The following is a 112,834-nucleotide window of genomic DNA, read 5'->3' on the forward strand; positions in this document are numbered from 1 at the left end:
GCGATGACGGTCTTGGCGGCAGGTGCTCTCAGCGGAGCGGGGGTCGCGCTGGCGCAACCGGCGGTACCCGGCGCCGGGGAGTTGACCTCCGACCTGCAGCAGGTGCTGAACACCGGCGCGCCGGCATCCGAGCGGGCCGCGCTGCTGGCGGGCGGCGAGGCGGCGGTACCCACCGCCGACAACATCGCCAACCGGTTGAACACCTACGGCGGCATGGTCAACTGGCAGGTGCAGAACCCGGTGCTCAACGGCGACCGACTGGACGCGCAGATTGCGGTCACGATCCCGATCTTCGGCACCAAGACCCACAACATCTACTGGGTGAACCAGGATGGTGACTGGAAGCTGTCGAACCCGTCGGCCTGCGTGATCGCCACCGACGTCGCGGGCGTCGACTGCACCGTCTAGTTCCCGCCGGAACGGTATTCCAGCAGGCGGCTACTCGAACTCCGGCTCCGCAGAAGCAATCTGGGCGCGCCAACGGCTGTAGGCGTACGACGGGATCTCGATGCGGCCACGCCACCCGCGCGCGGTCATCGCGTCGTGCAACCTGTGGATGACGTCGACGGGATCGTCCTCTTTGACGATGCCGACAACGTTCCAGCCGAGACGCGCGAGCACGGGCAGGACACGTCGGTCTTTCAGGTACTCCGCGCGGTTTGTCTGGTGCTGCTCGCCGTCGTACTCGATCGCGACCTTGAAGTCCTCCCAGCCGAAGTCGAGGACGCGAACGGGCCGGCCGTCCTCGTCGACGACAGGAATCTGGGTGGCGGGTGCCGGGAACCCGCAGTCGATGACCAGCAACCGCCAGAACGTCTCCATCGGGGACATGGCGCCGCCGTCGACGAGCGGCAGGGCCGCCTTCAGCCGCGCGACTCCGTGGTGACCGCGGTAGCGCTTCGCCAGCATGATCGGGTCCTCCATCGAGTACGGACGCACCCGCATCAGGGCGTCGAGCTGGGCGATGGCGTGGTCGCGGCGTTGGAACCTGCCGAGGTCGAACGCGGTCCGCGCCGGAGTGGCGACCGGCAGTCCGTCGAGCGTCTCCCATTCGTCTGACCCGATGTGCTCGTTGCGGGTGATGATGCCCCGGGGTGGCCGAGTGCAGTTGTGGATCAGCTCGATGTCGACGGTGTCGTCGATCCAGCGTGACCCGTGCAACGCCGCGGCAGCCAGGCCGGTGATGATGCCGGTGCGCTTGGACCACAGCCAGGCGCCCACAATCCGGTCGTGCAGGGTGAGCTCGTGGTTGCGCGGTGCGTGGACGTTCGGATAGATGCGCCGGTACCAGCGTCGCAGTTGATGCCGGGTGACGACGCCGTTGGTGACGGCTTCCGTGCCGATGATGATGTTTCCCATGACCGAAGACTGGTCACCCCGTCTGACAGATCACGGCGCTGCTCGCCGAGATTGCATTCAGGCTGGGGATAACTCGCGATTGCCCTGCTGGAATACCGTTCCGGCGGGGGTCAGCGCTGGCAGGTGGGGCACCAGTAGGTGACCCGCTCACCGCCGCGGTCGGTCTCGATCGGCGTGCCGCACCGCCGGCAGGGTAGTCCCGCCCGGCCGTACACCCACACGTCCTGGCCGGGACGGGTGTTGCCGGTGGTCGTGCGGTTCACCCGCATCCGGTTGGCCCACAACATCTGTTGCGCCCGGTTGGCGAGCCGCAGCGGGTCGGAGACCTGCGCGACCGCCGTGCCGGGCAGCAGCCCGAAGACGAAACACAATTCGTTGGCGAAAACGTTGCCCACCCCCGCCATCACCCGCTGGTCCAGCAGCGTCTCGGCCAGCGGACGCGACGGGGCGGCCATCAGGTTCGCGGCCGCCACCGAGGCCGACCAGTCCTCCCCGAGCAGATCCGGGCCCAGGTGCGCGACGACGTCCATGTCGGTGGCGCGGTCCAGGACCTCCAGTACGCCGAGGTCGACGCCGGATGCGCGGGAGTCGGCTGTCTGCAACACGATCCGGATCTTGTACGCCGGAGCCCGGACTCGACCGATGATCCACGCGCCGTCCATCTTCAGGTGTGAGTGGATGCTCGCCGACCCCACGCGGATGAACAGATGCTTGCCCCGGCTGATCACTTCGTCGACGACCTGCCCGGACAGGTCCACCGCGGCGTAGCGGGGGACGCGGACGTCGCAGCCGGTCAACTCCTTGCCCGCCAATGCCTCCCGCAACTTCGCGGCCGCGCGGAAGACGGTGTCGCCTTCAGGCATCAGCGCAGCCGCAGCCCGCGTGGTGTCCGGGCGAACCCGGCCTCGGTCAGGGCCACCGCCACCGCCGAGTCGCGGTCCTCCAGGACCGCAACGCCGTCCACCCGCTCGACCAGCAATGCCGGAACCCGTTGCCGGGTGACCAGTTCGGCCAGCGCGACCGCGGCGACATGGTGAGTGTCGGGGTCGGTGGTGAAACTCAGCAGCGACCGGCCGCCGCGCTCGATGAACCAGGCAAGCTCACCGTCGACGAGCACCACCAACGCGCCGGCCTTGCGGCCGGGCCGGTGGGCTGTGTCGGTGTCGCCGCGCGCCGGCCACGACAGGGCGGCGCCGAACGGGTTGGCCGGGTCGGTCGCGGCCAGTGCGACGGCGCGCAGGGCGCCTTGGCGGTCGTCGATGCTGTCGGCATGGGTGCGCAGACGGTCGACGGTGCTGGCCGTGGCGAACTGGGCGCCGCCGAGGGATTCGACGAAATAACCTCGCTGACACCGCCCGGTTTCTTCCAGTGCAGTGAGCACCTTGTACAGCGAGGCGAAGCCACCCGGGATGTTCTCGGTCGCCACTGCCCCTTTGGTGAGCACGCCGTGGCGGGCCAGCAGTTGGTCGGCCTGGAAATGCGCACGCACGGTGGTGTCCGTTTCGGCGGCCGGCAACACCGACCACCGACCGGCGACCGTCGGGTCGGAGTCGCGGTGTGCGCCCGAGCTGATGCTGTAGCGGCTCAGCCGCGGCGCCCGGCGATGACGGTGTGACGGTGCAGCGGCCCGCCGTGCGCCCCGGGCGCCGGCCAGCAGCGCCCGCACCGGCGCGAACGTGTCACCCCCGACATGGCCAGACCAGATCAATTGCCACAGCGCTTCTTTGAGTGCTGTAGCGCTGACACCGTCGACGGTGATCTGCCGGAAGAAGTAGGCGCCGCCGCCACTCAACGCGTCCAGCACCGCTCTGTGTACATCGGTGAGGTCGGTGTCCGACGGCGGGGCCAGGGACAACGGGGCAGTGTCGGCGGAGTGGAACGCCACCCACCCGTCGGCCGACGACAGCGCACCGACACCGGACCACAACACCTCACCGGAGGCCAGCAACTCGTCGAGCATGCCGGGCTGGTAGTCGCGCACCCGCTGACCGAAGATCAACGGCTCCACCGCTGAAGCGGGCACCGGCACCCCGGCGAGCTGATCGATCACCGCGGCCAGTCCGTCGACCCCCGACACCGCTTCGCTTCCCATCAGCTGCCATGCCGGCAGGAAGCGGCCCAACGCGGCGGTGCTCACCGGTTCGATCTGGGCGCGCAACGCGGCCAGCGAGCGCCGGCGCAGGATCCGCAACACCTCGGCGTCGCACCATTGCTCACCGGAATCGGCTGGTGCATCGATGAACTCGCCGCGCATCAGCTTGCCGTCGGCAGCGAGGCGGCCCAGCACGTCGCCGGCCACCCGCAGCCCGAGGCCGAACCGGGTGGCCGCCTCGACGGTCGTGAACGGTCCCCGGGTGCGCGCAAACCGTGACATCAGCTCCCCGAGCGGGTCGACGACGGGTTCGAGGAACGCCATCGGCACCCCCACAGGCACCGCGACCCCGACGCCGTCACGCAGCCGGCCGATGTCCTCCACCGCCGCCCACCAGCTCTGCCCGGCGAACGACACGGTCACCACGCGCTTGGCCGTCAGCAGCCCCTCCAGCCAGCCGCCGACGTCATCCTGGGTGCACCGCAGGGCGATCTCGTCGGCCGTCAGCGGCCCCAGCAACCGCAACAGGTCCGCCACGCCCTCGGCATCGCGGACAGCGCGCTCGTCGGTCAGGTGTTGCAGCTGCCGGTTGGTGTTGGTGACGACGTCGGCGTCGAGCAGCTCCCGCAGTTCGACGCGGCCCAGCAGCTCGGCGAGCAGCTTGGGGTCCAGCGCCAGGGCGGCGGCGCGACGTTCGGCCAGCGGACTGTCGCCCTCGTACATGAACGCCCCGACGTAGCCGAACAGCAGCGACGCGGCGAACGGCGACGGTGTCTGCGTCTCGACCTCGAGGATCCGCACCCGCCGCTGGGCCACCCGCGCCATCAGTGAGACCAGGGTGGGCACGTCGTAGACGTCCTGCAGGCATTCGCGCACGGCTTCGAGCACGATCGGGAAGTCGGGGTAGCCGCGGGCCACGTCCAGCAGTTGTGCGGCCCGTTGCCGCTGATGCCACAGCGGGGAGCGCTTGCCGGGGTTGCGGCGCGGCAACAGCAGCGCCCGGGCGGCACACTCGCGAAACCGCGAGGCGAACAGCGCCGAACCGCTGACCTCGGTGGTGACCAGCGGCTCGATCTCGTCGGGGTCGAAGACGAAGATGTCGGCGCCGGGGGCGGTATCGTCGGTGTCGGGCAACCGGACGATGATGCCGTCGTCGGAGGCTGTGGGTTTCTCGTCGATGCCGTAGCGCTCGTAGAGCCGTTTGCCGACCGCCAGCGCCAGCGGTCCGTGCACCCGTAGACCGTAGGGGGAGTGCAGGATCACCCGCCAGTCGCCCAGTTCGTCGCGGAAGCGTTCCACGATCAGCGTGGTGTCCGAGGGGACGGCGGAGGTGGCACTGCGCTGCTCGTCGATCAGCTGCCACAGGTTGTCGGTCGCGAACCCGTCGAAGCCGACTGTGTGGCAGCGCTGTTCGAATGCGTCGCGATCCAGCCGCGCCAGCTCGCCGGTGAACTCGCCGATCGCCGCACCCAACTCCGCCGGCCGGCCCACGCCGTCGCCGCGCCAGAACGGAAGCCGGGCCGGCTCGCCAGGGGCGGGGATCACGAGCACCCGGTCATGGGTGATCTCGGTGATCCGCCAGCTCGTCGCACCCAGCGATATGACGTCGCCGGGACGCGACTCGTAGACCATCTCCTCGTCGAGTTCACCGACCCGCGATGGCTTTTCGGAATCCGCGCTCGAGGCGAGGTACACGGTGAACAGGCCGCGGTCGGGAATCGCGCCGCCCGAGGTGACGGCCAGCCGTTGCGCCCCGGGACGGGAGGTGAGGCTGCCCGAGTCGCGGTCGTAGACGATCCGGGGCCGCAGCTCGGCGAACGCGGTGGACGGGTATTTGCCGGACAGCAGATCCAGCGTCGCCTCGAACGCGCTGCGCGGCAGCGTCGCGAACGGCGCACTGCGGCGCACGGTGTCGAACCATCGGTCGGCGCTGATGGGTTCGAGCGCACACGCCGCGACAGTGTGCTGAGCCAGCACGTCGAGCGGGTTGGCGGGCACCCGCATGGTCTCGATCTGGCCGGCCAGCATCCGCTGCACGCTCACCGCGCACCCGATCAGATCGGTGCGGTGCTTCGGGAACAACACGCCCTGGCTGATCTCACCGACCTGGTGACCGGCCCGGCCGACGCGTTGCAACCCACTGGCCACCGACGGCGGCGTCTCCACCTGGATCACCAGATCCACTGAACCCATGTCGATTCCGAGTTCCAGGCTGGAGGTCGCGACGACGGCCTTGAGACGTCCGGTCTTCAGCGCCTCCTCGACCTCGGCGCGAGCTTCCTTGCTGACCGATCCGTGGTGCGCCCGGGCCAGTACCGGCTCGGCGCCGTAGGTCTGCCCGCTGCCCATCAGGTGGGCGGGTGCGCCGCCGGCGACGCCCGGGTTGGGCCCGCCGAGCTCGGTGCCGGTGCGTTCGGCGTGAATCTCGTTGAGGCGTGCGGTCAGCCGCTCGGCGAGCCGGCGGGAGTTGGTGAACACGATCGAGCTGTTGTGCGCCTCGACCAGGTCGACGATGCGTTCCTCGACGTCGGGCCAGATGGAGTTGTTCTCCAGATTGGCCATGTCGGGGACGGGGACCTGCACGGTGAGGTCGAACGTCTTGGCGGCCGGTGGGGCGACGACGGTGGTGGGTGCGGTTCCGGACAGGAAGCGCGCCACCTCCTCGGGCGGGCGCACGGTCGCCGACAGGCCGATACGTTGGGCGGGCTTCTCCAGCAGCTCGTCGAGACGTTCCAGCGACAGCGCCAGGTGCGCGCCGCGCTTGGTGGCCGCGACGGCGTGCACCTCGTCGACGATCACCGTCTGCACACCCGCCAGCGTTTCGCGGGCAGCCGAGGTCAGCATCAGGAACAGCGACTCAGGGGTGGTGATCAGGATGTCGGGCGGCTTGGTGATCAGTTCCCGGCGCCGGCTGGGGGTGGTGTCGCCGGAACGCACGCCGACGCTGATGGCCGGGGGTGGTTGCCCGGTGCGCTCGGCGATGCGCGAGATCCCGGTCAACGGGGTGCGCAGGTTGCGTTCCACGTCCACGGCCAGCGCCTTGAGCGGGGACACGTAGAGCACCGTGGTGCCCTTGCCGGCCTGCGGGCTCCTGGCCAGGCCGTCGATCGCCCACAGGAACGCCGCGAGCGTCTTGCCCGACCCCGTGGGCGCGATGACCAGCGTGTTCTCCCCGTCGGCGATGGCTTTCCAGGCCTGCGCCTGCGCGGGGGTGGGCTCGACGAACGTGCCCGTGAACCACTCCCGCGTCAGCGGACTGAAGCGGGACAGCGGATCGGCCTTCGTGGGCATCCCTCCATGGTGCCCGTAAGCACCGACACCTTGTCCCGCGAGCTCGCGTGTTTGCATGCCCGTGCGCGGCGCGTCGCGTGCAACAGCGCACCCTCGCGGCCCGCCAGACCGCTAGTTTGCTCAGCCAAACGGGGAGTGCTCAACCGGCCTTGACAGCAACGAAAGGTCAGGATCCTGCAGCCTGACGATGCGATAAACGTCGGACATCCATGAAATTGATCACTCGGAGGCGGCCAGCCACATCGGAGATGTTGTGTGGCAACAAAATAAGGGCTGAAAATCCGCGGCTGTCGGGTGACGGTTCGACGACCCTTCTCTAGCCTGGAATGAGGGCCTCTACGAACCGACGGGCCCGCACCCCGGTTCTGAGCAAAGAGGCCCGAGAGGAGTGAACATGCGTTTGAAGTACCTGATTGCAGCACCGATTGCAGCAGCTGCCGGCCTCTTCGTCGCGCCGACAGCCGCCGCCGACTGCACCACCTTCGGGAACGAGTCGTACTGCTCGTTCGGAGGGCCCGGCGGTACCAGCCCTGTGCTGCCGTATGACTGTGGCGACTACGACTACTACTGCAATGACGGGTACCAGGCTTGGGAGCTCTTCTGAGTTGGACCGGGCGCGGGGCGCAGTCGAATCCCCGTGCCGAACGCCTGACGGCAAAGCGTCGCACCCAAACCTGATGACGCTCATCGGTGGCCGATCGCGCGGGCACTGACCCGCGCGATCGGTTCATTCCTGGCGCCAGAAGGTAGCAACGAGGGTGCTCACTGCGCGGCCTGGAGACTCATTGAGATTTCGTGAAAGGAGCTGTCGTGCAGGCGCTAACGCGTTGGCTGTGGTGAAGCCGATGAACTTCCGCACCGAGCCTGCACGCCGTCCCGGAGATGGGAGCGACTGCGGCCCTTGAGAGTCGGCCATCTGGTGGTCGGCATTGGTGACTCTGGTCCCACCCTCAGTAACCGGATGCTTCGGCAAATCATCAGGACGTCTTGGCGCACTGCGGACCTCGTTGGCATAGCGCTACGTGGCCGGACGTCCGTGGGGCAAGCCTGCACCCAGTTCTTCGTAACCGATCCCATTTTGATATCAGATTGCTAGCATCCTCACAGTGAGGCCGCGCTCACCTGCGGGTTGGTATGGCCGCGTTCGTGATCAAACTCAGTAGGGAGTGCAGTGATGCGGTTACGGTACTTGATCGTCGCCCCCTTCCTGGTCGTCGCCGGCCTCGCCGCCGCGCCGACTGCAGCAGCAGACTGCACCACGACCGGGAACCAGACGTTCTGTTCGTTCGGGGAGCCGGGTAACACCGGCCCCGTTCTGCCTTACGAATGCGTCGACGCCTACGACTACTACTGCAATGACAGCTACGGCAGCTGGGACCTATTCTGAGCTCCATCCGAGACCGTGGTGGTAGCGCCAACGTTGATTCGACCAAGCAGACAAAGGAGTAAGTAATGGTGTCTCACAGGACTTTTGCGGGGCGGATGTTGCTGGCGGCCGTCGGTTCCGGTGCTGTGCTGTTCGGGACCGCGGTGTCCGCGAGCGCGCAGCCGGCACCGCCGAACTGCACTGCGGCTGATCTGGCGGGCATCATGTCCGGCGTCACCGCATCCACGTCGGCCTACCTATTCACCCACCCGCCGGTGAACGACTTCTTCACCAATCTCGGCAAGGTGCCCAACGACCAGAAGCGCGAAGCGCTGGCCAGTTACCTGGACGCCAACCCGCAGGTGAAGGCCGACCTCAGCGGCATCCGTCAGCCGGCGAAGGACTTCCGTGCCCGTTGTGGCGGCGGCCCCGGTCCGCTGGCTGAGGTCGAGGGCGAGGGCTGAGCCCCGCCCTGGTTTCGCCGAACGGCTGAGCGGGAGATCTGCGATGCGAGTTCATTTCCTACTCGTCGCACCGATCATCGCGGTCGCCGGCCTGACCGTCGCACCGACCGCAGCGGCCGATTGCACCAGCGCCGGCGGAACGACGATCTGCGCGCAGGGGGAGTCCCGCGGTGCGGACACCGGTGATGGTCCCAGCGGTTCCGGTCCTTACGTGCCCTATCCGTGCGAATATGACTGGAACTGCAACGACTACTACGGGTGGGAATGGGATCTGGACCTCGATCCCGGTCCGGGTATCGGTTTGCCGGGCAGGCCCGGCAATCGACCAGGGGGCGGAATCGACGGCGGATGACGCCTCCACCTGGATCGAGGAGCGACCCATGACGTCCCACAGAGCTTTCGCGCGACGCATGCTGCTGGCTGCGGTCGGTTCCGGGGCGGTGCTGCTGGGCACCAGCGCACCCGTGATCGCTCAGCCGCCGCCGCCCAACTGCACCGCGGCAGACCTGGCGGGCATCATGTCGGGAATCACCGCCGCGACGTCGGCGTATCTCTTCACCCACCCGCCCGTCAACGACTTCTTCACCACGCTCAAGGATGTTCCTGCAGAAGAGAAGCGGGCGGCGCTGCAGACCTACATGGACGCCAACCCGCAGGTGAAGGCCGACCTGACAGGTATCCGTCAGCCTGCCGTCGACTTCCGGAACCGCTGCGGCTGATCAGCGCCGGCTGACGGCGTCCGCGAGCGCTGGCGGTAGACCCGGCACGCGTCCGACCGCGTCGAGAAGCCCGTGTGCGCAGAGGTCGGCGATGAAGTCCGCGTCCAGCGACGCGTCGATCAGCCGTTGCCTGCACAGTTCGAACGTGAACGCCAGCCAGCCATAGACGGTGGCCCGCAGGTCCCGCTCCACCTTCGAATCCAAGGCGCCACCGGTGGTCTCGGTGATGCGATCGATGATGCGGTTGGCCTGCCTGTCGTTGTCGATGTCCTCGATGCCGCGCAGCACCGGGTCCGACCGGCCCATCCCCATGTACGCGGCCCAGGCACCGTGTGGGTGCTGTTCGTCGTACTGCAGATAGGCCAGCACGCCCGCTCGGACCTGCCCGAAAAGCGTCAGACCGGGCTCGGGCGGGGTGTTGGTGGCCTGGAACAGTCGCTCGCCCTCGGCCCGCACGACCGCGGCGAAGAAGGCCCGTTTGTCGGGGAAGTAGTGGTACATCAACGCGCGGGAGACGCCGGCGCGCTCGGCGATCTCGTCGATGCGTACCTCGTCGTAGGGGCGTTGGCCGAACACCTCGGCGCCGAGTGCCAGCAGTTCGTTGCGCCGATCCTCCGGTGAGAGACGGCGCCGGGATTCAGGCATGGGTCCATCCTACTTGACACATGTAGAACAGCCGCGGAGGCTGGGGAGATGACCGCTGTAGACCACCGGGGGTCCTATCCCGCGTTGCCGCACCCTCGCCGTCGGGTGCCGTTGCTCGGTGACGTGCTGGCGTTCGACGCGGACAGCCCGTCGCAGTCGACGATGGCGCTCGCCGCGCTCGGTCCCGTCTTCGAGTTCCGTTTTCTGGGAGCGCGCTACGTCGTGGCCGCGGGTCCGGATGCCGTTCTCGAGGTCAACGACGAGAGCCGGTTCTGCAAACATGTCGGCCCCGACATCGACGCGTTGCGCATTCTCGGCGGCGACGGTCTGTTCACGGCCTACAACGACGAACCGAACTGGCAGAAAGCCCACGATGTGCTGATGCCGGCGTTCAGTCAGCAGGCGATGCGGCGCTACCACTCCATCATGTTCGACGTCGCCGACGAGCTCACTGCCCGCTGGGACCACAAGGCCACCCGCGGTGCGACGGTCGACGTGTCCGTCGACGCCACCCGGGTGACGCTGGAGACGATCGGACGCTGCGCGGCCGGGCATCCGTTCGGGTGCTTCGAGTCCGAGGCGGTGCACCCGTTCGTCGAGCACATGGTGGCGGGCCTGAAGGGCTCCGACCGCGTGGGTGTGCTGCGGGAGACGTTCCTGCCCGGTTTCGTCGCGCAGCGGGCCGAGCGGCCGGTGCGTGATCACGCCGCGAAGTTGCACGCGATCGCCGACGAGATCATCGCCGACCGGGTGCGCGACGGCCTCGGGCACCACGACGATCTTCTCGAGCTGATGCTGGCTTCCGATCTGCAGCTCGCCAACATCCGCTACCAGCTGATCAATTTCTTGGTTGCGGGGCACGAAACCACCTCGGGGGCACTGTCTTTTGCGCTGTACTACCTGTCTCAGCATCCGGAAGCGGTACAGAAGGCGCGTGCGGAGATCGCCGAGGTGTGGGGTGACGACGATCGGCCGGACTTCGAGCAGATCGCCAAGCTCCGTTACGTGCGAAGAATTTTCGACGAGGCATTGCGGCTGCAACCCACGGTCCCCGGGTATTACCGGGCAGCGCGCGAGGACACCGTGCTCGCCGGGGTGCACCCGATGCGCAAGGGCGACTGGGTGCTCGCTCTCGTCGGGACCCTGCATCGCGATCCGCGCTGGGGACCCGACCCCGACGCGTTCGACCCGGACCGGTTCGCGCCCGAGAAGGTCAGGGCCCGTCCGGCAGGCTTGTACAAACCGTTCGGGACCGGCCCGCGTTCGTGCATCGGGCGCCAGTTCGCGTTGCACGAAGCCGTGCTGCTGCTGGCGGTGCTGCTGCGCCGCTACGAGCTCATCGCAGACCCGGAGTATCAGCTGCAGATCACCGAACGGTTGACGGTGATGCCCAAGGACTTCCACCTGTCCCTGCGCCGCCGCTAGCCCCTCTCTGTTGTGGCGAGCGCGCGGGTCTGCACGCCGACACGCCGCACCGGGCGTACAACGGCGCGCGCTCGTCGACGTCCACGGCGCGCGCAGTGTCCCAGTGATGGTTACTTTCGACTCTTTCACCACCCAAGACGCAGGGTCAGACTCACAGGATGAGCGGCGACCAGCACTATCACGACGTCCTGTCCGAACTGCGCCCGGAGCATCGAGCGTTGCGTCAGAAAATCCCTGAGGTCTACAGCGCGTTCAACGCCATCAGCGCGGCCGCGTTGGCCGACGGGGCGCTCAGCGCGCACGTCAAGGAGCTGATGGCGATGATGATCGGGATCGTGCAGGGCTGTGACGGCTGCATCGCCTCACACGCTCGGGGTGCGGCCCGGGCCGGCGCGACCGAGGACGAAGCCGCCGAGGCGATCGCGGTGAGCATCATGATGCACGGCGGCCCGGCCACCGTATACGGCGCGCGGGCGTTCTCGGCGTTCCGCGAGTTCAATCCCGCAGATCAGCAGTAGCCCCGCTCGTCGCCGCTCAGGTCGCGCGTAACGCACGCTGGTACCGGCGCATTCCGGCGATCCAGCGGTCGTAGTCGGAGCCCTTGTGCCGGTACATCTCCAGGACCTGGGGATGGGGCAGCACCAGGAACTTGTTGTCTTTGACCGCGTCGACGGTCAGCGACGCGACATCCGACGGCGCGAGCACGTCACCGGACTGCAGGATGGATTGCGCTCCGGCGCGGGCACCGGGATCGGTCTCCGCTCGGATTCCGTCGAGCAGCGGGGTGTCCACGCCCAGCGGGCACACGCAGCTGACGCCGATGCCGTCGTCGCCGTAGGTGATCGCCAGCCACTCGGCGAAGCCCACGGCAGCGTGTTTGGTGACGGCATAACCGGCGGCGCCGATCTGGGACAACAGCCCGGCCGCTGACGCAATCGATACGAAGTACCCGGAGCCGCGTGACTTCCACTGAGGCACCAGAAGTTCCGCTGCCCGCACGTGGGCGCGGAGATTGACAGCGAGGATGCGGTCCCAGTCGGAGTCGGTGCCGATGCCCCCGGCGCCGGTGATGCCCGCGTTGGCGACGTAGATGTCGACGGGCCCGAACTCGCGCACAGCCAGGGTCGCCAACGCGTCGATGCCTTCGGTCGTCGCGGCGTCGGCCTGCAGGGCCACCGTGGTGCCGCCGGCGGAGCCGATAGCTGCGGCGGCTGCTCGGGCGCCGGCGTCGTCGACGTCGCCGATGACGACGCGAACGCCGTGTCCCGCGAGCGCCGACGCCAGCGCCTGCCCGATACCGGAGCCGCCTCCGGTGACGACCGCGACTTTGCTGTCCAGTTCCATGCCCCGAGTGTGCCCTCGTCGCCCGCGAGCACGCGGAAAATGTACGCATGAGACGGCGTGTCGGCGTGCAGACCCGCGCGCTCGCGGAACAAGCGCAACGGCTTCTCAGCCGAACGTGACGCCCTGGGCCAGCGGGAGCTCGGAGGAGTAGTTCACGGTGTTCGTCGCCCGCCGCATGTAGGCCTTCCACGAGTCCGAACCGGACTCGCGCCCACCGCCGGTCTCCTTCTCGCCGCCGAACGCGCCGCCGATCTCCGCGCCCGAGGTGCCGATGTTGACGTTGGCGATCCCGCAGTCCGATCCGTCGGCGCCCAGGAAGCGTTCCGCCTCGCGAATGTCCAGCGTGAAGATCGACGACGAAAGCCCCTGCGGTACCGCATTGTTCATCTCAACAGCTTCGTCAAGTGTCTCGTAGGTCAGCACGTAGAGGATCGGCGCGAACGTCTCGGTGTGCACGACCGAAGACTGCATGGGCATCCGGACCACCGCCGGGGTGACGTAGAACGCGCCCTCGTCCCCGACGTCGACACGCTCACCGCCGATCACCTCACCGCCTTCGGCCTCGGCCTGCTGCAGCGCGCCGACCATGTCCCGGTAGGACCTCTCGTGGATCAGCGGCCCGACCAGCGTGCCTTCGGTGAACGGGTCGCCGACCGGCAGCTGCCGGTAGGCCGCGACGATCCTCGACACCAGTTCGTCGGCCACCGACGAATGCACGATCAACCGGCGCAGCGTCGTGCATCGCTGCCCGGCAGTGCCGGCCGCCGAGAACACGATGCCCCGCACTGCCAAATCGAGGTCTGCCGCCGGGGTCACGATCGCCGCGTTGTTGCCGCCGAGCTCGAGCAGCGCCCGGCCGAACCGCGCCGCCACCCGCGGCCCGACCTGACGACCCATCCGCACCGACCCGGTCGCCGACACCAGCGCCACCCGCGGGTCGTCGACGAGCTGTTCGCCGATCTCCCGCTCACCCAACACCAGCCGGCTCACCTCAGGCGGCGCACCGACATCGGCACACGCGCGCTGCAGCAGCGCCTGGCACGCCGACGCGGTCAGCGGCGTCAGCTCGGAAGGCTTCCACACCACGGTGTCACCGCACACCAGCGCGATCGCGGTGTTCCACGCCCACACCGCGACCGGGAAGTTGAACGCGGTGATGACGCCGACGACGCCGAGGGGGTGCCAGGTCTCCATCAGCCGGTGCCCGGGCCGCTCGGAGGCGATGGTCTTGCCGTACAGCTGCCGCGACAGGCCCACCGCGAACTCGCAGACGTCGATCATCTCCTGCACTTCGCCGAGGGCCTCGGAGGTGATCTTGCCGGCCTCGATCGTGACCAGCGAGGCCAGCGCCGCCTTGTGCTCGACCAGCAGTTCGCCGAGCCGGGCCACCAGCGCGCCACGCACCGGCGCCGGCGTCAGCCGCCACGTCGTGAACGCCTGCGCGGCTTCGGCGATCGCGGCGTCGGTCTCCTCGAGAGACGACGCGCGCAGCGTGAACAGCACGTCGCCGTTGATCGGCGAGCTGGCGTTCAGCCCGCCGGCGCCGGGGTCGCCGAGCGTGACCGACGAGCCGACGGCAGCCAGCGCGTCGCGGACCCGGGATCGCAACGCGTCGGAGGTGGGTAGCGGGGACTTCACAGTGGTGGTCATCAACAGGCCTCATCGAGCTTGTAGGGGTGGAGGTTCCGATACAGTGCGGCCATGAGCGGTCTCGACGAACCTGCGCCACTCGACGAGATCGATCGGGTGCTGGCCCGTGAGCTGGTGGCCGACGGCCGTGCGACGCTGGCCCATCTGGCTGCCGCGGCAGGTCTTTCGGTGTCGGCGGTGCAGTCGAGGGTGCGCCGGCTGGAGTCCCGCGGCGTCGTCGCCGGGTACACGGCCCGGATCAACCCGGAGGCCGTCGGCAGCATGCTGTCCGCGTTCGTCGCCATCACCCCTCTTGATCCTTCACAACCCGATGATGCACCCGCCCGGCTGGAACACATCCCCGAAATCGAGGCGTGTTACTCGGTGGCCGGGGAGGAAAGTTATGTCCTGCTGGTCCACGTCGAGTCTGCGCGGGCGCTGGAAGGTCTGCTCCAGCGGATCCGTACCGCAGCCGACGTGAAGACGCGCACGACGGTCATCTTACAGAAATTTTATGGCGAGAGACGTCACATACCGGACACAACCTCCGTCCCAGGGCTGTGACACCGCAAAATATCCTCTAGCATGACGGTATGACTGATCTTCTGCCGGTCGCCAGCCATGCCCGAATCGCCCCGGCCGACGTGCGCGAGGTGCTGTCGCGCAGCATCCTCGCCGACGGCCTCGACCTGGTGCTCGACCTCGAGCGCTCCCAGGGCTCGTATTTGGTCGATGCCCGCACCGGGCGGGGCTACCTCGACATGTTCACCTTCTTCGCATCGTCGGCGCTGGGGATGAACCACCCCGGACTGGCCGACGACGACGACTTCCGCGCCGAACTCACCGCGGCCGCGCTGAACAAACCGAGCAACTCCGACGTCTACAGCGTCCCGATGGCGCGGTTCGTCGACACCTTCGCCCGGGTGCTCGGCGACCCGGCCCTGCCGCACCTGTTCTTCGTCGACGGCGGGGCGCTGGCGGTGGAGAATGCGCTGAAGGTCGCGTTCGACTGGAAGAGCCGATTCAACGAGGCCCGCGGACTGGATCCGGCCCTGGGAACCAAGGTGTTGCACCTGCGCGGCGCCTTCCACGGCCGCAGCGGCTACACCATGTCGCTCACCAACACCGATCCGAACAAGGTGGCCCGCTTCCCGAAGTTCGACTGGCCCCGCATCGACGCGCCGTATCAGCGGCCGGGCGCGAACATGGATGCGCTGGAAGCAGAATCGATCCGCCAGGCGCGCGCGGCGTTCGAAGCCGCACCCCACGACATCGCGTGCTTCATCGCCGAACCGATCCAGGGGGAGGGAGGCGACCGGCACATCCGGGGTGAGTTCTTCGCGGCGATGCGCGAACTGTGCGACGAGTTCGACGCGCTGCTGATCTTCGACGAGGTCCAGACCGGCTGCGGTATCACCGGAACCGCTTGGGCCTATCAGCAGTTGGGGGTACTGCCCGACGTGCTGGCCTTCGGCAAGAAGACCCAGGTGTGCGGCGTCATGGCTGGTGGTCGGGTCGAGGAGGTCCCCGACAACGTGTTCGCCGTCGGCTCACGGATCAACTCGACGTGGGGCGGCAACCTCGTCGACATGGTCCGGTCGCGCCGGATCCTGGAGGTCATCGAGTACGACGGGTTGTTCGAGCGGGCCGCCGAGAACGGGCGCTATCTGCGAGAGCGACTGCAGGAGTTGGCCGTCGAGTTCCCCGCGCTGGTGCGCGACTCCCGCGGCCGCGGCCTGATGTGTGCGTTCAGCATGCCGACTGCGGCGCAGCGCGACACCCTGATCGCGCAGCTGTGGGACAGCGGGGTCGTGATGCTGGGGTCCGGTGCCGACAGCGTGCGTTTCCGGCCCGCGCTGACGGTCTCGCAGGACGAACTCGACGCCGCGGTCGACGCGGTCCGCGACGTGCTCACGAGGATGTCGGTTCGGCAGGCAGGGTGAGCCGGCGGATCGTCGAGCGCAACCTCGGCAGATCCGCACCCCCGACGAGTTCACAGCCGTGCAGCTCGGCGAGTTTGCGTGCGGCGGGCGTGAACTCGTTGTTGGTGACGACCATCGTCCTGGTGCAGTCCTGCATCGGCGCCCCGGCGACCACCTCCTGGACCGCGCTGGCTCCGACCGGCCGGGCGCGGCGCTTGCATTGGACCGCGAGCCGGTTGGGCCGGTGGCCGATGATCAGGTCGACGCCCCAATCGCCGGTCAGTGAGGTCATGATCACCGGGACGCCGCAGGACCGCGCGATCCGGGCGACGTAGTCCTCGAAGTCGGTGCCCGACATGTCTTCCCCGACGGCCCGCTCCTCCGCACCCGGGGTGGCGGCGCCGACGAGCGTGGCGAGGAAGAAGCGCGGAGCGGTGGTGACAACGAGCGGGGCCAGCACCCCGAGCGCCACGCTGATGGGCAGGCCGGCGCCGATCAGATAGGCGGTCAGGCCGACGGCCACGCTCAGCACGGCGTACAGCTTCCACCGCAGCCTGGTCACGGACGAATGGTAAGCACCCGCAGTGACATGCCAGGCGACAAACCCTGGTAAGCACGTCTGATGATGCTCATCACCGGCCCGTCCGGCAACGTCGGTCATGAGCTGGTCGAGCTGTTACGCGCGAAGACCGATCCGGACGCCTGGCGGGTGGCCGGCCGCCATCCCGAGGGGCTGCGGGATCGTCTGGGCGACGACGCGCAGATCAGCGCGTTCGACTTCTTCGACCGCTCGACGTGGCCGTCGGCGCTTGCCGGCGTGCAGTCGCTGTTTCTGCTGTTCCCGTTGCCGGGCAACCAGGCAGCTCGCCAGGCGGTGATCCCTTTTGTGAAGGCCGCCGAAGACGCCGGGTGCAGGCACGTCGTGTACGTCTCGGTGTTCGGCGCCGACCGGGCCCGGTTCATTCCGCACCACAAGGTCGAGGCGGCCCTGCGCGCCGGCACGATGAGCACCACGATCCTGCGGTGCAGCTTCTTCATGCAGAACCTGCACCGGGCGATCTCTACCCACGGCATCGACATCGCCGAGCGCGGCGAGCTGTTCATCCCGGCCGGGGCCGGCCGGACCACGTTCATCGACGCCCGCGACGCCGCCGAGGTCGCCGCGCTGGCGCTGACCGACGTGGCGTCGCACCGCGACCGCGTCCACCACTTGACCGGGGCCGCTGCGCTGAGCATGGACGAGGTCGCCGACGCGCTGAGCGACGAACTCGGCCACCCGATCCGCTACACCCGTCCTGGACTGGTGCGGTTCGCCGCTCGGCTGCGCCGGCGCGGGGTGGGTTGGGACACGATCGGGTTCATGTCCGCGGTGTACACCCTGACCCGGCTGGGGCAGAACCAACCGATCACCGACGACGTCGCACATCTGCTGGGCCGCCCGCCGCGCACGATGCCAGAGTTCCTGCGCGACAGCGCGTGGCGGTGGCGCGAGCACGCCTGGACCTGACGACGGCGTCAGTCGGTACGGAGGTGTCGCGCCGTGGCGCGGCACCATCTGTCGAACACCTTCACCGCTGCCGGCGCCCACCGCTGCCCCAACCGGTCGACGACGGCGACAGTGACGAGCAGGGCGACCAGCAGCGTCATCAGCCCGAGCAGAGGGTGCAGTGCCGCTGAGACGGCGGTCAGGTTGAAGGCGGCGACGAGAGCGACCACGGTGACGGCAATGAGTTTGGCGCTACCGAAGTGCGGATCGACGTCGGGATGTGGGCTGGTCATCGGCAACTCCTCGGGACCCGAGATTAACGAAGTGCGTTTCAGGTGTCAACGGTGCAGCAGTTCACAAAGAACGAAGCAGTTTTCGCGTGTTACTGTTCGTATGAACTGGTCCGAGTGAGAGCGCGCACCAACCGACTTCGTTGCGACAGTTCACGAGACCCGAGGAGAAGTGGTGGCCGCCGACGCGATAGTCGTTCCGCTGTGGGGTTGGGTCGCGCTGACCGCGGCCATCGCGGTCATGCTGGCGATCGACCTGTTCATGCACCGCGACAACCATGTCATCGGCTTCCGCGAAGCCGCGGTGTGGTCGTCGATCTGGATCGCCGCGGGACTGGGCTTCGGCGGGATCGTCTGGTGGGCCTACGGCGCCGAGGTCGCCGGCACCTACTATGCCGGGTACCTCATCGAGAAGGCGCTGTCGGTCGACAACGTCTTCGTCTTCGCGCTGATCTTCACCTACTTCGCGGTTCCGGATCGCTACCAGCACAAGGTGTTGTTCTGGGGCGTCGTCGGGGCGCTGTTGTTCCGGCTGGTGTTCATCTTCGTCGGCGCCGAAATGCTGGAGACGTTCTTCTGGACGGCCTACATCTTCGGGGCGTTCTTGATCTACACCGCCTACAAGATGGCCTTCCAGCACGACAAGGAACTCGAACCGGACAAGAACCCGGTGGTGCGACTGGTGCAGCGGGTGATCCCGACCGATCCGCGCTACCACGGAGATCGGCTGTTCACCCGAATCGACGGCAAGCGGGTGGCCACGCTGCTGTTCGTCGTGCTGGTCGCCATCGAGGCGACCGACCTGATCTTCGCGATCGACTCGGTGGCCGCGGTGCTGGCGATCACCACCAGCACGTTCATCGTCTGGACGGCCAATGCCTTCGCGGTGCTCGGGCTGCGGAGCCTGTACTTCTGTCTGGCCGGACTGTTGCGCAGGTTCACCCATCTGCACTACGGGCTGGCGGTGCTGTTGGCGTTCGCGGGCGTCAAGCTGGTGCTCTCGGAGACCCCGGTCGGCAAACTGCCGATCCCGCTGACCCTGGGCGTCATCGTCGTCACGCTGACCGTCTCGATCGTGTGGAGTCTGCTTGCCACCCGCACCGGCAAACCGTCACGCGACCCGCTGGATTACTGAAACCGGTCACGCGAATCGGGCAGTACCATATCGGCGATGGTCGCCTCGAAACGAACGCCGAAGACGCCCCCGTCCAAGCCGGCGCGCACCGCCAAACCGGCGAGCCGCGCGCGACCGAAGAAGGCGCCCGAAGCCGTCGTCAAGGCTGCCGCCGAGCCCAGCCAGCCGCGCGGGTGGACGTTTCTGACCAACCACGCCCATGTGCTGTTGTGTCTGGCGCGGGGCTCGCTGACCGCCCGTGAACTGAGCCTGCTCATCGGGATCACCGAGCGCTCGGTGCAGGCCATCCTGGCTGATCTGATCGCCGACGGTTACCTGGAGAAGACCAAGGTCGGCCGGCGCAACAGCTACGCGGTGAATCCGTCGGGACGCCTGCGCCACCCGTTGGAGTCCGCTCACACCGTCGGCGAACTGATCACCGCGCTGACGTAGCCACAAACCAAAGTAGCCACTAACCAAAGCAGTGGGCCCAGCCGGAGAACCGGCTGGGCCCACTGTGGTGAAGCTGTTACTGATTGGACTCCTGGCGCTGCTCGGCGGCCTTGGCGCCTGCACGAGCCGATTCGGCCTCGGCTTCCTTCTCGGCCACGTCGCGCTGCGCGTCGGCCTTGTCCTGCTGGGCCTTGCCCTCGCGGACCACGTCGTCGCGCCCGGTGACGGTGCCGACCGCTTCCTTGGTCTTGCCCTTCACGTCCTCGACGACGCCCTTGATGCCTTCTTCGGGTCCACTGTTGTTCTTGTCGCTGTCGCTCATGTTCTACCTTTCGCTCGTCGGATCAGGTCTCATACGCCCAACTTCTCGAGCTGACGTACCCGCGATTTCGTCATCGCCGGACAGCTTCAGGCTTCCCGGAACGTCGGGCCGCTAAACGGGTGACGTGGGTCTCAGCGAACACCCTTCTGCCGCATCACAATTGCCGCGAGTCCGCATGTTGGTTTGGTATGTACCAAGGATGGGGTACTGCACCCACACCATGACGACTTTCGGATCGAGATGCAGTCCTTCGAGATCACTGCATCATCGGCGCGAGAATCAGAAACGCGCCGGCATAAATCGCCACCGCGACGAGGACGAGCATCGCCAGTATCACTCCAGCAGTGACCAAAGTGCCGCGCAGTGGCTTGCGCTTGGGTTTGGCGCTGGGGGGCGGGATGTTTTGTTCCATGACGGTTGGTTACCCGACCGGGGTCTCGGCTTAACGTTGTCCACGACTGCCTTCCGCGCCCATGAATAGCCAGGGCAACGGCTGGGGTAGTCTCGCTTGCAAGTTTCCGGGAGGTCAGATGGCCGATGTCGCGAGCCACAGCAATGGGCAGAGTCAGGGCGCCCAGTCGGTGGAGCTTCGGGTTGCCGCCACGCTGGAGAATCTCGCGGTGCTGCGCACCCTGGTCGCCGCCATCGGCACCTTCGAGGACCTCGACTTCGACGCGGTCGCTGACCTGCGGTTGGCCGTCGACGAGGCATGTACCCGGCTGATCAGGTCCGCCGTGCCCGACGCCACGCTGCTGGTGGTGGTCGAGCCGCAGCCCGAGGCTCTCGTCGTGCATGCCTCGACCACGTGTGACAGCACCGACATTCTCGCCCCGGGCAGCTTCAGCTGGCATGTGCTCAGCTCGCTGACCGACGAGGTGTCCACCTTCTCCAACGGCCAGTCGGCAGACCAGGGCCAGCAGTTCGGCATCTCGATGACAACGAGGCGAGCGAGTTCGCTGCGGTGACACGACCGTCGTCACAGGGTTCGTCGAAACGGTCGAACTCTGAATATGCGGACGTGGCCGACATGTTCCGCGAGCTCGCGGGGCTCGAAGAGGGGTCGGCCAAGTTCCAGCGCCAACGTGACCGCATCGTCGAGCGGTGCCTGCCGCTGGCCGACCACATCGCGCGCCGGTTCGACGGTCGTGGCGAGCCGCGCGACGACCTGGTGCAGGTCGCCCGGGTGGGCCTGGTGAACGCGGTCATCCGATTCGACGTCACCGCCGGGTCGGACTTCGTGTCGTTTGCGGTGCCCACCATCATGGGCGAGGTTCGCAGGCACTTTCGCGACAACAGTTGGTCGGTCAAGGTGCCTCGGCGGCTCAAGGAGCTGCATCTCCGGTTGGGCGGGGCCACCGCCGACCTGTCACAGCGGCTCGGCCGCGCCCCGACGGCCAGCGAGCTGGCCGCCGAGCTGGAGATGGACCGCGACGAGGTGATCGAGGGCCTGGTCGCCGGCAGCTCGTACAACACGCTGTCGATCGACAGCGGAGGTAGCGGCAGCGAAGAAGCGCCGGCGATTGCCGACACGCTCGGCGACGTCGACACCACTCTCGATCAGATCGAGAACCGGGAGGCGTTGCGGCCTCTGCTGGCGGCGTTGCCGGAGCGTGAGCGGACAGTCCTGGTGCTGCGCTTCTTCGAGTCCATGACGCAGACTCAGATCGCCGAGCGGGTCGGCATCTCGCAGATGCACGTTTCCCGCCTGCTGGCGAAGTCGCTAACTCGTCTCCGGGACCAGCTGGAGTAGCCGGGGCGGGTCGTTGTGCACCGCGGTCAGCGCTGCAGCGACGTCGGTGCAGATCGGCAGAACCGAGTCCGGATCGCAGATCCGGAGCAGCCGGTCGACCGCGGGGCTGGGCACGAGCACCCAGTGGATGTCCTCGGCGACACACTGAACGTTCAGCGCGTGCAGGGCGGTGAAGCCCGCGGTGGCGAAGAAGGTGAGCCCGGACAGGTCGATGACCATACGGTCGGTGTCCGCGGCGTGGAGCATGGCGTACTCGACAAAACCGGCACAGTTGGCCGCGTCCAGTTCGCCGTGGGCGGCGACAACAGCCGTCCGGGGCTGTGGCCGGGAGATCTCAAACTGCGCGGTATGGCAGTCGAGGCGCTCAGCCGGGGTGGGATGGGTATCGGTGATTTGGGACATTTGTGTGACTCCATCAGTCGGAATGCGTGGTGATTCGACTACGGTTCACGTCAAGGTGGGCCCTTGGTCTCAAAGCCTGCGCGAACGATGTCCGCGTTGACGTTGACGCTTCCAGAAAGGCTGTTTCAATCAACCCGTGCTTGAACCCTACGCCCTTGCGGTGATCTTGGACAATGGGATCGGCAGCTATTAACCGAACCTTCATAGTCTCGGATTGACGGCCGTGTCATTTCAGCCAACTGCAAGACGAAAGTAGCTGTGTCACAGGAGATGTCGGTTTCAGGTGTGCTGCTGGCCGCGGGTGCGGGCGTGCGGTACGGGCAGCCGAAGGTGCGTGCCGAGGGCGGGCGGTGGCTGCGGCTGGCGGTGTCTGCGCTGCACGACGGCGGCTGCGGGGACGTGGTGGTGGTGCTGGGCGCCGCGCTGGTCGACGTACCCGCGCCGGCGCGCGGCGTCGTCGCCGAACGATGGGCCGACGGGGTCAGCGCGTCCGTGCGCGCCGGTTTGCTCGCGCTGTCCGAGACCACCGAATATGCGGTGCTGACCACCGTCGATACCCCCGACATCGGGGCGGCGGCGGTACGCCGGGTGGTGGCCGCGGCGCGTTCGTCGGACTCGGGGCTGGCCCGGGCGCGCTACGGCGATCGCCCCGGTCACCCGGTGGTGATCGCGCGCCGGCACTGGCCGCAGCTCCTCGACGGGCTGAGCGGCGACGAGGGCGCCGGGCCGTTCCTGCGGGCCCGTGACGATGTGGTGACGGTGGACTGCGCGGATCTGGGCTCGGGAGTCGACGTCGACGAGCGCTGAACCGCTATTGGCCGAAGACGGCCTGTGCGAACCGCCGCACCGCGTCCGCCCCGGTCTGCGCGGCGGTGTCGTGGCCCGGGCGGGCCCTGGTGTCGATCGCTCCAGTCGCCGGGTCCAGCGTCACCTCGGCGAGCAGCTCGCCGGTCGTCGGCTCACACACCGCCCATGAGCACAGTGTCTCCGAATCCCACTGTGCCGCTAGTATTTCCACGTAGTTGGGGGTGTGCTCGCCGAGGTCGGCGAGTGCGGGCCGGTCGTCGACGCGGTCGTCGGCACGCAGCGCACGCAGGTACCAGTTGCCGGCATTGATTTCGACGGGCTCCACTCGTTCAGCTTGCCACGACAAGGGACAGGCCCCGTTCCCGCCACCTTCGCGACGAAAACGGGGCCGCTCCACCCCCTCAGCAAACCGGACTACTGCCGTGGGCAAACCTTATAGGAAGACGGCAGTCCCCGAAAGAGCTAATCACGCCAGAGTTCAATGGCAACAACACGAGTGTTGGCAAGCTTCAGTATCTAGCCAAGCGAACATTCGATGAGTTTGCGGGTCGTCGCTGGTCATAACCGCGAGCGACGGAAAGGAACACGATGGCGATCGACCATCTGCTGGCTGTGGTGGCCGTGTCGGACCTGCACGTCAGCCGGCAGTGGTACACCGCGCTGTTCGGCAGGCAACCCGACAACAACCCCATGGCGACGCTGGCCGAATGGCAGGTGACGCCCCAGGGCTGGCTGCAGGTCTTCGTCGACCCGGACCGCGCCGGGTCGAGTCTGTTCAATCTGGCGGTCGACGACCTCGATGCGCACCTCGCCGCGGTGGCCGGCCGCGGGCTGGAGCCGGAGCCTGTCGTCGAGGCCGACAAGGGCGTGCGGTTGTCGACGTTGACCGATCCCGACGGCAACCTGATCCGGTTGATCGGCGGCTTCCGGGTGCGCTACTGAGCCTCGGTACGGTAGCGGGCGACAGCGACCGCACCGGAGGGGCAGATGAAGGTACTTATCACCGGCGGCACCGGCTTCGTCGGCGCCTGGACCGCCAAGGCGGTCCAGGACAGCGGTCACGACGTGCGGTTCCTGGTGCGCAGCGTCGAACGGCTGGCCGCCAGCGCGGGCAGCATCGGCGTCGACGTCGCCGACTCCGTCCTGGGTGACATCTCCGACGCCGAATCGGTCAACGCCGCGCTGGACGGCTGCGATGCGGTGATCCACTGTGCAGCAATGGTTTCCACCGATCCCAGCCGGGCCGAGGAGATGCTGCACACCAACCTCGAGGGCGCACGTTACGTGCTCGGGGGAGCGGCCGCCAAGGGCCTGGACCCGATCATCCACGTCTCCAGCTTCACCGCGCTGTTCCGCCCGGACCTCGAGGTGCTGCATGCCGACCTGCCGGTGGTCGGCGGTAGCGACGGCTACGGCAAGTCCAAGGCCGTCGTCGAGGCCTACGCCCGCGGCCTGCAGGACGGCGGAGCGCCGGTCGACATCACCTATCCCGGCATGGTGCTGGGGCCGCCGGCCGGTGAGCAGTTCGGCGAGGCGGCCGAAGGCGTCGAGGCGGCGATCAAGATGCGTGGGGTTCCCGGCCGCAGCGCGGCCTGGATCGTCGTCGACGTCCGTGACCTCGCGGCGCTGCACGTCGCGCTGCTGGAGCCGGGGAAGGGCCCGCGCCGCTACATGGCCGGCGGCCGGCGGATCCCGGTCGACGAGCTGGCGTCGCTGATCGGCGCGGCCGCCGACCGCTCGCTGGCGGTGTTCCCGGTGCCCGACACCGCGTTGCGCGGCGTCGGCGCGCTGTTCGACACGATCGGGTCCTACCTGCCGTTCGAGACGCCGATCAATTCCGCGGCGATGCAGTACTACACCCAGATGCCGCCGTCAGACGACGGGCCCAGCGAGCGTGAACTCGGCGTCTCGCAGCGCGACCCGGCCGAGACGCTGGCCGACACCGTGGCCGGGCTGCGGCGCGTCGGCCGGATCTGACACCGTCGCGACCGGCGAGCGCGACGTTTTGTACGCAACACGCCGCGCGAGGGCGTGCAAACACGCGCGCTCGCGGGGCGAAGTTACTCGCTGCTCTTGATCTCGCAGAGCACGGTGCCCTGGGTGGTCGCCGCGCCGGGCTCGACGGCCAGGCCGGTGATGACGCCGTCCTTGTGGGCGGTGACGGGGTTCTCCATCTTCATCGCCTCCAGCACCACCACCAGATCGCCTGCCGCGACGGTCTGGCCCTCCTCGACGGCCACCTTGACGACGGTGCCCTGCATGGGGGCCGTCACCGAGTCGCCGGACGCAGCCGCACCGCCGGCGCCGCCACGCTTGCGTGGCTTGGGCTTCTTGCGGATCGCACCGTGGGCGGGCGCGCCGCCACCGTTGCCGAGCGCGAGGTCGCCGGGCAGCGACACCTCGAGGCGACGGCCACCGACCTCGACCACGACGGTCTGGCGCGGGATGGTGTCTTCCTCGTCGATCGGGTCACCGCCGGTGAACGGCTCGACGGTGTTGTTCCACTCGGTCTCGATCCAGCGGGTGTGCACGTCGAACTTGGTGCCGTCGCCGATGAAGGCGGGGTCGGCGGTCACGGCGCGGTGGAACGGGATGACGGTGGCCAGGCCTTCGACGGTGAATTCGTCGAGGGCGCGGCGGGAGCGGGCCAGCGCCTCCTCGCGGGTGGCGCCGGTGACGATCAGCTTGGCCAGCATCGAGTCGAACTGGCCGCCGATGACCGAGCCGGTCTCCACGCCGGAGTCCATCCGCACGCCGGGGCCGGTGGGCGGCTCGAACTTGCTGACCGGGCCGGGGGCGGGCAGGAAGCCGCGGCCGGCGTCCTCACCGTTGATGCGGAACTCGAAGGCGTGCCCGCGCGGTGTCGGGTCCTCGGTGATGTCGAGGGCCTCGCCGTTGGCGATCTTGAACTGCTGCAGCACCAGGTCGATGCCGGAGGTTTCTTCGGTGACCGGGTGCTCGACCTGCAGGCGGGTGTTGACCTCGAGGAAGCTGATCAGCCCGTCCTGGCCGACCAGGTATTCCACGGTGCCGGCGCCGTAGTAGCCGGCTTCCTTGCAGATCCGCTTGGCGGACTCGTGGATCTCCTTGCGCTGCGCGTCGGTGAGAAAAGGAGCAGGCGCTTCCTCCACCAGCTTCTGGAAGCGGCGCTGCAGCGAGCAGTCCCGGGTGCCTGCGACGACGACGTTGCCGTGGGTGTCGGCGATGACCTGGGCCTCGACGTGGCGCGGCTTGTCCAGGTAGCGCTCGACGAAGCACTCACCGCGGCCGAAGGCGGCGACGGCCTCGCGGGTGGCCGAGTCGAACAGCTCGGGGATTTCTTCGATGGTGCGGGCCACCTTCATGCCGCGGCCACCGCCGCCGAACGCGGCCTTGATCGCGATCGGGACGCCGAACTCCTTGGCGAACTCGACGACCTCGTTGGCGTCCTTGGCGGGCTCGGCGGTTCCGGGCACCAGCGGGGCCTCGGCACGGGCGGCGATGTGGCGGGCGGTGACCTTGTCACCGAGGTCGCGGATGGACTGCGGGCTGGGCCCGATCCAGATCAGGCCGGCGTCGAGGACGGCCTGGGCGAAGTCGGCGTTCTCGCTCAGGAATCCGTAGCCGGGGTGGATCGCGTTGGCGCCGGACTTCGCGGCGGCGTCGAGCAGCTTCTCGAACACCAGATAGGACTCCGCCGAGGTCTGACCGCCCAGGGCGAACGCCTCGTCGGCGAGGCGGACGTGGGGTGCGTCGGCATCCGGTTCGGCATACACCGCCACGCTCGCCAGTCCGGCGTCCCTGGCTGCTCGGATCACCCGGACCGCGATCTCACCGCGGTTGGCGACGAGCACCTTGGAGATCTTTGAGCTGGCGTGAGTGGCCACTGCGCCTCCTGATGGCATCGTTTTCTAAGAGCGTCTTTAAGAATGTATCTCGGGAAGTTTAAGGGGCCTAGCTGAGGCGTCGGCGAGCCGGTCCCTTACCCGCGAGTAACTCTGTGCGCAGGGCCCGCAGAGCACCGAAGTCGTCAACAACAGTTGACGACTTCGGTGTGACAGACGGGAAGTGCTAGCGCAGACCGCCGCGGATGCCGTTGTACCAACCGCCGCGGAAGCCGTCGGCACGACTACTGCCTCGCGGTCCGACCGGCACGGCCTTCATCGATTCCTTGACCTCGCCGTGGGCGTGCACGTCGCCGATCTGGGTGCCGCGCACCTCGCCCCACGTCGCGTCGTTCCGCACCCCGTTGCGGGACGTGGAATCGGCCTGGCGGCTGCTCACCCCGGGGTTCGGTCCGATCTCGGTGACATCGGCGTTGGCGGTCGCGCTGCCCACGCCGATGAAGACGGCCGAGGCCGCCGTGGCAATCGCGCCGACCCCACCCAACTTCTTCAGCATGCGATTGCGGTCCGCGGTGGTCTTGGCCATTTCTGGGAGTCTCCTGAATAGTCGCTGGCAGAATGCTGTCGATCACCTGGTTGCCAAGCACCGTAACAGCTCACCCGCGCAGCTGTCCGCGTTCCCATCGAAAACCCTTGTCAGGACGGGTTTTTGAAAAGCTAATGCAGGCGGCAGCCACTATTGAGGCGTTTCGCCGTGCATGCGCTCGACGTCGGGGGCTCGGCGCGGCGCCTCCAGCGGCCCGTGGTGGTGCACCTGGTTGCCGCCGGCGCGTTTGGCGGTGTACATCGCGACGTCGGCCTCGACGGTGAGCCAGTGCAGTGAGTCGACGATGGTGCCACTGTTCAGGGAGGCGGCTTCGACGGCGGCGGTGCCGACGCTTCCGGTCAGGCCGTAGCCCGTCGTGGTGACGGCCGCGCGGGCCTGCTCGCCGAGACTCTCCGCGACCGGGGTGGCGATGATGTCGGCGGCCAGGAACTCTTCGCCGCCGACCCGGCCCACGATCGCCGATTCCGGCAGCGTCGTGCACAGCGCGCGGCCGACGGCGACCAGGGCGTCGTCACCGGTGCTGTGGCCGTAGGTGTCGTTGAGCGCTTTGAACCGGTCGAGGTCGATCATGGCGAAGGCCAGGTAGCTGCCAACGGGTTGGCCGTCGAGCACCCTCGCGACGACGGCGCGCTGGAACGAGCGCCGGTTGAACAGCCCGGTGAGCGGGTCGCGATCTGACTTGATCAAATCGATCCCGAGCGCGTGCACCATGACCTGGATGGCCAGCGGGACACCGGCATTGAGTTCGATGACGAGGAAGAACATCGTCAGCGCCAACACCAGCTCGCCCTGGGCGGCCAGCGCCGCCACATGCACCGCGGCGACGACGAGCGCGACCGCGAGGTTGGCGGCGACCAGCGGCGCCGAGTGGAAGAACGCGAAGTATCCGCCCGAGACCGCGAGCGCGGCGCAGGCCATCAGACCGATTCGCGGGTCGGCGGCGGCCCAGCTCCCGAGTCCGATGCTCAGGCAGATGAACGACGCGAAACCGATGGACTGGATGCGGGTGGGCCACCGGGTGAGCCAGAGCACGCAGTAGCCGAGCCCGGCCACTCCCGCGATCACCGCCACGGGAATCAGTACCGCGAGATTCGCCGGGACCGGACTCCAGAACGCGTTGGCGGGGACGAGCGCTCCGGAGGCGGCGACCACCGCCATCAGGATCTGGGCCGACCGGCTGAAGCCACGGGCGTGCATGTAGCTCGACAGCCAGTCGTACTGGTCCGGGTGCCCCCACCAGCGCCGAATCGCCCCCATCAAGCCCCCGCTTCGTCCCCTCGGCCGCGCTGCCGAGTGTGGCAGAGCCTACCCGCAGGGGGTTGGCTGGCGGGATACGGTGATGCACCGAGCGGTGCTGGCTTCTGCCCGCTGACGGCCTGGAAATAGGGGGATGGTGACCGTTGACGCGTGGGTGACGCTGGCCGTGGTCATAGTCACCGTCGTTGTGCTGATTCTGGACCGATTCAATCCGTCATTGGTGATGGGCGGTGCGGTCCTGGCGTTGTACGTCTCGGGCGTCATCGATTCCGGGCAGCTGTTGGCGGGCGTGGCGAACGAGTCCCTGGCCATCGTCGCCGCCCTGTACGTGCTGGCCGGGGCGGCCGATATCACCGGCGCGTTCGACGGGGTGACGTCGAAACTCCTCGGTGGCGCCGACCGCGCCAAACCGCGGGCCGAGTTGCTGCGTGTGTGCGGCCCGTCGGCGGGGGTGTCGGCGTTCATCGCGAACACCCCGCTGGTGGCGATGCTGGCTCCGCGGGTGGTGCGTTGGTGTCGCCGCACGGGGCGGTCTCCGTCGCTCTACCTGATGCCGTTGAGTTACGCGGTCATCCTCGGTGGGTCGATCACCATGGTCGGCACGTCGGTCAACCTGTTCGTCAACGATCTCATCGACTCGGCCGGTCTGGGTCGACTCGGGGTTTTCTCGATCGTCGGGATCGGACTTCCGTTGACCATCGGCGGCGTTCTGCTCATGGTGTTGTTGGGGCCGCGCCTACTCAAGGACCGCACCACGCCGGGCGAAAACCTGGCCGGGAACGAGCGGGAATTCACCGTCGAGATGACCATCGCCGCCGACAGTGCGCTGGCCGGTGCGACGGTCGCCGAGGCCGGGCTGCGCAACCTCGAAGGAGTGTTCCTCGTCGAGGTGGAACGTGCCGAGCGGGTCATCGCGGCGGTCGGCCCCGACGAACCCCTCGCGGTGGGCGACCGGTTGGTGTTCGTCGGGAACATCGCCCGCGTGCTGGATCTGCAGAACATGACCGGCCTGACCTCGGCCGAGGCCCGCCACTTCGACGACCTGGCCCGCAATCCGCAGCGCCAGTTCGTCGAAGCTGTCATCGGTGTCAATTCACCGCTGGTCGGCTCGAGCTTGAAGGCCGCGGGGTTCCGCAGCCGGTACGGCTCGGCGGTGGTCGCGATTCATCGCGCCAGCCAACAGCTGTCCGGCAAGCTCGGTGACGTCCGGTTGCGGGCCGGTGACGTCCTGCTGGTGTTGGCCGGGCCCGATTTCGCCCAGCAGTATCGCGAGCACCGCGACTTCGCGGTGGTCGCGCCGCTCAACCAGGACAGGCCGATCCGGCGCGAACGCACCAGGGTGGTCGAGGTGAGTGTTGCTGCGCTGATCGTGCTGGCGGGGACCGGGTTGTTGGACCTGCTGAAAGCGTCGCTGCTCATCGCCTTCGCGCTGATCGTCACGCGAGTCGTGACCCTCGACGACGCGCGCCGCTTCATCAACACCAACGTCTTGCTGTTGATGGCGACCAGCTTCGCGCTGGGGCTGGCCGTGGACGACAGCGGCCTGGCCGCCACGCTGGCCAACCTGGTGGTGAGTGCGGCGGCGCCGCTGGGCAGTTTCGGATTGTTGGCAGCGGTGCTCGCGGCCACCATGGTGGTGACCGAGGTGATCTCCAACCTGGCCGCGGCAGCGCTGATGTTCCCGATCGCGATCGCCGTCGCCGAGCAGGCCGACGTGAGCGCCATGCCGTTCGCGGTGGTGGTGATCTTCGGTGCGAGTCTGTCGTTCCTCACCCCGATCGGCTACCAGACCAACACGATGGTGTGGGCGATGGGCGGCTACCGGTACACGGACTTCGCCCGCCTGGGCGTGCCGCTGACGCTGCTGGTTCTCGTGGCAACTCCGGCGTTGGTGCCGATCTTCTTCCCGTTCCAGTGAGCTGGGTTTTGGCGCCGCTAGCGCAGGCGGCGCTTGATCCGCGACAGCATCGCTGACATGCCGCGCAGCCGCAGCGGGCTGATCAGCGCCGCCAGCCCGAGGTCGGTGTAGAAGTCGTCCGGTACGGCGAGGATGTCGTCGGCAGCCTGACCGTCCAGGCCCGCGGCCAGGATCGAGGCGAACCCGCGGGTGGTCGGCGCTTCGGCGGGCGCGCTGAAGAACAGCCGCACCCGGTCACGGTCCCCGGAGTCGACGTGCAGGAACAGCGGTGACTGGCATTCGGGCACCGGCTCCATCGCCGCCTCTTCGAGGTCGGCGGGCAGGTCGGGCAGTTCGTTGGCGAACTCCAGCAGCATGGCCAGCTTGTCCTGGCCTTCGACCTCCTGGAAGTCGGAGACCACCTCGGCCAACGGCGCCGGCAGGCTCATGGCGCCGAACCAGGCTCTTCCCCGACGGCTACGGGCACCCGCACGGCGTTGCCCCATTCGGTCCACGAACCGTCGTAGTTGCGCACGTTGGGCAGCCCGAGCAGGTGGGTCAATACGAACCAGGTGTGGCTGGAACGCTCACCGATGCGGCAGTAGACGACCGTCTTATTCTCGGGAGACAGGAAGCCGTACAGCTCGTCGAGTTCGGCGCGGCTGCGGAACTTGCCGTTGTCCAGCGCGGCCTTGGCCCACGGGATCGACACCGCGGTCGGGATGTGACCGCCGCGCAGCGCCCCCTCTTCGGGGTAGTCGGGCATGTGGGTGCGTTCGCCGGTGAACTCCTGCGGGGAGCGCACGTCGATCAGCGGCTGCTCACCCAGAACGCCGAGGACGTCCTCCTTGAAGGCGCGGATCGGGGCGTCGTTGCGTTCGACGACGGGGTAGCCGGTGCTCTGCTTGCTCGGCACATCCAGCGTGGTGTCGCGGCCGTCGGAGATCCACAGGTTGCGCCCGCCGTCGAGCAGCCGCACGTCGGGGTGGCCGAACAGCGTGAACACCCACAGCGCGTAGGCGGCCCACCAGTTGCTCTTATCGCCGTAGATGACGACGGTGTCGTCGCGGGAGATGCCCTTGCGGTCCATCAGCGCGGCGAACTGCTCGCCGGTGATGTAGTCGCGCACCTGGGCGTCGTTGAGGTCGGTATGCCAATCGATCTTCACCGCGCCGGGGATGTGGCCGGTGTCGTAGAGCAGCACGTCCTCATCGGATTCGACGATCGCCAGGCCTGGCCGGCCCAGGTTTCCGGACAACCAGTCGGCGGTGACCAGCCGTTCCGGGTGGGCGTAGGACTGCAGGGCGGGGCTGGGATCTGGGGGTAGTGGCACGGATTCCAGCCTACCGTCGGCCCCGGTTGGCACGGACAGGTCATCCAGACCGTTTCAAATTTGATCTTGTGGGTAAGCGTCCGAAATCCCGGTGGTTGAGGGACCGGGGCGAGTTAACAACCAAATAACAGGATTGCCTTGCTGTCACTCGTGAACCGTGATTAACGTCTGATTGTCAACAAAGCTACAAGTTTGCGAGTGTGCCCGAGAAGTTCGGTGGTACTGCTGCGTCGGTGCAGCCGTGCGACATCGTCCCTGACTTGAGGAGCCCCGATGAGCAGCCCCGACCAGCCCGCCGCCGCCGCTGAGCCCGCTGATCAACCGCCCGAAGTTCTGAAGAAGGCGATCGCCGCATCGGCCATCGGCAACGCCACCGAATGGTTCGACTACGGCCTCTACGCCTACGGCGTCAGCTACATTGCCGCGGCCATCTTCCCCGGAGACACCACAGAAGCCACGCTCTTCGCGCTGATGACGTTCGCGGTGTCGTTCCTGGTGCGTCCGCTGGGCGGGTTCGTGTGGGGTCCGCTCGGTGACCGTCTCGGACGCAGGCAGATCCTGGCGATCACGATCGTGCTGATGGCCAGCGCCACCTTCTGCGTCGGCCTGGTGCCCACCTTCGACATGATCGGGTTCTGGGCCCCGGTGCTGATGATCATGTTGCGGATGATCCAGGGGTTCTCCACCGGAGGTGAGTACGGCGGCGCCGCCACGTTCATGGCCGAGTACGCGCCGGCGCGCCGCCGCGGCTTCCTCGGCAGCTTCCTGGAATTCGGCACCCTGGCCGGCTTCTCTGCCGGTGCGCTGATGATGCTGGGCTTCTCCGCGGTGCTGTCCGACGACCAGATGAGCAGCTGGGGCTGGCGGCTGCCGTTCCTGATCGCCGCCCCGCTCGGCTTGATCGGCATCTACCTGAGGATGAAGCTCGAGGACACCCCGGTGTTCAGGGAGCTGGAAGACCAGGGCAAGGAGGAAGAATCGGTCGGTGCGGAGTTCAAGGACCTCATCACCCGCTACTGGTCGCCGATCCTGAAGCTGGGCGGCCTGGTCGTCGCGCTCAACGTCGTCAACTACACGCTGCTGAGCTACATGCCGACCTACCTGGAGCTGTCCATCGGGCTGTCCACCAACTTCTCCTTGGTGGTGCCGATCATCGGCATGCTGGCGATGATGGTGTTCGTGCCGTTCGCCGGTCATCTGTCCGACAGGGTCGGCAGGAAACCGCTGTGGTGGGTGTCGCTGATCGGGTTGTTCATCGCCGTGGTGCCGATGTTCATGCTGATGTCCACCGGGGTGGTGGGCGCGATCATCGGCTTCGCGGTGTTGGGCCTGCTGTATGTGCCTCAGCTGGCGACGATTTCGGCGATGTTCCCGGCGATGTTCCCGACGCAGGTGCGGTTCGCGGGGTTCGCGATCGCCTACAACGTGTCGACGTCGATCTTCGGCGGTACCGCGCCGGCGGTGAACGAGTGGCTGGTCGGCGAGACCGGCAACAACCTGTGGCCGGCGTTCTATATGATGGGCGCGGTGGTCGTCGGTGCGATCGCGCTGTCGCGGGTGCCCGAGACCACCCGCTGTCCGATCAACGGCACCGAGATCCCCGGAACCCCGGGCGCGCCACCGCAACTCGAGCTCGCCGGGGCGGGTAGCCGGTGACACACCGCGACGAGGGCCGGGTCGTCGACGCCGTCGACAAGCAACTGTTCATCGACGGCAAGTGGGTCGACGCCACCGACGGACGCACGTCCGACGTCGTCGACCCGGCGACGGGGGCGACGCTGTGCGCGGTCGCCGACGCCGCGCCGCAGGACGGTCGGGCGGCGCTGGACGCCGCGGTGGCCGCCCAGCCGGCGTTCGCCGCGATGGCGCCGCGGGAGCGCGCCGACATCCTGACCCGGGCGTTCACGCTGCTGCACGAGCGTGTCGACGACCTGGCGTTGTTGATGACGCTGGAGATGGGCAAGCCGCTCACTGAGTCTCGCGGCGAGATCGCCTATGCCGCAGAGTTCTTCCGGCACTTCGCGGAAGAAGCGGTGCGGATCGACGGTGGCTATCAGACCGCGCCAGCCGGTGGGGCACGGTTCCTGGTGGCGCGTCAGCCCGTCGGGCCGTGCCTGCTGATCACCCCGTGGAACTTCCCGATGGCGATGGGCACCCGCAAGCTGGGCCCGGCGATCGCCGCGGGGTGCACCAGCGTCATCAAGCCGGCGCCGCAGACGCCGTTGTCGATGCTGGCCTTGATGGACATCCTGGCCGAGGCCGGGGTGCCCGCCGGGGCCGTCAACTGCATCAGCACCACCGAGGCGGGCGCGGTGCTGGAGCCGATGATCCGGTCGGGGTTGGCCCGCAAGCTGTCGTTCACCGGTTCGACGCAGGTGGGCCGGATCCTGTTGGAGCAGTGCGCGGAGAAGGTGCTGCGGACCTCGATGGAACTCGGTGGCAACGCGCCGTTCCTGGTTTTCGAGGACGCCGATCTCGACGAGGCCGTCGAGGGCGCGATGGCCGCCAAGATGCGCAACATGGGGGAGGCGTGCACGGCGGCCAACCGGATCTACGTGCACTCCTCGGTCATCGACGAGTTCGGCCGTCGATTGGCTGCCCGGATGGCGGAGTTGCCGGTCGGCCGGGGCACCGAGGACGGGGTGCGGGTCGGACCGCTGATCGACGACGCCGCACTGCGCAAGGTGCAGACGCTGGTCGCCGACGCCGTGGAGCGGGGCGCTTCTGTGCTGACCGGCGGCACCGCGCCCGGGGGCGCGGGGTTCTTCTATCCGCCGACGGTGCTGACGGGCGTGGCCCGCGACGCGCAGATGAGCGAGCAGGAGATCTTCGGCCCGGTCGCGCCGCTGTCGGCGTTCGACACCGAGGAGGAGGCGGTGGCAGCAGCCAACGACACCGAATTCGGTTTGGTGTCTTACGTTTTCACCAACGACCTGCGCCGGGCGCTGCGGGTCGCCGAGGCGTTGGAGACCGGCATGGTGGGGCTGAACCAGGGCGTGGTGTCCAACCCGGCGGCGCCGTTCGGCGGGATGAAATCGTCGGGGCTGGGCCGCGAGGGCGGTGCGGTGGGCATCGACGAGTTCCTGGAGACGAAGTACATCGGCATCAAGATGAGCTGAGCGGGCCGGGCGGGAGGTTCGCACCGCTGCGTTTCGAGTGCTATACGCCAGATCGACGTCACGGCTGCGTCTTCCCCAATCGGACGTCGATTCACAACCATGGTGTCGATGTCGGCCACAGCGCCGCAAGGGTGTCTGTGGGTCCGAACACCATGGCGCACATGCACGAACCGATCATCGGCAGTGAAGCACTCGCATCCGGCGCGCTGACTCGCGGTGCGCTGCGCTGGAACTACACCGCGATACTGCCTGATGTCTACATTCATCGGGACGCGCAGATCGGCTGGTATATAAGGGCGATGGCAGCCTGGCTGTGGACCGGCCGGCGAGGAGTTCTGGCCGGCAGAACCGCCGCCGCGCTGTACGGGGTGCGGCCGGTGGACGGAACCGCGCCGATCGAGATCATCGCCCCGCCGCGACGGGCCAGGCCCGGTTTCGTGGTGCGGAATGATCGCATCGAGACTGACGAGGTGGACCCGGGCCGGCTACCCACCACGACGCCGGCGCGGACGGCGCTCGACCTCGCCCGGCACCTGCCGCGCGACGCGGCCGTCGTCCTCCTCGACAAACTCAGCGCGCAAACCGACGTCACGGCTGCCGACGTCGCCCCGCTCGAAGCCCGCTACCGGAGCACCCGCGGCATGGGTTCGGCATGGGAAGCGATCAGGCTGATGGACGGCGGCTCCCGCTCGAAGGAGGAGACCCTGCTGCGGTTGATGCTGATCGACAGCTACCTGCCGCCTCCGAGCACCAGCATCTTCGTCGAGGACGACTTCTGGAACACGATCACTGGCGAGGAGACATGGGGTTTCGCCGTCGGCATCGGCTGGCCCTACGCCAAGGTCGGGGTGGAGTGGGCCCCGCACCGTCGTGGCCTCGTGCAAGACGTCCAGTTCCGAGAACTGCTCCGCGAGAAGGGCTGGGTGCTGATCGAGGTGCTGCCGCAAGACACCCGGAAGTACACCATCAACCGGTGCGAAGAGGCACTGCGGCGACGCCGGGGCCTGGTCTGACCTATCCGGCGAGCCCGAGGAACACCAGTAGCGCGCGGTCGAGCGCGAAGAGGTCTTGATCGGTCAGCCGCCCGATCTGCTGAGTGAGGTTGGCGCGGGGCACTGTCGTCACCTTGTCGACCATGAGTCTGCTGTTCTCGGCCAGGCCGTTGACATCAGATGCGTGCACCTCGATTCGCAAAAGTGGGGCGTCGACGTCGCTGGTTGTGAATGGCACGACGGTGATCGATGCGGTGGCATCAAAGCGGTCGTCTTGAATGAGCGCTACCGGCCGGGGCTTTCCTGAGTAGGCGCCGCGGGCCGCGGCGATGAATATGTCGCCTCGTCGCACGGCTACCGGGAGTCGTCCCAGTCGTCGGAGATCGCGTCGACGAACGCCTGGTCCTCGCGCTCTTGCTGATCGGCGGCGAGAAGCGCTGATTGGCGATGAGCTTCGCGGACGAATTCCGGAGCAGTCACGTCGGGCACCCAGACCTGAATCGGGCGCAGGCCCTGCTGGCGCAGCCGCTCGCGATGGCGGCGAACACGTTCCCGGGATGGCGGCACACCTCGATGTTACATGTAACGGGCCGTCGGCCTCGGCAAAAGTTCTAAGCCCCGACGGCCTCGTCCTGGTCGATGAGGCGGGCCAGCGCGTCGTCCATGTGGCCCACCAGCAGCTCGTCGGTGCGGTCGCGGTCCCCGGACCGGATCGCCGACGCGAGAATGCGGTGTTCCTCCTCGCGGTAGTCGGACTTGGCGTAGCTCTCGGCCAGTGCGTGGATGCACATCCGCGTCTCGGTGATGAACGTCAGATGCATCCGTCCCAGCCGCGGGCTTCCGGACAGCTCCACCAGCCGCTCGTGGAACGCGATGTCGAGCTCGCTGGCCTCGGCCGAGGTGATGGCGCGTCCCATCTGGTCGACGATCGCCAGCAGCGCGTCACCCGCCCGGGCGTAGTCACCGTCGTCGAGGATCTTGCGGGCCGCGGCGCGTTCGACGGCCCCGCGGGCCAGGTACATGTCGCTGACCTCCTCGGGCGTCATGTCGCTGACGAAGATGCCGCGGTTGCGGATCGCCACCAGCAGCCCCTCCTGGGTCAGGCGCTGCATGCCCTCGCGCAGCGGGCCGCGGCTGACCCCGAGCTGGCGGGCCAGTTCCGCCTCACCCAGCTGGGCGCCCGGCTCGAGCTCGCCGTGGCCGATCGCCGCGCGCAGCTTGTCGGCGATGATGCTCGGCGTCGTCTCCTGCACCAGCGGGCCGATGTAGCTCGTCATGGCGCACCCCCGAACAGGGCGCCTAGCCCGGGTAAGGCGGGCACCGGCCCCAGCAGCTCCAGTCCCTTCCACACCGTCACCTGGTTGGCGGTCAGCACCGGCTTGCCGACGGCGGCTTCCAGCTCCTCGATGATCGCCAGCGTGTGCATCGCGGTGTCGGGCACCAGCACCGCCTCGGCGTCGGGGTGATCGGCGGCAGTGACCATCGCGACCACCTGGGACGGTTCCAGCGTGCCGACCTCGGCCGCGGTCACGATGCCGTGGCTGCCCATCGACACCACGTGCACCCCGCCGTCGGACAGGAAGCCGACGAAGTGCTGGGCGACGTCGTCGGGGTAGGACGCCGCGATCGCCACCTTGCCGATGCCGAGGTGACGCAGCGCGTCGACGAACGCGAACGACGTCGACGACGCCGGCACCCCGGCTGCGGCGGAGACCGCCGAGACCTGTTCGGCGGCGCCTTCCATGCCGAACACGAAGCTGCCCGAGGTGCAGGCCCACATCACCGCGTCCGGTTTCTGCGGCGCCAGTTGCGCGGCGCCGTCGGCGAGGCGGGTGTTGCTGCCGAGGTCGAGCAGTGCGTCGACGCGGTGGGCGTCCTCGCCGACGGAGGTGATCACGACGGGCAGGCGCACCGCTCCGGCGATCCGGTTTTCGAGTGCGGGGAAGTCGTCCTCGGCGCTGTGACCGGGGTAGAGCAGACCGACTGTCGGCATGCGGCCTCCTTTGGCTGATACCGAAATGAGTGGATTGTCAACAATGTTAACGTCCGCGACATCGCCAGGGAACGCGACCCCGTTCAGCGCTCCATCAACTGCTGGCCGGGGCCGACGGCCTTGCGGCCGATCAGGCCCAGTGCCATCCACATCGTCACCTGGTTGGCGGTCAGCACGGGCTTGCGTAGTTCGCCCTCCAGGCGGGCGATCACGTCGTAGGTCGGCATGTTCGTGCAGCTGATGAAAATCGCCTCAGCCTGGTCGTTGTCGGTGTCGCGGACCAGTTGGGCGGTGACGTCGTGGGGCACCGTCCAGATGTCGGAGATCAGCCCCAGTCCGGTCGCGGCGGTGACCTCGATGCCGGCCTCGCCGAGGAACGTCGTGAGGCCCACGGTCAGGTCCGCGGTGTACGGGGTGGCGGTCGCGATCCGGGTGATGCCCATGTAGCGCAGCGCCTCGAGCAGGGCGCCGCTGGTGGTCAGTGCCGCCGGCGACCCGGCGGCCACCATGGACGCCACCAGCGCCTGCTCGGCCATCGTGCCGCCGACGAAGCTGCCCGACGTACACGCATAGGCGGTGACCAGCGGCGATACTGCCGAAATGTCGATGACGCCCTGCGCCGCGGTGTCCGGATCGGAGATGTGCATCGCCATCTCCATCGTCGCCGCCATCGGCGCGAAGGGCATCCGCGTGATGTGCAGGCTGACGTCGTCCGGCAACCATCGCCAAAGCTCCCGGTCAAGAGCGAAATCGTAGGGAACAACGACTCCGATCCCGGCCTGCTGCAGAGGTGGCGAGGGGTTCATTTGCACAGTGTGAGGCCGACATGACCTCTCCGCAAGTCTGATTGTTGACAATCCGACGGTCGGGTTCCTAGCCTCGTCCCCGTGCCTGGAACTCGACCGGTGGTGGCAGTGCTGTGCGCACACGCGGATGACCGACCCCCCGGGATCGAGGATCTGGATCTTGAGCTGCGCTTTTGTGCCGCTGACGGGCTCGCGGAGGCGGTCTGCGGAGCCCACGGACTGCTGCTGTGGGACTTCTTCTCCACCGCGGTGCGTGACGTGTGGGCCGAGGCGACGAATTTACAGTGGATTCACATCACCGCCGCGGGTGTGGACACGCTGCTGTTCGACGAGCTGCGGGCCTCTGACGTGGTGGTGACCAACGCGCGCGGGGTGTTCGACCGGCCGCTGGCCGAGTACGTGCTCGGCGCGGTGATCGCGCACGCCAAGGACAGCCGCACCAGCTTCGACTTGCAGCGCCGCCACGAGTGGCGTCACCGCGAGACGCGCAGCATCACCGGCGCCACCGCGCTGGTCGTCGGCACCGGCGGTATCGGCCGCGAGATCGCCAAGCTTCTGCGCGCGGCGGGGCTGACGGTGCGCGGCGCCGGACGTCGACCCGTCGCCGACGATCCGGACTTCGGTGAGGTCGTCGACAGCGCCGACCTCGCCAGCCACGCCGGGTGGTGTGATCACCTGATCCTGGCCGCCCCGCTGACCGCGGCGACCCACGGTCTTGTGGACGCCACCGTGCTGGCCGCGATGAAGCCCGACGCGCATCTGGTGAACATCGCCCGCGGCCCGATGGTCGACGAGGCCGCGTTGCTGGACGCGCTGACCCAACAGAGGGTCGGGGGAGCGACGCTCGACGTGTTCGACACCGAGCCGCTGCCGGCCGATCACCCGCTGTGGGACGCTCCGAACGTGACGATCACCGCGCACATGTCCGCCGACGTCGTGGGCTGGCGGGATGCGCTGGCCGCGCAGTTCGCCGCCAACGCCCGCCGCTGGCTGGCCGGGGAGCCCCTGCACAATGTCGTGGACAAGCAACTGGGCTACATCCCCGGCGGGACGAGGTGATGATGTTCGAGGCCACCGAGCTCGTTGCGGGTTATCGCGACAAGACGATCTCGCCGGTGGAGGCGACGCTCGCCGCGTTCGACGCCGTCGAGTCCTACAACGAGGACGTCAACGCGTTCGTGATGATCGACGTCGAGGGGGCGCTGGCCGCGGCCGAGGCGTCGGCGGCTCGCTGGTACGCCGGGGAACCGCTGGGCCCGGGTGACGGGGTGCCCACGTCGATCAAGGACGTGTTCCTGACGCGGGGCTGGCCGACGCTGCGGGGCAGCGCCCTGATCGACGCGGCCGGTCCGTGGGACGAGGACTCCCCGTGTGTGGCGCGGCTGCGGGACACCGGCGCGGTGCTGCTCGGCAAGACGACGTCGCCGGAATACGCCTGGAAGGGTGTCACCGACTCGCTGACCTTCGGCCCCACCGGCAACCCGTGGGACCCGGCTGTGACGGCGGGCGGCTCCAGCGGCGGCAGCGCGGCGGCGGTGGGGCTGGGCATGGGGCCGTGGTCGGTGGGCACCGACGGCGGCGGCTCGGTGCGGATCCCGGCGGCGTTCACCGGGACGGTCGCGCTGAAGCCGACCTTCGGCTTGATCCCGCACTACCCGGCCAGCCCGTTCGGGACGCTGGCGCACTCGGGTCCGATGACCCGCACGGTGCGCGACACCGCGGCGCTGCTCGACGTGATCACCGGGTTCGACGCCCGGGACTGGGCCGCGATGCCGACGCCGACGGCCTCGTTCCTGGACGGGCTCGACGGCGGGGTGGCGGGCCTGCGGGTCGGGTTCTCCCCGAACCTGGGCTTTGTGCGCAACGATCCGGAGGTCGACGCCGCGGTGCGCGCCGCGGTGGCGGTGCTGGCCGACGCCGGCGCGGTGGTCGAGGAGGTCGACCCGGGGTTCACCGACCCGGTGGAGGCGTTCCATGTGCTGTGGTTCTCGGGGGAGGCCAAAGTGCTGGAAGCGTACGGGGAGCTGGCGGCGTTGGCGGGCCGGGCCGATCCCGGCCTGCTGCGCACCGCGCAGATCGGGGCAAGCTTCTCGGCGTCGGACTACCTGGACGCGACGGCGGTGCGAATGCAGTTGGGGCAGTTGATGGGTCGATTCCATCAGAGCTACGACGTGCTGGTGACGCCGACGCTGCCGCTGCCGGCGTTCCCGGTGGGCAGCGATGTGCCGGACGGCTCGCCGTCACCGGACTGGACGAGCTGGACGCCCTACACCTATCCGTTCAACATGACCCAGCAGCCCGCGCTGAGCGTGCCGTGCGGGTTCACCACCGCGGGCCTGCCGGTCGGCTTGCAGATCGTCGGCCCGCGGCACGCGGATGCGCTGGTGCTGCGGGTGGGGCAGGCTTACCAATCGGCCACCGACTGGCACCGGCGCACGCCGACACTGATGACGCAGAAGGAGCACCGTTGAGCAGGTTCATCACCGTCTCGTTGGACAAGCGCGGCGTGACGTGCACGGCCCGGATGCTCGACGAGGCGGCGCCGCGCACCTGCGCGGCGGTGTGGGATGCGCTACCGCTCTCGGCACCGGTCTTCCACGGCAAGTACGCCCGCAACGAGATCTACACGCTGTTGCCCGAATTCGCCGCGGCCGATCCGGGCAAGGAGAACACCACGGTGACGCCGATCCCCGGGGACCTGTGCTGGTTCTCGTTCGACTCCGACACCCTGGGCAACCCGGCGTACGGGTACGAGAACACCACCGGCACCGGCACCACCGGCGCGATCGTCGACCTCGCGCTGTTCTACGGCCGCAACAACCTGCTGATCAACGGGGACCAGGGCTGGGTGCCCGGCAACGTGTTCGGCGAGGTGATCGACGGCCTCGAGGAGATCGCCGCGGCGTGCCAGGATTTGTGGCTGGGCGGGGTGCGCGGGGAGACGCTGAGCTTTCAGCGCGCCTGAACTACCGCCGCCGGCAGATGGTGGACGGCGACTTCATACCGGTCGGGACGCATCGCGTAGGTGATCAGCGCGACCGCCACCAGGCCCAGCGCTGCGACGGCGGCGACCTTGGTGGACAACTCGGGCTTGAACAGGCCGTGTCTCATGGCATCTCGAGCGTCGCGGATGGCTTCGCGGCCGGCGTAGCGCATCGGGATCTCGATGAAGTGGTAGCACGCGATCGCCAACCCGAAGCTCAGCGCCAGCACACAGACGTAGAAGTAGACGCTGGTTGCCATCATCGTCGCCAGGAAGATGATCACCGGCCAGTGCACCAGGTACAGCGCAAACGAGATGTCGCCGAGGTAGGTGCTGGCGCGGTTGCGCAGCAGTGGCTGGAATCTCGGTTCGGTGCCGACGCCGGCCGCGATCACCATGGCGGCTCCGGTCACCGGCAGCAGCGCCCACGGGGCCGGGAACCCGACGGCGTTGTCGCCGATGAGGAACAGGCTCGCGGCGACGACCGCCAGCCCCGCCCAGGACAGCAGCGGCCGCAGTAGGTCCGGCATCTTGGCGAACACCCCGACGGCGGTGGCCAGCATCGCGCCGATGCCCAACTCCCACACCCGGGCGAAAGTCCCGTAGAACGCCCAGGACGGGGACGTCGCGGCGAGGTAGAGCGCCCACGCCAGGGACGCGGCGGCGACGAGGCCGATGATTGCGCCGGCGAGCATCATCCACCGGGTGCGTGACCAGGCTTTGCGGATGACGATCAGGGTGGCGAGGAAGATCAGGACCGGCCAGATCAGGTAGAACTGCTCCTCGATCGACAGCACCCAATAGTGCTGCACCGGCGAAACCGATTGGGCCGCAGCGAGATAACCCGCGCCGTCGGCAGCGAAGTGCCAGTTGGCCACGAAGAAGAACGCGAACAGCGCGTCGATGCCGGTTTCCCGCGCGCCTGGCGGCGGCAGGACGTACACCGACGCGACCCAGGTAGCGATCAGGACTACGGTGGCGACCGGGACGATGCGGCGGACTCGGTTCCAGTAGAAGTCCCGGAAGGCCACCGCTCCGTTTTGCTCGGTGTGGCGCAGCAGGCTGTCGGTGACCAGGAAGCCGGAGATGACAAAGAAGACGTCGATGCCGACGAATCCGCCCTGCGGCCAGCCCCACAGGTGGTAGGCCACCACCGCCAGGACCGCGACCATCCGCAAACCCTGGATGTCGAGGCGAATATTTGCTCGTTCTGCACGCCTGCGTCGGCGCAGCGACGATTCTCGATAACGTTCAATGACAGTAGTCATTTTTGAGCCCCCCGGCAGAAATAGTCTATTGCGTCAGATCTTCGCTCAATCTTGACGGCGATGCACGTTGGCTACAGTTCTGTGACCCGCGTCACGTCAGCGAGACGATGATTTCGGCGCGGCCCGTTCTTGCTGCGTGGTTCCTGGGTCGTTTCTGTTGATGTGCTGGGGACCCCAGCGAGAGCGGACCCCGGGCCATATCGTTACTGGCAATCCGCTGATTGCTGAGTCACCGCCGACTTGGCCGACTGCTGCAGTCTCCAGTGTGGGAATCAGGTACTGCGGCAAGGATTTTGGAACTCACATGAAGGAATGGTCGATGAACAAGAGAATCATTGCGACCGTAGCGACAACCTGTGCGGTGGCCGCGGGTGTGATCGGGACCGCCGGGCCCGCGGCGGCGGCCAGGGACGGCATGATCTACACGCCGGGATCCAACGACATGTCGTGGGTGATGCCCGACGTCGACGGAATGGTGCTCAAGCACGCGATGATCACGGTGCAGCACGTGACCGAACCGGTCGTTCTGGACATCAGGACCGTCGCTAGGGGGTCCCAGCCGGTGATCAATCAGGAGGATTGGGTGGTGTGCGGGCAGTCCCCGAAGGAGGGCGCCAAGATCTCACACGAGACGCTGAAGGTCACTCTCGCCGTGCAGCGCCCCCACGATGAAAGCTGCGCGTAGGGCGATAGTTCCCGCTTCAGCATCGCCCTGCCCCGGTGTCGGCGGTTTGCAGAGGCTGACCTAAAGTCGGGGTCGAGCAAACCCAACGAGACCGTTTTGTTACCGAAAACGGCGGTGTACTCGACTACTGTTCATCAGGGGTTGGGACAGACGTAAGGGGGCAGTTTATGCGAATGAAGTCCTTCGGCGCGTTGGCGGTAACATGTGCAATGATCGCGCCGGCCGTCGGCTTCGCGGCACCGGCGATCGCGGCCCGGCAGGCGCCGTTACCTCAGGCTCCCAGCGAGGTGTGGGTGATGCCGAATGTGCGAAATATGGTGCTGAGCCAGGCAGTCAAGGCAATTCGCGAGGTTACCGACCCGGCGGACATCGATCTCAGGGTGTTCGATATGAAGAACGGTCAAGAGGTGATCAATCAGACGAACTGGTCGGTGTGCGCACAGGGGCCGTCCGCCGGTCGTCAGATATCGCAGAAGACGATGCGGGTAATCCTCTACGTTAAGCGATTCAACCAGCGGGCTTGCTCGTAGGAACGCCCCGGCGACAATCCCTGATTCGCCGATTCCTCAGCTACTGGTCTGCCAGAGTTCTGAAATGGACAACCCGGCGCCGCGCAACATGCGCTGCACGAGGGGCAGGCTCAGTCCGACGACGTTTGACGGGTCTCCCTCGATTCGCTCAATGAACCAACCGCCGAGGCCGTCCAGCGTGAAAGCGCCTGCGACATTGACAGGCTCGCCGCTCTCGACGTAGGCATTCAACTCGTCCTCGGAAGGTTGACCGAAATGCACCGTCGTGGTGCCGGTGTCGCTCGCGGTATGGGTGATGACACCTGCCGAGATGCGGAGCAGTGCGTGCCCAGTGAGCAGGTGGCCTACAGAGCCCGCCATCGACTGCCACTGCAGGCGCGCGGCGACGGCGGAGCCGGGCTTGCCGTACAACTCGCCGTCCCGATAGAGCATCGAATCGCAGCCGAGCACGACACAATCCGCCGCCACGTCGTCCGGTAGCTGCGCGGCGACGCTTACTGCCTTTGCGTTGGCGAGCTTGGCCACCACCGCCTCCGGTGGCGTCTCCGGTTCCAGTGAGGCGAGCAGCGCGTCCTCATCGACATCGGAAACCACGACGAGGGGGTCGATGCCGGCCTGCCGCAGTACCCGCAGCCGGCCCGACGACGCGGAGCCCAGGACAACCCGGGTCATGACTGGCGCCGCCTGCTCATCGCCGCATATGTGTCCGTTCCAGCAAGGTGACCCGCTGCCAGCTGGAGACGTCGTAGCGCAGCTTGTCGACCGGATGGCCCCACGGGTTGAGCTCCTGCGGGCCGGGCTCGCCGGCGGCGCCACCGCCGACGCCGGCCAACACGGTCACCAGCGCGGCGATCTCCTCCATGCTGGGCTCACCCTTGAGCACCTGGAAGTGCGGGTCCGGGGCCGGCGGATCATCGATCGTCATGTCCCGCGGGTCGGAGACCTCGACGATGTCGGCGTTGTGGTCCATGAGGCAACGTCCTGTCTGGGAAGCAGATTCGATTGGCGGATTACAGCGGGATGTTGCCGTGCTTCTTCGGCGGAACCTGCACGACCTTGCGCTCCAGCAGCCGCAGCGCGGTGCCGATGTAGCCGCGGGTGTGCGACGGAGGGATCACCGCGTCGACATAACCGCGCTCGGCAGCGATGTATGGGTTCACCAGGGTGTCCTCGTAGGTCTGCTGCAGCTCCAGCCGTAGTGCGTCGACGTCCTCGCCGTTCTTGGCCGCCTCCTTGAGCTGATTGCGGTAGACGAACCCCACCGCACCCGAGGCACCCATCACGGCGATCTGCGCGGTGGGCCAGGCGACGTTGACGTCGCAGCCCATGTCCTTGGACCCCATTACGCAGTACGCGCCGCCGTAGGCCTTGCGGGTGATGACGGTGATCTTGGCGACGGTGGCCTCACCGTAGGCGTAGAGCAGCTTGGCGCCGCGGCGGATGATGCCGTTGAACTCCTGCTCGGTGCCTGGCAGGAAGCCCGGCACGTCGACCAGCATGACGATCGGGATGTTGAAGCAGTCGCAGGTGCGCACGAAGCGCGCGGCCTTCTCCGAGGCGTTGATGTCCAGGCAGCCGGCGAACTGGGTGGGCTGGTTGGCCACGATCCCGACGGGGCGGCCGTCGACGCGGCCGAACCCGACGATGATGTTGCCCGCATAGCCGGCCTGCACCTCGAGGAACTCGTCGTCGTCGAGGATGCGGGTGATGACCTCGTGCATGTCGTAGGGCTGGTTCGGCGAATCCGGGATCAGCGTGTCCAGCTCGAGGTCCTCGTCGGTGAGGCTCTCCTCGATCGGGCCGGGGTGCGGCGCGGGGTAGCGCGGCGGCTCGGCGTAGTTGTTCGGGGGCAGGTAGCCGAGCAGGTCGCGGACGTAGTCCAGTGCGTCCTGCTCGCCGGAGGCGACGTAGTGCACGGTGCCGGACTTGGCCATGTGGGTGTGCGCGCCGCCGAGTTCCTCCATGGTGACGTCCTCACCGGTGACGGTCTTGATGACGTCGGGGCCGGTGATGAACATCTGGCTGGTCTGGTCGACCATGATGACGAAATCGGTGAGGGCGGGGGAGTAGACGTGCCCGCCGGCGGCGGCGCCCATGATCAGCGAGATCTGCGGGATGACGCCGGAGGCCAGGATGTTGTTGCGGAAGATCCGGCTGTAGAGGCCGAGGGAGACCACCCCCTCCTGGATGCGGGCGCCGGCGCCGTCGTTGATGCCGATGAGCGGCCGGCCGGTCTTCAGCGCCAGTTCCTGGACCTTGACGATCTTCTCGCCGTACACCTCGCCCAGGGAGCCGCCGAACACGGTGGCGTCCTGGCTGAAGATGCAGACGTCGCGGCCGTCGATGGTGCCGTAGCCGGTGACCACGCCGTCGCCGGTGGGTCGGTTCTTCTCCAGGCCGAAGTTCTTGCTGCGGTGTTTGGCGAGCGCGTCGAGTTCGACGAACGAGTCCTCGTCGAGTAGTGCCAGGATGCGTTCGCGGGCGGTCAGCTTGCCCTTGGCGTGAACCTTTTCCACGGCGGCTTCACCGACCGGGTGTTGGGCCTCCTCGGCGCGCTTGCGCAGGTCGGCCAGCTTCCCGGCGGTGGTGTGGATGTCGATCTCGTGCTCGGCTTCGGGCTCAGTCACGCTGGTCATAGCAGTCGATGTTATCGGCGCGAGTTCGTCATGTCGCGGGTGGCCCTTACTAGTCCCTTAGAAAGTCGGGCGGGCGGGTCAGCGACGCACGTCAGGCCTTCAAGAAGCCGATGTCTTTTCGGCCTTTGCCGATGACAGGCTCGGGGTCGCTGCCGAGACCGCGGGTGAGGATCTCGTGGTAGACGTCGCGGAAGTCGGTGGTGACTTTGAGGTCGTCATCGACGAGGTCGGTGAGGCTGGGGTCGTCGCCGTAAAAGCCACCGCGCACACGGTCGCCGACGACAAACACCGGTCCGGCGGTTCCGTGGTCGGTTCCGTCGGAAGCATTGGCTGCCACGCGTCGGCCGAACTCGGAGTACGCCATGACGACGACGTCTTTTGCGTGTTTGTCGCCGGAGATCTTCTTCATGAAGCTGGTGACCGCTTTGTCGAGGGTCCTGAGCAGCTTCTCTTGAGTTCCTCGTTCGTCAGCATGGGTGTCAAAGCCGCCGATTGCAACACTGTAGACGCGAGTGGGGACGTCGGCAGCGATACATGCTGCGACTGCATCCAACTGTGCTGCCAAATCCTTGCTCTCGGATTTTAAGGAGGTCGACAGTGGTCCGTCGTCGAACATCGGCGACAGCTTCCGATTAACCTGCGTGGCATCGCGGTAAGAGTCGCACACCATGGCCATCGCTGGGCTGTCGCTGGGGTGGTGCTTCGCAAGCCTGCTCATCAACTGTTCCGACCCGCGGGATGGCTTCACATCGTACGAGAACAAGGCAGCGCTTGTACTCGCGCCGACTGCGAGCGGGGGGACGGTACGGCCAAAATGCAACGCGTGGAGTGGATCTCCACCATTCGCGTCAAGCCAGCGACCGATCCACCCGGTAGTGACCAAGTTGTCCAGCGATGCGGACTGCCAGATATCCATCGAGCGAAAATGGCTGCGGTCCGGTTCCGGGTAGCCGACGCCGCGAACGATGGCCAGCGACCCGGCCTCAAACATCTCGGCCATTCCACGCATGCCCGGATTCAGTCCGTATTGTCCGTCGAGGTCGAGTACTTCACTGTCGTCATAGGCGAGGTCGGGACGTGCGTCCTGGTAGGCGGTGCTCGTGTGGGGGATCACGGTATTGAGGCCGTCGTTGCCTCCATACATGGTGACGAGCACAAGAATCCGTGCATCTGCCTGCAGCGGACGATTGTCCGCCGCCAGGAGGACCTCGTTCCACGTTGTCAGCGGAAGTGACACCAAGGCCCCAGTGACGCTTGCGCCTGCGCAACCCGCGATAAAATTCCGTCGACTTATACCTGGCATTCTGGTTCCTTCATGACGTCAGGTATTCCGGTGTGTTCACTGCGGCCGCCACAAGTGCATCCGGATGCTTTCGCAGCGGCTTGAGTGCCTCGACCGTGCGGTCGGACCATGCGCCGATCCCGATCATGTATCCGGCCGCATCAATGCGGTCGGCGACGGCGGAATCGGCGACCACGCTCAAGTCGCCGTCTTGTACCACCTTGTTCGCCGTCTGCAGGCGGACGTTAGCCGCAGACGAAGAAAGCCACGCTCGGCCGCGTGGCCAGCCCCCGACATTTGGTGGATAGAACGGCAATTGCCCGAGCGACTCGAGAACGGTGACGGCCTGTTTAATCTGGTCCGGCTTATCGAGTTCGACCCGGAGTGCTCTCAACGTGCCGATGAGCCAGTCGAGCGGTGGGCTGACAACTGTCCCGGTGCTCCCCAAGAAGGTGGGATCCGTCAAGATCGCGTTGGTCAGCGCCTTTAGGTCGTAAGAGGGGCCGTAGGCTTCAATAAGCCGCTCCGACGTTGAGGTCGACGGCGGTTCGTCGGATGCCAACTGTTGCCATAGTCGTCCGGCGATGTAGCGGGCCGAAGCTGGTTCAGCCACCACGATGTCACAGAGTTCCTTCGCGTCAATCTCCCCGGTCGTGTCTAGTACAGTCTTCGTCGCATCATCGTGGCGCTTCCGCAGAAGTTCGGCTCCACCGTCCTTCGTCAAAGCCCAGCCGGTAAGGGCTCGTGCACCCTCTCGTACGTCCGCTTCTGAATAGCCGTTGCCATGACCGAGGGCGAAAAGTTCCATAAACTCTCGCGAGAGATTCTCGTTGGGTGACCCGACCTTGTTTTCCCGTCCATCCAGCCAGACGATCATCGCAGGGTCGGACAGCATCGCGCCCGCCAGCGTTCGAAAATTGCCAAGACAATGGCTACGAAGCTTCTCATTCTGTCGTGCCAACAGGCGAGGGATGATTACCTTCTCGGCCGATGTCGCGAAGTGGTTATGCCACAGGAACGTGAGCTTCTCGCTGATTGGGTTATCAATCGCCACCATGCGGCGTACCCACCACTGAGTCAGTTCGTTTCGCTGTTCGGTGAGCTTCGTGCGGTATCTGCGACGTTCTGCCACCGCGTCTAGATGAGGTCGATGCGGTATTTCGAGGTCAGGCATGGGTGTGGCGATGACGCCGGGATCTTTGCGAAAGTTTCCATCAAGGATTTCAGCGACAACGACAGAAGGGTCTCCCACGGCGACGGCTGAATCAACTTCTGGCCCCGTTGCGCCGAAGCCGCTTCGGCGGAGCACACGCGCTGCCGTGATCCACTGGTCTGATTGCGTCGACAGGCCGGAACCCCCAAGTTCTGTTACGACGGACAATCCCGGTGCGCACCAACTCCCCGGCGCCTGGCTTGTACAACCAATGTATCGGACTCATACCTTTCGCGCAGACGCCCGCGCGCTGAATTGATGCGGTAGCTGTTGGGTCTGCTGCACGATCAGGTGACAGTTTCGATCACGCGGCCTGACTGGCCGGTGTGGTCATGATTGCTTCGTATTCGATCGGGGTCAACCGCCCGAGTGCGGCTTGACGGCGGCGTCGGTGGTAGGTGCGCTCGATCCAGTTGACGATGGCGATACGCAACTGCTCGCGGGTGTCCCATCGGTGGCGGCCGAGGGCGTTTCTTCTGCACCCAGGCTGAAATAGACGATATGGGGAGGCTGGGGCCTCACCACATGTGAGCGTGGGTTGCCGTCAGGAATCAGGTCCTGGCCGGTAGAGCCACAACTGTGGGAGGCCCCAGTGAAGATTCAGCGTACGAGTGTTGGTTTGGATGTGCACGCACGTTCGGTGGTTGGGTGTGGACTCGATGGTGAGACCGGTGAGGTGTTTCAACGCCGGTTGAGTCCGGATCATCGAGAGATCCTGGAATGGATCAATGGGTTACCGGCTCCGGTCGCGGTGACCTATGAGGCCGGCCCGACGGGTTTCGGGTTAGCCCGGTATCTCTTGGAATCGGGTATTGAGTGTCTGGTCGCGGCGCCGTCGAAACTGGTGCGCCCGTCCGGTGATCGGGTGAAGACCGATGCCCGCGATGCCGCGCATCTGGCCCGCCTGCTGCACCTGGGCGAGATCACGCCGGTCTGCATTCCCAGTGTGGAGCGTGAAGCTGCCCGGGATCTGGTGCGTGCGCGCGAGGATTGCCGCGCTGATCTGATGCGGGCCCGGCACCGGGTTTCGGCGCTGCTGCTGCGCCACGACATCGTCTACAGCGGCGGGCCGGCGTGGACCGGCACCCATGAGGCGTGGCTGCGGCGGCAGCGTTTCGATACCGCGGCGCTGCAGTTCACGTTCGACACCGCGGTCGAGACCATGCTGGCCACCGTCGATCGCCGCCACCGCCTTGACACCGCGATCGCCGAGATGGCCCTTGACAGCGAGTTCAGCCCAGTAGTGCGCCGGCTGGGATGTCTGCGTGGGGTTTCCACCCTGACCGCGTTCGGGTTGGCCGTGGAGATCGGTGACTGGTCACGGTTGACCGGCCGGGCGATCGGGGCCTACCTGGGCTTGGTGCCCACCGAGTACTCCTCGGGCTCCTCCCGGGTGCAGGGCTCGGTCACCCGCACCGGCAACGCCCACGCCCGCCGGTTGCTGATCGAAGCGGCCTGGCATCACCGCCGCCCGTATCGTCCCGGAGTTGAGCTGCGACGGCGCTGGCAGACCGCCAGCCCGGCCGCACGGCGACGCGGTCAGCAGGCCAACCAGCGTCTGCACGCACGCTGGCGCGGGTTCGACGCCCGCGCTAAACGCCCGGCAGTGGCCAACACCGCGATCGCCCGCGAGTTGGCCGGCTGGTGCTGGTCGCTGGCCATCCTCGAGGAATAGGCCAACGCCGTGATCGTCCAGTGCGTCATCTCGGAACGGTCAGGCGGGCACGCTGACGGTGACCCGCGGGAATGCTATGAGCAATCCATCAGTGTCACAACGGATCACGCTCGAGAATAGACAGCGGTCCACCGTCACTCGAAACACCGTCCTGCGGAACCAACCCGCGAATTTCCCAATGTCATTCTGAACAAGTCGGCTGGCTCGCTCTGCGTATTTCTCCGCCTTCGTGGCTTAAGTCTGTTTTGCGGCCGGTCGACGCAAGAAGGACCGGCCGATCTGGCTTAAGAGGAGCGTGGCGTCGCCCCGATTGGGATATGCCGATCGACCGGTCCGTGCCACCCACGACAGGGAGACATGTTCCATGATGATCATCGGCATCGACGCGCACAAGCGCAGCCACACTGCAGTTGCCATCGATGGCAACGGGCGCCAACAGGAAACGAAAACTGTTGGCACAACAAACTCAAGACCACCTCAAACTCCTGAGGTGGGCGACCGCACTCGGCGGTGAGCGGCTTTGGGCCATCGAGGACTGTCGGCACATGACCCGTAGGCTCGAACGCGACCTCATCGCCGCCGGCGAGTTGGTTGTGCGAGTCTCGCCGAAGCTGATGGCCGACGTCCGCGACTCTGCTCGAACCTACGGCAAATCAGATCCCATCGACGCTCTCGCGGTCGCCCGCGCCGCACTGCGGGAACCCGACCTGCCAGTGGCTCGGCTCGACGGAGTCGAACGGGAATTGCGCCTACTCATCGATCACCGCGAAGATCTCATCGCAGAACGCATACGGATCATCTCTCGACTGCGCTGGCACCTCCATGAACTCGATCCTGGTTGGCTGCCGCCGGCCAATATCGACCGGCCCAGCGCGTTCGCCGCGGTCAACGCCCACCTGGACAGCTGCCGGGACGAAGGGCTGGTGCTCCGACTGGCGCGGAGGCTCGTTGGATACCTGCAGGTACTAACCATCGAGATCAACGCACTGACCGCTGAGATCACCGAGCGAGTCACTGTTGTCGCGCCCTCGCTGCTGGCCATCGTCGGCTGCGGCCCGTTGACCGCCGCCAAGATTCTCGGAGAAACCGCACAAGTGGGCCGGTTCCGCTCCAAAGACGCCTTCGCCAGACTCAACGGCACAGCACCGATCCCCGTATGGTCGTCGAACAAACAGCGGCATCGATTGTCGCGCACCGGGAATCGTCAGCTCAACGCAGCCCTGCACCGTATCGCCATGACCCAGGCGCGTATGCACCCACCCGCCCGAGAGCTACTCGCCCGCCGAAAAGCTGATGGCGACGGCGGAATGGAAGCGCTACGCATTCTCAAGCGTCGACTCTCAGACGTCGTATATCGAGCCATGCTCGCCGACGCAAGCCAGTCCACTCCGGCGGCCGCTTGACAGAGGAGCAAGAGACTGACAAGCCGTCGCAAAGACACGCGCGCCAGTCCGTCACCCGAGACCAGGCACTGGCCCAAGAAGCGGCGGCCACGACGACGGTTGTGGCCGCCGCTTCACCCTGCCCACTTGACAAACAGCTCCCCATATCAGCATTCCACCGCGCCGGTGTCGCCGGCCGCCCCGACGTGGCTCATCGCGCTGACCATGCGATCGTGGACCAGGGCCCGCACGAATCTGCGGGCCTGCGGTAGTAGCTGCCCGCAATCGCGCTGTGCGGAATGCGGTCGGTGATCTCGCCGCGGCGGGCCACTGCGCTGTCGAGCGCGGCGCCACCACCTGGTCCCGGCAGATTGGCCTGCGACAGGTTAGGCGGCTGCTCGGGGCAGAACCTTTTCTCCTGCTCCAAGGGCTTGTCAGCCCTGCTCCAGCATCCAATTAGGGCGTCGCAACGCGGCCAACTCGCTGGCACTCTTGCCGGGCTTGGCACCTTCTCGATGTCGGCTTGGCGCATCACTTGTGCAGCGTCATCGTTGCAGGAGACCCAACCAACGGCAAGTGGAACGCTTTTCACCGCAAGCTGGCCGACTCAAATGCTTACACCCGGCTCTACGCCAGCGACGATGAACGCTGCGCCGAGTGCCCGCGCTGGCTCCACACCTACGATCAGCACGGCGCCTACGCGGAACGCTGCTATGTCCTTGATTGAGGCGATTCCGCTGCCTGACGCCGACCACCGGACGCTGCTAGCCACCAAAGGCGTACCAGTGATGAACGCCTCATGCTGAGCAAACAACTAGCCGTGCTCCTGCCAGCAAATGCACCACACGGGTCTGTCGGAACGCTGCTCGGTGTGTTTCCCAGAGGTACATGACGGGCCCCAGCTGTCGTAGCCCAAGCCAGAGACCCGCTGGTCGTACGTTCTTCAGTATTTGCGGAGAAAGTTGCACCGATACGGCCATTCCGGTTGACAGGGTGCGGGGAGTCTGCGAAGCTCACAGCAACATCAAGGGAACAATCCTTCTTGGGGGGAACACAATGAACGCCATCGCGACCAAATTTCAGGTGGGTGCCGCCGCTCTGGCGCTCGGTGCCACCGCTGCTTTTGCTCCCGTCGCCGCGAATGCGGCTCCTGCCGTGCAGGTTCCGGCGGCACCGGTCCAGGTGATGGGAGACATCGCTCAGGCGCCGGGCGATTTCATCTGGTTCTTCCAGGTCAGGTCTGTTCAGCTCGCTGCCACCTTTACGAGAAGCGCTACCTTCTGGACTGACACCGCGATCGCCAGCTACGAAGGGGCTTTGACAAGACGCCCTAACTCAATCTTCGCCCCCTTCTGGCAGAACAGAATTGCACAGCTCAACGTGCAGAGGCAGGCGTTCGGTCAGCTCTCACTCAGCGCTTGCCGGGATGGTCAGGGCATTTCGGCCGGCCCGTACGGAACGGTGACAACGGGCGCCTGCTAGCGGGCCGTTGGACGCTCGACATCCGTCATCAATTCATGGTGTTGAAGCCTGCACGTCGCGTTGGCGACGTGCAGGCTTCAACCATGCTTTAGGAAGCTCTGAGTGCGATTTTTTCCGCGGCGTCGACCTGGTCATAATTTCGACGACGACGAGATTGAAGCGGATTATGACGAGGGCTGGCGGTGGCTTCCGGGGTTCGTTCGTAGTCGCGGGTTCATCGTGGGATTGGGCCTGCTGCTTCTCGTGGTCGTTGGGCTAGGGTCCTGGGTTACTGTTGGCGCCCTTCAAGCCAAGTCGAATCTCGAGCAAGCGCGCGGTAGTGCTCAGGATGCCAAAGATGCACTGCTAGAGGGAAATACCGAAGCCGCGTCCAAGTCGGCAGACGACGCGCTCGTCCACGCGCAGGACGCCCGGGACGCGACGCACTCATTGGCGTGGAACATTGTCGCGGGCGTGCCGTGGCTGGGCAGCCCCTTCAAAACCGGACAGCAGGTCACCGAGGTCGTCCTCGGTCTCGCGTCCGACGTTCTCCGACCCGCGGCCGATGTCGGCATTGCGATCTCCCCCGAACGGCTCTACCGAGATGGTCGGGTGGATGTCGACCTACTCCGAAATGAAGAACCTCAGCTGAGGGAATTGTCTGCGAACGCTACCCGTCTCAATGGCGACGCCGCCGCGATCACGGATCCCCGCTATGTGTCCCTGATGAGCGACGCGCGTTCCGAACTTCAGACCCAGATCTCCAGCATCACCTCCATCATTGAGAACGCCGCGTTGGCCGCGCAGTTGGCACCGTCAATGATGGGCGCAGACGGGCCGCGCACGTATTTCATGGGCTTCCAAACAAACGCCGAAGCGCGGGGAACAGGGGGACTGCTCGGCGGATACGGGATCCTCCGGTTCGACAACGGCGTGCCCACCGTCGACACCTTGGCCCCCAATACTGACCTCGCCGGCGCGTTGGCGCCGGTCGACCTCGGGCTGGAATATGACCAGCAGTACGGGTATGCGCAGCCTTTCATGGACTTCCGCAATAGCAACCTGAGTCCGCACTTCCCCTACGCCGCCCAGATATGGAAGGGAATGTGGGCGGACCAAACCGGCATGGAAGTAGACGGTGTAATCGCCATCGACCCCGTCGCATTGAGCTATATCCTCGGAGCCGTCGGCCCGGTGACAATGTCTGACGGCGAGGTGATTTCGCGTGACAATGTCGTCGAACTGACCGAATCGACGGCCTACATCCGGTTCCCCACCGATCAGGAGGCGCGCAAGCAGTATCTGCAGGACATCGCCAACGCCGTCGTCACGAAGATGACGGGGTCGGTGCGCTCACCCCGGCAATTGCTTGACGCCCTAGGTAAGGCTCTCAGCGAACGTCGTATCGCCGTCTGGAGTGCCTCACCAGCTGAGCAGGAACTTCTTGAAGAGACTTCTTTGGCGCACGCGCTTCCGGCCGACGAAGCCCCGTATGCCGCGGTGGTCATCAACAATCTCGGCGGGAACAAGCTCGACTATTATCTGAAGACCGATATCGAATACGCCGCCGATAGTTGTAACGGCGAGACAAGAGCGTCCACGGTCAATGTAAAGTTGACTAATACGGTTCCCGACGAACCGTTGCCGGACTATGTGGTGGACGCTCCGGGTCTTTCGCCTGACTTGCGTATCGCGGTTCCCAAGGGCACAAACATCACGTCTGTACGTCTCTTTGGGACAAAGGGCGCCGAGCTATCGAGTGCGATCCTCAACGGCGAGCGCGTACCGGCGATTATCAATACCGAACGCGGACATCCCGTCTTTGAGGTTCAGGTCATCATTCCGCCCGGGCAATCCGCTGATATCAGCTTCCAGCTCTCTGAGCCGACCGCGCCGGGCGCGCCGCGGGTACCGAGCCAGCCTCTGGTGAACACGGTCGTTCCGACGGTGATGGTGCCAAAGTGCGCGGGTTAAGCATTCCGCGCAGTGCGGCGCGGCAGGGCTTTTCAGCTTCCGAGAGGTGTGACGACGACAGCAGAGCAAGTGTCCTCGTCACGGACGATCGCATACCTGCAACCGAACGAACGGACCGCGGGCACCCGACTTCCGTAGTAAACGTCTTAGTTGGCGAAAGTATTGACACTTCCCGGACAGTCAGGGCAATTGCGGTTCCGTTTTTTCAAACCGCATTCGGCAGGGTCACCGGGCGTACCGATTCAATCCTTGGCGGCCACTGTGGCTCCCGTAATGCCGGTGCCCGAATGCGTGGTTTAGGACCACGGGGCGCGATGTTCAGTCGACACACGCGCAGGGCGGGCAATCGGCAGTGGAGGGATAGACTTTGAATCTGCAGGACTTAGTAAGACTTGTGCGTTCACGGTGGCTCACCGTGTGTGTCACAGTGGTGGTAGCCGTGTTAGGTGCGGGCGCGGTTAGCTTGCTGACAACCCCCCTTTACGAGGCATCGACAAGGCTTTTCGTTTCCACAACATCAGGTTCGTCGGCCTCCGACATTTACCAAGGCAATCGTTTCTCGCAGGAGCGAGTGGTGTCATACGCGCAGCTATTGATGGGCGAGACGCTGGCTCAGCGGACAATCGACAAGCTGGGTCTCGATATGAAGGCGGACTCCCTACGGCAGCACGTCAACGCCAGTTCGAAACCGGATACCGTTCTAATTGATGTCAACGTCCTCGATGAATCCCCTGTCCGAGCGCGCGATATCGCGAATACGCTGTCCGATGAGTTCGTCGCGATGGTCCGAGACTTGGAGACACCTGGAGACGGGGCAAGGCCCGATGCTCGTGTGGTCGTTGAGCAACGTGCATCGATCCCGGATGATCCTGTGGTTCCCAAGACCGGACGCAACCTGGCAACAGGTCTTCTTCTCGGCTTACTGCTTGGCATCGGCTTGGCAGTTCTCCGCGATCTTCTCGACAACACTGTAAAAGATCGGGAAGCCCTCGAGGAGATCACCGGTGCCGGTATCGTCGGCAGCATTCCGCTCGACAAGGAACGGCGAAAGCATCCCGCGATTTCGTTCGACAACGATAACTCTGGCATTGCAGAGGCGTTTCGCAAAGTCCGAACAAACCTGCAGTTCCTCGCCGTAGATAACCCACCGCGAGTTATAGTCGTCACCAGTTCGATGCCGAGTGAGGGCAAGTCAACCACGGCGATAAACATCGCGCTCGCACTGGCGGAAGCCGAACACAACGTGGTGCTCGTCGACGGTGATATGCGGCGGCCGATGCTGCACAAGTACCTCGATCTCGTCGGGCCAGTCGGATTTAGTACCGTGCTCAGCGGAGGCGCATCTCTTGACGAAGCGCTGCAGAAGACACGATTTCCGGGTTTGACAGTCCTTACCTCGGGGACCGTTCCGCCAAATCCGAGCGAGCTTCTCGGGTCACAGTCCGCAAGAAACTTGCTCAGCGAGCTGCGTTCACAGCACGACTACGTAATCGTGGATTCCACGCCGCTGCTCGCGGTTACCGACGCCGCGATTCTGGCGGCCGCCGCAGACGGCGTACTGATCATTGCCCGATTTGGGCAAACAAAGCGTGAACAACTTGTGCATGCTGCGGAGAACCTCGCAAGCGTTGGAGCTCCTCTGCTGGGTGCGGTATTCACCATGATGCCCACCCGCGGAACCTCTTCCTACAGCTATAGTTACAGCTATTACGGCACTGAAGGCGGGGAACGTGCAGCGTCCCGCCGACAGCCGAACGTCGACCCAACGCCAAGTCCTACACCGCAAAGTGAGAAAGAGAAGATCTCTGGGCAGAATGTCCCGCGTGTATCTGGCAGGAGGCGTAAGCGAATTGAATAGGTTGCGTGGCCGTAGATCGCAGCGTTGCGTTTACGGAGTGGGTGCGCCCCGCAGATGTCAACAGCTTCGCCTCGACCCTTTAAACCGCGGGACGGTTAGGCCTTGAAATAGGGCTGTGCACGGGAATAGCGGGGGTGCCGAGCCCCTTTTTCTGACTCTTGATGCTTTAGAGCAGGGATTGTGTGATCAGATTGAGCTGATGCTGCAGGCCATGGGGGTGTGGGTGTGGTTACCCGCAGGCCGGAGCGTGCACGGCCGGCGTCGCTGTCAGGAATGGAAACGTGGGCCTCGGCGCTACGGCGACCGAGCATCGTCAGTGGCATAATCAGGGGCGAAACGGGGGCTATCCACCTAAAGCATTAGCGTCGCAACGCATGGAGAGCGTGGCTTCGCGGCATTGGCGAGGCAGGGGGGAACTGAAGTGCGACTAAGCGTTCATGGCTCGGGTTATCTGGGCGCGATACACGCGACCTGCATGGCGCATCTGGGCCACGAGGTGCAGGTTTACGACACAGATCCGGCTAAGATAGCGATGCTCGCGCGCGGTACACCACCGTTCTATGAGCCGGGATTCGGCGAGTTGCTTGGCTCAGTTCTGTCTACCGGGCGGCTAACCTTTTCGTCCTCAGCACAAGATGCGATTCAGGGTTCAGAAATGCATTTCATATGCGTCGGGACCCCTCAACAGCACGGCGCGGACGCCGCGGACCTGTCGTATGTTGAGTCTGCGTTCAAGACCGTCGTGGAAAACGCGGACTGCCCAGGGACAATTGTCGGCAAGTCGACAGTGCCGGTAGGCACCGCCCAACGTCTTGCGGATTCCATCTCAGGCGAAGGCCGAACTCCCTCTCTTGAGGTTGCGTGGAATCCGGAGTTTCTGCGGGAAGGTACGGCAATCGATGATACGTTGAGTCCCGATCGGTTAGTTTTTGGCGTAACTTCCGAAACATGCGAAAAAAGTCTCATCGAAGTCTACGCGAGGTTGATAGGAGACGGGGTCCCCTACATAACAACTGATTTGGCTACGTCTGAGATGGTCAAGGTGGCCGCAAATTCTTTCCTCGCAACGAAAATTTCATTCATTAATGCGATGGCAGAGATCTGCGAGGTCGCCAATGCCGACGTTGTGACATTGAGTCGCGCACTGGGTTATGATGAACGAATAGGCGCACGCTTTCTCAACGCTGGCCTGGGATTCGGCGGAGGTTGTTTGCCCAAGGACATTCGCGCCTTTAGCGCACGCGCTGGCGAGCTCGGTGCGGCCGATGCCGTCAGCTTTCTCCGGGAGATCGATAAGATAAATCTACGCCGCCGCGAACGCTTAGTCGCCCTGGTGGGGAGCGTTTTCGCTGGTGATTTCTTGGGGCGGCGCATTGCGGTCCTTGGCGCGGCGTTCAAGCCAAACAGCGACGATGTGCGAGACTCTCCTGCGCTTAACGTCGCTGCCGCGATGCACCTTAAAGGTGCGTCGGTGCGCGTCCACGATCCCCAAGCTATTGAAAATGCAAAAAAGATGTTTCCCACTTTGACATACTGCGAGACCATTAAAGACGCTTGCAATCACGCTGACTTGGTTGTGTTGGCAACTGAATGGCCTGAGTACCGCAACATTGATCCAATCGAGTTCCTCGGAGTCGTTCATCAACCAGTCCTCGTAGATGCACGGAATACGTTGGACCATGACTTCTGGTCGCAATCGGGGTGGACGGTATATGCCCTAGGGCGTGGAAATCTAAATCGCCGGTAGGGGGGGCCACCGCTGCAATGCCGCACCGCTCGAAACTGTGGCTGTTGCCAAAGTACGGTAACGAAAACCCATCGACCAGGTCGAGATGCGTCGCCTGAGAGTTCGGCTACTTGGCCAAAAGAGAAGTAAGCTACGTAACCTGACGCCTATAAGTCAGGGATTGAGCAGGGGGATACGTATGATTAGCGCGCTATCGTGATGATCGTCGTTCATGATTTCGCGGGGCACCCGGGCCAAGTACAGCTCAGCCGCGAGCTTGCACGTCGTGGGCACACTGTGGAGCACCAATATTGTTCCTCGGTGCCAACCGGACGGGGCGCAGTGCAAGTCCGGCCAGGTGATCCTGCGTCGTTTCGCGTCCGAGCAATCGACCTCGGTCGGCAGTTCGCCCGCTACTCACCGCTTATACGTATCTGGCAAGAGTTTCGATACGCGGCCTTAACGGCTAAAGCATTATGGAGAGCAAAGCCGGACGTTGCCATCTTCGCCAACGTGCCTATCGGTACGCTATTTCTGGTTACGCTTACGCTTCGCCTTCGACGAACCCCGTATATATTTTGGTGGCAGGACTTTTACAGTGAAGGAATTCGCGTAGTCGCAAAGAGACGGCTAGGGTTGGCGGGCGTAATTTTAGGATGCGCGGCCACATGGGTCGAGCGCAGCATCGCCCGCGGTGCTGCTGCAGTCGTGCCCATCACTGAGGCATTCGTCAGCCAACTTGACGAATGGCGTGTGGGTCGTGAACGCGTCTGCGTCATATCCAATTGGGCTGCCCTCGAGGAATTACCTCTTCGCGCGCGAAATAACGCTTGGACGAAGGACCACGAGCTCGTCGAAGTGCCAGTCCTGATGTATGCAGGAACAATCGGACTTAAGCATGATCCGTCTGCCATTGCCAAGCTCGCGCGACATTCCCCGCCCGATTGTCGCGTTGTCGTTGTGTCCCAGGGAGCGGGCCGTGATTGGCTCGAAATTAATGCGCGCGACGAAACACGGCTGAGGTTTCTTGACTATCAACCCTTTGAGCAGCTTCCCGACATGCTGGCTAGCGCCGACGTCCTGCTTGTGATGCTCGAGCGCAATGCGAGTCGATATTCGGTGCCGTCGAAAGCCCTTTCCTACATGTGTGCGGGCCGGCCCGTCCTCGCACTCCTGCCGTCGGACAACGCTATTGCCCTGATGATCAAATCAGCCGGTGCCGGCTTTGTTGTAAGCCCAGATGACCCGTCCGAGGCCGCCGCCGCCCTGAACCGATTACTCTCCGACTCCAGCCTGCGTGCCGAGATGGGTACGGCCGCGCGCCGTTACGCGGAGCGCAACTTTAATATCGAAGACGTGGCCGACCGCTTCGAAGCCGTGATCGATAAGGCCTTGATGAGACACGCAGGATGAGGGGAAATTGGCTGTTCGCACTCTATCGGGCCGGCTCCTGCTCGCATGGTGTGCAGGTGGACTCGGACGTCCTCGTGCCCGGTGGTATGAGCGAATTGATGTCCCCCAGGGCGGTGCGGCGCGCAACTAGGACGTTCGTGGAGCGCGAGTTCTTCACAAAAATTGGTGTCCCCGGCACCCTCGGATCTGGCAGGGGCCGGCCGGGTGACTGCGCGGGCAAAGCCAATGATGGCTGCAGCGTGTCGGTCTGTGCGCCGAGCTGTCGGGCGGCGGACCCGCACCAGAGCCTCGCTAGAGCCCGGATCGTCAAAGACCTGCTGCGTGATCGGCTTTTCCTGGCAGACTACGGTCGGCCACGAGATCACCGCCGACTGGACCGCTCCCACCAGTTTTGTGCGGCCCGCAAGTTGCGCGATCATCTGACTCGCCGGCACAATCGACACTCGGCAGACCGGTTCGTCCGGGGATCCAGGCCCGCCTCAGATTGCCCGAGACATGGTGGGCTTGCACTCGGCGAAATGTTTCAGCTGCACGGGAGCCGGCGCCATAGCCCGCCTCGAACCGGGAAGAGCCGCAAACTCCTTAGTTCTGAGATAGGGTGTGGGCCACGGGTGCGGGAGGCGCCCACAGCTATCACGGGGGGTTAAGTGTGTCTACAGCTACTGGGTCTGTCTTGGTCGCCGGTGCAGGCGGCTTTATTGGTGGCTATCTGGCCAAAGCCTTGAGCGAGCAGGGTCTACGGGTACGCGCGGCCGACGTGAAACCGCTCAGCGAATGGAACCAAATTCCCACCGGCGTAGATGCGCGGCAATTGGATCTTTCACGGCTCGATGACGCGCAAGAGGCGGCGCGCAATATCGACACCGTCTACATGCTGGCGGCCGATATGGGCGGCATGGGTTTCATCGAGACTCACAAGGCGGAATGCATGTTGTCGGTGCTGATCAACACTCACATGCTCGTTGCGGCGCGCGACTCAAACGTGCGCCGTTATTTTTACGCCAGTTCAGCGTGCGTTTACGCAGCAGATAAGCAGACCGACGCTAACGTGACGGCTCTAAAAGAGGACGATGCGTACCCGGCGATGCCTGAGGACGGATACGGCTGGGAGAAACTCTTCAGCGAACGCATGTGCCGGCATTTCCGTGAAGACTATGGAATCGAGACGCGCGTCGCGCGCTACCACAATGTGTATGGACCCAAGGGAACTTTTGAGGGTGGGCGGGAAAAGGCACCAGCAGCGCTGTGCCGCAAAGTGGCGGAAGCAGTCTTTAGCGGCAGACATGAGATTCAGATCTGGGGTGACGGAGAGCAGACCCGCAGCTTCATGTACGTCGACGATTGCGTTGAAGGAACCATGCGCGTTACAGCAGGTGACAGCCCAGCGCCGGTGAATGTGGGTAGCTCCGAACTAGTAACAATAAATCAGATGGTTGACACGATCGAACAGATAGCCGGCATTAAAGTCCGACGGGACTACAAGTTGGATGCTCCGCTTGGCGTTCGTGGGCGAAATAGTGACAACACGATGATCCAGGAGATCTACGGCTGGGAGCCATCTATTCGACTGGCAGACGGTTTGGAACGGACATACCGCTGGGTCTACGACCAGCTCGCATCCCGCTCCGGAGCGCGCGCAGGTTAGACGAGTCGATATCGCCAGTCGAGACCAGCCGCTATCGCGGATCAGCATCCGCAACGAACCAGCAAAAAAATCGCGGGCCAGCATTGCGGCCAGCAATCGGGATCTGGGGCTAGTTTGTCGTTTTTGGTCAGAGCGGTGCTGGCGGCCTGCCTAGCGTATCCCGGGGCGGCTTCGCCTTCGCTCTCTAATCGTTGCACTCGAGGTACTCTTGGGGAACTATGAACGGACTCCCAACACTGTTTGCTCACTCTTAGGTGTGTAGAGATGAATGAAAATCAAACCGTAATTGCTATGATTCCTTTACGGGGAGGGTCTAAAGGTATTCCAGGAAAGAATATCAAGAACCTGCATGGCAAGCCACTTTGCTACTGGGTTGTACATGCTGCAATCAGTTCAGCGCGTATATCTAGTGTATATGTATCCACTGATTCTCCAGAAATCATGGATGTGGTCAACGGTTTCGGCTTAGGAGTCAAGCTTGTTGAGCGGCCCGCTCGATTCGCCTCTGATGAGGCGTCCACCGAGTCTGTAATGCTACATTTTGCCGAGCAGGTCGAGTTCGACACATTAGTGACTATCCAGGCAACATCCCCGTTCCTTCGCGCCGACGATCTAGATACTGCGCTGATAGAATACGAAGAAAAGCGCTATGACTCGATGCTGTCTGTCTACCATAGTCACGACTTTCTTTGGGATGCGAATGGTCAGCCCCTTAACTACGACCCTCGGATGCGACCAAGACGCCAGGAATGGCACGGAGCATTCGTAGAAAATGGGGCCTTTTATATCACCGACGGTGATGTTTTGGCGCGAGAGAAATGTCGGCTGGGAGGGCTGATTGGCTTGTATCAGATGGATAAGACGGATTCCCTCGACATTGACACGTTGGACGACTTCCTACTGGCGGAAGCTTTAATGAAACAAAGAAAGTCACGTGAAGAATCGGCATCCGTATGAGTAAAGACATAAAGGTCATTGCTGAAATCGGGATTAACCACAAAGGCTCCAGCGAGGTGGCAAGAGGCCTCATTGATTCGGCGAGCAGGGCCGGCGCGTGGGGTGTGAAGTTCCAGTATCGCAGGAAAGACAATTTCTATAAGCAAGTCACCGAAATTGGTGACGAGATGATCAGCGCTGAAATGGAACGAACATATTTGAGCCCTTCTGTTATCAGCGCACTGCGCGAATATGCACAGGTTTCGCGCCTTCATGTCGGCATCAGCTTTTTTAATCCCGCCGATCGGACGGATTTTGGTGATAATCTAAAAGAGTTCGATTTCTACAAGGTCCCGTCCGCTGAGCTACTGAATGATGACCTAATACGTTCACTCAAGGAGCAGGGTAAGTTAGTTCTTGTGAGCACGGGCGGCCACGATGAAAAACAGATATTTGGGCAGGTCAATAGATACGCGGAGTGCAAAAACGTCGTATTCATGCATTGCATATCTAACTATCCGATCTTGTTGGGAAACCAGCAGCTAGGTTTCATTTCGAAACTCAAGGATGTATCTCCTAATCCTGTCGGATATTCCAGTCATGATCAAGATTGGGAGGTGAATTTGATTGCGATGAGTCTAGGAGCCGAGTATATCGAGCGCCATTTGACGTTTGACAAGCGTGGCGATGGACTTGACGACAGCACTAGTTCGGAGCCAGCGGAGTTTGCTGTACTTTGTAAAATCGCAGCTGCGTATAAGAATATTATTGCAAACGAGGAAAGGATAGTAAATCAGGGCGAGAGAATTAACATGCAGAACTTGGGTTCGTCACTTTATGCGGCGCGCAGCATATTGCGGGGCGAAATTGCAGAGATCGATGACTTTGAAGTTCGAGCCCCAAGGAAAGGCTTAGTCGCTAGCGAATTTCTTTCTCTTCCAAGTCGTATTGCGACGCTCGACATATGCGCGGGTGATGCCGTGCTTGCGAGTCATTTCGCAGCCCCCGTATCTCCGATATCAAATCAAACCGTACAATTTTGTGACAAGAATGATATATCGATCCCGATTCGACTACATGATGCAAAAAAGTTACAGGCCCTCTTTCCGATAAACAATTATGAGCTGCATCTCTCGTACGGTGAAGTGCAGAACTATCTCGATTCGAGTGCGTCGTTTTTAGATTGTATTGATCTCAGAAAGGCGTACTCGATCCATTTGCCCGACTACATGCCGGGGAATAGGTTGATCGATCCGCTCTCCCAAAATGTTACAAATCGGCATGATAGCATCAGTCTAATTCGGGCATGTGTCAGATTGGCAAAAGAGCTTGAAGATGTTTCAGGCAAAGAGGTTCCCATAGTCGGAAGCTTTTCGCGTCTGTTACCTGAAGGAAAAGAGACGACCTACCGAGAGCTCGCCAGGTTTCTATGTGATGTGAGAGATGAAGAGGGCATAGATATACTCCCTCAGTGGCTACCCAAAATCGCATGGTATTTTGGTGGCGCAGAGGCGCTAGATATGTTCTGTGGCGAGGACGACATCGATTACGTCCTCAAACACGAACTCAACATTTGCTTGGACGTATCGCATCTAATTCTCTCGGCAAATTTTGCTAAACAGGACTGGAAGATGTGGTATGGCAAATTGATTGGGGTTACGAAGCATATTCACCTGGCTGATGCTTCTGGAATAGATGGCGAGGGCGTCGAGTTTGGTAGCGGTGCTTTGTCCGATGCCAACGATATTTTGTCTATGCCCCCGAGAGTTGTCTTAGAAGTCTGGCAGGGCCACCTTGCTGATGGTGAAGGCTTTAGAAAAGCGATCGAATATTTGGGGGGTATGCAATGAACAGAGCGCTTATTACGGGTATTTCGGGTCAGGACGGAGCGTATTTGGCAAAGAATCTGCTGGATCGAGGGTACGAAGTTTATGGCGCGATGCGACGCGGAAGTACTTCAAAAACATCGCGACTCGACACACTCGGCATAGTCGAAAGGATAAACTATGTACAAATGGAGATCACCGAATTCGCTAATGTTCAATATGTGTTGAATGAAGTGCGGCCGGAAATGATCTTCAATCTGGCCGCCCAAAGTTTTGTCGCGGATAGCTTCGCTTTCCCGCACTACACGTCCGACGTCAATTACATGGGCGTGATCAACGTTCTTGAAGCAGTGCGGCTATTGAAACTCGATAGTAAGATATACCAGGCGTCCACTTCGGAAATGTTTGGCGAAGTTTTGACGAAGCCACAAAGTGAAGCAACGCCATTTAACCCGATTAGCCCGTACGCGGTGTCGAAGTTGGCCGCGCACAGTCTTGTTGTTAATTATCGGAAAGCGTATGGGATGTTCGCCTCCTGCGGGATCTTATTTAACCATGAATCCGAGCTACGTGGTTTAGAGTTTGTGACGCGAAAGATCACTAATTGGTTGACAAAAATCAAACTATTTGACTATAAGCCGTTACCATTGGGTAATCTGGATAGCGTCCGCGACTGGGGATATGCCCCAGAATATGTTGATATCATGGTGAGGATACTTGAGCACGAATCTTCAGACGATTTTGTTATTGCTACAAATACTGAGCATACGGTAAGGCAGTTCCTCGAGTTCGCGGCGGACGCGCTGGGAATGACTCTTCGATTCGAGGGCGAGGGCGTTGAGGAAAAGGCATTCGATGTCGAAACAAAGAAACTTGTGGCGTATGTCTCGCCTGAATATTTTCGAGCATCAGACGTGGTCTATTTGCGCGGTGACAACAGCAAGGCGAGGGCGGCTCTAGGCTGGGAGCCTAGGATATTGACGCCTGAAATTGCCAAGAAGATGGCTAGGTCCGACTATGATCGGTTATCGGGATAGAGGTGGCCCCTGGGGCCGCCAACAGTGGCATTACTAATCTGCGATCACAGAATCACCCAGTTAGAGGGCAGGTGGTGTACGGCGCAGACTCCGGGCTGACCGGAACGGGTCCGAACGATCAAGGGATATCACTGATGCTGTCCAAACGGTTCTTCGATCACTCGCTCATACAACGTAACGCGGTGCTGCGAAAGGGTATTGTCTTCGCCCGCGAGCCAGTCCTGCAGTTGCAAGGTCTGGTAACGGACTCAAAAGACTTCGCCACGGCGCCGCCAATCGTCGCGAATTCCCTGCCTAAAAGCGGGACACATCTGTTGTTGCAGATCACCCGTGCGCTGCCCGGATCGCGCTACTTCGGTCGCTTTATCGCTACGAGCCCCTCATTGACTCAGCGGGAGAGGAGTCCTGCGGTCCTGGCGCGCCGGATTGCCCGGACGTTGCCCGCCGAGACTCTGGGCGCCCACCTTTTCCATTTCACTGAAGTCGAGGTAGCGCTCAGGCGGATCAATGCACTGCATCTCTTTATCTACCGCGACCCGCGTGATGTTGTGATCTCCGAAGTAAATTACCTCGCAGAGATGAATCGCTGGCACCGGATGCACAGGCATTTCGCCGCCTTGCCCGACGCAACGTCACGGCTCAAGCTCGCCCTTGAGGGATTTGACGCGCGTTATCCCGAAGCCAACGCACGCATGCTGCCTTACGCTGGCTGGCTCGACGTGCCGGGGGTGGTCGCAATTCGCTACGAGAACCTGTTCGGTCCCCGGCAGGCAGACGAGATCGCGCGCGTTGTTGCGGCCTGGCGGTTGCAAGGGGGCACAAGCGCCGACGAGGACGCTCTTGTCGAGCGGTTGCGGCGGGCCGTTGATCCGAGCAAGTCACACACATTCCGCGAAGGTGGTTCAGGCAAGTGGCGGCGTGGGATGACCGACGCGGAGGCTGAGATGGTCAGCCAACGCCTCGCACCCTCGCTTACGGCTTATGGCTACCCAATTTAGGAGCTCACTTGGAGCCGGCGCAAGGATGTGCTGCGGTGCTGGACGGTTCCGGTGGGGCTATCTATCGAGACGGTCCGCGGCGGTAGCGCGACCTAGCTGTTGCGGGTCATGACGTTGTAGACGCCGACACGGGTTGAGGTGTCTAGGGGACGGGTTCTTCGGCGGCAGGATGAGAAATCGCCAAACCCCTCGTCCTGAGAACCGAAGGAACCCGTCCATGACCCACGGTAATGCCCCGTTGTCTGTTGAAGGCCGGCGCCGACTCGTCGCTCGGTGTGCTGATCGTCCGATCGCCCATGTGGCCGCTGAGATGGGAATCTCGCGGGCCTGTGCCAGTAAGTGGGTCAACCGGTTCCGCCAGTTCGGGGAGATCGGCCTGCTCGACCGTTTCCTGTGCTCCACACCACCAGCCCACCGCGACCGCCGCGGAGCTTGTCGTCGAGATCGAGGCGCTACGGCGCACCCGGAAGTGGTCGGCGTCGCGGATCGCCTTCGAGCTTGGCCGCCAGGGCGTGCTGGTCAGTCGGCGGACCGTGAGCAGACATCTGGTGGGCTTGGGCTTGAACCGGCGCCGGTTCATCGACCCCAATGGTGACCTGAATCGAGTGCCGCGACCCATCGTGGCGCGCCGGCCGGGTCACATGGTCCACGTCGACGTGAAGAAAGTCGGCCGCATCCCCGACGGTGGCGGCTGGCGTGTGCACGGCAAGGGCAGCGCCCAGGCTAAGGCGGTCGCCTCGGCCACCACAGCCGGCACCCGGGCCGGGTATGTCTATCTGCACTCCGCGGTCGACGGCTACTCCAGGCTGGCCTACACCGAAGCACTCGACGACGAACGAGCAGTCACGGCAATCGGATTCGTACACCGAGCCCGCGTATGGTTCGCCGCTCACGGCATCAACCACATCCAGCGGATCGTCACCGACAACGGCTCCTGCTACCGAGCCAAGGACTTCGGCCACGTCCTGCACGGCGCCCGGCATCAATTCATCACGCCCTACACCCCACGCCACAACGGCAAGGTCGAGCGCTACAACCGGATCCTGGCCGAAGAGTTCCTCTATGCCCGAATCTGGACCTCAGAAACCCAAGGAGCCGACGCACTCAAGGTCTGGAACATCCACTTCAACTACCATCGACCACACTCTGCCGCCGCAGGTCAGCCACCAGCATCACGACTCGCCACCGGCGTCACCAACGTCATGGCCTCATACAACTAGCTCACAACTGAATTCTTCGTGGCGATCCAGATCGACACTCGACGGCACAATTAGGTATCCCAACAACCTCACACGGTTGAAGGAAGGGCCCTCGATTCCTTCGGAGGGAAGGTAGGCTACGAATTCGTGGCGTAAAAACAGGAAGCATAGCCACTGACGCATTCGACGACTTCCACCTAGGCATGTCTCACCCGTTATAGCAAAGTTACAAGTTAGGGGCCTATTGTGCGATTCATCGCCTATGCAACCCTTTGGGGCGTAGGGCCGTGAAGATATTGCACGTGCAGCAAACGCTCGCGCGCAGACATGGCGGCCCATCGGCCGTGTTGCCGCAGCTGGCGAAGGCGCAGGCGGCCGCAGGCCACGACGTGGTGGTGGCGACGACGAATGCTGATGTCCCTGTTGGTACCTATCACGAACCCGGCTGGGACTTAATCCAAGGAAGCCGCGTCAAGGTGTTGTACGCACCTGTCCAGTTCCATCCATTGAAGATTTCGCTAAACCTGGCGAGATACCTTTGGACGGCAGTTCCTAGCTTTGATGTAGTCCATATACACGGCGTATATCGTTTCCCAACCACTGTCGCGGCCTATCTGTGTAGGTGGTACAAAGTTCCGTACCTCATTCGTCCGCACGGCACGCTTGATCCTTATGCGTCTAATAGGAGCGCGGCAGGCAGAATCTGGATGAAAAGTTTGTATCGTCGCTGGTTCGTCATTCCAAATCTGAATGCGGCTGCCGCAATCCATTACACCGCTGAGAGGGAACGGGAGCGCGCAGCCTTTCTCAGACTTCGGGCGCCGTCCTTTGTGGTCCCCAACGGTCTCGATTTGGATGTTTGGCAATCACGACCGCAACGAGGAAGGCTGCGTGAAGCTTGGGGAATTGGTGACGCGCCACTCGTCTTGTTCCTAGGGCGCATCGATGAGATTAAGGGCCTTGATTTACTAGTTCACGCCTTCGACGCGGTGCGGCAGGCCGAGCCGAGTGCTCGCTTGGTGATCGCGGGACCGGACAACGATGGCTATGGCCGAGAGGTGCGCCGGTGGGTTTCTGAGCTTGGTCTCGACAAGTATGTGCATATCGTAGGGCCGCTCGATGGTGTCGACGTCCAGCAAGCATTCGTAGATGCCGACGTGTTTGCCCTTATTTCTCGCACTGAGAACTTCGGCGTGGCCGTTGTGGAAGCAATGGCTTGCGGCCTCCCCGTAGTTATCTCAGACCAGGTTGGTATTCACCCCGACGTTTCGCGTAATGGCGCTGGATTAGTAACAAATTGTGATTCCGCTGAGGCGGCAGACGCGCTGTTGATGTTGCTGAAAGATCCGAAACGACGGAGGGCGATGGGACAGGTGGGCCGCGAATTGGTGGAGCAGAGCTACTCGTGGTCAGCAATTGTAGAGGCGCTCAACAGCCGGTACGAAGAACTAAGTAAGAGGTGCTGAGCCTACAGCCATGTCGAAACTGCTCAAAGCGTTCTACGTCGACGGCGGACTGGCTAAGTTCTGTAAACGAGTCGAGTCCGAAGTCCCGGGGTTTGCAATCGAGTAGCTGGCCGGTGTCGACTAGGCACGCGGACTACAGCGGTATAGTTGCAGCTCAGGGGTCTCGGGTGAGATTGATCGGTAGGAGTGCTGGGCGTGGATGTGCACGCGATTTTGATGGGTGCACATGCCGGTGGTGAGGAAATGAGTCAGGTCGAGGGGGTCTGTTTGTGTCCGTAGCGGGGCGAGATTCTGGACTGGGTGCACAATCGCGGGGGAGTGGCCAGATTGACTGGGGACTGTTCCTGCTTGTCGTCGTCGCTTCGCAGGGTTACTTCGGGCTGATTCCCGCAGGAGAGCAGTGGCGCAAGAATCTGATTCTGATTGCCGTTGGCGCGATATTGTTGGTATTAATCGTTCGCGAACGGACTCGCCTATTCAACTCTGTGTACTTTCCCCCCCTTGTTCTATTTATGGTTGCTTGGTATCTCCTCGCTAACTTGTTGTCCGAAAGTCCGGGCTACGGGCCTGTTTTTCTGGTGGGCATGATCGCGTATGTCTTTCTCCGTCAAAGCGCCGCAAAGCCGACGCTCCAAACGTTCGCGCTCGCGACTACAGTAGCCCTTGTTCCTTCAATGGTGGGGCTGTTCATTCCACTTGGCATGCCCGTGTTTATGCATGCAGGCAGTTCTGGTGGATACGCTGGCTATTTCCCATGGAATAGTTTTTCTGGAGTATGCGCTGCAGTCGCGATAGTGAGTATCGCCACGCTGCTTTTTGGCGCCGGGTTCATGTGGTGGCATCTGCCGGCCGTTGCACTGGCACTCTTTGCGCTCGTGGTGGCGAAGTCGGCAACTTCGACGCTTGCCTGCGTAGCGGCTCTTGGCTCGCTTCTGATGCTTACCGTGATGCGCCGGGTAGACGCTCGACACAGACTGCTCGTATTCGTCGTTGCAGGAATGGGTGTTTTTGTAGCTGCGCTCGGCCTAACTGGCACTTCGATATTTTCTGTAATTGCAGATGTCACGGGGCGCGATGAGGATTTCAGCCGTAGGACAGATATTTGGCAATATGGCCTGAAGGGGATATCTGAATCCCCATACTGGGGCTATGGGTCGACATACTGGGAATCGCAAAGGGGAAACTCGGCGCAGAATGGATTCTTAGAGTTCGCTCTTTACGCGGGGATCCCGGCGGCGATTGCCTTTATAGGACTCGTTATTGTCTCTGGGTATCGCCTGATCGTAGCGTTAAGTCCACTGCTGCCATTTTGGACTCTCGGAGTAGTTTGGAGCTTGGCAATTTCGCAACTCGCCTATCCATCGGTCTCATCGCTGCCATTGTGGATTGCCATCGCGTCAACTGCTCGGATTGCAGTTGGGCCCGCCCCTTATACTGCAACTACTCGACAGCGTGGTGCCCTGGAGGCGAGACGAAACCAACGCGGGAATGCGGTCCACGCCGTTGTACCATTTCGTAACTGAACCGACCTGGGCCTGGTGGTGGCTGTGATCGCACCAGGAGGATGTGGTTGTGGCTGCGCACAGGAAGTTCGACCGAGAGACCCGTGAGCGGGCAGCACGGATGTATGACCGGCTTGCTGAGACCGAGGACTCGTAGATGGCGGCGCGCCGGCATGTCGGGGGCTGCTCGGGATCAATCAGGCGACGTTGCGGATATTGGATTTAGGACCGCCATTTCTCGACCCGGCCCGCGGTGACCGACAGCGGTACGATGCGGGGGCGGATTTTACGGCGTTGCGCAAGGAGAACGCTGAATTACGCAGGGCCAATGAGATTCTTAAGACAGCGTCGGCGTTTTTCGCTGCGGCGGAGGTCGACCGCCGACTTCGGTGATCGTCGACTACATCGACGCTCACCGCCACCGCTTCGGGATCGACCCGATGTGCGTGGTGCTCACCGAGCGCGACCTAGCTGTTGCGGGTCATGACGTTGTAGACGCCGACACGGGTTGAGGTGTCTAGGGGACGGGTTCTTCGGCGGCAGGATGAGAAATCGCCAAACCCCTCGTCCTGAGAACCGAAGGAACCCGTCCATGACCCACGGTAATGCCCCGTTGTCTGTTGAAGGCCGGCGCCGACTCGTCGCTCGGTGTGCTGATCGTCCGATCGCCCATGTGGCCGCTGAGATGGGAATCTCGCGGGCCTGTGCCAGTAAGTGGGTCAACCGGTTCCGCCAGTTCGGGGAGATCGGCCTGCTCGACCGTTTCCTGTGCTCCACACCACCAGCCCACCGCGACCGCCGCGGAGCTTGTCGTCGAGATCGAGGCGCTACGGCGCACCCGGAAGTGGTCGGCGTCGCGGATCGCCTTCGAGCTTGGCCGCCAGGGCGTGCTGGTCAGTCGGCGGACCGTGAGCAGACATCTGGTGGGCTTGGGCTTGAACCGGCGCCGGTTCATCGACCCCAATGGTGACCTGAATCGAGTGCCGCGACCCATCGTGGCGCGCCGGCCGGGTCACATGGTCCACGTCGACGTGAAGAAAGTCGGCCGCATCCCCGACGGTGGCGGCTGGCGTGTGCACGGCAAGGGCAGCGCCCAGGCTAAGGCGGTCGCCTCGGCCACCACAGCCGGCACCCGGGCCGGGTATGTCTATCTGCACTCCGCGGTCGACGGCTACTCCAGGCTGGCCTACACCGAAGCACTCGACGACGAACGAGCAGTCACGGCAATCGGATTCGTACACCGAGCCCGCGTATGGTTCGCCGCTCACGGCATCAACCACATCCAGCGGATCGTCACCGACAACGGCTCCTGCTACCGAGCCAAGGACTTCGGCCACGTCCTGCACGGCGCCCGGCATCAATTCATCACGCCCTACACCCCACGCCACAACGGCAAGGTCGAGCGCTACAACCGGATCCTGGCCGAAGAGTTCCTCTATGCCCGAATCTGGACCTCAGAAACCCAACGAGCCGACGCACTCAAGGTCTGGAACATCCACTTCAACTACCATCGACCACACTCTGCCGCCGCAGGTCAGCCACCAGCATCACGACTCGCCACCGGCGTCACCAACGTCATGGCCTCATACAACTAACCGGCCGGGGCGCGTCTAGCCTTAGGCGTCGAACGTTACTGTGGGCGCGGAAGTGCTCACTGACCGGCGACCAGCGTTATCCTTCCGAATCGCTATCTGCTTGAGGCTCGCCGATCACCTCCCATTAGGGCGTGGTTGAAAAACGCTTCATGAACTGCGACGCTGTTAGTGAGGAGGTGCCCGCAAATGATCGTACTTGATTCGGCAAGGATGGCTAAGAGAGGCTGGAAAGCCCTTCGCGCGAGAGGATTCCTGGCGAAGCCGAATTCTGATGATGTTAAAATCTGGATGCGTGCAGTGCGCACAGATGGCGTGTGCGTCATACCCGGCTTCTATGACCCGACGACATGCGCGGAGTTACGCCGGGAAATAGAGAATGTAGCCGAGCGGTTTCCAGGTGCTGTACATAACAGGTCAAATGGGGCGGACCGCCGCATCTTCGGTGCGGACTGCGCGGCAGAGGGAATAAGGGCGTTTGCCGATGAGCCTCAGCTTCTGAATGCAGCAAGGACCGTCCTTGGCGGTGACGCTACAAACGCGTTCACGCTTGCTGGAATGATCGCCTATAGGGAGGGCAATCTAGGATCAGGTGATGGCTGGCACCGTGACAGCTTCTTTAATCAGTTCAAGGCAATCGTTTATCTGACTGATGTTACCGCCGAGAACGGCCCGTTCGAGTACATCCTGGGCTCGCATCTCGTTCAGCAGAAGTTCTCAGATCACGCTAAATACGGCATTCCACTGAGTACTTCACGGATCGAGAACGAATCTGTCAGCAGGTTGGCCTCCGCCGAAACTCGCCGCCACCGCGTGCTCACCGCGTCGATGGGAACCCTGGTGCTCGCCGACACCACTGGTATTCACCGCGGCATGCCGCTCGTAGGGGGTGAGCGTTATGCGCTCACCAATTATTACTTCCCCGGCAAGTCGCTCAACTCAAAAACGTTCGACCATTTCAGCCCGGTACTCGGACGACATATACCCGTCTCGGTGTACTGACTGATGCCGCCTTGGTGACAGCGCCACCACGAGGCGGCGAACCTCACGACGCAAATTGGAAATTCCCAATTCTGCTCACCGTAAGTGCGCACCTGTGCTTCGCCGATGAGGGCGGGTCTCCTTCGATGCTGGTGGTCTTTCCCGGGGCTAAGTCATCTGGCTTGGGGCCTTGGGGCTTCGACTTCCAGCTCAATGGGCATGGGCCGCGTCGGGCTCGCCGGCGACAACGCCGCGATGGCGAGTTCACCCTGCTACAGGAGAACGTCCTCGACCGCCGCCGATGAGACGCCCGTGAGTAGCTGCGCATCGCCGTCGTCACTTGGATCGAGCGGCACCGACCACCGGCGTCGCCGCCAAGCCGGCCTCGGCCGGCTGATCCCGACCGAATAGGAAGCAATCATGACCACACCGGCCAGTCAGAGCGCTTGACCGAAACTGTTACCCGATCGTGCAGCAGACCCAGATAATGAGTGTCACGCTGGTCCCTCCTGCCCTGTTGGCGAGGGGCGGGTGAGACGGAGTTGATTCACAACGCGCCGCGACAGCCAGAACATGGCCAGCATGGCAACGACGCTCGATGCGAAGAAAACGAAAGCGACGTTGGTGATCGTAACCTGCCCCAAGGCGGCAAGCGCACCAAGTCCTCCCAGATGCACGACTAATGCGCTTGCCGTCGCCGATGAGATCTGGCCACCGCGTCGTTCGTAAAAAGACGCGAGTGATACGACGTGGTAGATCGATTGTGCGGCTGCCCCACCGAGCAGGGCGGGAAGGAGTCCTATTGCCTGGTTGTATTCGTTCGCGAACAGCGACCTAAAAGACAGTAGTAGGAGCAAGTAATAGACAGCTGTGAAACCTACAACCGCAAGCGCGTACCAGATCTGAATGCGCCAGAATCCGGAGAAGTCGCGATTGAGGAGGCGTCTATATAGAAATGGTTGAAGCTGTTGGGTAATAGCGTTGAAGAACATCGCCTCCGCCATTGCGAGTGTGACTCCAACGCTGTAAACACCTGCGGCGGCGAGACCCAAGTATGCCGATACGAAGAATCTATCGACGCTCGTACGAATCCACTGACTCGCTTGGTGCACAAAGAGTGACAGTCCGAACCTTAGGATCAGGGATGTATTTGACCGATTGGTCGCCTTGTCCGCGGACTCGAATGGCTTTCTGCGTAACTCCAGCACATAGACCGTCTGCACGACACCACCGGCGAGCGCGATAGAGAGCAGGCGATTGGTGACCGTGGGGGAATCCAATTCAAATGCCAGTACGGTCAGCACCACATTGAGTATGGCAAACGCGAACTGCCCTGTGACAGCCCAGGAGTAGGCCTGAGCGCCGCGATAGTAGGAAAGCTCGCACACGTTTAGTGCCTGCACGTAGCTGACGGCAACGATTAATACGCCCGAAACCAGCGGTACCGCCGATGGCAGTTGCCATGACACGGTCACGCTCACAATGAGCAGCGCGATCATGATCCACAGTGACAACCGAAGATTTGCGGCACGCAAACGCCGCGCTGACGTGTATCCGTTCCGGATGTATTCGACGGCAAGAAGACCGGCACCGCCGAGCGAAATAACGTAGGTCAATATCTGGGTGACCGACAGGTAGAGATTTAGAACCCCGAAGTCAGCAGCGCCCATCCGGTTGGCCAAAAAGGGCGTGATGACGAAGCCGGCGGCCTTTCCTGTCACGTCGGCTGCGGCCAAAGAGGCTGCGCCTAGCTTCTTTCGGTTGCGCAGTAGCCGTGACGACCTGCCGCTGACTAACCTGTTTAGGTGCATCTTTAGTCAAAGTGCATCACGCTGGGCGAGGAATCGGGTTTTCGACTACTTTCACGCAAGCTCCGAGTTCGTTCCGGTAGTACCTATACACTTCGTCAACAAACGGAAGCCAAGAATCGTTGATACAATTCCGCGGAATTTCCAGAGCAATGATTTCAACAGATTCTCCCAAGAGCTCAGTTAGCGTCACAAATACCGATGAATAGTAGCCGATGACCGTCCGCGGTCTTTTGCCAAGCACCCGTGGGTAGATCTCGAATGGCACATTCGGCGTAATAACCGTTACTTCGTCACGCAGAGCATCGAGTTTCTCAGTGCGTTCGCGCCGATGCGCCATATAGACGACCTCCTTCCCCGTCGACTCAGAGGCGAAGCGGATAAGCTCAAGTGCAAGTTCCACGTCGCCCTCGTCCACTGCGCCCGCCTCGCGATGAGGAGTACCGATTACGTATACGGAGTCATCGTCGGGCGGTAGGTTGTGCAGTTCGGCCCTAAGGGTCCGGTAATCATTGCGCACGATGGTGTCACCGACACCAACGCGGTCCTCGAGTGCATACGTCGTGAAGAATGTCAGAGCGTCAGGCGGAGCGATGCCGCGAACTCCGAAAATCAAGAACAAGAGGCCTCTGAAAATCTCACGCCATCGCCGGCGCGACCACCTCAGGGACCTCCGCCGGTCGATTCGGAGCATGGCTGTCCCGTCGTCAACCACTACAATACTCGTAGCCGGCACCTTGAGACGGTGCAGCGCCGCCCAGCAAAAGGCCGAGCGGTACTCGCCAATTATGAATTGGTATGGCCGGTCGGTTAGGTTCGCCTTCAAAATGGCCACTCCGGATGCGTGATCTCGGCGGGCCCCTCGCGGTCTCCTTGCTCGGAGCCTCCACTCGTGAAAGATAATCTTCCGTGGGCTAACCAGTGAGAGCGTCGCCTCGATCTGAGCGCGGCTAGCGGGTGCGAGCATAGACAGGCCTGCCACCACTACAATGTCAACCTCGCGGGAAAATCGCTCACTATACTCAACGAGATTCAGCGCTTGCAGCGGCGATCCAACAAGCGCGATCAATTTCGGAGGGTCCGCTGCATCCAGCATGTGCCATTCTCCTGTGGATCACCTATTGACAAAACCAGCCGTGCTAGCTACCTGTTCCAGTGTGACTGCTGGTCAACATCAGCAATTAAGACGCATGCGGACCAGACAAGAACGTTTACCCCATGCGCCGCGGCTCAGGGACTTGCCCGCCACGCATAACTTTTTCCAAATTCCTGGTACTTCGTGCTAACGGGCAGGCCCATGACAACCAGCATCACGGTAGCAGGTGCTTGTCGAAACTGGGATCGACCCAGTTTTGTGGGCACAGGGTCTGTTGGCTCTGCCGTCCGAGCAATCGTGAACCCGTCCTGGATGGATACCTCGGTTAGGCCATCGACGTTACCGTGAGTCCTGGGCGTGGACGTCACAAGGGGAGGACGGAATCGGGTGGCTGACGTTCCTGCGGCCCGCTGACAGCGCGCGGCTGTCCGGGGTGAAGTTGATTGCCCTCCCACGGGCACACCGGGTTCGTTGCCGCGATGGTTGCGACGCTGCCCGGTGCTGCTGCCGAACGCACTATTGGTCACTACACGACCAACTTAATGGCCGTCACCCCGAAGGCGTCCTGGCCGTGGGTGAAGACCCTGCTAGACTCAGTTGCTGACCAACCTGACGCTGAATCGGTTGCTGCACAGTATGATCGGAACGCCGACGCGCTCGCCGCCAAGCGTCCCGGGCCCGCGGAGCACGTAGAGTCGGCTAGGCCGCATCTGCTGGCATTCACCACGTTCACCAAATCTGGCGGCAAAATTTGGTCCAACACCCCCAGGTACGCATGAAAGAACCCCAGGTACGCACGAAGAAGGAGTTCCGCCGAGGCACCGACGTCGTCGGCATCTTCCCGGCCGCAACGCCCCTTATCCGCCTCGCCGGCGCCGTGCTGGCCGAATATCACGACGAATGGCCGATCCGGTCGGGGCCAACCACGCCGCGCGATCTCCACCCACCGAAAAAGCATTAGACCAGCTTGGTCGCCACGAACAACTTCTCCCCGCGGATCAGCCCATATCGGGCAACCTCGGGTTCTTCGGCGGTGAACTCCGCCAGAGCGAAACCGGCGTTAGTGATTCGGTCGCGAACATCGCGACCGAACATCCGCAAGTGATTGAACTGCCCAAAGTACTTCGTGCGATCGGCCCGGGATGTGTGGGCGGGGTTCTCGTAAGTGTGCTCCCACCCTTCCACGATGGGGAACATCAGCAACGCTCGGCCACCCGGCGTGAGTATGCGATAGATTTCATCTAATGCTCGCACATCGTCGACGTGCTCAAGGACATGTGAACACACAACAACATCGACTGACTCGTCGGGCAGTTCGATGCTCTCGATATTCAACACCGTGTCGGCCCGACCAGGGGTTAAGTCGGCTGAGTGATACTCACTCGAATGACTCTTGCACAAGCTGGCGACGGAAGGTTCGGGGGCAAAGTGCAGAATCCTCGCCCCACTAACGATGCTCGAATTGTTGTCGATCCACAGACCCATGAGACGGTGGCGCTCCTTCGAGTCACATTTGCCGCAGGCAGCCCCTCGGCGAGGCGGGTCGCCGAACGGCCAGAACCTCCCTGAAAAGCCGCAAAGATTGCATTCATGCTTGTCAGCTCGTGAAAGATTGACCATGCCACGAAATAGATGCCGCAGATTCAGTATTGACGGCGGGACGGCCCTGCGGACTTGCGACTTCCACGTCGTTTTTTTCATTGTCCTCCCCATCGTCGATACTGTACCGGTAATACCCAGTGGTGCATGAGGTTCAACCACTTTGAGGCGCACACGAGTCCCGCTGAGTCATACCTCGAACGCTCTGGAAATGCTGATGAAAATGGGCTCATGCTGCGATCCGCCGACGGCTGGATATGAGGAGTGTTGGGGCGGGTTGACCTTACATCCTGGGCTGCGGGCATCAGGCGACCGGCCTGTACTATGCGGTGTCCGGTCGGGCCTTCGGCAGTGCTCGGGTATCACGGTGGTGGTGGGCTGTGCCCGATTGTGCTGTGTCACAGTGCAAGCAGGCCGGCTATCGACCGGGGCCAGCGGCGCGGTAGGTGGAGAAGTGGCCGTCGTTGGGTCGGGCCAGCCGAGCGGGAACGTTGACGATTTTCGCGTAGTAGCGCCCCGCGGGCGCGGCGACGATCGGCGATGTCGGACGGGTCCGATGGCCCCTAGCGGCGCACCACTTACCCGAATGTGACAGCGAGCCGCTCACCAGGGTGAGCGGGTTCTGGCCCCACCGCCAAGATTCGGGTGGATCGGCAAGCTCCGAGGATTTGTGGCGTGTTCCCCGTGATTGAGACAGCTTGATCTGTACCCGTGTTGTTGGTCCACGGTTGTGCGAGTCGAGGGCAGAGTGATCATCAGGAGGTCACATGCCCCGTCAGTATTCCTCGTCGGTGCGCCGGCAAATTGTTGCGCGGCTGCGATCGGGTGAAGCAGTGGCAGCCGTGGCGATCGAGACCGGTATCTGCGAAGCGACTCTCTTCCGCTGGAAGCGTCAGGCCCTCATCGACGCCGGCGCCATCGAGGGTGTTCCTAGTGTGGAGGTTGACGAACTGGCAGCCGCCCACAAACGGATCGCTCAACTCGAGGCCGAGCTTGCCTTGACTCGCGACGCGTGCGAGCTGTTCAACGATGAGGCGGTGGTGCCCCCAAAACGCCGACGCGCGATCGCTGAGGGGCTGATCGCGCGAGGATATTCAGCCCGATCCGCTTGCCGGATCACGGGATTAGCCTGATCGTTGCTGCAGTACCATCGGCGCAGGCCCATCCAGGACCGGCAGGTGCGGCGGTTGATCGTCGCTGACACGATCACCGCGATTTACCAGCGTTCGCGCGGTACCTATGGGCGCAAGCGGATCCGCGCTGCGCTGTGGGCTGACTACGACATGAACGTCAACCACAAACTCGTTCACTCCATCATGTCCGAGCAGGGTTTGAACGGGTTGCCGCGTCCGAGGCGCCGAAAACCCAACCTGATCGGCGTCGGCACCCCCGTTGATCTGGTGAATCGGCGGTTCACCGCCACCCGGCCCAACGAACTGTGGTGCACGGATATCACTGAACACCCCGCGCGGGATGGCAAGGTGTACTGCTGCGCGATCCTGGACTGCTTCTCCCGGATGATCGTGGCCCGCACCTTTTCCACCGTCGCAGATACCGCATTGGTCAACAATGCGGTCAACATGGCTGTCAACGGCAGAAACCGCAGTGGCCCAACGGTTCTGCATGCTGACGACGGTACTCAGTTCACGTCCTGGAGCTTCGGGGAGAACATGCGACGATGGGGCCTGCTCAGTTCGTTCGGCACCGTAGGCGACTGCTTCGACAACGCCGCCATGGAGTCATTCTGGGCACGGATGCAGGTCGAACTACTGAACACTCGCAGGTGGTCCACCACGATCGAGCTGGCTGCCGCCATGGCTGATTACATCGACAACTTCTACAACGTCGAACGGCGCCACAGCTACCTCGGTAACATCAGCCCGACAGAGTTCGAAACGCTCTGGACATCCACCTATTCGATCCCTCAACTCGCATAACCACGGCTCGAAACGGCGGGGATAGATCAGCTGGATTTAGAGTCCTGTGGCCCTATATCGGGCTGGAAGGGACGATGGAACACATGGCTGATCGGAAGCGGAATTCCGCGAAGGACATTGTGCGCAAGTTTCGCCGGGCGGATGAGTTGGCTGCCGAGGGCAAGACCGGCGAGCAGATCGCGGCTGAGCTGCAGGTCTCGGCGGCGACGCTGTACAACTCGCGGCGCACCTACGGCGGCATGGACACCGAGGCTGCCAAAGAGCTCAAGGAGCTACGCGAGCAGAACGCTCGCCTCAACAAGCGGCTGCTGGCCGACGCCTAGCTGGAAAAAGATGCGCTGCGCCCCGGCGAGGGCGTGTCTCATTGCCGATGCACCCAACGTGGTGTGGGCCATCGATTTCCAGTTCGACTCCACCATCGACGGCAAGGCCATCAAGGTCGCCTCGATGATCGACGAACACACCCGCGAATCGCTGCTGAACCTCGGGTCTGCTGAGTTCGGCGTCGATGATCGGCTGGGCCAGCCAGCGGTAGTAGGGCTGGCGGGCGAGCTTGAGTACCCGGCACGTCAGCGCCACGGGGATCCCGTCGGCGGGGAGCTCAGTTACGAGCGGGCAGATCCTTTCCCGGCAGATCGGCCTGCGACAAGTAGGCGGCAGCCCGGCGCAGGACTTCGTTCTCTTGCTCCAACAACCGATTACGGCGACGTAGCTCCTGCACCTCCGCAGAATCGTTGGTGCTCTTGCCGGGCTTGGTGCCCTCGTCGATGTCGGCTTGGCGCATTCACTTGGTCAGCGTCATCGGGTGCACCCCGAAAAATCGGTGGCGATCTGCTCGATCGTCACACCATCGTTGCGGTTGCGGGCCACGCGGACGACATCGTCGCGGGCTTCACGGGGGGGCAGGGCCTGGGCACAAGGACATCCTTTCAACTAACCCGTCACGGGCAAGCCAACTCAGATGTCACCTATTCGTGCAAGAGACCCCTGGCCCACCGGGGAAAGTGACTTATAGACTGAGAAGGCGATCAGAAAGAATCGTGAACGGCTGAGTACGCACCTTCAATGGTGACATTCGGTCCCGGCACTTTACCTCCCCCGGTAGAACAACACCTCTCGAAATGTACGAAAGATAATTGTAAGATCAAGCCACAGCGACCAGTTCTCGATGTAGAAATTATCGTACCGGGCGCGGTCGGCGATGGATGTATCTCCCCTCAGGCCGCTGACTTGGGCGAAACCAGTCAACCCGACCTGCACCCGGTGACGGTGAGCATATCTGTCGAACTGAGTAGAGAACTGCTCCACAAAATGAGGCCGTTCAGGTCTTGGCCCGACTACTGTCATGTCTCCGCGAAGGATGTTCCACAGCTGCGGAAGCTCGTCGATAGAGGTGCGTCGCAGGAACCGTCCTACGGGACCGACGCGGTTGTCTGTAGCGACACTCCACTGTGTCTGCGACTCCTGTTCGTTGGCTGGCCGCATCGACCGAAACTTCAACAACTCGAAGTGCTTACCGTCGCGGCCTACCCTGATCTGTCGAAAGATGATGCCAGGTCCACCCTCCATGAGCACTGCCAGCGCCGCTACCGCCAGCACAGGTGACAAGACGATCAACGCAGTCGCAGCGACCGCGATGTCGAACGCGCGCTTTATGAGCCGCGCCGGCCCCCTCAGGTTTGGATTCCGGATCCGCATAATCGGGATCGAGCCAATGTGGTCCGCCATCCCGGTCAGTGTGTGGAAGTGGTGCATCCGAGGAACAACAAGCAATTCTGTGTGCTGGCATGCCCGAGTGCGCACAGCATCCATCAATTTGTGTTCCTCGAAGCTGCCGTCAGCTATTAGCAGGATCTCTGCGCCGCTTTCCGCAGCCACTACGTCCAAGTCAGCGAGGCTGCCCAGGCGTGGGAGGTAATCCTCTGCTTGGCAGGAAACATTGTCATCGACAAATCCGTCCAACGTGATTCCGTATTCGCGATGTTCGGCGAGAATTCTCGCCAGCTCTGCTGCCAACGGACCGCCGCCAATCAGAATAGTGCGGTGTTGTGCAATCCCTCTTTTGCGAGCGATGGCTAGAACCCGTGTTGTGATGACCCGGCCAACGATGACCAGCGCGACGGCTTGGCAGGCCGTTTCAAGAAACACCAGCACCGCGGCCTTCTGGTGAAGCCAGAGGATTATTGTCGACACGGCGGCCACGGCTGTGAGGAGCCGGGTGATGAGATACGGCAGCTCATCTAAGACGCTGAGATGTAGGCGTGCGACGTATCGGCCACCCCCTGTCAGGAGAAGCGTCGCGAGTACTGCCATCGTGAAGAGGGACGTGGGCTGCGGGGGCCGCCACAGAAGCGGCGCCATCATCAACGCAAAGTCGACAACAGGCACGACCATCCACGCCCGGACTCGACTCAGCGACCGCAGGCGCGTGCGGTGTGCCTGTCCAGTCGCAGGGCGACTGACATCCTTGATGACCCTTAGGGATGGCGGACTGGCGAGGTTCGAAACGGCGATGTTGACGTCGGAAACGCCGTTCACGGACTTCCACGTAGGCGTAGATGTAGTCGGCTCGATGACGTCGGTCATGACCTGCTACCCGGCGATGGATGGGTTGAATTCGCAGTGCCTTCAGACCGCAAGTGCATCAAGTCCACGGCATGGGCTTTTCCCCCACCCCAGCCATACCCGCGCATGCACGCGTCTCCCCCTACCGAGACCACAGAACCCCCCTGCTAATATCCCGCCCGTGCCACCCAGCGGCGGCGCTACCGATTAGAACTGGCCACGTGCTCGCGTTATAACCTCGACCCACCAGAGAGCTAAAACGCACGTTCTCCGCTCTTGCGACCGGTGACCAAAATGGTAGTGCTAAAGACCGCTAATGACCAGCCGATTCGTCCGGTTCTCGCAGATTTAACGCACGCAAGGCTGGAGAATGCAGCTACCATCACCATAATCCCTGGTGGTAAGCGTCCCCGCTTCTCCGCGATGCGCAGCTGCTGGAGGTACGTTGCCCGATGGAGCGACGGTCAGATGCTCGCGACTGTGGCCCGACCTTCATGCGGCGGTCATGTAGGTGTGCCGCCGGTTTCACCCGGCCAGCGTCGGGGCGCCCAAGGGCGATGTGGCCACCTCCGTCCGGCCCAGCGCAGGTACGCGGCACCAGTAGCGCGCGCGCCCGTGGTTTTAAAGGCTTCTGGCTAAATTCGGCCGCAAACTTCTAGACACCCGGCGTGAGCTTGCTCGAGTCTCATCCACGCGGTCGTGCAGGGCACTCTCCCGTGGTGGTCTCGGGGGGTTGCCTCAAGCGAACGCCCGCTGCTGGTATCACGACCACCACGGCCACGTGGTCTGCCCGGCTCGAGATACCTAGGTCGATAACTCGAGATACCTAGGTCGATAAGTTGTCAATCCGCTGCTGGCATGCGGTGCCCAAGCCTTGTTTTGCCCAAGCCTTGTTTTCCTCGTAGAGCGAGTGGTGGCCTAGGCAGCCGTCGAGGATGCCCGACGAAGGGGATGTCGAGGGGGTAGGACTTAGGACTTGTGGTGGGTGTCGCTGTTGCTGCGATGCTAATCGTAGAACACGGCCTCCGATTCGGGGCAGTGTGCAAAGGCCCTTTAGTTAGCGCGTCCTAGAGCCGTTTGCTGCAGACGTGGCGGGCCAGTACGGCATGTTTCGGCCCGAGGCGATGGTCAATGGTGAGGTTCCGGCGTAGTTCTTGCGACACTTGGCAGTGCTGCACCGGTTCGGTCGTCACCGAACTCGCCGAGCACCAGGGCGTCGAGCACTGCACCGAGTCCTGGCCGGGAGCGGTAGATGTCGGCATCGGGGTGATCCTCAAAATGGGTGGCCAAGGCTGCTTCGAGTTCGGCGACCTGAGCGTTGAGCGCTGCGATGACATGGATTGCAGCGGTCGTGGTCGCTCTTGAAGGCAGCAGCCACCGCATGGGTGTGGTGAAGTGCTCGTGACATATGATCGCGTAGATCTCGATTGGTGCGTATCTCGATATTGCGGTTTCGGCTAGCAGCTTTGAGTGCTGAGCCGATCTTGCCCAGACTCAACCGGGTGCCTTGTTTCGGCGTGGGTGCGCGACCCAACATGACCAACGCGTCACCGTCGGGGGCTCGAAGGCCTCCGGGGCGGCGGGTAGTGCTCTCAGAGTCCGCTGCGCAACGTGTTGGCAGGCTGGGTCAGTGCGAAGATCAGGCGCTGATGGATCCGCGCCAGCACCTTGATCGCCTCGGCGTCCGGGGTGTCCCCCGATCCGATCGTGGTTGTACCGATCGGTACGACAGCCTGGCGTCCCCGGCGTCAGGCTTCGGACCGGAACCGACAATGGCGGTCGCGTTTAACGGACGGCGGCCATCGGATTGATCGCCCACACCTGGTAACGATGCCGACAACGCAGACACCCATAGGCCGCGATCGGTTTCGCTACCCAATCATCGCCTGATCCGGTTCGCCGGCGTGACGGGCGATCAGTTCGTGCAAGTACCGAATGCCGGATGAGTTCTCGGGTAGTCGCCGGGTTGCCAATCGATGGCCGGCTTAATCCATCAGATGCAGACACCAGGCGGCGGACTAATGGACTAGTGAGTGCAGTGGCACAACCCATCGGCGCAGCAAGCGACCTCACCGAACCGGCCGGGGCACGATCTAGCCCAAGAAATCAATCGTTCATTTCCGTCCCAGTGTCCACTGGCCAGCGCAGCGGCTCGAAAATCAGCGTCGACCGACCGCAAGCTTCAGAGCGGCAACGCCACGCCGATCGACTCCCATTAGTCTCCTCGGTACGTTGATCGCGATCGAGGCACGTCCTTGCGCACGCGGATGCTGGATGCTGGTCAGCAAGGTGTCCGGGCAGTGGGGCGTGGTCGCCTGCGGTTTCAAGGAATGAGGAGGTCGCTCTGCACATCCTATTTGTATGTACGGGAAACATCTGTCGGTCTCCGACGGCGGAGCGACTCGCCGCCGCGCACGGCGCTGACCATGGTGCCTCTGACTTCGGCGTCTCCAGCGCGGGAACACGCGCAGTAGTAGGGCATCCGATTCACTCCGATGCAGCACTGGTCCTGGAGAGCCTGGGGGGTGATGTTTCCGATTTCTCTGCGAGACAGCTAACGCCGAAAATTTTGGCAGGTGCCGACCTTGTGCTCACGATGACGAGGGCACACCGCGACGCTGTTCTGGAACGCGCCCCACAGAAGCTTCACAAGACCTACACATTGTGCGAAGCTGCCCGACTCGCATCCGAGTGCGGCGCAAAGACGATTGCCGACCTACCCGCGCTGCGCTCGCTGTTGCCTGCAGACAAGTCGCTGGACATCCTCGACCCGATTGGACGAGACAAGGAAGTCTTTTCCATGGTCGGTTCTCGGATTGCCGATCTCTTGCCGCCGGTACTCGAGCTCGCCTGGCGGTCGTCCGCTCCCGCAGGCGGTTAGATCTGGCCGCTGCCGTGGCACACAGAGTGGTCGCAGTCGGGAAGCGGCGGCGCCGTCCGCACGTCGACCAGTCGGGCCTCGAACCAGGCGCAGAATGTCGCCATCCGAGCGGCTCGCCGATATCCGCGCGATCCTTGTTCCTTCATTGCGGGTGGGCGACAGAGCGCAACTCTCAACCGCTATGCAACGGAAGGGTTTCCGCACATTCCTTGGGGGTTGGGGTTGAGAGCGACCGGCGGTCGAAGGGGATAACAAGTGCGGCCTTCAGTCGAAATTGCCGCTAGTCGAAAACGGTTTGCTGGGAACGCGATTCTATTGGAAATGAGCGTCAGCGGCCGAACAGTCGCGTGACCAACCGATCGAGCGTTGCCCGCAGGCCGCTGCCTCCTGGCATGTAACGCGGGCATTCGCATGTCGAACAGTCCGTGCCGGCTCGGTAATGCTCATGAGCCGAACGGTCGTGGCCGCACCGACATTGAGCCTCCATCGGATAGAAGATACGCCGCCGGTGGGGTTTGCCCTGGGGGTTCGGGCGCGAGTGTGAAGCCAGGGTTGTGCTCAGGCGGCAAATCACAACCAGGAACGCTATTTCGCGGTTCTGGATAGAGTGCTCGCGTGGGATATCCGGAGAATGTGCTGGCCAAAGACGAACACGTGGTCCTGCACCGCCATCCGCACTGGGGCCGACTGACCCTGCCGGCGCTACTGCTGATCATCGCGACGGCCGCCGCCGCGTTCATCGCCGGCTACGTCAACACGCTGAACTGGGAGTCCAACGCCAAGAACACGGTGTTCCTGGTGATCGCGGCGATCTGGCTGCTGCTGGTCGGCTGGCTGACCGTCTGGCCGTTCCTGAACTGGTGGACCACCCACTTCGTGCTCACCGACCGCCGGGTGATGTTCCGCCACGGCCTGATCACCCGTCAGGGCATCGACATCCCGCTGGCCCGGATCAACAGCGTGGAGTTCCGCCACGGGCTCATCGACCGCATCTTCCGCACCGGCACGCTGATCATCGAGTCCGCGGCGCAGGGACCCCTCGAGTTCCACGACATCCCACGAGTGGAACGCGTGCACTCACTGCTGTATCACGAGGTCTTCGACACCCTCGGGACCGAGGAATCGCCGACCTGACGCCCGCGCTGATGCATTAGCTTCAGATGCATGCGCACCACGCTATCCATCGACGACGATGTGCTGCTCGCAGTCGAGGAACTCGCCCGCCGGGAGAGCGCACCGTCGGTGATGTGCTGTCCGCGCTGGCGCGGCAGGCGTAGACTCAGCAGCAGAATGCGGGGCCGCGGACCTCCGTCGAAAGCGTCCACGGCTTTGAGCCCTTCGAGCACCGCGGGCCTGCCGTGTCCAACGCACTCGTCGACCGATTGCGCGACGAAGCGATCTGACCCGCGCCCTGCTGGACAGCGACCACGTCGACCATCAGCGTGTCCAGCAATGGATAGCTGCCGAGATCCACACCGGTTGGGCGTCGTGCGCCATCACTCAGAACGGCTTCGTTCGCATCGTCAGCCAGCCTCGATACCCAAGCCCCGTGCCACCCGCGCAAGCGATCAGCACGTTGGCGCGCGCCGCAGCGACTGAGCATCACGAGTACTGGCCGTGTTCGATCAGCCTCTTCGACGACGAGCTCATCGATCACACGCGGCTGCACGGACATCGCCAGGTGACCGACGCATATCTGCTAGCCCTCGCGACCTCCAACGGCGGACGGTTCGTGACTCTCGACCAGTCGATCTCCGTGGGCGCTGTCCGCCACGCCGACCCGGAACACTTGGTCGTGATCTGAGCTTCTCAGGAGGTCTTCGACACCCTGGGGTCCGAGGAATCGCCGACCTGACGCCGCGAGCGTCTGCGTGACTGCCGCATCGGGGTCACATTGTCGCTGCCGAGGCTGCTTTCGGGCATCGGATGGCGCAGTTCGTACTCGTCTTCGAGGGCCTCGGCGAATCCGCCGCCGGTGAGCGTGGACTCCAGAGCCTTGTCCGGGTTGCGCGCGAACTCGTCGGGGAAGACAAAGCGGCGGAACGCCCAGAACCGGAACGCCATCTGCAGCAGGTTGCCCACGATGTAGGCCGAGACGAAGTCGGCGATGTTCTCGACGGCCAGCGTCACCATCGGCACCCGCAGCATCAGCACGTAGCTGGACACCCACAGCGGCGCCATGCTCAGCAGCACGCCCACCCCGCTGACGCCGAAGAACAGCAGTGCTTCGTGGTGGCGCTCGCGGCCGCCGCGGTCGCGGAAGCTCCATTCCCGGTTCAGGATGTAGGACGCGATGACCGCGACGATGCCCGCGATGATCTTGGCGGTCACCGGCTTGGGCTCGAGGATCGTCAGCTTGAGCGTGAAGAAGATCGTCAGGTCGATGACAAAAGTGGTGGCGCCCACGATGGCGAATTTGATCAGCTCGTGGTGCTGCTCAGCATATGGACGCAGCGGCCCCGGAAGGCGCTTGATCGTCGCATCGGCAAAAGACACAAGGTCAAAGTCTACGGAATCGGCCTTGGAACTTCCTCATCGCCGGCTTTGCCGCAGGTCAATCCCGCCTTCACCGGCATGACACGATAGGCGTCGTGTCGCGAAGATCAGCCTCACCGCCCGTCGTCGCCATGATCGGCGGCGGACAACTCGCCCGAATGACCCACCAGGCGGCAATTGCGCTGGGCCAGACGCTGCGCGTGCTGGCCACCAGCAGCGACGAAGCCGCCGCCCAGGTGAGCCCAGACGTCGTCCTCGGGTCGCACACCGACCTGGACGCGCTGCGCCGCGCAGCCCAAGGTGTGACAGTCCTCACGTTCGACCACGAGCACGTGCCGACCGAGCATCTGGAGCGGCTCATCGCCGAGGGCGTGAACGTCGCCCCGCCCCCGTCAGCGCTGATCCACGCCCAGGACAAGCTGGTGATGCGTCGCCGCCTGGAGGCCCTCGGCGCCCCGGTGCCGCGCTACGCCGCCGTGGCGTCGGTGGACGACGTCGAGGCCTTCGCACGTGAGGTCGGCGGTCCGGTGGTGATCAAGACCGTGCGCGGTGGATACGACGGTCGCGGGGTGGTGATGGCGTCCTCGGTGGACGAAGCCCGCGACGTGGTGGCGCGCTACCTCGACGACGGGGTCGCGGTGATGGTCGAGGAACGGGTCGCGATGCGCCGTGAACTAGCGGCGCTGGTCGCGCGCTCACCGTTCGGGCAGGGCGCGGCGTGGCCGGTGGTGGAGACCGTGCAGCGCGACGGGATCTGCGTGACGGTGCTGGCGCCCGCGCCCGGACTGTCCGAGACACTCGGGTCCGCCGCGTCGGAGCTGGCGCTGCGACTGGCCAGCGAGCTGGGGGTGGTCGGCGTGCTGGCGGTCGAGCTGTTCGAGACCGTCTCTGGTGAGTTGATGGTCAACGAGCTGGCGATGCGCCCGCACAACTCCGGGCACTGGACCATGGACGGCGCCCGCACCTCGCAGTTCGAGCAGCATCTGCGCGCGGTGCTGGACTACCCGCTGGGCGACACGTCGCCGACGGCGCCGTTCACGGTGATGGGCAATGTCCTGGGTGCGGCCGAGACGCCGGTCATGTCGATGGACGAGCGTGTGCACCACCTGTTCGCCCGGATGCCCGACGCCAAGGTGCACCTCTACGGCAAGCAGGAGCGGCCGGGACGCAAGATCGGGCACGTCAACCTCGCCGGCACCGACGCCGAGGTGCTGCGGGAGCGTGCCGAGCGGGCGGCACACTGGTTGTCGCACGCACAGTGGACCGACGGATGGGATCCTCACGCATGAGCGCTCGGGTAGGCCTGATCATGGGCAGCGACAGCGACTGGCCGGTGATGTCCGACGCCGCCGAGGCACTCGCGGAGTTCGACGTGCCGTTCGAGGTCGGCGTCGTCTCCGCGCACCGCACGCCGGGGCGGATGTTGTCCTATGCGCAGGGGGCGGCCGAGCGCGGCCTCGAGGTGATCATCGCCGGGGCCGGTGGGGCGGCGCACCTGCCGGGGATGGTCGCCTCGGCCACGCCCTTGCCGGTCATCGGGGTGCCGGTGCCGCTGGCCCGGTTGGACGGGATGGACTCGCTGCTGTCGATCGTGCAGATGCCGGCCGGGGTGCCGGTGGCCACGGTGTCGATCGGCGGCGCCCGCAACGCCGGGCTGCTGGCGGTGCGGATCCTGGGCTCGTCGGACGCCGCGCTGCGGGAGCGGATGGCGTCTTTCCAGGCCGGGCTGGAGAAAATGGTGCTGGAGAAGGACGAAGCGCTGCGTCAGCGACTGCTGGGGGAGTAGCCCTCCTGCGTCGAGACTGCACTCACGGCGGGAAAGGGCGAGAGAGCGTCGCCGCCAGTGCAATGTCAACGCCGACAGCGCCCTCCACCGCCCTCATGACGTGCTGGCTGCATCTCCCCAGCTCGCCAAATCACCCCACTCGTCGGGTTCGTCAACGGGATGCAAGTCGTAGGCGGCGTAGCTTTCGTCCACCTCAGCGCAGTTACGGCGCGACAAGAGCCTTACGAGGCCTTGAGGACGAGCACGCGCTCGTCGGCGTTCACCGGCACGGACACCGGGTAGTGGCCGGTGTCGACGGCGTGCGTTCCGACATCGATCAAAGCTGATGCGCGTGACCAGCGGGTTTTGCCGTCCCACCCGCAATCGCACCGAGCGGTGTAGCGGAACGTGCTCCCATCGATGTAGGCCTGCATGTCTTGAAAAGTACCCATGGACAATGAGAACCAACCACGACGATGCTGAACCTTTACTGAGAGAACCCGACTTCGCGTAGCGCCGTCAGCACGGTAAAGTTACCGGCGAGTAGCAAGGAGATGATCATGGCTAGTTGGGCCGGAGATCCGTCGTTCGACCTGTTCCAGTTGCCCGAGGAACATCAGGAGCTGCGGACAGCGATCCGCGCGCTGTCGGAGAAGGAGATCGCACCGCACGCCGCGGACTGCGACGAGAACTCGCGCTTTCCGCAGGAAGCTCTGGATGCGCTCGTCGCCTCCGGCTTCAACGCAGTGCACGTGCCCGAGGAGTTCGGCGGCCAGGGTGCCGACTCGGTGGCCGCCTGCATCGTCATCGAAGAGGTGGCCCGCGTCGACGCGTCCGCCTCGCTGATCCCGGCGGTCAACAAGCTCGGCACCATGGGGCTGATCCTGCGTGGTTCCGACGAGCTGAAGAAGCAGGTGTTGCCCTCGATCGCCAACGGTGAGGCGATGGCCTCCTACGCGCTGTCTGAGCGCGAGGCCGGCAGCGACGCCGGGGCAATGCGCACCCGCGCGAAGGCCGACGGCGACGACTGGATCCTCAACGGCACCAAGTGCTGGATCACCAACGGCGGCAAGTCCAGCTGGTACACCGTGATGGCGGTGTCCGACCCGGACAAGGGCGCCAACGGCATCTCGGCGTTCATGGTGCACGTCGACGACGAGGGCTTCACGATCGGGCCGAAGGAACGCAAGCTGGGCATCAAGGGCTCGCCGACCACCGAGCTGTACTTCGAGAACTGCCGGATCCCGGGCGACCGGATCATCGGCGAGCCCGGCACCGGGTTCAAGACCGCGCTGGCCACCCTCGACCACACCCGCCCGACCATCGGCGCGCAAGCCGTCGGTATCGCCCAGGGCGCGCTGGACGCGGCGATCGAATACACCAAGGACCGCAAGCAGTTCGGCAAGAGCATCTCCGAGTTCCAGGCGGTGCAGTTCATGCTCGCCGACATGGCGATGAAGGTGGAGTCGGCGCGGCTGATGGTGTACTCCGCGGCCGCACGCGCCGAGCGGGGCGAGGGCAACCTCGGCTTCATCTCGGCGGCGTCGAAGTGCCTGGCCTCCGACGTCGCGATGGAGGTGACCACCGACGCCGTGCAGTTGTTCGGCGGGGCCGGCTACACCGTCGACTTCCCGGTCGAGCGGATGATGCGCGATGCCAAGATCACCCAGATCTACGAGGGCACCAACCAGATTCAGCGTGTGGTGATGAGCCGCGCCCTGCTGAAGTAACCCCGCCGCGAAATATCATTCCGGGCTGTGGTTGAGGGCTGATCCACGACCATGGCTTCACACTCGCGGCGTGGAATTCGTGTGCCCGCGCGGAGGGAGTCGCTTGTAGGCTTTCCGCATGGAGTCTGGGGATCTCGAGCCGCGGGTCGCGGCTCTGGAGAATCAGGTACGGGATCTGACTGGGCGCGTGCGTGCCAGCGAGCACGATGCCGCCGCTGCCCGGGTGCTGGCCGGCGCCGCCGATCGCGACGTCGGCGAGATCCGCGGTGAGCTGCGCGACTTCCGGCAGGCCACCACGGCGAGTTTCAACGCCATGCGACAGGACTTCGTCGACCTGCGCGAGCATGTTGACCAAGGGTTCGAGCAGGTCGATCGAGCGTTCGCTGAGATGCGCGGAAGGTTCGACGCCGCGGCGGCCGGTCAGCAGCAGATGGTCGAACTTTTGCAGCCGGTCCTCAACGATCGCGAAAAGTAACCCGCGAGATAGCACTCCGGGCTGTGGTTGAGGGCCGATCCACGACTGTGGCTTCACACTCGCGGCGACCAGCTACGCCGGCCGCAGATGCGTGATGTCGCCTGCCGACACCGTCACCGTCGTCCCCGCGTCGTCGATCAGCAGTCGGCCGCCGTCGTCGATACCTGTTGCGGTGCCGACGATCTCAGCGTCGCCGGGCAGAATCGCCCGGACCCGCGTGCCGATGGTGGTGCTCACCTCGCGGTAGTCGGCCGCCAGCGTGCTGTCGGAGGTGCGCCACCGCGCCAGGCCGTCGCTCAGCGCGGCCAGCAGCAGAGCAGTCAGCATCGTGCGGTCGACGTCGTGGCCGAGCATGCTCAGCGACACCGCGTTCGGATCCGGCAGCTCGTCTTCGGTCAGGCTGACATTGAGGCCCAGGCCGACGACGATCACCGGCGCGGCCACCTCGGCCAGAATACCGGCCAGCTTCCCGGTCCCGACCAGAACATCGTTGGGCCACTTGAGTCCTGCGTCGATGCCGAGGTCACGGACCGTGTGTGCAACGGCCAGGCCGGTGAGCAGCGGTAGCCACCCCCACGCGTCGGGTGCCACGCCGCTGGTGTCGACGCCCAGCGACATCGAGATCTGCGAGCGCGCCGGCGCCGACCAGCTGCGGCCGTGACGTCCCCGTCCCGCGCTCTGGTGCTCGGCCAGCAACACCGCACCCGCGATGTCCTCGCCGGCCGCCCGCGCGATCAGATCGGCGTTCGTCGACCCCGTTTCGGAGACCACGTCGACCCGCCGGAACTCGGTGGCAGGGAGCACGGCACGAAGGGCGTCGACGTCGAGCGGGGAGCGATCCACGGCGTTGAGGGTAGTGCGTCGTAATTGGGGCTCGGTCACGCGTCCTTGAGCCACTCCAGAACCGCTGCCTCTTCGCGCACCACGCGCTGCAACGCAGTGGCTACTGTGGCCTTGTGTTCGCGTCGAGCGATGTACTCGTCGATCGCCGAGAGCGCGACCGCTTGTATGGAGCGGCCCTCCGCGGCGGCCTGCCGACGCAACGCGTCAGCCCGCTGCTCGTCCAGCGTCACCCTCATGCCGCGATGATGCGGACGCTCTACCGCAGCGTCGCGGGCTCCAGCGACTCCAGCAGCTGGGCGAACTCGGCGTGCTCGGCGGTCACCCGGTTCAGCGCGCCGAAACCAGTGACGAACGCCATCATCGCCGCGAGCGCCCACAAGTTGCCCAGCGCCCACTCCCACGCGGTCGCCGTCGGCGCCGACACGAGCCAGTAGACGGCGAAGACGACGAGCGCGTATCCGCAGAAGATGCTGAAGCGGCCGTCGGCGCTGGCCCGCCAACCAGGATGGCGACGGTTACGCAGATGCCACACGGACAGGGCGACGACGAGCACGATCGCGGTGATGGTCGACTCCATGGTCGCGCCTCCTCACGGACGGCCCCCCAGCGTGTGATCTTTGCCAAAACTTAATCGTCGTGACACAGAACATTGTGAACCTACATGCTGTGGGCAGTCTGTGACAACGAAAACAATCTGGTCACGGCGACGTGCGCGTCAATTTCTCCGTCTGACGTCGGCGGTCCAGCAAATCGGGGTCCGGATTCGCCACCTGCACCAGCGACGCGCCGACCACGTACACCGCAAGCAGATGCTCGACGATGTCGTCGGCCGTCTCCCACGCCGCCGTCGACATGATCCGGTCCTCAGCAGTCAGCCCCTGAGCCGCGGCCGAAGCCCGCGCCGCAGCCAGCACGTCATCGACCGAGCGGCCGTCCAGCGCCGGCCCCGGCACCCGCTCGGGGACGATCTGATCGCCGTGCACCCGCACCGACGTCGCATAGTCCGTCACCCCGACGGGAAGATCGGGCACCGGCTTGCCGAACGGGTCCAGCGACAGCACCGCGATCTCGCCCATGCCCACGGCGGCGTCGGCCTCCGCCAGCCGGTCCGCCGTGCACAGCGCGATGTCGGCCTCCGGGTTCTCCGACCCGGCCGGTACCACCTCACACCCGATCCACCACACCCCGAACAGCACCGCCGCGGTCTGCCAGTGCGCGGGCAACAGCACCGCGACCCGGCTACCCGGCGTCGCCCCCATCTCGTCGCGCAGCAGGTTGGCGGTCTTGGCCGCCCAGTTGGCCAGCGTCGCGGTGGACAACTCGATGCGTTCGCCGGTGGCGTCGTCGTAGTAGGTGATGCGCGGACCGGCCGGGTTGGTGGCCATCAGCGGGTCGAGGACGGCTGAACTGACGGTGCTCACGTCAGTTGACGCACTGCGGGTCGCTGGAGCCGGCCGTGATGATCGGCGGCGGCGCGTCGACGGCCGTCGCGGCGCCGGCGGCGTTGTTCAGCGGCGCGGACAGCGTGACGTCGGTGCCGTCCAGCCCCGACCCCGGCCCGGTGTAGTCGTCGGACAGCACCACCCGCGCCCAGCCTTCCGGCACGCCGTCGACCTCGACCACCGGCAGCCCACCGAGATCCTGCGCGACCGCCTGGGCGCCCAGATCGTCGGCCGTGGCGGCCTGCACCTGGCTGTTCGACACCGGAGAGCCCTCGTTGTTGCCGACGTTTCCCGGCGCGAAGCCCCTGCCGTCGAGCACATGGGAGACCGCGGCGGCCAGGCCGTTGACGTCGGTGTCGTTGAGCACGTCGACGGTGGTCTTGTCCGGGGTCCAGGCCAGCTCCTCGGTGTTGCCCTCTTCCTGTTCGTCCAACAGGCTGGTCACCCAGTTCTCGACCTCGTTGGGGTCCACGCGCACCACGCTCTGCATGCCGTCGTCGCTCCAGCCGGCCTCCTCGACGATCGGGATGGTCGCGAACGCGACGTTGCCCGCGGCGAGCTTCTGCAGCTGCTCGACGAAATCCATGATGTCCCAGTCATCGGAGAGCACCACCGAACGCTGCACCGCCTGCTCGAGCCGGTTCAGCGTCGCCGGGCTGGACAGCGTCTTGCTGGAGATCACCTCGTGGGCCAGCGACGCCATCACCGCCTGCTGGCGGGTCACCCGGTCCAGGTCGCCGCGGGGCAGGTCGTGACGCTGGCGGACGAAGCTCAGCGCCTGCGCGCCGTTGAGCTTCTGCCAGCCGGCGGGGAAGTCGGCGCCCGAAAGCTGTTCGTAGACAGGCGCGTTGAGGCACACGTCGACGCCGCCCAGGGCGTCGGTGATCAACGCGAACCCGAGCAGGCCGATCTCGGCGTAGTGGTCGACGGTGACGCCGGTGAGGTTGGCGACGGTCTTGATCAGCTCTTCGCGGCCGGCGTCCTGGGCGATCGGTTCGGCGACGGCGGGGTCTTGTCCCTGCTCCTCGACGAGCTCGATCATCTTCTCCAGGTGCACCGAGCCGTACACCCCGTTGATCTTCATCTTCCCGATCCCGGGGGCCTCCACGTAGGAGTCGCGGGGGATGGAGATCGCCGTCGCCGACTGCCCGTTGTTCGGGATGCGGATCAGGATGATCGTGTCGGTGTTGGTGGAGACGTCGTTGCCCGCGCGCAGCACCGACAGCTCCTCCTGCGACAGCGGGTTGCCGTGCGCGTCGGTGCGGCTGTCCATGCCGACCAGCAGCACGTCGATCGCGCCGTCGTCGCCGCCCTCGCCCAGCGCGATCGGGTTGATCTGGTTGATCCCGGATTCGAACGACCGGATCTTGCCCCACGCCAGACCGGTGCCGAGGACGATCGCCAGTGCCGCGGCCACGGAAATGACACGCATCAGCTGAGCAGCAGGCATTTGGCCAGGTTACTGGCGAGCGGGCCACATGCCGGGTAGCGCGCACCGGCGTGCCAAACTCGACAGATGTCGTCACGGATCGTCATCACCGGAGCAGGTGGCCTGGTCGGACGGGTCTTGGCAGGTCAAGCCCGCCAGCAGGGCCGCGACGTGCTCGCGTTGACGTCCTCGGAGTGTGACATCACCGACCCGTCGGCCTCCGAGCGGTTCATCTCGTCCGACGACGTCGTTGTCAACTGCGCGGCATACACCAAGGTCGACGCCGCCGAGGACGACCCCGAGCGTGCCGCCGCGGTCAACACCGTCGGCGCCGAGTACGTCGCCCACGCGTGTGCACGGGCCGGCGCGTCGCTGATCCACCTGTCCACCGACTACGTGTTCAGCGGCGCGTTCCCCGACGGCCAGCCCCGGCCGTATGACATCGACGACCCCGTGGGCCCGCTGTCGGTGTACGGCCGGACCAAGCTCGCCGGTGAGTTCGCGGTGCTCTCAGCCATGCCGACGGCGTACATCGTGCGCACCGCGTGGATCTACGAGGGCCGCGACGACGGCTCGGACTTCGCCGCCGGGATCCGCCGCGCCGCTGCGGGAACGGACACCGTCGACGTGGTCGCCGACCAGATCGGGTCACCGACCTACGTCGTCGACCTGGCCGACGCACTGCTGCAGATCGCCGACTGCGAGATCAGCGAGGCGGTGCTGCACGCCGCCAACGGTGGCGCCTGCAGCCGGTACGAGCAGGCGCAGGCGATCTTCGAGGAGGTCGGCGCCGACCCGGCACGGGTGAAGCCCGTCGGCAGCGACCGGCACCCCCGCCCCGCGCCGCGCCCGCCGTATTCGGCGTTGTCCGAGGTCAAGTCCGCCGCGGCCGGCCTGACACCGCTGCGGCCGTGGCGCGACGCAGTGGCCGCCGCGATGGAAGCTGCCGGGCCGCTACCCTCTACGCCGTGAGATCGGCAGCGCTGGCGTGAGCGACGAACTGTTTGTCGTGACGGTGACGTATTCGCCGGGCCCGCATCTGGATCGGTTCCTCGCCACGCTGTCACACGCCACCGACCGCCCCGTCACCGTCGTCATGGCCGACAACGGATCGACCGACGGCGCGCCGGAGGAGGCGCTCGAGCGCCATCCCAACGTGCGGTTGCTGCGCACCGGCGCCAACCTCGGCTACGGCACCGCCGTAAACCGCGCCGTCAGCGAATACGTCTCCGGGACAGACTTTTTCATCGTCGCCAACCCCGACGTGCAGTGGGGGCCACGCAGCATCGACCTGTTGATCGAGGCCGCCGGCCGCTGGCCCCGCGCCGGATCGCTCGGACCGCTGATCCACGACCCCGACGGCTCGGTGTACCCGTCGGCACGGCACCTACCGTCGATCATCAGGGGCGGCATGCACGCCGTCGTCGGCCCGGTGTGGCCGTCGAACCCATGGTCGGCGGTCTACCGCCAGGAACGCACCGACCCCAGCGAACGCGCCGTCGGGTGGCTGTCGGGCTCGTGCCTGCTGCTGCGCACCTCGGCGTTCGAAGAGGTCTCCGGGTTCGACGAGCGCTACTTCATGTACATGGAAGACGTCGACCTGGGAGACCGGCTCGGCCGGGCGGGCTGGCAGAACGTCTACGTTCCCTCGGCCGAGGTGCTGCACGCCAAGGGGCACTCCACCGGCCGCGACCCGGCCCGCAACCTGGCCGCCCACCACGTCAGCACCTATCTCTTCCTCGCCGATAGGTACCCCAAATGGTGGCAGGCCCCGCTACGGTGGGCTTTCCGGGGGGCTCTGGGGGCGCGATCCAGTCTGGTGGTGCGCAGTTCGCTCAAGGCCCGCCGCGCGCAGGCGAAAGGACGCTGATGGTCAATCCAGCCGAGGTTGATGCTGTCGTACTGGTCGGTGGAATGGGCACGCGGCTGCGGCCCCTGACGCTGTCGGCGCCCAAACCGATGCTGCCGACCGCCGGGCTGGCGTTCCTGACACACCTGCTGTCCCGGATCGCCGAGGCCGGCATCGAGCACGTGGTGCTGGGGACGTCGTACAAGGCCGAGGTGTTCGAGTCCGAGTTCGGCGACGGCTCCAAGCTCGGATTGCAGATCGAGTACGTCGTCGAGGACGAGCCGCTGGGCACCGGCGGGGGCATCGCCAACGTCGCGTCCCGGTTGCGTCACGACACCGCGATCGTGTTCAACGGCGACGTGTTGTCCGGCTGCGATCTGCGTGCACTGCTGGACTCGCACGCCGAGCGGGAAGCCGATGTGACGCTGCATCTGGTGCGCGTCGGCGATCCACGCGCATTCGGCTGCGTGCCAACCGATTCCGACGGAGTGGTGACGGAGTTTCTGGAGAAGACGCAAGACCCGCCGACTGACCAGATCAACGCCGGCTGCTACGTCTTCAAGCGCTCGGTGATCGAGGAGATCCCCACCGGGCGTGCGCTGTCGGTGGAACGCGAGGTGTTCCCCCAGCTGCTGGCTGACGGTCGGCGGGTGTGCGGGTACGTCGACGCCACCTACTGGCGCGACATGGGAACGCCCGAGGATTTTGTGCGTGGGTCTGCCGACCTGGTGCGCGGCATCGCGCCGTCACCGGCGCTGAAAGGTCAGCGCGGCGAATCGCTGGTGCACGACGGCGCGTCGGTGGCCCCCGGTGCGCTGCTGATCGGTGGCACTGTGGTGGGCCGCGGCGCGGAGATCTCCGGCGGCGCCAGGCTGGACGGTGCGGTGATCTTCGACGGCGTGCGCGTGGAGGCCGGGGCCGTCATCGAGCGGTCCATCATCGGCTTCGGCGCGCGGATCGGGCCGCGGGCGCTGATCCGTGACGGCGTGATCGGCGACGGGGCCAACATCGGGGCCCGCTGCGAACTGCTGCGCGGCGCCCGGGTGTGGCCGGGGGTGACGCTGCCCGACGGCGGCCTGCGCTTCTCCACCGACGTCTAGCTCTGCCGGGCCGCGCGGCCGGCCGCCCCGCGAAATATCATTCCGGGCTGCTCAAGCCGGCCATTTCACAGCCCTGCCTTCACTCTCGCGGATCGCCCATGCCCGTCGCACCCACGCTTCGATCTCCTTCGGGCGGTCGCCTGCGATCACCCTGATGTGGATCCAACCGGCGGCCATGATCCTTCGCAGCCGCCGTGCGTCGCGCCGGTACTGGACTGTGTCGGTGCGGTGATGTTCGCCGTCGTACTCGACCGCGATCATCAGGTCGCGCCACCCCATGTCGAGGTAGGCGAACGGGTCCGCGAACTCGTCGTACACCGGGATCTGCGTCTCCGGTCGCGGGAAGCCCGCGTCGATGAGCACCAGCCGCAGCCAGGTCTCCTTCGGTGATTGCGCCCCGGCGTCCATCAGATCCACCGCCTCGCGACACCGCCTCACGCCCTTGGTGCCCCGGTACCGATGAGTGAGCTCGAGGATGTCCGCTGCTGCCACGCTGGTTGAGCGCGCAAGAGCGTCGAGATGAGCCACCGCTTCACCGCGTGGCAGGTGACGTCCGAGGTCGAGGCCGGTTCTCGCGGGGGTGGCGACGAACATGCCGTTTGTCCGGGTGATCTCGCCGGGGGCGATGCGTTCGCGTCGGGTGATGATCCCTTCCGGCGGGTTGCTGTTCGACCACAACACCTCGACGGGCGCTTCTTCGGCAACCCATTTCGCACCGTGCAGTGCGGAGGCGGCACGGCCGGTGATCACCCCGCGACGACCTGACCACAGCCAAGCGCCCTCGGCGCGGTGTGCAAGTGTCGGTTCGATGGCTTTCGGGACGTAGATGTCCCGGTAGATCGGGCGGTAATTCCACCGAAGCTGTCCTCGGCTGACGGTTCCCGCAGTGATGGCGTCCGAGCCGACGATGACGTCTCCCATGCGATGAGCATGCCGCCCGGGCAGGCTCTCGTCGCGAGCGTTAAGCCACGGCTGTGGATAACCCCGAAACCACAGCCCGGAATGATATTTCGCGGCGGCCGCGGCCGCGGCGAAAGCTCAGGCGCTGTCGACGATCTTTTGGGCGACGACCCGCAGCGGCGTGTTGCCGTCCTGAGAGAGCTTGGCCAACAGATCGAAGGCGTGGTTGGCGTCGACCTTGAAGCGTTCCATGATCATGCCCTTGGCCTGGCCGATCAGGTCGCGGCTGGCCAACGCGGACTCGAACTGGGTCTGCCGGTCGGCGGAGATCAGCGCGACCGCCGCGTGGGCCGCGAGCATCGCGCCGATCGTGCGGTCCTCGAAGGTGAAGTCACAACTGTTGCGGCTGAACAGGTTCAGGGCACCGCGACCGCCACGCCCGCCACGCGACTGTGTCGGATAAGTGTAGAGCTGAAACGACATCATGCTCTTGACGCCGGCTTCGGTGGCAGCGGCGGCAAACCGGGGCCAGCGCGACTCCACGGTGAGGTCGGTGCAGATGACGGTCGCGTCCTCGACAGCGGCGGCCAGGCACGGCCCTTCCTGGAGTTCGAGCTGCATGTCGTCGAGTTCGGTGACGAACGCCGCCGTCGCGGCCATCGACCGATGTTGATGCTCGTCGATGAGCAGTACGTCGGCAAAATCGATTTCGTAAAGCAACTCGACGGCCCTGGCGGTCACAGAACACAGAATCTCCGTGACACCCGATGGGCGAGCAACGTTGCTGACCAGTTCGGCCATTGCCGTGGCAAGCGAATCGTCTTGGTGATGCTCTGTCACTACCTCGCCGCCTCCCCTCGGTCGATTGCAAGCGTGCCTAGCCTACGCGCAACCGCACCGGCTGATACGGGTCGCGGCTCACAGGTTGATGTGTGGAGGCGGCGGAAGCACGTCGGGAGGGGCAAGCAGCTCCGAGGTGGCGAACTGCGCGGGATCGCTGTTGTAGGCCGTGACGATCCGCTCGGCGTAGGAGCCCACCGTCGCCTGGTGGGTACGCGCCAACCGGTGCAGATGCAGTCGCGCCTGGGTCACATCAAGATCGGCGAGCTCGGCGACGACGCCGGTCGCGGTGGCGATCGTGACGGTGCCCTGCAGCACGCTGTCGATGGTGTCCTGGGTGTCGCCACGCCGCTGGGACAGGTGCGGAGCGATCGAGATCGCGATGGCGGCCAGGTTGGCCAGCGTCTGGCCGATGGCGTTGGGTCGCTGCGTCCCCCACGGGTCGCCGGTATGGACCACCAGCGTGCCCACCGAGGAACCCAGCAGGACCAGCGGAAACGCACGGACGCCACGCATGCCGGCGCGCAGGGCGTCGCGGCGGTAACTCGGCCAACGGGTGTCGCTGGCATCGGCCAGGTCGGCGACCATCGACACCGCTCCATCGCGGGCGCTGGCCAGCGCAGGCCCGGCCGTGAGGAAACCCAGGTCGGAGTCGGTGGACTGCGGCAGCGCCTCGGCGACCACCTGCATGCCGAGGTCACCGGACCGATCCCGGACGTCGAGAAGCGCCACGGCCGCCGACGCCGCGTCGAAACTTGCGCGTGCGTCGTGGGCCACCGTATCCAGCACTGTGGGTAGGTCGAATTCGTCGGCGAGCATTGCGGTGAGTGCCGCGATGGCCAACTGGTCCCGCTGCGGGGTCATCGGCGCCCTTTCCGGGTCAGGCACGAGCTCATGGGTCGACGCTCGAATCGTCGAGGTCGCGGAACGACAGCCGCCGGGCCACCACGTCGGCGGCGACGGCGGTGACGGAGGCGTGGTGGGAAAAAGCGTGGGCGCGCAACCGGTCCAGCGCGGCAGAGGTGGAGATCTCCAGCTGCACCGCCACCATTCCCGCGGCGACATACACCTGCTGGCGGGTGAACGGATCTCCGTTGGCTGCGCCGGACCCGCTGAGCGCGGCTGCTTCGATGGCCGCCTCCTCGGTGGTGCTGTGACGCAGATGAAGGGCCCAGTTGGACTCCAACGTCTTCTGCAGCGCCGTGGCGCACAGCTGCGCCGACTGGTGTGCCTGTTCGCTGAGTGCGCCGGCGGTGCGGCGATACAGCTCCAATACACCCATCGGCCGATGCTGGCCGGGTACGGGGAACGCGAACAGCGCCGCGACCTCCAGGCCGACCAACTCGGAGGAGAACGCCGGCCACCGGTCCAGGGTCTCGTCGTCGAGCTCTGCGCACAGCAGTGGCCGGTCCTCGTGGTAGGCGTCCAGACACGGACCTTCACCCACGGTGAACTGCACTTCGTCGAGCTGCTGGGCCAACGCGTCGGTGGCGTACACCAGCTCCCGGACACCCCGCGTCGGAGTCAACACGGCGAGCGCAGCGCCATCGGCGCCGGTCAGCCGCACCGCGGTGTCACAGATTGAACCGATACCGACGAACAACGGGTCAGCGCCCGGGGGCAGGGCGCCCCGCCAATTCGGAAGTGGCGCCGCGTCCGACGGGTCCTGAGATGAGTCACTCGCCACTGCCGATCACCGCCTCACCTCTCGACTACCCACGGTAGGCCACATTCAGCGGTCACCGGCGAGTGCGGCGGCGACGAGTTGGGTGAGGCCGTGGTCACTCTCGCCGGGCAGTTCGGCCACCGGCCACCACCGCAGATCCAGCGACTCGTCGCTGCGTTCGATCTCGGCGCCGCCCGGGGCGCGCACCACGAACTGCACGTCGAGGTGCCGCGTCGCCACACCCAGCGAGCAGGTCACCGGGTGGACGTGCAGCGCGGCCGGTGTCGGGTCGATGGTCAGCCCCGCGACCCCGGACTCTTCGGTGGCCTCTCGCAGGGCCGCCGCCACCACGCTCTCGTCGTCGGGCTCACAATGACCGCCCAGCTGCAGCCAGCGTCCGACCCGCGGATGCAAGGTGAGCAGCGCGTGGCTGCCGCTGTGGTCGAGCACCAGCGCCGAGGCGGTCAGATGGCCCGGCACGCACTCGCGCAGGCACGCGTCTTCGCGCGCGTCGAGGAAGGCCAGCACCGCGTGCCGCAGCGTGTCCTGCGCGGGATCGGCGGGCCGCCAGGCGCTCAGCGTGTCGACCGCCGACCGGTGCAGGCTCACTTCCGCACCAGCAGGCCGTCGGTGGGCACCGGCTCCCGGGGACCCTCCGGGGAGAGTGGGTGGCCGATCGCGATGGCTCCCAACGGTTCCCATTCATCCGGCAACGACAGGTGCGCGCGCACCAAATCGGGGGCGAAGATCGTCGACCCGATCCAGCAGCTGCCCACCCCGCGCACCGCCAGCGCGACCAGCAGCGCCTGCACAGCCGCCCCGACCGCGACGGTGAACATGGTGTGCTCGGCGGCGGTGCGACGCGCGTCGGGGTAGGCGTGCGCCCCGTCGGGCACCATGAACGGGATGATCAGTTCGGGTGCGTCGTAGAGAATCTGGCCGCGGTACACCCGGCGTTCGACGGAATCGGGGTCACGCCCGTCGCCGGAGAGGTCCGCCCGCCACCGGTCTTTCATCGCGTCGAGCAGCGCCACCCGCACCGCCGGATCCTGCACCCAGACGAACCGCACCGGCCGGGTGTGGTGCGGTGCCGGGGCGGTCAGCGCCTCCGACACCGCAGCCTCGATCAGGTCAGGCGCCACCGCCTCGTCACTGAACGAGCGCACCGACCGGCGCAGCAGCTGGGCCTGTGAGCGGCCCAGCGCGATCGCCTCCTCGGTGCCCAGCCAGAACAGATCCTCCTCGCCGGCACGCACCAGCGTGCGTGCGGTCGAACCGTCGTCACGCAGCGTCAGACCCCGCACCACCGCCACCGGCACCGCGGTCAGCTTGCCCTTCACCAGGTCGGCGGCCGCGGCGATCTCGTCGGCCACCGCGATCTCGGTGACGATCAGCTCGTTGCCGTGCTCGTCGTGTTCGCCTGCGTAGCCGTGCAGCACCGTCAGCCCGGACGCGCCGATCGCGACATCGGTCTGCCCGGTGCGCCAGGCGCGGCCCATCGTGTCGGTGACGACGACGCCGACGGTGACGCTGAGCCGCTCCCGCAGTGCCGTCGCCAGCTTCGCGGCGCTGCCATCGGGGTCGACCGGCAGCAGCGCGAGTTCGTGGGAGTCCACGTTGGACCCGTCCACCCCCGCGGCCGCCTGCACCAGACCCAACGCGTTCTCGGTGATCAGCGTGCGGCCCTTGCGCGCCAGCACCCGCACCGCCTCTCGATCGATGAGCTTGCGCCGCAACGTGTCCCGTAGATCGGGGTCGGCCGGGGCGTCGACCATGCGGCCTTCGCACTTCGACAGGACCTTCGACGTCACCACGACGACGTCGTCGTCGCGCAACCACGGCGCCGCGGTGGCCAGGGCGGCAGCCAGATCGTCGCCCGGACGGAACTCGGGCAGCCCCGGAACCGGCAGGATCTCGACGGGCCCCGAGGTCCCGTGATCACTCATGGAGTGACCCCGGCCAGATCCATTCCGGCTCGCACCATCTCGGCCGTCACGGCGGGCTCGCTCATCAACAGCGGTGCCGCGCGCACGTCGACGCCTTCCAGCACGGCGTCGTCGCCGTCGTGCACCAGCCAGCCGTCGAGGATGCCGGTCGACGACCGCGCGCCATAGTGCGCACCGACCGCCTCCGACGTGCTGGCCACCCCGATGACCGACAGGCAGGTGTCTGCCATGCCGCGCAATGGCTTTCCGGCGATGATCGGGGAGTAGCCGATCACCGGCGCCGCGGTGGTGCGCAGGGCGCCGCGGATTCCGCCGATCGCCAGGATCGGGCCGATGCTGACCACCGGGTTGGACGGCGCGATCAGCACGACGTCGGCGCCCTCGATCGCCTCGACGACGCCGGGGGCCGCGGTCGCGGACTCGGTGCCGACGAAAGCGAAGCTGTCCGTGGGCACTTTGGCGCGATGGCGCACCCACCACTCCTGGAAGTGGATGGCGCGCTTCTCGCCGTCTTCCGGATCGGTGATCACGACGTGGGTTTCGCTGCGGTCGTCGCTGGCCGGCAGCAGCCGTGCGCCGGGGGACCAGCGATGGCACAGCGCCTCGGTCACCTGCGACAACGGAAAGCCCGCCCGCAGCATCTGGCTGCGCACCAGGTGGGTGGCCAGATCCCGGTCCCCCAGACCGAACCAGTCGGGCTGCACACCGTAGGCGGCGAGTTCTTCCTTCGCGTGCCAGGTTTCATCGCGGTGCCCCCAGCCGCGCTCGGGGTCGATGCCGCCGCCGAGGGTGTACATGCAGGTGTCGAGGTCCGGGCAGATGCGCACCCCGAACATCCAGGCATCATCGCCCACATTGACCACAGCAGTCACTTCGTGCTCACCGGTATCGCCGGTGGCGAACTGCCCCAAGCTCAACAGGTGCTGCACCCCTAATAGGAAGCGCGCACCACCGACACCGCCGACCAGAACAGTGACCTTCACACCGACCGAGACTAGGCCGTAGGGCGGGCCGGGGTCCGCCCGGAGGGTGCCGCGACGGGGGAGCGATCGGGTGGCGGGCCGGAGAGTGACCGGAGAGTGATAGACACGCCACAACACGACGCGCCGGTTTCGGGTTACGGAATGGTATGAATTCCTGTTCTAGCGCTTGACCGATGCAGCTAACCCGTGTGTAATCACACCAGTGTCATTTCGCGGTTGGCCGGCCGGTTCCGGTGTCGCAGACCGAGATTCGATCACTTGTTCGAATTGGGATGGCCACATTGAGAAATAGTGGGGCCGGCATACACGGATCTACGAGACCAATGAGGAGGGGAACATGGCTTATGAGCAGGCCGATTTCGGTAATTCGGCCCCGTTCGACAACAGGCTCCTCGGCTCGGTGGGAAGTGCACCGCACCTCCAGACCGGGCCGGTACCGACCGCGGGGGGCGGGCGCCCGCAACTGAGTTTGGTGCCCGGCATGGCCGAGCACGACGAATTCTTCGGAGACGACTCGGCAATCTCCGAAGAAGACCAATGGCAGGAGCGCGCGCTGTGCGCTCAGACCGACCCCGAGGCGTTCTTCCCGGAAAAGGGCGGATCGACCCGCGAGGCCAAGCGGATCTGCATGGGCTGCGAGGTGCGCGACGAATGCCTCGATTACGCGCTGGCCCACGACGAGCGCTTCGGCATCTGGGGCGGCCTGTCCGAGCGGGAGCGCCGGCGCATCAAGCGCGGCATCATCTGAGTTCCCGACCCTCAATCCTCATCCAGCGTCGGGTCGATCACGGACGGCTCGACGCCCAGAAAGGTGGCCACCTGCGCCACCAGCAATTCGTGTAACAGCTCGGTCAGCTCGACGGTGTCCTTTGCCCGTCGCTCGATCGGCTTGCGGAACAACACAATCCGCGCCCGCGTAGCGTTCCCGCGGACGTCGACCCCCGCCGGTATCAGGCGGGCCAGCGCAACGGCGCCGTCGGCGACCACCTCCGGTGGCCACTGCACACTGTCCGGGTCCTTCGGGGAGATCCGGGGAATCTCGTCGACGGCCACGTCCAGCGTCGCCACCCGCTCGTGCCAGCGGCGCTCGATCGGTTCGTAGGCCTCCAGCACTGCCATGTCGAAACGCTCGGCGCGGCTGCGCCAGCCCGGCACAGTGGGCGGGAGCAGCGGCCCCCGCATCTCACGGCCCCGCCGCGAGCCCCGGTGGTTGAGCCCGGTCACGGAAAAGATCGTAACGGTTGGGAGTCGGGCGGCCCGAGGCTGCGCGTGTCCGCCGACATGCGGGCGACGCTGCACGCTAACCTCTCGCTGTGAATGTTCCCCGTCGCTGCTGCCGGCCTGGGTGCCCTCACTATGCAGTCGCGACGCTCACGTTCGTCTATTCCGACTCGACAGCTGTAGTGGGGCCGCTGGCCACGGTGTCCGAGCCGCACTCCTGGGATCTGTGCGTGCTGCACGCCGGCCGCATCACCGCACCCCGCGGTTGGGAACTGGTTCGCCATGCCGGCCCGCTTCCGGCCAACCCCGACGACGACGACCTGGTGGCGCTCGCCGACGCGGTGCGCGAAGGCAAGACCAATGGCGCGCCGGTCTCCGGCTTCACGACGGGCTTCAGTGATCCGGTCACCGGCGCACACGGCGGCGCGCTGATGGCCCAGCCGGCTCACCGGCCCGAGACCAACGGCCGCCGTCGCGGGCATCTGCGCGTGTTGCCCGACCCCGCCGACTGACCCCCCTCTCCGCCGGAACGGTGTTCCAGGCGGTCTCAGCGTGGATTTTTGCGCGTGGAATACAGTTCCGGCGGCAAGAGGCGGCCGGGAGTCGGGCTGTGACGGCTAGGCTTGAGCGCAACGGTCCATCTGTCCAAGGAGCTCTATGTCCCGGCCTGCCGCGGCGGTACAGCGCGTCATCAAGGCTTACGACGTGCGTGGGCTCGTGGGCGCGGAGATCGACGAGCAGTTCGTCTCCGAAGTCGGCGGCGCGTTTGCCAGGCTGGTCCGCGACAGCGCAGGTCAGGTGGCGATCGGCCATGACATGCGGGCCAGTTCGCCGATGTTGGCCGAGGCTTTCGCCAGCGGGGTGGTAGCCCAGGGACTCGACGTGGTGCACATCGGGCTGGCCTCGACAGATCAGCTCTACTTCGCCTCGGGCCTGCTGGACTGCCCGGGCGCGATGTTCACCGCCAGCCACAACCCCTCCGCCTACAACGGCATCAAGCTCTGCCGCGCCGGCGCCAAACCCGTCGGCAAGGACACCGGGCTGACCGCCATCAGCGACGAGGTCATCGCTGGGGTCCCCGGCCACGACGGCCCGCCCGGCACCGTCAGCCACCGCGACGTGCTCGCCGACTACGGCGCGTTCCTCCGGTCGCTGGTCGACATCGGCGGGCAGCGCACGCTGAAGGTGGCCGTCGACGCCGGCAATGGAATGGCCGGCCACACCACGCCCGCGGTGCTCGGCCCGATCTCGTCGGTCGAGCTCTCGCCGCTGTTCTTCGAACTCGACGGCACCTTCCCCAACCACGAGGCCAACCCGCTGGACCCGGCCAACCTCGTCGACCTGCAGGCCTACGTGCTGGAGACCGGTGCTGATATCGGGCTGGCCTTCGACGGCGACGCCGACCGCTGCTTCGTCGTCGACGAACTCGGCCGGGCGGTGTCACCGTCGGCGGTGACCGCGCTGGTCGCCGCGCGCGAACTGCAGCGCGAGATCGGTGCGACGATCATCCACAACCTCATCACCTCCCGCGCGGTGCCCGAACTGGTCGCCGAGCGCGGCGGCACCGCGGTGCGATCCCGCGTCGGGCACTCCTACATCAAGGGGCTGATGGCCGAGACCGGCGCCATCTTCGGCGGGGAACACTCCGCGCACTACTACTTCCGTGACTTCTGGGGCGCCGACTCCGGGATGCTGGCGGCGCTGCACGTGCTGGCCGCGCTCGGCGAACAGGACCGGCCGCTGTCGGACATGATGGCCGACTACCAGCGCTACGAAGCCTCCGGCGAGATCAACTTCACCGTCACCGACGCACCGGCCGTCGTGGACGCTGTGCTGGCGGCCTACGGCAGCCGGGTGCACGGCATCGACCACCTCGACGGGGTGACCGTGGACCTCGGCGACGGCAGCTGGTTCAACCTGCGCATGTCCAACACCGAGCCGTTGCTGCGGCTCAACGTCGAAGCCCGCACCCCCGAAGGGGTCCAGGAGATCGTCGACGAGATCGCCGGCCACGTGCCCACGGCGACAAAGGAACCCGCGTGAACGCCAGCGGCATATCGGTGCCCCCGGTGGACCTCGACGACGCCGACGGGCTGTTCGAGGCCGATCGCATGGGTTTGCTGCGAGCAGCGTCGATGGCCGGTGCGCAGGTGCGTGCCATCGCTGCGGCGCTCGACGAGGGCGACCTGGACGCGATCCGGTCCGACGGGCCGCCCCGCACCGTGGTGTGGGTGGCCGGCCGCGGCAACGCCCAGACCGCAGGAGAGATGCTCGCCGCCTCACTGGCCGGCACCGTCGGCGCCCCCATCGTCGTCACCCCCGAGCCGCCGCCCTGGCTCGGAGCACTCGACGTGCTGATCGTCGCCGGTGACGACCCCGGTCACCCGTCGCTGGTGGCCGCCGCGGCCACCGGAGTCCGCCGCGGCGCCCGCGTCGTCGTGGTGGCCCCCTTCGAAGGACCGCTGCGCGACGCCACCGCAGGCCGCGTCGTGGCGCTGCCGCCGCGGCTGCAGGTTCCCGACGACTTCACCCTGGTCCGCTACTTGGCCGCCGGGCTGGCCGTGCTGCAGACGGCGACCACGGCCAGCCGCGTCGACCTGGCGGCGATGGCCGACGAACTGGACGCCGAGGCGTTCCGCAACAGTGCCGGGCACCAGACCTTCACCAACCCGGCCAAGAGCCTGGCCGACCGGATGTCGGGCCGCGACGTCGTGTTCGCCGGCGACTCCGCGGCCACCGAGGTACTGGCCCGCCACGCCGGCACCGTGATGCTGCGACTGGCCCACAAGACGGCGTCCGCGGTGGGACTGGCCGACGTGCTGGTGGCCATCGGGACCGGCTGGGGCCGCGACTCGGGAGCCGAGGCCTCGATCTTCCACGACGAGGAACTCGACGGGCCGTTGCCGCAGCGGACCCGCACCTTCGTGCTGACCACCGACGCCGACCGGCCTGCCGTCGCCGCGCGGTTGACAGGCTTCGACGACGTGCACGTGGTCGCTTCCAACGACGTCCCGGATGTAGTTGTGACAGGGGAGGATCAGGACGTGCCGGTATCGGCACCCGCGCCCGGAATCGGGTGTCCTGAAAAACAATTGGCGCTGCTGGCGGTCCGCATCGAGATGGCGGCGGTCTACCAGCGCCTGGTTCGAGGTTGAGGTAAGTGCATCTGCTCAGGGGTGCGGTGCGGACCTACGCATGGGGTTCGCGGACCGCGATTGCCGATTTCACCGGGGCGCCCAGTCCGACGGCGCATCCCGAGGCCGAACTGTGGTTCGGCGCGCACCCGGGGGACCCGGCGCATCTGTGCACCGATGACGGTGAGCAGTCGCTGCTCGAGGCGTTGCGCGCCGATCCGGAAGGCGAACTCGGAGCTGCGGTGCGCGGAAGATTCGGCGACACACTGCCGTTTCTGGTGAAGGTGCTCGCCGCCGACGAACCGTTGTCGCTGCAGGCGCACCCGAGTACTGAACAGGCCGTCGAGGGTTTCACCCGCGAAGACCGCATGGGCATCCCGGTGTCGGCGCCGGACCGCAACTACCGCGACCGCAGCCACAAGCCCGAACTCCTGGTGGCGCTCGGACCGTTCGAGGCGCTGGCCGGGTTTCGGCCCGCGGCACGCTCGGTCGAGCTGATGTGCGCTCTCGCTCCCGACGTCCTCGAGCCGTTCGTGCACCTGCTCGCCGGGGAGTCCGACGCCGACGGGCTGCGGGCGTTGTTCACGACGTGGATCACCTGTCCGCAGCCCGACCTGGACAGGCTGGTGCCGGCCGTGCTCGACGGCGCGATCAGCTACCTGCGTTCCGGGCAACAGGAATTCACCTCCGAAGCCAGGACCGTGCTCGAGCTCGGGGAGCGCTACCCCGGCGATGCCGGCGTGCTCGCCTCGCTGCTGCTCAACAGGATCACGCTGGCCCCTGGGGAGGGGATCTACCTGCCCGCCGGAAACCTGCACGCCTATCTTCAGGGCATCGGTGTCGAGGTGATGGCCAACTCCGACAACGTGTTACGCGGAGGCCTGACACCCAAGCACGTCGACGTCCCCGAACTGCTGCGGGTTCTCGACTTCAGCCCGGCCAACGACGTCGTCGTGCACCCCGAAACCGTCCGCGACGGAGCGGAACTCGTCTACCAGACCCCGGCACCGGAGTTCGCGGTGTCGGTGCTCACCGTCGACGGGGAGCACCTCGGGCACGAGATCGACGCGCCCACCCGCCACGACGGCCCGCAGATCCTGCTGTGCACCGAGGGCTCGGCGACGGTGTACGCCAAGCAGAGTGCGGTGGTGCTCGAGCGTGGTGCCGCGGCATGGATCGCGGCCGACGACGGTCCGATCAGATTGGACGCCCAGCAGCCGACGCGGCTGTTTCGGGTGACCGTCGGGATCTAGCCCGCTTCTCGGCCATCCACAACCGCATGTTGTGCCGGACCGTGCGGCCGACGAGCTTGGCCGACGGCACCATCCACAGGCTGTCCAGCAGGCTGAATCTGCGTAGAAACCATTCCGCCAGAACAGGATCGGTTTCCGCAGCGCCCAGGAACTGGTCGAACAACGAGCCGACGGGCCGGTACCAGCGCGGCATCGGGCCGGTGGCGCCGTGCAGCGTGAGGTCACCGACGGCGTTCATCGTCCACACCGGGTAGGTGGTCTTCGCCGTCGCCTTGCTCAGCGTCTTCGCCAGATCCGCGGCGGGTTCCTGCAGCGCGCGTCGGAGGTGGCCGGCCTGGATCGACGTCATCGTCATGCCCTGGCCGTAGGTCGGGTTGAAGCTCACCACCGCGTCGCCGAACGGGATGATGCCCTTGGGGAAACGCTCCATCTCGTCGTAGCGCCGCCACCTGCTCGTCGGGTACTTGTGCACGGCGATGGGGCCCAACGGTTTTCCCTGGCGCAGTGCACTGCTCACGTGCTCGGGCAGGATCGCGTCGGCCAGCGCGCACATCTGCTCGAAATCGGCTGGGGGCGGCACCTTTCCGGTGCCGAACGTCGTCACCCCCCAGTTGCCGTCCTCGTAGAACAGCATCCCCAGTCCGACCGGCTGCTGCCGTGACGCACCGGCAACGATCACCTTCTCCTTGAGCAGGCCCTCGGGGATGTGCACCTGATGGGTGGTGTAACCGATGCCGACGTCGACGGTGTCTTCACGGGGCCGGTCGAATCCCCACTGCGCCAACCACGCCGGCAGCCGGGTGCCACGTCCTGCGGCGTCCACGACCAGGTCGGCCTCGACCGTCGTACCCTCGTCGGTCCGCACCCCGGTGACCCGGCGTCCGTCGAACACCGGCTCGTCGACGGCCTGCGCCACCAGCGTCACGTTGTCGATCGCCAGCGTCCTGCGCCGGATCTGCCATTCCAGGTGCGGGCGGCTGGGTACGTAGGCGGTGAACGCGTCCTGGAGCCGGTGGTGGGTGCCCAACACATGCCCGGCGGCGCCGAAATGGATGCAGTCGGGACGGTTCTCCAGGATCGGCACGCCCGCGGCCACCATGTCGTCGAGCAGGCCCGGGAACAGCCCCTCGAACTCCTGCGCGCCGCGCGCCATCAACAGGTGCACGTGCCTGCCCTGCGGGACCGCGGCACGGTTGGCGGGCTCGTCGGGAAGCTCGTCGCGCTCGTACACCGTGACCCGGTCGTAGAAGTCCGACAGCACTCGCGCGGCGCACAGCCCACCGAGGCTGCCGCCGATGACGATTGCATGTTTTTCGGTCTGTGTCGTTTGGGCCATCGAGCTTTTACGGTAACCGGTACATTCCGCTGCAAACATGACAAAAAGGGGACGGCTGATGGCGCAGGATCCGATCACCCGGACCACCGGCCGGTGGCGGACGAAGTCGGTGGAGCAGTCGATCTCCGATACCGACGAGCCGTCTACCAGGCTGCGGAAAGATCTGACCTGGTGGGACCTCACCGTCTTCGGGGTCTCGGTGGTCATCGGTGCGGGCATCTTCACGATCACCGCATCGACAGCAGGCAACATCACCGGCCCGGCGATCTCCATCTCCTTCATCTTCGCCGCGATCGCCTGCGGGCTGGCCGCCCTGTGTTACGCGGAGTTCGCCTCCACCGTGCCGGTCGCGGGCAGCGCGTACACGTTCTCCTACGCGACTTTCGGGGAGTTCGTCGCGTGGATCATCGGCTGGGACCTGATCCTGGAGTTCGCGGTGGCCGCGGCCGTCGTCGCCAAGGGCTGGTCGAGCTACCTGGGCACGGTCTTCGGGTTCGGCGGCGGCGTCGCCGACGTCGGAGGGCTGGAACTCGACTGGGGCGCGCTGGTGATCATCACGTTCGT

General features: G+C 64.9%; 108 protein-coding genes, 11 pseudogenes and 1 other annotated feature (2 of these 120 cut by a window edge). Of the genes and pseudogenes, 67 read left to right on the forward strand and 52 right to left on the reverse strand.

Annotated elements, in window-relative coordinates; genetic code table 11:
• Positions 1-408 carry the 3' portion of an MTB12 C-terminal domain-containing protein gene (locus G6N53_RS11525; RefSeq protein WP_163888582.1) on the forward strand. It extends 18 nt beyond the left edge of the window, so only the last 408 of its 426 coding nucleotides appear in the window; its start codon lies beyond the left edge, outside the window; the stop codon is at positions 406-408.
• Positions 409-438: 30 nt separating this feature from the next.
• Here G6N53_RS11525 and G6N53_RS11530 read toward each other — a convergent pair whose 3' ends face one another.
• The 3 genes from G6N53_RS11530 to G6N53_RS11540 form a co-directional block, all read right to left on the reverse strand.
• A complete protein-coding gene (locus G6N53_RS11530; RefSeq protein ID WP_163888583.1) occupies positions 439-1,359 on the reverse strand; it encodes a type IV toxin-antitoxin system AbiEi family antitoxin in 921 nt (306 codons plus the stop codon).
• Positions 1,360-1,469: 110 nt separating this feature from the next.
• A complete protein-coding gene (nei2, locus tag G6N53_RS11535) occupies positions 1,470-2,222 on the reverse strand; it encodes an endonuclease VIII Nei2 (protein WP_163888584.1) in 753 nt (250 codons plus the stop codon).
• On the reverse strand, positions 2,222-6,742 hold the full coding sequence (locus tag G6N53_RS11540; RefSeq protein ID WP_163888585.1) for an ATP-dependent helicase: 4,521 nt from the start codon (positions 6,740-6,742) through the stop codon (positions 2,222-2,224). Before G6N53_RS11540 ends, nei2 begins: the two co-directional genes overlap by 1 nt.
• 394 nt (positions 6,743-7,136) lie before the next feature.
• Between G6N53_RS11540 and G6N53_RS11545 the strand changes: the two genes are divergently transcribed.
• The 5 genes from G6N53_RS11545 to G6N53_RS11565 all read left to right on the forward strand — a co-directional run bounded on the left by G6N53_RS11545 (position 7,137) and on the right by G6N53_RS11565 (position 9,291).
• On the forward strand, positions 7,137-7,346 hold the full coding sequence (locus tag G6N53_RS11545; RefSeq protein ID WP_163888586.1) for a hypothetical protein: 210 nt from the start codon (positions 7,137-7,139) through the stop codon (positions 7,344-7,346).
• 570 nt (positions 7,347-7,916) lie between these two features.
• Positions 7,917-8,129: a hypothetical protein gene (locus G6N53_RS11550; protein WP_163888587.1), complete on the forward strand. Its 213-nt coding sequence runs from the start codon at positions 7,917-7,919 to the stop codon at positions 8,127-8,129.
• Between the two features lie 65 nt (positions 8,130-8,194).
• Complete coding sequence (locus G6N53_RS11555) at positions 8,195-8,572, forward strand: heme-binding protein (RefSeq protein ID WP_163888588.1); 378 nt, start codon at positions 8,195-8,197, stop codon at positions 8,570-8,572.
• A gap of 43 nt (positions 8,573-8,615) precedes the next feature.
• Positions 8,616-8,924 (forward strand): hypothetical protein, encoded by a 309-nt coding sequence (locus G6N53_RS11560; protein WP_163888589.1) that lies wholly within the window; start codon positions 8,616-8,618, stop codon positions 8,922-8,924.
• Positions 8,925-8,952: 28 nt separating this feature from the next.
• Positions 8,953-9,291: a heme-binding protein gene (locus G6N53_RS11565; protein WP_163888590.1), complete on the forward strand. Its 339-nt coding sequence runs from the start codon at positions 8,953-8,955 to the stop codon at positions 9,289-9,291.
• On the opposite strand, the gene G6N53_RS11570 is transcribed toward G6N53_RS11565, so the two are convergent.
• Positions 9,292-9,936: a TetR/AcrR family transcriptional regulator gene (locus G6N53_RS11570; protein ID WP_163888591.1), complete on the reverse strand. Its 645-nt coding sequence runs from the start codon at positions 9,934-9,936 to the stop codon at positions 9,292-9,294.
• A 48-nt stretch (positions 9,937-9,984) separates the two neighbouring features.
• Between G6N53_RS11570 and G6N53_RS11575 the strand changes: the two genes are divergently transcribed.
• On the forward strand, positions 9,985-11,361 hold the full coding sequence (locus tag G6N53_RS11575) for a cytochrome P450 (RefSeq protein WP_163888592.1): 1,377 nt from the start codon (positions 9,985-9,987) through the stop codon (positions 11,359-11,361).
• A 158-nt stretch (positions 11,362-11,519) separates the two neighbouring features.
• Entirely contained in the window at positions 11,520-11,879 is a 360-nt protein-coding gene (locus G6N53_RS11580) for a carboxymuconolactone decarboxylase family protein (RefSeq protein WP_163888593.1), read from the forward strand.
• Between the two features lie 16 nt (positions 11,880-11,895).
• On the opposite strand, the gene G6N53_RS11585 is transcribed toward G6N53_RS11580, so the two are convergent.
• Both G6N53_RS11585 and amaB read right to left on the reverse strand, forming a co-directional pair.
• The gene (locus G6N53_RS11585; RefSeq protein ID WP_163888594.1) at positions 11,896-12,705 is read right to left on the reverse strand and encodes an SDR family oxidoreductase; all 810 of its coding nucleotides are present in this window, start codon (positions 12,703-12,705) and stop codon (positions 11,896-11,898) included.
• Positions 12,706-12,810: 105 nt separating this feature from the next.
• Positions 12,811-14,355, reverse strand: coding sequence for an L-piperidine-6-carboxylate dehydrogenase (gene amaB, locus G6N53_RS11590; RefSeq protein ID WP_163888595.1), 1,545 nt, complete (start codon positions 14,353-14,355; stop codon positions 12,811-12,813).
• Positions 14,356-14,406: 51 nt separating this feature from the next.
• Between amaB and G6N53_RS11595 the strand changes: the two genes are divergently transcribed.
• Positions 14,407-14,898 (forward strand): Lrp/AsnC family transcriptional regulator, encoded by a 492-nt coding sequence (locus G6N53_RS11595; RefSeq protein WP_163888596.1) that lies wholly within the window; start codon positions 14,407-14,409, stop codon positions 14,896-14,898.
• A 29-nt stretch (positions 14,899-14,927) separates the two neighbouring features.
• On the forward strand, positions 14,928-16,277 hold the full coding sequence (gene lat / locus G6N53_RS11600) for an L-lysine 6-transaminase (RefSeq protein WP_163888597.1): 1,350 nt from the start codon (positions 14,928-14,930) through the stop codon (positions 16,275-16,277).
• Here the strand turns inward: lat and G6N53_RS11605 are convergent.
• Positions 16,246-16,818 carry a restriction endonuclease gene (locus G6N53_RS11605; protein WP_237166490.1) on the reverse strand — a complete coding sequence of 191 codons (573 nt, stop codon included), beginning with the start codon at positions 16,816-16,818 and terminating at the stop codon, positions 16,246-16,248. The genes lat and G6N53_RS11605 overlap by 32 nt on opposite strands.
• 60 nt (positions 16,819-16,878) lie before the next feature.
• Here G6N53_RS11605 and G6N53_RS11610 point away from each other — a divergent pair, with 60 nt between their 5' ends.
• Positions 16,879-17,763: an NmrA family NAD(P)-binding protein gene (locus G6N53_RS11610; RefSeq protein ID WP_163888599.1), complete on the forward strand. Its 885-nt coding sequence runs from the start codon at positions 16,879-16,881 to the stop codon at positions 17,761-17,763.
• Between the two features lie 8 nt (positions 17,764-17,771).
• On the opposite strand, the gene G6N53_RS11615 is transcribed toward G6N53_RS11610, so the two are convergent.
• Positions 17,772-18,035 (reverse strand): hypothetical protein, encoded by a 264-nt coding sequence (locus G6N53_RS11615; protein WP_163888600.1) that lies wholly within the window; start codon positions 18,033-18,035, stop codon positions 17,772-17,774.
• 172 nt (positions 18,036-18,207) lie between these two features.
• Between G6N53_RS11615 and G6N53_RS11620 the strand changes: the two genes are divergently transcribed.
• Together G6N53_RS11620 and G6N53_RS11625 are read left to right on the forward strand one after the other, a co-directional pair.
• On the forward strand, positions 18,208-19,167 hold the full coding sequence (locus G6N53_RS11620; RefSeq protein WP_237166491.1) for a TerC family protein: 960 nt from the start codon (positions 18,208-18,210) through the stop codon (positions 19,165-19,167).
• 36 nt (positions 19,168-19,203) lie between these two features.
• Complete coding sequence (locus tag G6N53_RS11625; protein ID WP_163888601.1) at positions 19,204-19,599, forward strand: helix-turn-helix transcriptional regulator; 396 nt, start codon at positions 19,204-19,206, stop codon at positions 19,597-19,599.
• Positions 19,600-19,675: 76 nt separating this feature from the next.
• Here G6N53_RS11625 and mbp1 read toward each other — a convergent pair whose 3' ends face one another.
• Complete coding sequence (mbp1, locus tag G6N53_RS11630) at positions 19,676-19,921, reverse strand: microaggregate-binding protein 1 (protein WP_163888602.1); 246 nt, start codon at positions 19,919-19,921, stop codon at positions 19,676-19,678.
• A gap of 256 nt (positions 19,922-20,177) precedes the next feature.
• The gene (locus G6N53_RS29885; RefSeq protein ID WP_205390359.1) at positions 20,178-20,333 is read right to left on the reverse strand and encodes a hypothetical protein; all 156 of its coding nucleotides are present in this window, start codon (positions 20,331-20,333) and stop codon (positions 20,178-20,180) included.
• 118 nt (positions 20,334-20,451) lie between these two features.
• On the opposite strand from G6N53_RS29885, the gene G6N53_RS11635 reads away from it, so the two are divergent.
• Both G6N53_RS11635 and G6N53_RS11640 read left to right on the forward strand, forming a co-directional pair.
• Positions 20,452-20,886, forward strand: coding sequence for an ATP-binding protein (locus G6N53_RS11635; protein ID WP_163888603.1), 435 nt, complete (start codon positions 20,452-20,454; stop codon positions 20,884-20,886).
• Positions 20,887-20,948: 62 nt separating this feature from the next.
• Positions 20,949-21,671 (forward strand): RNA polymerase sigma factor SigF, encoded by a 723-nt coding sequence (locus G6N53_RS11640; protein WP_276000571.1) that lies wholly within the window; start codon positions 20,949-20,951, stop codon positions 21,669-21,671.
• Here G6N53_RS11640 and G6N53_RS11645 read toward each other — a convergent pair.
• Positions 21,642-22,073, reverse strand: a complete 432-nt coding sequence (locus G6N53_RS11645; RefSeq protein WP_163888605.1) for an STAS domain-containing protein — start codon at positions 22,071-22,073, stop codon at positions 21,642-21,644. The two genes, G6N53_RS11640 and G6N53_RS11645, sit on opposite strands and share 30 nt — an antisense overlap.
• A gap of 270 nt (positions 22,074-22,343) precedes the next feature.
• Here G6N53_RS11645 and G6N53_RS11650 point away from each other — a divergent pair, with 270 nt between their 5' ends.
• A complete protein-coding gene (locus tag G6N53_RS11650) occupies positions 22,344-22,880 on the forward strand; it encodes a nucleotidyltransferase family protein (RefSeq protein WP_237166492.1) in 537 nt (178 codons plus the stop codon).
• A gap of 4 nt (positions 22,881-22,884) precedes the next feature.
• Here G6N53_RS11650 and G6N53_RS11655 read toward each other — a convergent pair whose 3' ends face one another.
• The gene (locus G6N53_RS11655; RefSeq protein ID WP_163888607.1) at positions 22,885-23,205 is read right to left on the reverse strand and encodes a hypothetical protein; all 321 of its coding nucleotides are present in this window, start codon (positions 23,203-23,205) and stop codon (positions 22,885-22,887) included.
• 263 nt (positions 23,206-23,468) lie between these two features.
• Here G6N53_RS11655 and G6N53_RS11660 point away from each other — a divergent pair, with 263 nt between their 5' ends.
• Both G6N53_RS11660 and G6N53_RS11665 read left to right on the forward strand, forming a co-directional pair.
• Positions 23,469-23,822, forward strand: a complete 354-nt coding sequence (locus G6N53_RS11660) for a VOC family protein (RefSeq protein ID WP_163888608.1) — start codon at positions 23,469-23,471, stop codon at positions 23,820-23,822.
• Between the two features lie 45 nt (positions 23,823-23,867).
• Positions 23,868-24,857, forward strand: a complete 990-nt coding sequence (locus G6N53_RS11665) for an NAD-dependent epimerase/dehydratase family protein (protein WP_163888609.1) — start codon at positions 23,868-23,870, stop codon at positions 24,855-24,857.
• An 83-nt stretch (positions 24,858-24,940) separates the two neighbouring features.
• Here the strand turns inward: G6N53_RS11665 and G6N53_RS11670 are convergent, their stop codons facing one another.
• From G6N53_RS11670 to G6N53_RS11680, 3 genes are all read right to left on the reverse strand, one after another.
• Positions 24,941-26,746 (reverse strand): acetyl-CoA carboxylase biotin carboxylase subunit, encoded by a 1,806-nt coding sequence (locus tag G6N53_RS11670; protein WP_163888610.1) that lies wholly within the window; start codon positions 26,744-26,746, stop codon positions 24,941-24,943.
• Between the two features lie 184 nt (positions 26,747-26,930).
• On the reverse strand, positions 26,931-27,290 hold the full coding sequence (locus G6N53_RS11675) for a hypothetical protein (RefSeq protein ID WP_163888611.1): 360 nt from the start codon (positions 27,288-27,290) through the stop codon (positions 26,931-26,933).
• A 150-nt stretch (positions 27,291-27,440) separates the two neighbouring features.
• Positions 27,441-28,568, reverse strand: coding sequence for a GGDEF domain-containing protein (locus G6N53_RS11680; RefSeq protein WP_163888612.1), 1,128 nt, complete (start codon positions 28,566-28,568; stop codon positions 27,441-27,443).
• Positions 28,569-28,701: 133 nt separating this feature from the next.
• On the opposite strand from G6N53_RS11680, the gene G6N53_RS11685 reads away from it, so the two are divergent.
• Positions 28,702-30,486: an SLC13 family permease gene (locus tag G6N53_RS11685; RefSeq protein ID WP_163888613.1), complete on the forward strand. Its 1,785-nt coding sequence runs from the start codon at positions 28,702-28,704 to the stop codon at positions 30,484-30,486.
• 17 nt (positions 30,487-30,503) lie between these two features.
• On the opposite strand, the gene G6N53_RS11690 is transcribed toward G6N53_RS11685, so the two are convergent.
• Both G6N53_RS11690 and G6N53_RS11695 read right to left on the reverse strand, forming a co-directional pair.
• The gene (locus G6N53_RS11690) at positions 30,504-30,914 is read right to left on the reverse strand and encodes a SufE family protein (RefSeq protein ID WP_163888614.1); all 411 of its coding nucleotides are present in this window, start codon (positions 30,912-30,914) and stop codon (positions 30,504-30,506) included.
• Positions 30,911-31,798 (reverse strand): sulfurtransferase, encoded by an 888-nt coding sequence (locus tag G6N53_RS11695; RefSeq protein WP_163888615.1) that lies wholly within the window; start codon positions 31,796-31,798, stop codon positions 30,911-30,913. The genes G6N53_RS11690 and G6N53_RS11695 overlap by 4 nt, the downstream gene beginning before the upstream one ends.
• A gap of 273 nt (positions 31,799-32,071) precedes the next feature.
• Here G6N53_RS11695 and G6N53_RS11700 point away from each other — a divergent pair, with 273 nt between their 5' ends.
• The 3 genes from G6N53_RS11700 to G6N53_RS11710 all read left to right on the forward strand — a co-directional run bounded on the left by G6N53_RS11700 (position 32,072) and on the right by G6N53_RS11710 (position 35,930).
• Positions 32,072-33,454, forward strand: coding sequence for an MFS transporter (locus tag G6N53_RS11700; protein WP_163888616.1), 1,383 nt, complete (start codon positions 32,072-32,074; stop codon positions 33,452-33,454).
• The gene (locus G6N53_RS11705; protein WP_163888617.1) at positions 33,451-34,917 is read left to right on the forward strand and encodes an NAD-dependent succinate-semialdehyde dehydrogenase; all 1,467 of its coding nucleotides are present in this window, start codon (positions 33,451-33,453) and stop codon (positions 34,915-34,917) included. Before G6N53_RS11700 ends, G6N53_RS11705 begins: the two co-directional genes overlap by 4 nt.
• A gap of 161 nt (positions 34,918-35,078) precedes the next feature.
• The gene (locus G6N53_RS11710) at positions 35,079-35,930 is read left to right on the forward strand and encodes a type IV toxin-antitoxin system AbiEi family antitoxin (protein WP_163888618.1); all 852 of its coding nucleotides are present in this window, start codon (positions 35,079-35,081) and stop codon (positions 35,928-35,930) included.
• A 1-nt stretch (position 35,931) separates the two neighbouring features.
• Here the strand turns inward: G6N53_RS11710 and G6N53_RS11715 are convergent, their stop codons facing one another.
• The 5 genes from G6N53_RS11715 to G6N53_RS11735 form a co-directional block, all read right to left on the reverse strand.
• Complete coding sequence (locus G6N53_RS11715; protein WP_163888619.1) at positions 35,932-36,261, reverse strand: type II toxin-antitoxin system PemK/MazF family toxin; 330 nt, start codon at positions 36,259-36,261, stop codon at positions 35,932-35,934.
• A gap of 2 nt (positions 36,262-36,263) precedes the next feature.
• The gene (locus G6N53_RS11720; protein WP_163888620.1) at positions 36,264-36,476 is read right to left on the reverse strand and encodes an antitoxin MazE family protein; all 213 of its coding nucleotides are present in this window, start codon (positions 36,474-36,476) and stop codon (positions 36,264-36,266) included.
• A gap of 44 nt (positions 36,477-36,520) precedes the next feature.
• Complete coding sequence (locus G6N53_RS11725) at positions 36,521-37,186, reverse strand: GntR family transcriptional regulator (RefSeq protein WP_163888621.1); 666 nt, start codon at positions 37,184-37,186, stop codon at positions 36,521-36,523.
• Entirely contained in the window at positions 37,183-37,902 is a 720-nt protein-coding gene (locus tag G6N53_RS11730; RefSeq protein WP_163888622.1) for a maleate cis-trans isomerase family protein, read from the reverse strand. The genes G6N53_RS11725 and G6N53_RS11730 overlap by 4 nt, the downstream gene beginning before the upstream one ends.
• 83 nt (positions 37,903-37,985) lie before the next feature.
• Positions 37,986-38,708, reverse strand: a complete 723-nt coding sequence (locus G6N53_RS11735; RefSeq protein WP_237166493.1) for a maleate cis-trans isomerase family protein — start codon at positions 38,706-38,708, stop codon at positions 37,986-37,988.
• A gap of 81 nt (positions 38,709-38,789) precedes the next feature.
• On the opposite strand from G6N53_RS11735, the gene G6N53_RS11740 reads away from it, so the two are divergent.
• The 3 genes from G6N53_RS11740 to G6N53_RS11750 are packed head-to-tail and all read left to right on the forward strand — an operon-like array spanning position 38,790 to position 41,673.
• The gene (locus G6N53_RS11740) at positions 38,790-39,767 is read left to right on the forward strand and encodes a D-2-hydroxyacid dehydrogenase (protein ID WP_237166494.1); all 978 of its coding nucleotides are present in this window, start codon (positions 38,790-38,792) and stop codon (positions 39,765-39,767) included.
• A gap of 2 nt (positions 39,768-39,769) precedes the next feature.
• A complete protein-coding gene (locus G6N53_RS11745; protein WP_371870816.1) occupies positions 39,770-41,179 on the forward strand; it encodes an amidase in 1,410 nt (469 codons plus the stop codon).
• On the forward strand, positions 41,176-41,673 hold the full coding sequence (locus G6N53_RS11750; RefSeq protein ID WP_163888624.1) for a DUF3830 family protein: 498 nt from the start codon (positions 41,176-41,178) through the stop codon (positions 41,671-41,673). The genes G6N53_RS11745 and G6N53_RS11750 overlap by 4 nt, the downstream gene beginning before the upstream one ends.
• Here G6N53_RS11750 and G6N53_RS11755 read toward each other — a convergent pair.
• Positions 41,661-42,959 carry an acyltransferase family protein gene (locus G6N53_RS11755; RefSeq protein ID WP_163888625.1) on the reverse strand — a complete coding sequence of 433 codons (1,299 nt, stop codon included), beginning with the start codon at positions 42,957-42,959 and terminating at the stop codon, positions 41,661-41,663. The genes G6N53_RS11750 and G6N53_RS11755 overlap by 13 nt on opposite strands.
• Positions 42,960-43,278: 319 nt before the next feature.
• On the opposite strand from G6N53_RS11755, the gene G6N53_RS11760 reads away from it, so the two are divergent.
• Positions 43,279-43,644 carry a hypothetical protein gene (locus G6N53_RS11760; RefSeq protein ID WP_163888626.1) on the forward strand — a complete coding sequence of 122 codons (366 nt, stop codon included), beginning with the start codon at positions 43,279-43,281 and terminating at the stop codon, positions 43,642-43,644.
• Between the two features lie 173 nt (positions 43,645-43,817).
• The gene (locus G6N53_RS11765; RefSeq protein ID WP_163888627.1) at positions 43,818-44,174 is read left to right on the forward strand and encodes a PASTA domain-containing protein; all 357 of its coding nucleotides are present in this window, start codon (positions 43,818-43,820) and stop codon (positions 44,172-44,174) included.
• A 36-nt stretch (positions 44,175-44,210) separates the two neighbouring features.
• On the opposite strand, the gene G6N53_RS11770 is transcribed toward G6N53_RS11765, so the two are convergent.
• The 6 genes and pseudogenes from G6N53_RS11770 to G6N53_RS30190 all read right to left on the reverse strand — a co-directional run.
• A complete protein-coding gene (locus G6N53_RS11770) occupies positions 44,211-44,846 on the reverse strand; it encodes a Maf family protein (RefSeq protein ID WP_163888628.1) in 636 nt (211 codons plus the stop codon).
• Between the two features lie 16 nt (positions 44,847-44,862).
• Positions 44,863-45,144: an acyl-CoA carboxylase subunit epsilon gene (locus G6N53_RS11775; protein WP_163888629.1), complete on the reverse strand. Its 282-nt coding sequence runs from the start codon at positions 45,142-45,144 to the stop codon at positions 44,863-44,865.
• Between the two features lie 40 nt (positions 45,145-45,184).
• Positions 45,185-46,810: an acyl-CoA carboxylase subunit beta gene (locus G6N53_RS11780; protein ID WP_163888630.1), complete on the reverse strand. Its 1,626-nt coding sequence runs from the start codon at positions 46,808-46,810 to the stop codon at positions 45,185-45,187.
• A 91-nt stretch (positions 46,811-46,901) separates the two neighbouring features.
• Positions 46,902-48,113 (reverse strand): DUF1501 domain-containing protein, encoded by a 1,212-nt coding sequence (locus G6N53_RS11785; RefSeq protein WP_163888631.1) that lies wholly within the window; start codon positions 48,111-48,113, stop codon positions 46,902-46,904.
• Positions 48,114-48,123: 10 nt separating this feature from the next.
• Entirely contained in the window at positions 48,124-49,473 is a 1,350-nt protein-coding gene (locus tag G6N53_RS11790) for a DUF1800 domain-containing protein (RefSeq protein WP_308494823.1), read from the reverse strand.
• Positions 49,474-49,609: 136 nt separating this feature from the next.
• A pseudogene (locus G6N53_RS30190) lies at positions 49,610-49,783 on the reverse strand (IS3 family transposase); the annotation flags it as partial.
• Between the two features lie 114 nt (positions 49,784-49,897).
• Here G6N53_RS30190 and G6N53_RS11795 point away from each other — a divergent pair.
• The 19 genes and pseudogenes from G6N53_RS11795 (at position 49,898) to G6N53_RS11875 (ending at position 73,997) form a co-directional block, all read left to right on the forward strand.
• Positions 49,898-50,980: an IS110 family RNA-guided transposase gene (locus G6N53_RS11795; protein ID WP_205390360.1), complete on the forward strand. Its 1,083-nt coding sequence runs from the start codon at positions 49,898-49,900 to the stop codon at positions 50,978-50,980.
• Positions 50,981-51,344: 364 nt separating this feature from the next.
• Positions 51,345-52,383: pseudogene (locus G6N53_RS11800) on the forward strand (IS110 family RNA-guided transposase).
• 544 nt (positions 52,384-52,927) lie between these two features.
• Positions 52,928-53,053: pseudogene (locus G6N53_RS30195) on the forward strand (IS481 family transposase); the annotation flags it as partial.
• A gap of 365 nt (positions 53,054-53,418) precedes the next feature.
• Positions 53,419-53,844 (forward strand): hypothetical protein, encoded by a 426-nt coding sequence (locus tag G6N53_RS11805; RefSeq protein ID WP_163888632.1) that lies wholly within the window; start codon positions 53,419-53,421, stop codon positions 53,842-53,844.
• A gap of 234 nt (positions 53,845-54,078) precedes the next feature.
• Positions 54,079-55,797: a DUF4012 domain-containing protein gene (locus G6N53_RS11810; RefSeq protein WP_163895782.1), complete on the forward strand. Its 1,719-nt coding sequence runs from the start codon at positions 54,079-54,081 to the stop codon at positions 55,795-55,797.
• A 367-nt stretch (positions 55,798-56,164) separates the two neighbouring features.
• A complete protein-coding gene (locus G6N53_RS11815) occupies positions 56,165-57,655 on the forward strand; it encodes a tyrosine-protein kinase domain-containing protein (RefSeq protein WP_163888633.1) in 1,491 nt (496 codons plus the stop codon).
• A gap of 421 nt (positions 57,656-58,076) precedes the next feature.
• On the forward strand, positions 58,077-59,402 hold the full coding sequence (locus G6N53_RS11820; protein WP_163888634.1) for a UDP-glucose dehydrogenase family protein: 1,326 nt from the start codon (positions 58,077-58,079) through the stop codon (positions 59,400-59,402).
• Between the two features lie 198 nt (positions 59,403-59,600).
• Positions 59,601-60,794, forward strand: a complete 1,194-nt coding sequence (locus G6N53_RS11825; protein ID WP_237166731.1) for a glycosyltransferase family 4 protein — start codon at positions 59,601-59,603, stop codon at positions 60,792-60,794.
• Positions 60,795-61,467: 673 nt separating this feature from the next.
• Positions 61,468-62,439 carry an NAD-dependent epimerase/dehydratase family protein gene (locus G6N53_RS11830; protein ID WP_205390361.1) on the forward strand — a complete coding sequence of 324 codons (972 nt, stop codon included), beginning with the start codon at positions 61,468-61,470 and terminating at the stop codon, positions 62,437-62,439.
• A gap of 264 nt (positions 62,440-62,703) precedes the next feature.
• Positions 62,704-63,396 (forward strand): acylneuraminate cytidylyltransferase family protein, encoded by a 693-nt coding sequence (locus G6N53_RS11835; RefSeq protein WP_163888637.1) that lies wholly within the window; start codon positions 62,704-62,706, stop codon positions 63,394-63,396.
• Positions 63,393-65,225, forward strand: coding sequence for an N-acetylneuraminate synthase family protein (locus G6N53_RS11840; RefSeq protein WP_163888638.1), 1,833 nt, complete (start codon positions 63,393-63,395; stop codon positions 65,223-65,225). Before G6N53_RS11835 ends, G6N53_RS11840 begins: the two co-directional genes overlap by 4 nt.
• A complete protein-coding gene (locus G6N53_RS11845; RefSeq protein ID WP_163888639.1) occupies positions 65,222-66,238 on the forward strand; it encodes a GDP-mannose 4,6-dehydratase in 1,017 nt (338 codons plus the stop codon). Before G6N53_RS11840 ends, G6N53_RS11845 begins: the two co-directional genes overlap by 4 nt.
• A 134-nt stretch (positions 66,239-66,372) precedes the next feature.
• Positions 66,373-67,236, forward strand: a complete 864-nt coding sequence (locus G6N53_RS11850; protein ID WP_163888640.1) for a sulfotransferase domain-containing protein — start codon at positions 66,373-66,375, stop codon at positions 67,234-67,236.
• Positions 67,237-67,453: 217 nt separating this feature from the next.
• Positions 67,454-68,456: pseudogene (locus tag G6N53_RS11855) on the forward strand (IS481 family transposase).
• A gap of 281 nt (positions 68,457-68,737) precedes the next feature.
• Entirely contained in the window at positions 68,738-69,901 is a 1,164-nt protein-coding gene (locus tag G6N53_RS11860; RefSeq protein WP_163888641.1) for a glycosyltransferase, read from the forward strand.
• Between the two features lie 269 nt (positions 69,902-70,170).
• Entirely contained in the window at positions 70,171-71,424 is a 1,254-nt protein-coding gene (locus G6N53_RS11865; protein ID WP_163888642.1) for an O-antigen ligase family protein, read from the forward strand.
• A gap of 267 nt (positions 71,425-71,691) precedes the next feature.
• Positions 71,692-71,882, forward strand: a pseudogene (locus G6N53_RS30600) (IS3 family transposase); the annotation flags it as partial.
• Positions 71,754-71,868: a sequence feature (AL1L pseudoknot), on the forward strand. (Overlaps the previous pseudogene by 115 nt.)
• Before the next feature lie 113 nt (positions 71,883-71,995).
• A pseudogene (locus G6N53_RS11870) lies at positions 71,996-72,998 on the forward strand (IS481 family transposase).
• Between the two features lie 186 nt (positions 72,999-73,184).
• Positions 73,185-73,997: a phytanoyl-CoA dioxygenase family protein gene (locus G6N53_RS11875; RefSeq protein WP_163888643.1), complete on the forward strand. Its 813-nt coding sequence runs from the start codon at positions 73,185-73,187 to the stop codon at positions 73,995-73,997.
• Between the two features lie 473 nt (positions 73,998-74,470).
• Here the strand turns inward: G6N53_RS11875 and G6N53_RS11880 are convergent, their stop codons facing one another.
• Both G6N53_RS11880 and G6N53_RS11885 read right to left on the reverse strand, forming a co-directional pair.
• The gene (locus tag G6N53_RS11880; RefSeq protein ID WP_163888644.1) at positions 74,471-75,712 is read right to left on the reverse strand and encodes a lipopolysaccharide biosynthesis protein; all 1,242 of its coding nucleotides are present in this window, start codon (positions 75,710-75,712) and stop codon (positions 74,471-74,473) included.
• A gap of 91 nt (positions 75,713-75,803) precedes the next feature.
• Positions 75,804-76,880, reverse strand: coding sequence for a polysialyltransferase family glycosyltransferase (locus G6N53_RS11885; RefSeq protein ID WP_163888645.1), 1,077 nt, complete (start codon positions 76,878-76,880; stop codon positions 75,804-75,806).
• A gap of 348 nt (positions 76,881-77,228) precedes the next feature.
• On the opposite strand from G6N53_RS11885, the pseudogene G6N53_RS30205 reads away from it, so the two are divergent.
• Positions 77,229-77,784 (forward strand): annotated as a pseudogene (locus tag G6N53_RS30205) (transposase); the annotation flags it as partial.
• Between the two features lie 53 nt (positions 77,785-77,837).
• Here G6N53_RS30205 and G6N53_RS11900 read toward each other — a convergent pair.
• Positions 77,838-78,365: a class I SAM-dependent methyltransferase gene (locus tag G6N53_RS11900; RefSeq protein ID WP_163888648.1), complete on the reverse strand. Its 528-nt coding sequence runs from the start codon at positions 78,363-78,365 to the stop codon at positions 77,838-77,840.
• An 881-nt stretch (positions 78,366-79,246) separates the two neighbouring features.
• Between G6N53_RS11900 and G6N53_RS11910 the strand changes: the two genes are divergently transcribed.
• From G6N53_RS11910 to G6N53_RS30605, 3 genes are all read left to right on the forward strand, one after another.
• Positions 79,247-79,612, forward strand: a complete 366-nt coding sequence (locus tag G6N53_RS11910; RefSeq protein WP_237166497.1) for a transposase — start codon at positions 79,247-79,249, stop codon at positions 79,610-79,612.
• 3 nt (positions 79,613-79,615) lie between these two features.
• The gene (locus tag G6N53_RS11915; protein ID WP_205390362.1) at positions 79,616-80,416 is read left to right on the forward strand and encodes an IS3 family transposase; all 801 of its coding nucleotides are present in this window, start codon (positions 79,616-79,618) and stop codon (positions 80,414-80,416) included.
• A gap of 83 nt (positions 80,417-80,499) precedes the next feature.
• On the forward strand, positions 80,500-80,739 hold the full coding sequence (locus tag G6N53_RS30605) for a transposase (RefSeq protein ID WP_371870817.1): 240 nt from the start codon (positions 80,500-80,502) through the stop codon (positions 80,737-80,739).
• A 175-nt stretch (positions 80,740-80,914) separates the two neighbouring features.
• On the opposite strand, the pseudogene G6N53_RS30610 reads toward G6N53_RS30605, so the two are convergent.
• The 3 genes and pseudogenes from G6N53_RS30610 to G6N53_RS11935 form a co-directional block, all read right to left on the reverse strand.
• Positions 80,915-81,182: pseudogene (locus tag G6N53_RS30610) on the reverse strand (IS3 family transposase); the annotation flags it as partial.
• Positions 81,183-81,505: 323 nt separating this feature from the next.
• Positions 81,506-83,002, reverse strand: coding sequence for a sugar transferase (locus G6N53_RS11930; protein WP_237166499.1), 1,497 nt, complete (start codon positions 83,000-83,002; stop codon positions 81,506-81,508).
• A gap of 805 nt (positions 83,003-83,807) precedes the next feature.
• Positions 83,808-84,975 (reverse strand): annotated as a pseudogene (locus G6N53_RS11935) (IS110 family transposase).
• Positions 84,976-85,325: 350 nt separating this feature from the next.
• On the opposite strand from G6N53_RS11935, the gene G6N53_RS11940 reads away from it, so the two are divergent.
• The 4 genes and pseudogenes from G6N53_RS11940 (at position 85,326) to G6N53_RS11950 (ending at position 87,666) form a co-directional block, all read left to right on the forward strand.
• Positions 85,326-85,862 (forward strand): arsenate reductase/protein-tyrosine-phosphatase family protein, encoded by a 537-nt coding sequence (locus tag G6N53_RS11940; RefSeq protein ID WP_163895786.1) that lies wholly within the window; start codon positions 85,326-85,328, stop codon positions 85,860-85,862.
• Between the two features lie 615 nt (positions 85,863-86,477).
• The gene (locus G6N53_RS11945; protein WP_163888652.1) at positions 86,478-86,996 is read left to right on the forward strand and encodes a PH domain-containing protein; all 519 of its coding nucleotides are present in this window, start codon (positions 86,478-86,480) and stop codon (positions 86,994-86,996) included.
• A 30-nt stretch (positions 86,997-87,026) separates the two neighbouring features.
• Positions 87,027-87,265: pseudogene (locus G6N53_RS30535) on the forward strand (CopG family transcriptional regulator).
• A gap of 11 nt (positions 87,266-87,276) precedes the next feature.
• Complete coding sequence (locus tag G6N53_RS11950) at positions 87,277-87,666, forward strand: TA system VapC family ribonuclease toxin (RefSeq protein ID WP_264063466.1); 390 nt, start codon at positions 87,277-87,279, stop codon at positions 87,664-87,666.
• Positions 87,667-87,671: 5 nt separating this feature from the next.
• Here G6N53_RS11950 and G6N53_RS11955 read toward each other — a convergent pair whose 3' ends face one another.
• Positions 87,672-88,358, reverse strand: coding sequence for a GtrA family protein (locus tag G6N53_RS11955; RefSeq protein ID WP_163888653.1), 687 nt, complete (start codon positions 88,356-88,358; stop codon positions 87,672-87,674).
• A gap of 131 nt (positions 88,359-88,489) precedes the next feature.
• Between G6N53_RS11955 and G6N53_RS11960 the strand changes: the two genes are divergently transcribed.
• Together G6N53_RS11960 and purE are read left to right on the forward strand one after the other, a co-directional pair.
• Positions 88,490-89,647, forward strand: a complete 1,158-nt coding sequence (locus G6N53_RS11960; protein WP_237166733.1) for a 5-(carboxyamino)imidazole ribonucleotide synthase — start codon at positions 88,490-88,492, stop codon at positions 89,645-89,647.
• The gene (gene purE, locus G6N53_RS11965; RefSeq protein WP_163888655.1) at positions 89,644-90,144 is read left to right on the forward strand and encodes a 5-(carboxyamino)imidazole ribonucleotide mutase; all 501 of its coding nucleotides are present in this window, start codon (positions 89,644-89,646) and stop codon (positions 90,142-90,144) included. Before G6N53_RS11960 ends, purE begins: the two co-directional genes overlap by 4 nt.
• A gap of 93 nt (positions 90,145-90,237) precedes the next feature.
• Here the strand turns inward: purE and G6N53_RS11970 are convergent.
• A pseudogene (locus G6N53_RS11970) lies at positions 90,238-90,378 on the reverse strand (type II toxin-antitoxin system antitoxin MazE5); the annotation flags it as partial.
• The gene (locus tag G6N53_RS11975; protein ID WP_163895790.1) at positions 90,366-90,557 is read right to left on the reverse strand and encodes a hypothetical protein; all 192 of its coding nucleotides are present in this window, start codon (positions 90,555-90,557) and stop codon (positions 90,366-90,368) included. The gene G6N53_RS11975 and the pseudogene G6N53_RS11970, both read right to left, overlap by 13 nt.
• A 126-nt stretch (positions 90,558-90,683) precedes the next feature.
• On the opposite strand from G6N53_RS11975, the gene G6N53_RS11980 reads away from it, so the two are divergent.
• The gene (locus G6N53_RS11980) at positions 90,684-91,853 is read left to right on the forward strand and encodes an acyl-CoA dehydrogenase (protein ID WP_163888656.1); all 1,170 of its coding nucleotides are present in this window, start codon (positions 90,684-90,686) and stop codon (positions 91,851-91,853) included.
• A gap of 118 nt (positions 91,854-91,971) precedes the next feature.
• A complete protein-coding gene (locus G6N53_RS11985) occupies positions 91,972-92,328 on the forward strand; it encodes a hypothetical protein (protein ID WP_163888657.1) in 357 nt (118 codons plus the stop codon).
• Positions 92,329-92,400: 72 nt separating this feature from the next.
• Here G6N53_RS11985 and G6N53_RS11990 read toward each other — a convergent pair whose 3' ends face one another.
• From G6N53_RS11990 to G6N53_RS12010, 5 genes are all read right to left on the reverse strand, one after another.
• Positions 92,401-93,171, reverse strand: a complete 771-nt coding sequence (locus G6N53_RS11990) for a biotin--[acetyl-CoA-carboxylase] ligase (RefSeq protein WP_163888658.1) — start codon at positions 93,169-93,171, stop codon at positions 92,401-92,403.
• A gap of 35 nt (positions 93,172-93,206) precedes the next feature.
• Positions 93,207-93,407, reverse strand: a complete 201-nt coding sequence (locus G6N53_RS11995; protein ID WP_163886474.1) for a CopG family transcriptional regulator — start codon at positions 93,405-93,407, stop codon at positions 93,207-93,209.
• Positions 93,408-93,427: 20 nt separating this feature from the next.
• Positions 93,428-93,748 carry a hypothetical protein gene (locus G6N53_RS12000; RefSeq protein ID WP_163888659.1) on the reverse strand — a complete coding sequence of 107 codons (321 nt, stop codon included), beginning with the start codon at positions 93,746-93,748 and terminating at the stop codon, positions 93,428-93,430.
• 121 nt (positions 93,749-93,869) lie between these two features.
• Positions 93,870-94,592 (reverse strand): TIGR03089 family protein, encoded by a 723-nt coding sequence (locus G6N53_RS12005; RefSeq protein WP_205390363.1) that lies wholly within the window; start codon positions 94,590-94,592, stop codon positions 93,870-93,872.
• A 1-nt stretch (position 94,593) separates the two neighbouring features.
• Complete coding sequence (locus G6N53_RS12010) at positions 94,594-96,063, reverse strand: LCP family protein (RefSeq protein WP_163888660.1); 1,470 nt, start codon at positions 96,061-96,063, stop codon at positions 94,594-94,596.
• 66 nt (positions 96,064-96,129) lie between these two features.
• Between G6N53_RS12010 and rfbD the strand changes: the two genes are divergently transcribed.
• Genes rfbD through manB form a run of 3 tightly spaced genes read left to right on the forward strand, consistent with a single transcriptional unit; the run spans position 96,130 to position 98,991 of the window.
• Complete coding sequence (gene rfbD / locus G6N53_RS12015; protein ID WP_163888661.1) at positions 96,130-97,014, forward strand: dTDP-4-dehydrorhamnose reductase; 885 nt, start codon at positions 96,130-96,132, stop codon at positions 97,012-97,014.
• Positions 97,015-97,030: 16 nt separating this feature from the next.
• Positions 97,031-97,912, forward strand: coding sequence for a glycosyltransferase (locus G6N53_RS12020; RefSeq protein WP_163888662.1), 882 nt, complete (start codon positions 97,031-97,033; stop codon positions 97,910-97,912).
• Entirely contained in the window at positions 97,912-98,991 is a 1,080-nt protein-coding gene (manB, locus tag G6N53_RS12025) for a mannose-1-phosphate guanylyltransferase ManB (protein WP_163888663.1), read from the forward strand. Before G6N53_RS12020 ends, manB begins: the two co-directional genes overlap by 1 nt.
• 51 nt (positions 98,992-99,042) lie before the next feature.
• On the opposite strand, the gene G6N53_RS12030 is transcribed toward manB, so the two are convergent.
• The 7 genes from G6N53_RS12030 to cofD all read right to left on the reverse strand — a co-directional run bounded on the left by G6N53_RS12030 (position 99,043) and on the right by cofD (position 105,326).
• Complete coding sequence (locus G6N53_RS12030; RefSeq protein WP_163888664.1) at positions 99,043-99,912, reverse strand: putative endonuclease domain-containing protein; 870 nt, start codon at positions 99,910-99,912, stop codon at positions 99,043-99,045.
• Between the two features lie 117 nt (positions 99,913-100,029).
• Positions 100,030-100,692, reverse strand: coding sequence for an ANTAR domain-containing protein (locus tag G6N53_RS12035; protein WP_163895794.1), 663 nt, complete (start codon positions 100,690-100,692; stop codon positions 100,030-100,032).
• Between the two features lie 117 nt (positions 100,693-100,809).
• On the reverse strand, positions 100,810-101,619 hold the full coding sequence (locus G6N53_RS12040; RefSeq protein WP_163888665.1) for a GAF domain-containing protein: 810 nt from the start codon (positions 101,617-101,619) through the stop codon (positions 100,810-100,812).
• Between the two features lie 4 nt (positions 101,620-101,623).
• On the reverse strand, positions 101,624-102,418 hold the full coding sequence (locus G6N53_RS12045) for a GAF domain-containing protein (RefSeq protein ID WP_163888666.1): 795 nt from the start codon (positions 102,416-102,418) through the stop codon (positions 101,624-101,626).
• 45 nt (positions 102,419-102,463) lie between these two features.
• Positions 102,464-103,006, reverse strand: a complete 543-nt coding sequence (locus G6N53_RS12050) for an NUDIX hydrolase (RefSeq protein ID WP_163888667.1) — start codon at positions 103,004-103,006, stop codon at positions 102,464-102,466.
• Complete coding sequence (locus G6N53_RS12055; RefSeq protein ID WP_163888668.1) at positions 103,003-104,343, reverse strand: coenzyme F420-0:L-glutamate ligase; 1,341 nt, start codon at positions 104,341-104,343, stop codon at positions 103,003-103,005. Before G6N53_RS12055 ends, G6N53_RS12050 begins: the two co-directional genes overlap by 4 nt.
• On the reverse strand, positions 104,340-105,326 hold the full coding sequence (cofD, locus tag G6N53_RS12060) for a 2-phospho-L-lactate transferase (protein WP_163888669.1): 987 nt from the start codon (positions 105,324-105,326) through the stop codon (positions 104,340-104,342). Before cofD ends, G6N53_RS12055 begins: the two co-directional genes overlap by 4 nt.
• Before the next feature lie 481 nt (positions 105,327-105,807).
• Between cofD and G6N53_RS29890 the strand changes: the two genes are divergently transcribed.
• The gene (locus G6N53_RS29890; RefSeq protein WP_205390547.1) at positions 105,808-106,074 is read left to right on the forward strand and encodes a WhiB family transcriptional regulator; all 267 of its coding nucleotides are present in this window, start codon (positions 105,808-105,810) and stop codon (positions 106,072-106,074) included.
• Between the two features lie 11 nt (positions 106,075-106,085).
• On the opposite strand, the gene G6N53_RS12070 is transcribed toward G6N53_RS29890, so the two are convergent.
• Complete coding sequence (locus tag G6N53_RS12070; protein WP_163895795.1) at positions 106,086-106,508, reverse strand: metallopeptidase family protein; 423 nt, start codon at positions 106,506-106,508, stop codon at positions 106,086-106,088.
• 131 nt (positions 106,509-106,639) lie between these two features.
• Here G6N53_RS12070 and G6N53_RS12075 point away from each other — a divergent pair, with 131 nt between their 5' ends.
• The 4 genes from G6N53_RS12075 to manA all read left to right on the forward strand — a co-directional run bounded on the left by G6N53_RS12075 (position 106,640) and on the right by manA (position 110,934).
• Positions 106,640-107,059, forward strand: a complete 420-nt coding sequence (locus G6N53_RS12075) for a DUF3499 domain-containing protein (RefSeq protein WP_159233198.1) — start codon at positions 106,640-106,642, stop codon at positions 107,057-107,059.
• Between the two features lie 145 nt (positions 107,060-107,204).
• Complete coding sequence (locus G6N53_RS12080; RefSeq protein WP_163888671.1) at positions 107,205-108,590, forward strand: phosphomannomutase/phosphoglucomutase; 1,386 nt, start codon at positions 107,205-107,207, stop codon at positions 108,588-108,590.
• On the forward strand, positions 108,587-109,702 hold the full coding sequence (locus G6N53_RS12085) for a TobH protein (RefSeq protein ID WP_205390364.1): 1,116 nt from the start codon (positions 108,587-108,589) through the stop codon (positions 109,700-109,702). The genes G6N53_RS12080 and G6N53_RS12085 overlap by 4 nt, the downstream gene beginning before the upstream one ends.
• Positions 109,703-109,707: 5 nt before the next feature.
• Positions 109,708-110,934 carry a mannose-6-phosphate isomerase, class I gene (manA, locus tag G6N53_RS12090; RefSeq protein ID WP_163888672.1) on the forward strand — a complete coding sequence of 409 codons (1,227 nt, stop codon included), beginning with the start codon at positions 109,708-109,710 and terminating at the stop codon, positions 110,932-110,934.
• Here manA and G6N53_RS12095 read toward each other — a convergent pair.
• Positions 110,879-112,270 (reverse strand): FAD-dependent oxidoreductase, encoded by a 1,392-nt coding sequence (locus G6N53_RS12095; RefSeq protein WP_163888673.1) that lies wholly within the window; start codon positions 112,268-112,270, stop codon positions 110,879-110,881. The two genes, manA and G6N53_RS12095, sit on opposite strands and share 56 nt — an antisense overlap.
• A 37-nt stretch (positions 112,271-112,307) precedes the next feature.
• On the opposite strand from G6N53_RS12095, the gene G6N53_RS12100 reads away from it, so the two are divergent.
• Positions 112,308-112,834, forward strand: partial view of an APC family permease gene (locus G6N53_RS12100; protein ID WP_371870818.1) — the start only. 970 nt of this gene lie beyond the right edge of the window; only the first 527 of its 1,497 coding nucleotides appear in the window; the start codon lies at positions 112,308-112,310; its stop codon lies beyond the right edge, outside the window.

Origin of the sequence: Mycolicibacterium hippocampi, assembly GCF_010723735.1 — a bacterium.
GTDB classification, from domain to species: Bacteria; Actinomycetota; Actinomycetes; order Mycobacteriales; family Mycobacteriaceae; genus Mycobacterium; species Mycobacterium hippocampi.

What these genes read in the sequence shown, in the direction of transcription:
- G6N53_RS11675 (WP_163888611.1), bottom strand. Translation starts at nt 27,290, where the DNA reads ATGGCCAAGACCACCGCGGACCGCAATCGCATGCTGAAGAAGTTGGGT.
- G6N53_RS11555 (WP_163888588.1), top strand. Translation starts at nt 8,195, where the DNA reads ATGGTGTCTCACAGGACTTTTGCGGGGCGGATGTTGCTGGCGGCCGTC.
- rfbD (WP_163888661.1), top strand. Translation starts at nt 96,130, where the DNA reads ATGTCGTCACGGATCGTCATCACCGGAGCAGGTGGCCTGGTCGGACGG.
- G6N53_RS11640 (WP_276000571.1), top strand. Translation starts at nt 20,949, where the DNA reads ATGTTCCGCGAGCTCGCGGGGCTCGAAGAGGGGTCGGCCAAGTTCCAG.
- G6N53_RS11875 (WP_163888643.1), top strand. Translation starts at nt 73,185, where the DNA reads ATGATCGTACTTGATTCGGCAAGGATGGCTAAGAGAGGCTGGAAAGCC.
- G6N53_RS11595 (WP_163888596.1), top strand. Translation starts at nt 14,407, where the DNA reads ATGAGCGGTCTCGACGAACCTGCGCCACTCGACGAGATCGATCGGGTG.
- G6N53_RS11560 (WP_163888589.1), top strand. Translation starts at nt 8,616, where the DNA reads ATGCGAGTTCATTTCCTACTCGTCGCACCGATCATCGCGGTCGCCGGC.
- G6N53_RS11685 (WP_163888613.1), top strand. Translation starts at nt 28,702, where the DNA reads ATGGTGACCGTTGACGCGTGGGTGACGCTGGCCGTGGTCATAGTCACC.
- G6N53_RS12080 (WP_163888671.1), top strand. Translation starts at nt 107,205, where the DNA reads ATGTCCCGGCCTGCCGCGGCGGTACAGCGCGTCATCAAGGCTTACGAC.
- G6N53_RS11550 (WP_163888587.1), top strand. Translation starts at nt 7,917, where the DNA reads ATGCGGTTACGGTACTTGATCGTCGCCCCCTTCCTGGTCGTCGCCGGC.
- G6N53_RS11530 (WP_163888583.1), bottom strand. Translation starts at nt 1,359, where the DNA reads ATGGGAAACATCATCATCGGCACGGAAGCCGTCACCAACGGCGTCGTC.
- G6N53_RS11780 (WP_163888630.1), bottom strand. Translation starts at nt 46,810, where the DNA reads ATGACCAGCGTGACTGAGCCCGAAGCCGAGCACGAGATCGACATCCAC.
- G6N53_RS11930 (WP_237166499.1), bottom strand. Translation starts at nt 83,002, where the DNA reads ATGACCGACGTCATCGAGCCGACTACATCTACGCCTACGTGGAAGTCC.
- G6N53_RS11775 (WP_163888629.1), bottom strand. Translation starts at nt 45,144, where the DNA reads ATGGACCACAACGCCGACATCGTCGAGGTCTCCGACCCGCGGGACATG.
- G6N53_RS11840 (WP_163888638.1), top strand. Translation starts at nt 63,393, where the DNA reads ATGAGTAAAGACATAAAGGTCATTGCTGAAATCGGGATTAACCACAAA.
- G6N53_RS11570 (WP_163888591.1), bottom strand. Translation starts at nt 9,936, where the DNA reads ATGCCTGAATCCCGGCGCCGTCTCTCACCGGAGGATCGGCGCAACGAA.
- G6N53_RS11975 (WP_163895790.1), bottom strand. Translation starts at nt 90,557, where the DNA reads ATGCAGGCCTACATCGATGGGAGCACGTTCCGCTACACCGCTCGGTGC.
- G6N53_RS11755 (WP_163888625.1), bottom strand. Translation starts at nt 42,959, where the DNA reads ATGACTACTGTCATTGAACGTTATCGAGAATCGTCGCTGCGCCGACGC.
- G6N53_RS12030 (WP_163888664.1), bottom strand. Translation starts at nt 99,912, where the DNA reads ATGGGAGACGTCATCGTCGGCTCGGACGCCATCACTGCGGGAACCGTC.
- amaB (WP_163888595.1), bottom strand. Translation starts at nt 14,355, where the DNA reads ATGACCACCACTGTGAAGTCCCCGCTACCCACCTCCGACGCGTTGCGA.
- G6N53_RS11995 (WP_163886474.1), bottom strand. Translation starts at nt 93,407, where the DNA reads ATGAGGGTGACGCTGGACGAGCAGCGGGCTGACGCGTTGCGTCGGCAG.
- G6N53_RS11960 (WP_237166733.1), top strand. Translation starts at nt 88,490, where the DNA reads ATGATCGGCGGCGGACAACTCGCCCGAATGACCCACCAGGCGGCAATT.
- nei2 (WP_163888584.1), bottom strand. Translation starts at nt 2,222, where the DNA reads ATGCCTGAAGGCGACACCGTCTTCCGCGCGGCCGCGAAGTTGCGGGAG.
- G6N53_RS11770 (WP_163888628.1), bottom strand. Translation starts at nt 44,846, where the DNA reads ATGACCCGGGTTGTCCTGGGCTCCGCGTCGTCGGGCCGGCTGCGGGTA.
- G6N53_RS11710 (WP_163888618.1), top strand. Translation starts at nt 35,079, where the DNA reads ATGCACGAACCGATCATCGGCAGTGAAGCACTCGCATCCGGCGCGCTG.
- mbp1 (WP_163888602.1), bottom strand. Translation starts at nt 19,921, where the DNA reads ATGAGCGACAGCGACAAGAACAACAGTGGACCCGAAGAAGGCATCAAG.
- G6N53_RS11785 (WP_163888631.1), bottom strand. Translation starts at nt 48,113, where the DNA reads ATGCCAGGTATAAGTCGACGGAATTTTATCGCGGGTTGCGCAGGCGCA.
- G6N53_RS11585 (WP_163888594.1), bottom strand. Translation starts at nt 12,705, where the DNA reads ATGGAACTGGACAGCAAAGTCGCGGTCGTCACCGGAGGCGGCTCCGGT.
- manB (WP_163888663.1), top strand. Translation starts at nt 97,912, where the DNA reads ATGGTCAATCCAGCCGAGGTTGATGCTGTCGTACTGGTCGGTGGAATG.
- G6N53_RS11745 (WP_371870816.1), top strand. Translation starts at nt 39,770, where the DNA reads ATGTTCGAGGCCACCGAGCTCGTTGCGGGTTATCGCGACAAGACGATC.
- G6N53_RS11805 (WP_163888632.1), top strand. Translation starts at nt 53,419, where the DNA reads ATGAACGCCATCGCGACCAAATTTCAGGTGGGTGCCGCCGCTCTGGCG.
- G6N53_RS12035 (WP_163895794.1), bottom strand. Translation starts at nt 100,692, where the DNA reads ATGGCCGAACTGGTCAGCAACGTTGCTCGCCCATCGGGTGTCACGGAG.
- G6N53_RS11985 (WP_163888657.1), top strand. Translation starts at nt 91,972, where the DNA reads ATGGAGTCTGGGGATCTCGAGCCGCGGGTCGCGGCTCTGGAGAATCAG.
- G6N53_RS11665 (WP_163888609.1), top strand. Translation starts at nt 23,868, where the DNA reads ATGAAGGTACTTATCACCGGCGGCACCGGCTTCGTCGGCGCCTGGACC.
- G6N53_RS11660 (WP_163888608.1), top strand. Translation starts at nt 23,469, where the DNA reads ATGGCGATCGACCATCTGCTGGCTGTGGTGGCCGTGTCGGACCTGCAC.
- G6N53_RS11690 (WP_163888614.1), bottom strand. Translation starts at nt 30,914, where the DNA reads ATGAGCCTGCCGGCGCCGTTGGCCGAGGTGGTCTCCGACTTCCAGGAG.
- G6N53_RS12070 (WP_163895795.1), bottom strand. Translation starts at nt 106,508, where the DNA reads ATGCGGGGGCCGCTGCTCCCGCCCACTGTGCCGGGCTGGCGCAGCCGC.
- G6N53_RS11845 (WP_163888639.1), top strand. Translation starts at nt 65,222, where the DNA reads ATGAACAGAGCGCTTATTACGGGTATTTCGGGTCAGGACGGAGCGTAT.
- G6N53_RS12055 (WP_163888668.1), bottom strand. Translation starts at nt 104,343, where the DNA reads ATGAGTGATCACGGGACCTCGGGGCCCGTCGAGATCCTGCCGGTTCCG.
- purE (WP_163888655.1), top strand. Translation starts at nt 89,644, where the DNA reads ATGAGCGCTCGGGTAGGCCTGATCATGGGCAGCGACAGCGACTGGCCG.
- G6N53_RS11650 (WP_237166492.1), top strand. Translation starts at nt 22,344, where the DNA reads ATGTCGGTTTCAGGTGTGCTGCTGGCCGCGGGTGCGGGCGTGCGGTAC.
- G6N53_RS11760 (WP_163888626.1), top strand. Translation starts at nt 43,279, where the DNA reads ATGAACAAGAGAATCATTGCGACCGTAGCGACAACCTGTGCGGTGGCC.
- G6N53_RS11545 (WP_163888586.1), top strand. Translation starts at nt 7,137, where the DNA reads ATGCGTTTGAAGTACCTGATTGCAGCACCGATTGCAGCAGCTGCCGGC.
- G6N53_RS12000 (WP_163888659.1), bottom strand. Translation starts at nt 93,748, where the DNA reads ATGGAGTCGACCATCACCGCGATCGTGCTCGTCGTCGCCCTGTCCGTG.
- lat (WP_163888597.1), top strand. Translation starts at nt 14,928, where the DNA reads ATGACTGATCTTCTGCCGGTCGCCAGCCATGCCCGAATCGCCCCGGCC.
- G6N53_RS11825 (WP_237166731.1), top strand. Translation starts at nt 59,601, where the DNA reads ATGATCGTCGTTCATGATTTCGCGGGGCACCCGGGCCAAGTACAGCTC.
- G6N53_RS11730 (WP_163888622.1), bottom strand. Translation starts at nt 37,902, where the DNA reads ATGCCGACAGTCGGTCTGCTCTACCCCGGTCACAGCGCCGAGGACGAC.
- G6N53_RS11615 (WP_163888600.1), bottom strand. Translation starts at nt 18,035, where the DNA reads ATGACCAGCCCACATCCCGACGTCGATCCGCACTTCGGTAGCGCCAAA.
- G6N53_RS11680 (WP_163888612.1), bottom strand. Translation starts at nt 28,568, where the DNA reads ATGGGGGCGATTCGGCGCTGGTGGGGGCACCCGGACCAGTACGACTGG.
- G6N53_RS11900 (WP_163888648.1), bottom strand. Translation starts at nt 78,365, where the DNA reads ATGGGTCTGTGGATCGACAACAATTCGAGCATCGTTAGTGGGGCGAGG.
- G6N53_RS30605 (WP_371870817.1), top strand. Translation starts at nt 80,500, where the DNA reads ATGGCTGATCGGAAGCGGAATTCCGCGAAGGACATTGTGCGCAAGTTT.
- G6N53_RS11635 (WP_163888603.1), top strand. Translation starts at nt 20,452, where the DNA reads ATGGCCGATGTCGCGAGCCACAGCAATGGGCAGAGTCAGGGCGCCCAG.
- G6N53_RS11700 (WP_163888616.1), top strand. Translation starts at nt 32,072, where the DNA reads ATGAGCAGCCCCGACCAGCCCGCCGCCGCCGCTGAGCCCGCTGATCAA.
- G6N53_RS11850 (WP_163888640.1), top strand. Translation starts at nt 66,373, where the DNA reads ATGCTGTCCAAACGGTTCTTCGATCACTCGCTCATACAACGTAACGCG.
- G6N53_RS11540 (WP_163888585.1), bottom strand. Translation starts at nt 6,742, where the DNA reads ATGCCCACGAAGGCCGATCCGCTGTCCCGCTTCAGTCCGCTGACGCGG.
- G6N53_RS11910 (WP_237166497.1), top strand. Translation starts at nt 79,247, where the DNA reads ATGCCCCGTCAGTATTCCTCGTCGGTGCGCCGGCAAATTGTTGCGCGG.
- G6N53_RS11580 (WP_163888593.1), top strand. Translation starts at nt 11,520, where the DNA reads ATGAGCGGCGACCAGCACTATCACGACGTCCTGTCCGAACTGCGCCCG.
- G6N53_RS11725 (WP_163888621.1), bottom strand. Translation starts at nt 37,186, where the DNA reads ATGACGAGCTACATCGGCCCGCTGGTGCAGGAGACGACGCCGAGCATC.
- G6N53_RS29890 (WP_205390547.1), top strand. Translation starts at nt 105,808, where the DNA reads ATGGCCGAGCACGACGAATTCTTCGGAGACGACTCGGCAATCTCCGAA.
- G6N53_RS11765 (WP_163888627.1), top strand. Translation starts at nt 43,818, where the DNA reads ATGAAGTCCTTCGGCGCGTTGGCGGTAACATGTGCAATGATCGCGCCG.
- G6N53_RS11610 (WP_163888599.1), top strand. Translation starts at nt 16,879, where the DNA reads ATGATGCTCATCACCGGCCCGTCCGGCAACGTCGGTCATGAGCTGGTC.
- G6N53_RS11835 (WP_163888637.1), top strand. Translation starts at nt 62,704, where the DNA reads ATGAATGAAAATCAAACCGTAATTGCTATGATTCCTTTACGGGGAGGG.
- G6N53_RS11625 (WP_163888601.1), top strand. Translation starts at nt 19,204, where the DNA reads ATGGTCGCCTCGAAACGAACGCCGAAGACGCCCCCGTCCAAGCCGGCG.
- G6N53_RS11575 (WP_163888592.1), top strand. Translation starts at nt 9,985, where the DNA reads ATGACCGCTGTAGACCACCGGGGGTCCTATCCCGCGTTGCCGCACCCT.
- G6N53_RS12010 (WP_163888660.1), bottom strand. Translation starts at nt 96,063, where the DNA reads ATGCCTGCTGCTCAGCTGATGCGTGTCATTTCCGTGGCCGCGGCACTG.
- G6N53_RS11735 (WP_237166493.1), bottom strand. Translation starts at nt 38,708, where the DNA reads ATGAACCCCTCGCCACCTCTGCAGCAGGCCGGGATCGGAGTCGTTGTT.
- G6N53_RS11645 (WP_163888605.1), bottom strand. Translation starts at nt 22,073, where the DNA reads ATGTCCCAAATCACCGATACCCATCCCACCCCGGCTGAGCGCCTCGAC.
- G6N53_RS11565 (WP_163888590.1), top strand. Translation starts at nt 8,953, where the DNA reads ATGACGTCCCACAGAGCTTTCGCGCGACGCATGCTGCTGGCTGCGGTC.
- G6N53_RS11980 (WP_163888656.1), top strand. Translation starts at nt 90,684, where the DNA reads ATGGCTAGTTGGGCCGGAGATCCGTCGTTCGACCTGTTCCAGTTGCCC.
- G6N53_RS29885 (WP_205390359.1), bottom strand. Translation starts at nt 20,333, where the DNA reads ATGGAACAAAACATCCCGCCCCCCAGCGCCAAACCCAAGCGCAAGCCA.
- G6N53_RS11885 (WP_163888645.1), bottom strand. Translation starts at nt 76,880, where the DNA reads ATGCTGGATGCAGCGGACCCTCCGAAATTGATCGCGCTTGTTGGATCG.
- G6N53_RS12095 (WP_163888673.1), bottom strand. Translation starts at nt 112,270, where the DNA reads ATGGCCCAAACGACACAGACCGAAAAACATGCAATCGTCATCGGCGGC.